General features: G+C 69.2%; 96 protein-coding genes (1 of these 96 running past the window's edge). 63 read left to right on the top strand and 33 right to left on the bottom strand.

The window, feature by feature from the left end; all coding sequences use genetic code 11:
• Nucleotides 1-18 precede the first annotated feature (18 nt).
• From AC1DB1_RS10060 to AC1DB1_RS10035, 6 genes are all read left to right on the top strand, one after another.
• Nucleotides 19-1,299: an ABC transporter substrate-binding protein gene (locus AC1DB1_RS10060; protein ID WP_477200667.1), complete on the top strand. Its 1,281-nt coding sequence runs from the start codon at nt 19-21 to the stop codon at nt 1,297-1,299.
• Complete coding sequence (locus AC1DB1_RS10055) at nt 1,299-2,219, top strand: carbohydrate ABC transporter permease (protein ID WP_271177793.1); 921 nt, start codon at nt 1,299-1,301, stop codon at nt 2,217-2,219. The genes AC1DB1_RS10060 and AC1DB1_RS10055 overlap by 1 nt, the downstream gene beginning before the upstream one ends.
• Nucleotides 2,216-3,133, top strand: coding sequence for a carbohydrate ABC transporter permease (locus AC1DB1_RS10050; protein ID WP_271177794.1), 918 nt, complete (start codon nt 2,216-2,218; stop codon nt 3,131-3,133). The genes AC1DB1_RS10055 and AC1DB1_RS10050 overlap by 4 nt, the downstream gene beginning before the upstream one ends.
• Before the next feature lie 87 nt (nt 3,134-3,220).
• A complete protein-coding gene (locus AC1DB1_RS10045) occupies nt 3,221-4,255 on the top strand; it encodes a zinc-dependent alcohol dehydrogenase (RefSeq protein ID WP_477200666.1) in 1,035 nt (344 codons plus the stop codon).
• Complete coding sequence (locus tag AC1DB1_RS10040; protein WP_477200665.1) at nt 4,255-5,055, top strand: sugar phosphate isomerase/epimerase family protein; 801 nt, start codon at nt 4,255-4,257, stop codon at nt 5,053-5,055. Before AC1DB1_RS10045 ends, AC1DB1_RS10040 begins: the two co-directional genes overlap by 1 nt.
• A gap of 4 nt (nt 5,056-5,059) precedes the next feature.
• Complete coding sequence (locus tag AC1DB1_RS10035) at nt 5,060-5,818, top strand: ThuA domain-containing protein (protein ID WP_477200664.1); 759 nt, start codon at nt 5,060-5,062, stop codon at nt 5,816-5,818.
• Here the strand turns inward: AC1DB1_RS10035 and AC1DB1_RS10030 are convergent.
• From AC1DB1_RS10030 to AC1DB1_RS10020, 3 genes are read right to left on the bottom strand one after another with little or no spacing between them, the layout of a single operon-like run.
• The gene (locus AC1DB1_RS10030) at nt 5,811-6,533 is read right to left on the bottom strand and encodes a M23 family metallopeptidase (RefSeq protein WP_477200663.1); all 723 of its coding nucleotides are present in this window, start codon (nt 6,531-6,533) and stop codon (nt 5,811-5,813) included. The genes AC1DB1_RS10035 and AC1DB1_RS10030 overlap by 8 nt on opposite strands.
• A gap of 12 nt (nt 6,534-6,545) precedes the next feature.
• Nucleotides 6,546-7,379 (bottom strand): amidohydrolase family protein, encoded by an 834-nt coding sequence (locus AC1DB1_RS10025; protein ID WP_477200662.1) that lies wholly within the window; start codon nt 7,377-7,379, stop codon nt 6,546-6,548.
• A 2-nt stretch (nt 7,380-7,381) separates the two neighbouring features.
• Nucleotides 7,382-8,773, bottom strand: a complete 1,392-nt coding sequence (locus AC1DB1_RS10020; RefSeq protein WP_477200661.1) for an alpha-L-fucosidase — start codon at nt 8,771-8,773, stop codon at nt 7,382-7,384.
• A gap of 55 nt (nt 8,774-8,828) precedes the next feature.
• Between AC1DB1_RS10020 and AC1DB1_RS10015 the strand changes: the two genes are divergently transcribed.
• From AC1DB1_RS10015 to AC1DB1_RS09980, 8 genes are all read left to right on the top strand, one after another.
• Nucleotides 8,829-10,193 carry an alpha-L-fucosidase gene (locus AC1DB1_RS10015; protein ID WP_477200660.1) on the top strand — a complete coding sequence of 455 codons (1,365 nt, stop codon included), beginning with the start codon at nt 8,829-8,831 and terminating at the stop codon, nt 10,191-10,193.
• Nucleotides 10,194-10,391: 198 nt separating this feature from the next.
• Nucleotides 10,392-11,636, top strand: a complete 1,245-nt coding sequence (locus tag AC1DB1_RS10010; protein WP_477200659.1) for an ABC transporter substrate-binding protein — start codon at nt 10,392-10,394, stop codon at nt 11,634-11,636.
• Nucleotides 11,637-11,640: 4 nt separating this feature from the next.
• Nucleotides 11,641-12,633 carry a carbohydrate ABC transporter permease gene (locus tag AC1DB1_RS10005; RefSeq protein ID WP_477200658.1) on the top strand — a complete coding sequence of 331 codons (993 nt, stop codon included), beginning with the start codon at nt 11,641-11,643 and terminating at the stop codon, nt 12,631-12,633.
• Nucleotides 12,623-13,513, top strand: a complete 891-nt coding sequence (locus tag AC1DB1_RS10000; protein WP_271177804.1) for a carbohydrate ABC transporter permease — start codon at nt 12,623-12,625, stop codon at nt 13,511-13,513. The genes AC1DB1_RS10005 and AC1DB1_RS10000 overlap by 11 nt, the downstream gene beginning before the upstream one ends.
• Before the next feature lie 29 nt (nt 13,514-13,542).
• On the top strand, nt 13,543-14,673 hold the full coding sequence (locus AC1DB1_RS09995) for a mandelate racemase/muconate lactonizing enzyme family protein (RefSeq protein WP_477200657.1): 1,131 nt from the start codon (nt 13,543-13,545) through the stop codon (nt 14,671-14,673).
• 11 nt (nt 14,674-14,684) lie between these two features.
• Nucleotides 14,685-15,689: an aldo/keto reductase gene (locus AC1DB1_RS09990; RefSeq protein WP_477200656.1), complete on the top strand. Its 1,005-nt coding sequence runs from the start codon at nt 14,685-14,687 to the stop codon at nt 15,687-15,689.
• A 55-nt stretch (nt 15,690-15,744) separates the two neighbouring features.
• The gene (locus AC1DB1_RS09985; protein WP_477200655.1) at nt 15,745-16,458 is read left to right on the top strand and encodes a GntR family transcriptional regulator; all 714 of its coding nucleotides are present in this window, start codon (nt 15,745-15,747) and stop codon (nt 16,456-16,458) included.
• Between the two features lie 140 nt (nt 16,459-16,598).
• Nucleotides 16,599-17,891 carry an enolase C-terminal domain-like protein gene (locus AC1DB1_RS09980; protein ID WP_477200654.1) on the top strand — a complete coding sequence of 431 codons (1,293 nt, stop codon included), beginning with the start codon at nt 16,599-16,601 and terminating at the stop codon, nt 17,889-17,891.
• A gap of 12 nt (nt 17,892-17,903) precedes the next feature.
• On the opposite strand, the gene AC1DB1_RS09975 is transcribed toward AC1DB1_RS09980, so the two are convergent.
• The 3 genes from AC1DB1_RS09975 to AC1DB1_RS09965 are packed head-to-tail and all read right to left on the bottom strand — an operon-like array spanning nt 17,904 to nt 20,070.
• A complete protein-coding gene (locus AC1DB1_RS09975) occupies nt 17,904-18,383 on the bottom strand; it encodes a GNAT family N-acetyltransferase (protein ID WP_477200653.1) in 480 nt (159 codons plus the stop codon).
• Between the two features lie 57 nt (nt 18,384-18,440).
• Nucleotides 18,441-19,190, bottom strand: coding sequence for an SDR family NAD(P)-dependent oxidoreductase (locus AC1DB1_RS09970; protein ID WP_477200652.1), 750 nt, complete (start codon nt 19,188-19,190; stop codon nt 18,441-18,443).
• A gap of 28 nt (nt 19,191-19,218) precedes the next feature.
• Complete coding sequence (locus AC1DB1_RS09965; RefSeq protein ID WP_477200846.1) at nt 19,219-20,070, bottom strand: fumarylacetoacetate hydrolase family protein; 852 nt, start codon at nt 20,068-20,070, stop codon at nt 19,219-19,221.
• Nucleotides 20,071-20,156: 86 nt separating this feature from the next.
• Between AC1DB1_RS09965 and AC1DB1_RS09960 the strand changes: the two genes are divergently transcribed.
• Both AC1DB1_RS09960 and AC1DB1_RS09955 read left to right on the top strand, forming a co-directional pair.
• The gene (locus tag AC1DB1_RS09960) at nt 20,157-20,501 is read left to right on the top strand and encodes an L-rhamnose mutarotase (protein ID WP_477200651.1); all 345 of its coding nucleotides are present in this window, start codon (nt 20,157-20,159) and stop codon (nt 20,499-20,501) included.
• Nucleotides 20,502-20,569: 68 nt separating this feature from the next.
• A complete protein-coding gene (locus AC1DB1_RS09955; RefSeq protein ID WP_477200650.1) occupies nt 20,570-21,868 on the top strand; it encodes an MFS transporter in 1,299 nt (432 codons plus the stop codon).
• An 83-nt stretch (nt 21,869-21,951) separates the two neighbouring features.
• Here AC1DB1_RS09955 and AC1DB1_RS09950 read toward each other — a convergent pair whose 3' ends face one another.
• The 5 genes from AC1DB1_RS09950 to AC1DB1_RS09930 form a co-directional block, all read right to left on the bottom strand.
• A complete protein-coding gene (locus tag AC1DB1_RS09950) occupies nt 21,952-23,025 on the bottom strand; it encodes an alkene reductase (RefSeq protein WP_477200649.1) in 1,074 nt (357 codons plus the stop codon).
• Between the two features lie 154 nt (nt 23,026-23,179).
• The gene (locus tag AC1DB1_RS09945; protein WP_477200648.1) at nt 23,180-23,989 is read right to left on the bottom strand and encodes an SDR family oxidoreductase; all 810 of its coding nucleotides are present in this window, start codon (nt 23,987-23,989) and stop codon (nt 23,180-23,182) included.
• An 87-nt stretch (nt 23,990-24,076) separates the two neighbouring features.
• Nucleotides 24,077-24,241, bottom strand: a complete 165-nt coding sequence (locus AC1DB1_RS09940) for a hypothetical protein (RefSeq protein WP_271177815.1) — start codon at nt 24,239-24,241, stop codon at nt 24,077-24,079.
• Nucleotides 24,242-24,265: 24 nt separating this feature from the next.
• The gene (locus tag AC1DB1_RS09935) at nt 24,266-25,861 is read right to left on the bottom strand and encodes an MFS transporter (RefSeq protein ID WP_271177816.1); all 1,596 of its coding nucleotides are present in this window, start codon (nt 25,859-25,861) and stop codon (nt 24,266-24,268) included.
• A 28-nt stretch (nt 25,862-25,889) separates the two neighbouring features.
• Nucleotides 25,890-26,300: a DUF7144 family membrane protein gene (locus AC1DB1_RS09930; protein ID WP_477200647.1), complete on the bottom strand. Its 411-nt coding sequence runs from the start codon at nt 26,298-26,300 to the stop codon at nt 25,890-25,892.
• Nucleotides 26,301-26,502: 202 nt separating this feature from the next.
• On the opposite strand from AC1DB1_RS09930, the gene AC1DB1_RS09925 reads away from it, so the two are divergent.
• Genes AC1DB1_RS09925 through AC1DB1_RS09915 form a run of 3 tightly spaced genes read left to right on the top strand, consistent with a single transcriptional unit; the run spans nt 26,503 to nt 30,934 of the window.
• Nucleotides 26,503-27,615 carry a DUF998 domain-containing protein gene (locus AC1DB1_RS09925; protein WP_477200646.1) on the top strand — a complete coding sequence of 371 codons (1,113 nt, stop codon included), beginning with the start codon at nt 26,503-26,505 and terminating at the stop codon, nt 27,613-27,615.
• Nucleotides 27,612-29,450, top strand: a complete 1,839-nt coding sequence (locus AC1DB1_RS09920) for a glycoside hydrolase family 15 protein (protein ID WP_477200645.1) — start codon at nt 27,612-27,614, stop codon at nt 29,448-29,450. Before AC1DB1_RS09925 ends, AC1DB1_RS09920 begins: the two co-directional genes overlap by 4 nt.
• Nucleotides 29,447-30,934, top strand: coding sequence for a DUF2252 domain-containing protein (locus tag AC1DB1_RS09915; RefSeq protein WP_477200644.1), 1,488 nt, complete (start codon nt 29,447-29,449; stop codon nt 30,932-30,934). Before AC1DB1_RS09920 ends, AC1DB1_RS09915 begins: the two co-directional genes overlap by 4 nt.
• On the opposite strand, the gene AC1DB1_RS09910 is transcribed toward AC1DB1_RS09915, so the two are convergent.
• Nucleotides 30,928-33,603: an ATP-binding protein gene (locus tag AC1DB1_RS09910; RefSeq protein WP_477200643.1), complete on the bottom strand. Its 2,676-nt coding sequence runs from the start codon at nt 33,601-33,603 to the stop codon at nt 30,928-30,930. The two genes, AC1DB1_RS09915 and AC1DB1_RS09910, sit on opposite strands and share 7 nt — an antisense overlap.
• A 247-nt stretch (nt 33,604-33,850) precedes the next feature.
• Here AC1DB1_RS09910 and AC1DB1_RS09905 point away from each other — a divergent pair, with 247 nt between their 5' ends.
• From AC1DB1_RS09905 to AC1DB1_RS09895, 3 genes are read left to right on the top strand one after another with little or no spacing between them, the layout of a single operon-like run.
• The gene (locus AC1DB1_RS09905; protein ID WP_271177942.1) at nt 33,851-35,239 is read left to right on the top strand and encodes a sigma 54-interacting transcriptional regulator; all 1,389 of its coding nucleotides are present in this window, start codon (nt 33,851-33,853) and stop codon (nt 35,237-35,239) included.
• The gene (locus AC1DB1_RS09900; protein ID WP_477200642.1) at nt 35,232-37,262 is read left to right on the top strand and encodes a VWA domain-containing protein; all 2,031 of its coding nucleotides are present in this window, start codon (nt 35,232-35,234) and stop codon (nt 37,260-37,262) included. The genes AC1DB1_RS09905 and AC1DB1_RS09900 overlap by 8 nt, the downstream gene beginning before the upstream one ends.
• Entirely contained in the window at nt 37,262-38,314 is a 1,053-nt protein-coding gene (locus tag AC1DB1_RS09895; protein WP_477200641.1) for an NAD(P)H-dependent flavin oxidoreductase, read from the top strand. Before AC1DB1_RS09900 ends, AC1DB1_RS09895 begins: the two co-directional genes overlap by 1 nt.
• A gap of 42 nt (nt 38,315-38,356) precedes the next feature.
• On the opposite strand, the gene AC1DB1_RS09890 is transcribed toward AC1DB1_RS09895, so the two are convergent.
• The 3 genes from AC1DB1_RS09890 to AC1DB1_RS09880 all read right to left on the bottom strand — a co-directional run bounded on the left by AC1DB1_RS09890 (nt 38,357) and on the right by AC1DB1_RS09880 (nt 41,656).
• Nucleotides 38,357-39,979 carry an eCIS core domain-containing protein gene (locus tag AC1DB1_RS09890; protein ID WP_477200845.1) on the bottom strand — a complete coding sequence of 541 codons (1,623 nt, stop codon included), beginning with the start codon at nt 39,977-39,979 and terminating at the stop codon, nt 38,357-38,359.
• Nucleotides 39,980-40,157: 178 nt separating this feature from the next.
• Entirely contained in the window at nt 40,158-40,490 is a 333-nt protein-coding gene (locus AC1DB1_RS09885; protein WP_271177824.1) for a hypothetical protein, read from the bottom strand.
• A 2-nt stretch (nt 40,491-40,492) separates the two neighbouring features.
• The gene (locus AC1DB1_RS09880; protein WP_477200640.1) at nt 40,493-41,656 is read right to left on the bottom strand and encodes an inorganic phosphate transporter; all 1,164 of its coding nucleotides are present in this window, start codon (nt 41,654-41,656) and stop codon (nt 40,493-40,495) included.
• Nucleotides 41,657-41,813: 157 nt separating this feature from the next.
• On the opposite strand from AC1DB1_RS09880, the gene AC1DB1_RS09875 reads away from it, so the two are divergent.
• A complete protein-coding gene (locus AC1DB1_RS09875; protein WP_271177826.1) occupies nt 41,814-42,743 on the top strand; it encodes a prenyltransferase/squalene oxidase repeat-containing protein in 930 nt (309 codons plus the stop codon).
• A gap of 45 nt (nt 42,744-42,788) precedes the next feature.
• Here AC1DB1_RS09875 and AC1DB1_RS09870 read toward each other — a convergent pair whose 3' ends face one another.
• Complete coding sequence (locus AC1DB1_RS09870) at nt 42,789-44,663, bottom strand: MinD/ParA family ATP-binding protein (RefSeq protein ID WP_477200639.1); 1,875 nt, start codon at nt 44,661-44,663, stop codon at nt 42,789-42,791.
• Nucleotides 44,664-44,945: 282 nt separating this feature from the next.
• On the opposite strand from AC1DB1_RS09870, the gene AC1DB1_RS09865 reads away from it, so the two are divergent.
• From AC1DB1_RS09865 to AC1DB1_RS09850, 4 genes are all read left to right on the top strand, one after another.
• On the top strand, nt 44,946-46,313 hold the full coding sequence (locus AC1DB1_RS09865; protein WP_477200638.1) for a ferredoxin reductase family protein: 1,368 nt from the start codon (nt 44,946-44,948) through the stop codon (nt 46,311-46,313).
• The gene (locus tag AC1DB1_RS09860; protein ID WP_271177829.1) at nt 46,310-46,828 is read left to right on the top strand and encodes an FMN-binding protein; all 519 of its coding nucleotides are present in this window, start codon (nt 46,310-46,312) and stop codon (nt 46,826-46,828) included. The genes AC1DB1_RS09865 and AC1DB1_RS09860 overlap by 4 nt, the downstream gene beginning before the upstream one ends.
• A 27-nt stretch (nt 46,829-46,855) precedes the next feature.
• Nucleotides 46,856-47,605 (top strand): FAD:protein FMN transferase, encoded by a 750-nt coding sequence (locus AC1DB1_RS09855; protein WP_271177830.1) that lies wholly within the window; start codon nt 46,856-46,858, stop codon nt 47,603-47,605.
• Between the two features lie 168 nt (nt 47,606-47,773).
• A complete protein-coding gene (locus AC1DB1_RS09850; protein WP_271177831.1) occupies nt 47,774-48,748 on the top strand; it encodes a diacylglycerol/lipid kinase family protein in 975 nt (324 codons plus the stop codon).
• A gap of 10 nt (nt 48,749-48,758) precedes the next feature.
• On the opposite strand, the gene AC1DB1_RS09845 is transcribed toward AC1DB1_RS09850, so the two are convergent.
• The gene (locus tag AC1DB1_RS09845) at nt 48,759-50,306 is read right to left on the bottom strand and encodes an MFS transporter (RefSeq protein WP_477200637.1); all 1,548 of its coding nucleotides are present in this window, start codon (nt 50,304-50,306) and stop codon (nt 48,759-48,761) included.
• Between the two features lie 72 nt (nt 50,307-50,378).
• Here AC1DB1_RS09845 and AC1DB1_RS09840 point away from each other — a divergent pair, with 72 nt between their 5' ends.
• Nucleotides 50,379-51,053, top strand: coding sequence for a TetR/AcrR family transcriptional regulator (locus tag AC1DB1_RS09840; RefSeq protein ID WP_477200636.1), 675 nt, complete (start codon nt 50,379-50,381; stop codon nt 51,051-51,053).
• A gap of 39 nt (nt 51,054-51,092) precedes the next feature.
• Here AC1DB1_RS09840 and rimK read toward each other — a convergent pair whose 3' ends face one another.
• Entirely contained in the window at nt 51,093-52,283 is a 1,191-nt protein-coding gene (gene rimK, locus AC1DB1_RS09835) for a 30S ribosomal protein S6--L-glutamate ligase (protein WP_271177834.1), read from the bottom strand.
• A gap of 29 nt (nt 52,284-52,312) precedes the next feature.
• Here rimK and AC1DB1_RS09830 point away from each other — a divergent pair, with 29 nt between their 5' ends.
• On the top strand, nt 52,313-52,798 hold the full coding sequence (locus AC1DB1_RS09830) for an ATP-dependent zinc protease family protein (RefSeq protein WP_271177944.1): 486 nt from the start codon (nt 52,313-52,315) through the stop codon (nt 52,796-52,798).
• Nucleotides 52,799-52,838: 40 nt separating this feature from the next.
• Here the strand turns inward: AC1DB1_RS09830 and AC1DB1_RS09825 are convergent, their stop codons facing one another.
• The gene (locus tag AC1DB1_RS09825; protein WP_477200635.1) at nt 52,839-53,999 is read right to left on the bottom strand and encodes an FAD-dependent monooxygenase; all 1,161 of its coding nucleotides are present in this window, start codon (nt 53,997-53,999) and stop codon (nt 52,839-52,841) included.
• A 112-nt stretch (nt 54,000-54,111) separates the two neighbouring features.
• Between AC1DB1_RS09825 and AC1DB1_RS09820 the strand changes: the two genes are divergently transcribed.
• From AC1DB1_RS09820 to AC1DB1_RS09720, 21 genes are all read left to right on the top strand, one after another.
• A complete protein-coding gene (locus AC1DB1_RS09820) occupies nt 54,112-54,741 on the top strand; it encodes a TetR/AcrR family transcriptional regulator (RefSeq protein WP_477200634.1) in 630 nt (209 codons plus the stop codon).
• A 126-nt stretch (nt 54,742-54,867) separates the two neighbouring features.
• On the top strand, nt 54,868-56,457 hold the full coding sequence (locus AC1DB1_RS09815; protein ID WP_271177837.1) for an esterase/lipase family protein: 1,590 nt from the start codon (nt 54,868-54,870) through the stop codon (nt 56,455-56,457).
• A gap of 217 nt (nt 56,458-56,674) precedes the next feature.
• Entirely contained in the window at nt 56,675-58,327 is a 1,653-nt protein-coding gene (locus AC1DB1_RS09810) for a phage tail sheath family protein (RefSeq protein ID WP_477200633.1), read from the top strand.
• A 7-nt stretch (nt 58,328-58,334) separates the two neighbouring features.
• A complete protein-coding gene (locus AC1DB1_RS09805; protein ID WP_477200632.1) occupies nt 58,335-58,862 on the top strand; it encodes a phage tail protein in 528 nt (175 codons plus the stop codon).
• A 6-nt stretch (nt 58,863-58,868) separates the two neighbouring features.
• Nucleotides 58,869-59,603 (top strand): T4 family baseplate hub assembly chaperone, encoded by a 735-nt coding sequence (locus AC1DB1_RS09800; protein ID WP_477200631.1) that lies wholly within the window; start codon nt 58,869-58,871, stop codon nt 59,601-59,603.
• The gene (locus AC1DB1_RS09795) at nt 59,600-60,352 is read left to right on the top strand and encodes a hypothetical protein (RefSeq protein WP_477200630.1); all 753 of its coding nucleotides are present in this window, start codon (nt 59,600-59,602) and stop codon (nt 60,350-60,352) included. The genes AC1DB1_RS09800 and AC1DB1_RS09795 overlap by 4 nt, the downstream gene beginning before the upstream one ends.
• On the top strand, nt 60,349-61,647 hold the full coding sequence (locus AC1DB1_RS09790; RefSeq protein WP_477200629.1) for a Pvc16 family protein: 1,299 nt from the start codon (nt 60,349-60,351) through the stop codon (nt 61,645-61,647). Before AC1DB1_RS09795 ends, AC1DB1_RS09790 begins: the two co-directional genes overlap by 4 nt.
• A complete protein-coding gene (locus AC1DB1_RS09785) occupies nt 61,644-63,824 on the top strand; it encodes an ATP-binding protein (protein ID WP_477200628.1) in 2,181 nt (726 codons plus the stop codon). Before AC1DB1_RS09790 ends, AC1DB1_RS09785 begins: the two co-directional genes overlap by 4 nt.
• Entirely contained in the window at nt 63,821-64,102 is a 282-nt protein-coding gene (locus tag AC1DB1_RS09780) for a hypothetical protein (protein ID WP_477200627.1), read from the top strand. The genes AC1DB1_RS09785 and AC1DB1_RS09780 overlap by 4 nt, the downstream gene beginning before the upstream one ends.
• Entirely contained in the window at nt 64,099-65,937 is a 1,839-nt protein-coding gene (locus AC1DB1_RS09775) for an eCIS core domain-containing protein (RefSeq protein WP_477200626.1), read from the top strand. Before AC1DB1_RS09780 ends, AC1DB1_RS09775 begins: the two co-directional genes overlap by 4 nt.
• Nucleotides 65,934-66,482 carry a hypothetical protein gene (locus AC1DB1_RS09770; protein WP_271177846.1) on the top strand — a complete coding sequence of 183 codons (549 nt, stop codon included), beginning with the start codon at nt 65,934-65,936 and terminating at the stop codon, nt 66,480-66,482. The genes AC1DB1_RS09775 and AC1DB1_RS09770 overlap by 4 nt, the downstream gene beginning before the upstream one ends.
• On the top strand, nt 66,479-67,129 hold the full coding sequence (locus AC1DB1_RS09765) for a hypothetical protein (RefSeq protein ID WP_477200625.1): 651 nt from the start codon (nt 66,479-66,481) through the stop codon (nt 67,127-67,129). The genes AC1DB1_RS09770 and AC1DB1_RS09765 overlap by 4 nt, the downstream gene beginning before the upstream one ends.
• Nucleotides 67,129-67,449 carry a hypothetical protein gene (locus tag AC1DB1_RS09760; protein WP_477200624.1) on the top strand — a complete coding sequence of 107 codons (321 nt, stop codon included), beginning with the start codon at nt 67,129-67,131 and terminating at the stop codon, nt 67,447-67,449. The genes AC1DB1_RS09765 and AC1DB1_RS09760 overlap by 1 nt, the downstream gene beginning before the upstream one ends.
• Nucleotides 67,442-68,569 (top strand): hypothetical protein, encoded by a 1,128-nt coding sequence (locus AC1DB1_RS09755; RefSeq protein WP_271177849.1) that lies wholly within the window; start codon nt 67,442-67,444, stop codon nt 68,567-68,569. Before AC1DB1_RS09760 ends, AC1DB1_RS09755 begins: the two co-directional genes overlap by 8 nt.
• On the top strand, nt 68,566-69,078 hold the full coding sequence (locus AC1DB1_RS09750; RefSeq protein ID WP_477200623.1) for a phage baseplate assembly protein V: 513 nt from the start codon (nt 68,566-68,568) through the stop codon (nt 69,076-69,078). The genes AC1DB1_RS09755 and AC1DB1_RS09750 overlap by 4 nt, the downstream gene beginning before the upstream one ends.
• Nucleotides 69,079-69,102: 24 nt before the next feature.
• The gene (locus tag AC1DB1_RS09745; protein WP_477200622.1) at nt 69,103-69,426 is read left to right on the top strand and encodes a hypothetical protein; all 324 of its coding nucleotides are present in this window, start codon (nt 69,103-69,105) and stop codon (nt 69,424-69,426) included.
• Nucleotides 69,423-69,791 (top strand): GPW/gp25 family protein, encoded by a 369-nt coding sequence (locus tag AC1DB1_RS09740; protein ID WP_477200621.1) that lies wholly within the window; start codon nt 69,423-69,425, stop codon nt 69,789-69,791. The genes AC1DB1_RS09745 and AC1DB1_RS09740 overlap by 4 nt, the downstream gene beginning before the upstream one ends.
• Nucleotides 69,788-72,343, top strand: a complete 2,556-nt coding sequence (locus AC1DB1_RS09735) for a putative baseplate assembly protein (protein ID WP_477200620.1) — start codon at nt 69,788-69,790, stop codon at nt 72,341-72,343. The genes AC1DB1_RS09740 and AC1DB1_RS09735 overlap by 4 nt, the downstream gene beginning before the upstream one ends.
• Entirely contained in the window at nt 72,340-75,195 is a 2,856-nt protein-coding gene (locus AC1DB1_RS09730) for a putative baseplate assembly protein (RefSeq protein ID WP_477200619.1), read from the top strand. Before AC1DB1_RS09735 ends, AC1DB1_RS09730 begins: the two co-directional genes overlap by 4 nt.
• Complete coding sequence (locus AC1DB1_RS09725; protein WP_477200618.1) at nt 75,192-77,501, top strand: hypothetical protein; 2,310 nt, start codon at nt 75,192-75,194, stop codon at nt 77,499-77,501. Before AC1DB1_RS09730 ends, AC1DB1_RS09725 begins: the two co-directional genes overlap by 4 nt.
• Nucleotides 77,502-77,505: 4 nt before the next feature.
• Entirely contained in the window at nt 77,506-78,948 is a 1,443-nt protein-coding gene (locus AC1DB1_RS09720; RefSeq protein ID WP_477200617.1) for a DUF6519 domain-containing protein, read from the top strand.
• Nucleotides 78,949-79,051: 103 nt separating this feature from the next.
• Here the strand turns inward: AC1DB1_RS09720 and AC1DB1_RS09715 are convergent, their stop codons facing one another.
• Entirely contained in the window at nt 79,052-82,024 is a 2,973-nt protein-coding gene (locus AC1DB1_RS09715) for a CBM35 domain-containing protein (protein WP_477200616.1), read from the bottom strand.
• A gap of 226 nt (nt 82,025-82,250) precedes the next feature.
• Between AC1DB1_RS09715 and AC1DB1_RS09710 the strand changes: the two genes are divergently transcribed.
• The 7 genes from AC1DB1_RS09710 (at nt 82,251) to AC1DB1_RS09680 (ending at nt 90,641) form a co-directional block, all read left to right on the top strand.
• On the top strand, nt 82,251-84,347 hold the full coding sequence (locus tag AC1DB1_RS09710) for a glycoside hydrolase family 36 protein (RefSeq protein WP_477200615.1): 2,097 nt from the start codon (nt 82,251-82,253) through the stop codon (nt 84,345-84,347).
• Between the two features lie 76 nt (nt 84,348-84,423).
• On the top strand, nt 84,424-85,737 hold the full coding sequence (locus AC1DB1_RS09705; RefSeq protein WP_477200614.1) for an ABC transporter substrate-binding protein: 1,314 nt from the start codon (nt 84,424-84,426) through the stop codon (nt 85,735-85,737).
• A 62-nt stretch (nt 85,738-85,799) separates the two neighbouring features.
• Nucleotides 85,800-86,741: a carbohydrate ABC transporter permease gene (locus tag AC1DB1_RS09700; protein WP_271177860.1), complete on the top strand. Its 942-nt coding sequence runs from the start codon at nt 85,800-85,802 to the stop codon at nt 86,739-86,741.
• Nucleotides 86,738-87,625 carry a carbohydrate ABC transporter permease gene (locus AC1DB1_RS09695; RefSeq protein WP_271177861.1) on the top strand — a complete coding sequence of 296 codons (888 nt, stop codon included), beginning with the start codon at nt 86,738-86,740 and terminating at the stop codon, nt 87,623-87,625. Before AC1DB1_RS09700 ends, AC1DB1_RS09695 begins: the two co-directional genes overlap by 4 nt.
• Before the next feature lie 52 nt (nt 87,626-87,677).
• Nucleotides 87,678-88,688 (top strand): LacI family DNA-binding transcriptional regulator, encoded by a 1,011-nt coding sequence (locus AC1DB1_RS09690; RefSeq protein ID WP_477200613.1) that lies wholly within the window; start codon nt 87,678-87,680, stop codon nt 88,686-88,688.
• Between the two features lie 76 nt (nt 88,689-88,764).
• A complete protein-coding gene (locus AC1DB1_RS09685; protein WP_477200612.1) occupies nt 88,765-90,249 on the top strand; it encodes a flavin-containing monooxygenase in 1,485 nt (494 codons plus the stop codon).
• 5 nt (nt 90,250-90,254) lie between these two features.
• Nucleotides 90,255-90,641, top strand: coding sequence for a VOC family protein (locus tag AC1DB1_RS09680; protein WP_477200611.1), 387 nt, complete (start codon nt 90,255-90,257; stop codon nt 90,639-90,641).
• Nucleotides 90,642-90,676: 35 nt separating this feature from the next.
• Here the strand turns inward: AC1DB1_RS09680 and AC1DB1_RS09675 are convergent, their stop codons facing one another.
• The 5 genes from AC1DB1_RS09675 to AC1DB1_RS09655 form a co-directional block, all read right to left on the bottom strand.
• A complete protein-coding gene (locus AC1DB1_RS09675; RefSeq protein ID WP_477200610.1) occupies nt 90,677-91,867 on the bottom strand; it encodes an OmpA family protein in 1,191 nt (396 codons plus the stop codon).
• Between the two features lie 49 nt (nt 91,868-91,916).
• A complete protein-coding gene (locus AC1DB1_RS09670) occupies nt 91,917-92,798 on the bottom strand; it encodes a hypothetical protein (protein WP_271177866.1) in 882 nt (293 codons plus the stop codon).
• A 17-nt stretch (nt 92,799-92,815) separates the two neighbouring features.
• The gene (locus AC1DB1_RS09665; RefSeq protein WP_271177867.1) at nt 92,816-93,172 is read right to left on the bottom strand and encodes a hypothetical protein; all 357 of its coding nucleotides are present in this window, start codon (nt 93,170-93,172) and stop codon (nt 92,816-92,818) included.
• Entirely contained in the window at nt 93,159-93,752 is a 594-nt protein-coding gene (locus tag AC1DB1_RS09660; protein WP_477200609.1) for a hypothetical protein, read from the bottom strand. The genes AC1DB1_RS09665 and AC1DB1_RS09660 overlap by 14 nt, the downstream gene beginning before the upstream one ends.
• A 183-nt stretch (nt 93,753-93,935) precedes the next feature.
• A complete protein-coding gene (locus AC1DB1_RS09655) occupies nt 93,936-94,643 on the bottom strand; it encodes a TetR family transcriptional regulator (RefSeq protein ID WP_477200608.1) in 708 nt (235 codons plus the stop codon).
• Between the two features lie 59 nt (nt 94,644-94,702).
• Between AC1DB1_RS09655 and AC1DB1_RS09650 the strand changes: the two genes are divergently transcribed.
• Nucleotides 94,703-95,578 carry an SDR family NAD(P)-dependent oxidoreductase gene (locus AC1DB1_RS09650; protein WP_477200607.1) on the top strand — a complete coding sequence of 292 codons (876 nt, stop codon included), beginning with the start codon at nt 94,703-94,705 and terminating at the stop codon, nt 95,576-95,578.
• 95 nt (nt 95,579-95,673) lie between these two features.
• On the opposite strand, the gene AC1DB1_RS09645 is transcribed toward AC1DB1_RS09650, so the two are convergent.
• The 5 genes from AC1DB1_RS09645 to AC1DB1_RS09625 form a co-directional block, all read right to left on the bottom strand.
• Nucleotides 95,674-96,294, bottom strand: a complete 621-nt coding sequence (locus tag AC1DB1_RS09645) for a TetR/AcrR family transcriptional regulator (protein WP_477200606.1) — start codon at nt 96,292-96,294, stop codon at nt 95,674-95,676.
• A complete protein-coding gene (locus AC1DB1_RS09640; protein ID WP_271177872.1) occupies nt 96,291-96,752 on the bottom strand; it encodes a MarR family winged helix-turn-helix transcriptional regulator in 462 nt (153 codons plus the stop codon). The genes AC1DB1_RS09645 and AC1DB1_RS09640 overlap by 4 nt, the downstream gene beginning before the upstream one ends.
• Nucleotides 96,753-96,778: 26 nt before the next feature.
• Nucleotides 96,779-98,473: an MDR family MFS transporter gene (locus tag AC1DB1_RS09635; RefSeq protein WP_477200605.1), complete on the bottom strand. Its 1,695-nt coding sequence runs from the start codon at nt 98,471-98,473 to the stop codon at nt 96,779-96,781.
• A gap of 79 nt (nt 98,474-98,552) precedes the next feature.
• Nucleotides 98,553-99,629, bottom strand: coding sequence for a DNA glycosylase AlkZ-like family protein (locus tag AC1DB1_RS09630; RefSeq protein ID WP_271177874.1), 1,077 nt, complete (start codon nt 99,627-99,629; stop codon nt 98,553-98,555).
• Between the two features lie 3 nt (nt 99,630-99,632).
• Nucleotides 99,633-100,079 (bottom strand): DUF1931 family protein, encoded by a 447-nt coding sequence (locus tag AC1DB1_RS09625; RefSeq protein ID WP_271177875.1) that lies wholly within the window; start codon nt 100,077-100,079, stop codon nt 99,633-99,635.
• Nucleotides 100,080-100,239: 160 nt separating this feature from the next.
• On the opposite strand from AC1DB1_RS09625, the gene AC1DB1_RS09620 reads away from it, so the two are divergent.
• Both AC1DB1_RS09620 and AC1DB1_RS09615 read left to right on the top strand, forming a co-directional pair.
• Nucleotides 100,240-101,985, top strand: coding sequence for a cation:proton antiporter (locus AC1DB1_RS09620; RefSeq protein WP_271177876.1), 1,746 nt, complete (start codon nt 100,240-100,242; stop codon nt 101,983-101,985).
• A 90-nt stretch (nt 101,986-102,075) separates the two neighbouring features.
• On the top strand, nt 102,076-104,670 hold the full coding sequence (locus tag AC1DB1_RS09615; protein ID WP_477200604.1) for a transglycosylase domain-containing protein: 2,595 nt from the start codon (nt 102,076-102,078) through the stop codon (nt 104,668-104,670).
• Between the two features lie 16 nt (nt 104,671-104,686).
• On the opposite strand, the gene AC1DB1_RS09610 is transcribed toward AC1DB1_RS09615, so the two are convergent.
• Nucleotides 104,687-108,085, bottom strand: a complete 3,399-nt coding sequence (locus tag AC1DB1_RS09610) for a glucodextranase DOMON-like domain-containing protein (RefSeq protein WP_477200603.1) — start codon at nt 108,083-108,085, stop codon at nt 104,687-104,689.
• Nucleotides 108,086-108,219: 134 nt separating this feature from the next.
• Between AC1DB1_RS09610 and AC1DB1_RS09605 the strand changes: the two genes are divergently transcribed.
• From AC1DB1_RS09605 to AC1DB1_RS09595, 3 genes are all read left to right on the top strand, one after another.
• Nucleotides 108,220-109,467, top strand: a complete 1,248-nt coding sequence (locus tag AC1DB1_RS09605; RefSeq protein WP_477200602.1) for a low temperature requirement protein A — start codon at nt 108,220-108,222, stop codon at nt 109,465-109,467.
• 154 nt (nt 109,468-109,621) lie between these two features.
• A complete protein-coding gene (locus AC1DB1_RS09600; protein ID WP_477200601.1) occupies nt 109,622-112,429 on the top strand; it encodes an MMPL family transporter in 2,808 nt (935 codons plus the stop codon).
• Nucleotide 112,430: 1 nt separating this feature from the next.
• Nucleotides 112,431-114,413, top strand: coding sequence for a YhgE/Pip domain-containing protein (locus tag AC1DB1_RS09595; protein ID WP_477200600.1), 1,983 nt, complete (start codon nt 112,431-112,433; stop codon nt 114,411-114,413).
• A 33-nt stretch (nt 114,414-114,446) separates the two neighbouring features.
• Here AC1DB1_RS09595 and AC1DB1_RS09590 read toward each other — a convergent pair whose 3' ends face one another.
• Nucleotides 114,447-115,286, bottom strand: coding sequence for an aldo/keto reductase (locus AC1DB1_RS09590; RefSeq protein ID WP_477200599.1), 840 nt, complete (start codon nt 115,284-115,286; stop codon nt 114,447-114,449).
• Nucleotides 115,287-115,309: 23 nt separating this feature from the next.
• Nucleotides 115,310-115,343, bottom strand: the 3' portion of a protein-coding gene (locus AC1DB1_RS09585) for a hypothetical protein (protein WP_477200598.1). It continues 608 nt past the right edge of the window; 34 of the gene's 642 nt are visible here — the last part of the coding sequence; its start codon lies off the right edge, out of view; its stop codon occupies nt 115,310-115,312.

The following is a 115,343-nucleotide window of genomic DNA, read 5'->3' as shown; positions in this document are numbered from 1 at the left end:
AGCGACGAAGGAGTCGACATGAAGAAGGTTTCCCTGTTCGGGGCCGTGGCCGCGTTCGCGGCCGCCGCACTGGCCATGACCGGATGCACGGGCGGCGCGCCGGGCTCGGGTGGCACCGGCGAGAAGAACCACATCACCTACCTGATCGGCCAGCCCGACACCCCCGAGACCCTGACCGCGATCAAGAAGGACATCGCCGACTTCGAGAAGAAGTCGGGCGTCACGGTGAAGCTCAACGTGTCCCCGGGCGACAGCATCCGCACGCTGCTGCAGACCCAGCTGCGCTCCGGCAACGGCCCCGACGTCTTCAGCTACGACACCGGCCCCGGCTTCGCGGGCGTTCTGGCGAAGGCGGGCCTGCTGTACGACATGACCGATCAGTACGCCAAGCAGAACTACCCCGTCTACACCTGGGCGAAGGACACCGTGACCTTCGACGGCAAGGTGTCGGGCATCCCCGACCAGATCGAAGAGGTCGGACTCTTCTACAACAAAGACATCTTCGCCAAATACGGCCTCGACGTGCCGACCAACCTCTCGGACCTCGAGGCGACGGCGGCCACGCTGAAGTCGAAGGGGATCATCCCGTTCACCCTCGGCGACAAAGAGGGCTGGGAGGGCGGACACATGCTGAGCATGTCGCTCGCGAGCCGGGTGGGCGCCGACGAGGAGAAGAAGCTCATCGCCGGTGACAGCAACTGGAACAGCGACGGGGTCGTCTCGGCGGTCAACACGTGGAAGGAATTCAAGGACAAGGGCTGGATCCCGCCGTCGGCCGGCGCGATCACGTACAACAACGCGAACGCCCTCTTCTACTCGGGCAAGGCGGCCATGAACCCCACGGGCACGTGGCTGGTGCAGGATCTCGGTTCGAGCACCAAGTCGGACATCGGCTTCATCCCGTTCCCCGGCCCGGATGACAAGGGCGTCGCGATCGGCGGACTCGGCAACGGCATCTTCATGTCGGCCAAGGCGAAGGACAAGTCCGCTGCCCTCAAGTTCATGGACTACCTGGTGAGCCCCGAGCACGGCCAGTGGGAGGTCAACCAGTACCTCATCCCGGCCTACCCGGTGGACACGACGAACGTGAAGACGTCGCCGCTGTTCCAGCAGGTGATCAAGGACACGGCTGATTACGCCAAGGGAACCGGCGGCGTCGGGCAGAACATCGACGTCAGCTCCACCGACGTGTTCAACAAGGCCATGTGGGACGGCATGCAGGGCGTGCTCGCCGGCAAGCTCACCCCGGAGCAGGTCGCGAAGAACCTCCAGACGGCAGCCACCGCGAAGACCAAGTGATGACGACACGATCCTCAGCAGTACCGCGGGTGACCAGGCGGGCGCAGTCCCGCCTGGGCATCCTGATGGTCGCACCCCTCATGGTGCTCGTCATCGTCTTCTTCCTCTTCCCGCTCGGCTCGGCGATCTACTACTCGTTCGTCGACTTCGACGGCATCAACCCGTCGCCGCCGTTCGTGGGCATCGACAACTACGTGCGGATGTTCACCGATCCGGAGATGTGGCACGCGCTGTCGAACAACCTCATCTGGATCGTGATCGGCACCATCTCGCCGCTCGTCATCGGACTCCTCTACGCACTGCTGCTCTGGAACGTGCGGAGGGGGAGCGCGTTCTACCGGCTCGCATTCTTCTTTCCGTATGTGCTGCCGGGCATCGCGATCGGCATCGTGTGGAGCTGGATCTACGACCCGTTGAACGGCTGGCTGAATGTCGCGCTGCGGGCGATCGGCCTCGAGAGCCTGACGACCGGATGGCTCGGCAACCCGGACACCGCGCTCTACGCGGTGCTGGCGACGGCGATCTGGGCGAGCACCGGGTTCGTGATGATCATCTTCCTGTCGGCTCTGCGCAACGTCGACACCGAACTGGTCGAGGCTGCGCGCCTCGACCGGGCGAACGCGGCGCAGCGGCTGTGGCACATCATCCTGCCGCAGATCATGCCGGTGTTCATCATGGTGACCACGATCACGCTGGTCGGCGGGTTCAGCGTGTTCGACATCATCTTCATCATGACCGGCGGCGGGCCGGCGAATGCCACCAACGTGCTCGGCACGTACGCCTACACGAACGCATTCCAGCTCAACGCGATCAGTTACGGCACGACGCTCGCCATGCTGATCACCGTTCTCTCCATTCCGTGCGCTGTGTTCCTCAACCGGCTGCAGCGCCGGCTCTCGATCCAAGGGACAACCGCATGAGCGACATCACCGCCTCGGAAGAGGACCGCCTCGGACTGGCGAGGAGCCTCGACGTCGTGCCTGCACCGCGCGAACTCAACAAGATGTCGCCGCGCAAACGCCTCGGGCTCACCGGAAAGCACACGCTGCTCATCGTGCTGTCGTTGCTCACGCTCGCACCGATCGTGCTGCTGCTGTCGACCACGTTCAAAACCGGGACCGACGTCAAGGTCAACCCGTTCGGGCTGTTCACGTCCTTCTCGTTCGAGAACATCGCCAAGGCGTGGACCGACGGGCACTTCAGCGACTATGTGCTGAACAGCGTGCTGCTGTCGGTGCCGAGCACGCTCCTCGTGATCGTGCTGTCGACGATGGCGGGCTACGCGTTCGCTCGGCTGCCCTTCCGTGGACGGACCCTCGCGTTCTACACGGTCGTGCTCGGCCTGCTCGTGCCGTTCTTCACCTACATGATCCCGCTGTTCTTCCAGCTGCGATCGATCGGGCTGCTCGACACGCTCGCGGGCGTCATCCTCGTGCTGACCTCGACCGGCGTCTCGTTCGGCACCTTCTTCATGCGGGCGTTCTTCACCGATCTGCCCAATGAGCTGGAGCAGGCCGCGCGCATCGACGGGGCATCCGAGTGGCAGATCTTCTACCGGGTGATGCTCCCGTTGGTGGGGTCGGGCATCTCGGCACTCGCCGTGTTCACCTTCCTGCAGACCTGGAACAACTTCCTGGTGCCCCTGCTCTACCTGCCGGGCGGGGACTTCCGGCCGCTCACCACCGGCCTGTACCAGTTCACCAGCGGCCGTGAGCTCGACATCGGCCCGCTCGCCGCAGCGACGCTGATCACGATCCTTCCGGTGCTCGTGCTCTTCGTCGTGATGCAGAAGCAGGTGGCGCAGGGCTTCATCTCCGGAGCCGTGAAGGGCTGACCCGTCGACCGACGACCGCTCGTGACCGATCCACTTCCACCGACCACAACACCCACCCAACAAAAGGAAAGTAGAACTATGGGCTCCATGGTGAGTTTCACCTCCTCCCGCGTCGCCGAAGTCGTGCAGGAGGACCGCCAGCCGCTCGGCGCGGACCAGGTACGCATCCACACCCTCTTCTCCGGCATCTCGGCCGGCACGGAGCTGACCGCCTATCGCGGCAGCAACCCGTACCTCAACAAGCGGTGGGACGAGGACCGCCGCCTGTTCGTCGACGGTTCGACGAGCTTCGAGTACCCCGTGAACGGCTGGGGTTACGAGGAGGTCGGCGAAGTGGTGGAGATCGGCTCCGACGTCTCGCGCGTGAAGGTCGGCGACCGCATCTGGGGCACCTGGGGCCACCGGTCGGAGACGATCCAAACCGAGGCGCGCGCTGCCGACCGCATCCTGTCGCCCACGGTCGACCCGCGCATCGGCATCTTCTCCCAGATCGGCGCCATCGCGCTGAACGTGATCCTCGACGCCGACATCCACGTCGGCGAGACGGTCGTCGTGTTCGGACTGGGCGTACCCGGGCAGATCGTCGCGCAGCTGGCTCGCCTCAACGGTGCGCACGTCATCGGCGTCGACGGCATCGCCGCGCGTCGCGAGCTGGCGCTCGAGCTCGGCATCCATGAGGTCCTCGACCCGTCCGATGGCGAGGTCGCCGAGCGCGTGCGCGCCAAGACCGGCGGACGAGGCGCGGACGTCTGCCTCGAGGTCACCGGCAATTACCACGCCATGCACGAGGCGATCCGCACCGTCGCGTACAGCTCGCGGGTCTGCGTCGCAGGTTTCATGCAGGGCGAGGGCACCGGTCTGCGTCTGGGCGAGGAGTTCCACCACAACCGCGTCGCCGTGATCGCGTCGCAGATCTCCGGTGTCGCGCCCGCGCTGCAGCACCGCTGGAACGAGTACCGGCTGGCATCGACCGCCATGCGGCTCGCCGAGGAGGGCAAGCTGAAGCTCGCCGACCTCATCTCGCACGAACTGCCGGTCGCCGAGGCCGGATTCGCCTTCACCATGCTCGACACGAAGCCCCAGGAGGCGCTTCAGGTCGTGCTGACCTTCGAGGAGAACTGATGACCTTCACGATCGCGGCCCAGGAGTCGACCCTCGTCGGCGACACTCTGGAGGAGAAGTTCGCGTTCGCGCAGTCGGTCGGCTTCGACGGTATCGAGCTCTCCGGCCAGGGCGACGGCGTGTTCGGGGCGCGGGTCGACGAACTGCGCCGCGCACGCGCGGCGGGCGTCGTGATGCCGAGCGCGGTGGTGCACATGGACCACTTCATCGGCGACTTCGACGACGAGCGCCGCAACGACGCCGTCGGTCAGCTCAAGGTGCTGCTCTCGACGATCGTGGAGGCCGGGGGCAACGGCATCGTGACGCCGCACGCGTTCGGGCTGTTCTCCCGCGCGCTGCCGCCGTTCACGCCACCGCAGTCGGACGAGAAGACGCGCGACGACTTCCTCGCCGCGCTCAGCGAGGTCGCCGACCATGCCGCATCCGTCGGCGCTGTCGCCTACCTGGAGCCGCTCAACCGCTTCGAGGACTTCGTGGTGAACACCCTGGCCGACTCCGCCTGGTACGTGAAGCAGATCGACTCTCCCGGGCTCGCGGTCATCGCGGACACGTTCCACATGTCGATCGAGGAGGCCGATATCGCAGCGTCGCTGCGTGAGCACGGCGACCTCATCAAGCATGTGCAGCTCGGCGACAGCAACCGCCTCGAGCCGGGCGCCGGCCACTACGACTGGGATGAGACCCTCGACACCCTCGAGGAGATCGGCTACGACGGCTGGCTCGCGATGGAGTGCGGCCTGAGCGGCCCCTCTGCCGACGTGCTGCCCGGTGTGGCGCGCCTGCTCAAGCGGCAGGGCTGACCGGATGGGATCGCGTGACGCGGCCCCGCTTCGGGTCACCGTCTGGAACGAAGGCGTGCACGAGGTCGTCGATGCGCACGTCGCCGAGCTCTATCCGGCGGGCATCCACGGTGCGATCGCCGAGGGGCTGCGGGAGCGGTTGCCGGCGGACTCCGTGATCCGCACGGCGATCCTCGCCGATGACGAGCACGGCCTCTCCGAGGCGGTGCTCGCGGAGACCGACGTGCTGCTCTGGTGGGGGCACGTGGCCCATGACGACGTCGACGACGCCGTAGTGGCCCGCGTGCATCGCCGGGTGCTCGAAGGCATGGGGCTGCTCGTGCTGCATTCCGGGCACTTCTCGAAGATCTTCCGTTCGCTGATGGGGACGACCTGCTCGCTGGCCTGGCGCAACGAGGCCGAGCGCGAGCTGGTGTGGACGGTGGCGCCGACGCATCCGATCGCCGAGGGCGTGCAGATGCCGATCGTCATCGACCACCAGGAGATGTACGGGGAGTTCTTCGACATCCCCACCCCGGACGAGCTCGTGTTCGTCAGTTCGTTCGAGGGCGGCGAGGTGTTCCGGTCGGGTGTCACCTTCCGGCGCGGAAACGGCAAGGTCTTCTATTTCAGCCCCGGCGACCAGGACTACCCGGTGTACTTCCACGACCAGGTGCGGCTCGTGCTGGCGAACGCCGTGCGCTGGGCGCGTCCGGCGCTCGGGTCCCCGCGGCTGCCCGACGTGACCAATCCCGCCCGCGGCTGGTTCGAGACCGTCAGCTGAACAACGGCGCACCCGGCGAGGGGAGCGGTTCGACGACCGCCCCCTCGCCGGGCACACCGGATGCGCGCATCGCCGGTGCCGCGGACCGCCCGGCCCACTCCCGGTATCGCCGGAACAGCACCGGGATGCCTCGCGCCACCGTCCAGTCGGGGTCGTCCGTCACCTGCAGATGCAGGTGCGGCTGGGTGGAGTTGCCCGAGTTGCCACAGTCGGCGAGCCATTGACCCGTCGTGACGGTGGCTCCCACCCTCACGCGGAGCGACCCTTCACGAAGATGGGCGAGCGCGACGAATCCCGTGTCGCCGGCGAGCGCGATGGTGAGGCGGTTGCCGGCCACCGCGGCGACGCCCCGGCGCACGCGCTTCGCCTGACCGAGCGCGTAGGGGAGCAGCGCGGCCTGCGATCGGCGCGCGCGGTGATCCGGCTCGCCGTCGTGCGCATCCACGACCACACCGTCCGCCGGAGCCAGGATGGCGCGCCCGAACGACACGAAACGCTCCGGCGGCTCGGTCGCGAGCGCCGTGCGCCAGTCGCTGCCGACGGCCGTACGGCCACGATCGTCCACGCCGACGAAGTCGATCGCATAGGTCTCGCCCCACAGATCGACCCCGTGGCTGGGCACCCGCCGGGCGGGACTGTTCTGCGTCAGCCACCGGCCGGTGAACGGCAGGGCGAGCTCGACGGCCCGGCGAGGTGGAATGGTGCTGGTGACCATTTCACCAGCCTGTCAGAGGCGGTAGACCCGCGCAGCCGTTCCGCCGAACACGGCGCTCTGCTCGGCATCGCTCAGCCCCGACGCCAGCTCGCGCGCGACGGCCGTCGTCTGCGCGTAGTCGCCCGCGAGGGTGGAGACCGGCCAGTCGCCGCCGAACAGCACCCGGTCCGGGCTGAAGGCGTCGAGCACGTGCTCGGCGAAGGGGCGCAGCTCCGACGCCGTTGCGTGACCGGCGGGCCCGAGGGTCGTGAAGCCCGAGAGCTTCGCGAAGACCTGCGGATGCCCGGCCAGTCGCGACAGAAGAGACGCCCACCGTCCGTGATCGTCCGCGCCGACGGGCGGTGTGCCCAGGTGGTCGATCACCAGGCGCAGGGCGGGCTGGGCCTCCGCCAGCGCGAGCGCATGCTCCAGGTGCCGGGGTAGGACCCCGATCACATCGAAGGTCACGCCACGCGCCGCGACCAGGCCGAGCGACTCCTGCACCGACGCCCGTGCCAGCCAGTCGGCATCCGGCTCGTCGTGGATGAGGTGCCGAACCCCCACGAACTCCGGATGCGCGGCCCAGCCGTCGAGCTGCGCGTCGGCCGCCGCCGGGTCGAGCAGGTCGACCCAGGCCACCACACCCGCCACAAGCGGGGATGCAGCGGCGACGTCGAACATCGACGCTGAATCCGCGAGCGAGTTCGCGGCCTGCACGAGCACGACCCGGTCGACGCCCTCCGCGTGCAGCTGCGGTTCGATCTCGGTGAACGCGAACGTCCGGAAGATCGGTCCGGCGGCCTCCGTGAGCCAGGGATACTCGACCCGCTCGAGATCCCAGAGGTGCAGGTGGGCGTCGACCGTCATGATCAGGCGGTGAGGTCGAAGCGGATGAGCGTGGGCCCGGCGACCTCCGGCTGAGGGAGCGTCAGCGTGAGCGCACCGCCGTCGCGGGCGACCTCGATCGGCGTGCCGTCGGCGAGGCGCGCCGAGCCGGCATCGACCGAGTCGGAGACGCCGGTCAGGGTGACGACGTCGGTCGCGTCGACGAAGGCGTTCGCGGTGTCACCGGTGCGCGTCCAGCGCAGCCAGGGTTCGTCGGACGGCGCGGTGATCTCGTGGTCGAGCGTCGCGGAGCCGAACACCGCCTCCCCGTTGACTGCGTTCCAGGCGGCGAGGTGCTCGAGGGTGCGTCGCTGCAGATCCGGAACGGTGCCGCGGGCCGTGAGGCCGACGTTCAGGAGCAGGTTGCCGCCGCGCGAGACGATGTCGACGAAGGTCTTCACCGCATCCGGGCCGCTCAGCAGGTGGGTCTCGTCTTCGAGCGTGTTGTGCCCGAACGAGTAGCCGATGCCGCGGCAGTTCTCCCAGCCGCCGTCGCCTTCGACGCTGAGACCGTTCTGGTATTCGCTGGTGCGGAAGTCCCAGTGCGTCTCGCCCCAGCGGTCGTTGGCGACGCCGTCGGGCCGCGCGGCGTAGAACTTGTCGAACAGCCGCTCCATCGAGAACGGGCCCGACGGCTTGCCGGCATCCGGCCACTCGATGTCGCCCCACAGGACGTCGGGGGAGTAGCGCTCGATGAGGTCGTCCACGTGCGTGTACGCGTACTCGGCGTAGGCCGCGTCGACCGGACGGCCGAACTGCTGGTCGTCACCGGTGATCGGCGGGAGGTCGGAGAAGTGCCAGTCGAGGCCGCCGGAGTAGTAGACGCCGAACCTCAGCCCGGCATCCCGTGTCGCTTTCTCGAACTCGCCCACCAGGTCGCGGCGGGGGCCGCGGGCGACGGTGTTGCGCCCATCCGTGCCGGGCGCATCCCACAGGGTCACCCCGTCGTGGTGCTTGGTGGTGGGCACGAAGTACCCGGCGCCCGTGCTCTTCACCAGGGCCAGGAAGTCATCGGGGTCGAAGTCCTCCGGGTTCCACTGGTCGATGAAGTCGTCGTACGGCGCGCCGCCGAACGCGTCGCGCTGGTGCTGGGCCGCCGGGCTGTCCTCGATGCGGATCGTGTTGTAATACCACTCGGCGTAGGGGTTGTGCGCGAACCAGTACTCCTTCTCGATGGTGCCGAGCTCGCCGATCGGTTCGGCCCAGGCAGGGACGGAGTACGGACCCCAATGGACGAAGATGCCGAGCTTCGCATCGCTGAACCAGCGGGGGAGCTCGCGCTCGAACCGCTGGTAGTTCTCGGGGCGGACGGGGTCGTCTTTGAACATGGCCACGCTGAGATTCTCCTTCTTCGTCGAACGGATTGTGGGACGCATCCCGAGTCCATATCCTATAGGCAATAGCATCCCACCTCAAAGGAGAGTTCTGACCGTGGATTCGACCATCACCGCCCTTCCCGACGCGTTCGTGCGCCCGACCGACTTCCAACTGCCCGGCGGCGAGTGGTTCGTCGGCGCCGGCTTCGGCCTCTTCGTGCACTGGGATCACGCCAGTCAGCAGGGGATCGAGATCTCGTGGCCGCTGGTCGGCCGATCGATCATCCCGGGCTCCGACGCCGTCGAGGACACGGTGTCGGTGGAGCAGTACCAATCGACAGCGCCCACCTTCGACCCGGTCGAGTGGGACGCGGTCGCCCTCGCGCGGCTCGCGAAGAAGGCCGGCGCGCGGTACGTCGTGTTCACGGCCCGCCACCACGCCGGATACTCGATGTTCCACACCGCCCACTCCGGGTTCGGCATCGAGCAGTCCCCCTTCGGCCGCGACATCACCCGCGAGTTCGTCGAGGCGATCCGCGCCGAGGGCATCCGGGTCGGCATCTACTACAGCCTCCCGGACTGGAACCACCCCGATTATCCGGCCTTCGAGATGAGCGACCGCCCGTATGCGCTGGAGCACTGGCCGGCCGCCGGCGACCCGCAGAACGCCGGGACGCCGGTCGCCGACGACAAGCACCGCCGGTCGTCGCCCGAGGCATGGGCGCGCTACCAGGAGTACCTGCGCGGTCAGCTGACCGAGATCCTCACGAACTACGGCACCATCGACCTGCTGTGGTTCGACGGGGAGTGGGAGCGATCGGAGGCGGAGTGGGACAGCGCCGGCCTGCGAGCGCACATCAAATCGCTGCAGCCGGACGTCGTCATCAACGACCGCTTGCTCGGCCAGGGCGACTACAAGACGCCGGAGCAGGGCTTCCCCGTCACCGCTCCGCACGGCCCGTGGGAGCTGTGTCTCACCATCGGCCAGATGTGGGCGTGGCGACCGGGCGACACCAAGAGCAAGAGCACGACCTCTCTCGTGACCACCCTGATCGAGGTCGCCTCGCGCGGCGGCAACCTCCTGCTCAACATCGGGCCGAAGGGCGACGGCAGTCTGAACGAGTCGCAGGTGCGCACCCTGGAGGAGATCGGCGGCTGGATGGATGCGCACGGCGAGAGCGTGGTCGGCGTGTCACCGACGGTGGGCGTCGATTACTACGGTCCCTCCACCGCGCGCCCGGGCACGGTCTACCTGCATCTGGTGATGCGCCCGATCGAGCAGGTCATCGTGCGCGGCATCCCGGTCGGCCGAGTGAGCGGCGTTCGCCTGCTCGCGACCGGGGAGGCACTCGACTACGAGGTCAACTACGAGGTGCACGAGCAGCCGGCGCCCGGCCAGGACCCGCTGGGGGAGCTGCTGATCGCTGCTCCGACCCCGTCGGGGGCTGTGATCGACGTCATCGCGATCGACTTCGCCTGATCCGCCGCCCCGGACGGCAGACCGGATCTCCTACTTGACCCGTCGGGCGCATCCGCTTATGCTCCCCAATAACCTATATCAAAGACCCTATAGGATCGTGATTCCCCACCAGCCGGTGCGACACCGAGGCGGGATCTACGAAACAGCAGGCTCAGTAGGCGATCACATTTGATGAATCCAATGGAGGAGGCACAGCAAGTGACACCACGAAGCAAGCGTGCGGCAGGCCGGATCGGAACTGCCATCGTACTCGCCGGAGCGCTCACGGCGCTCGCAGGATGCGCGGGTGGCGGCGGCAGCGCGGCCGGCGGCCCCATCTCGATGTACACCTGGGTCAGCAGTCAGAGCGACCGCGACCAGTGGCAGGGCTTCATCGACCTGGGCAAGAGAGTGGACCCGAAGCTCGACGTGACCATCGACGGTCCGAGCTTCAACGACTACTGGACGAAGGTCAAGACGCGTCTCAGCGGCTCGAACCCGCCCTGCCTGCTCACCACGCAGGCGGCGCGCGCCCAGGAGCTCGGCGGACTGCTCATGCCGCTCGACGATCTGATCAAGAAGTACAAGCTCGACACCTCGGCGTTCGACGCATCGATGCTCAAGGGCATGACCGTCGACGGCACCATCCGGGCCATCCCGTACGACGCCGAGCCGATCGTGCTCTACTACAACGCCGACAACTTCAAGAAGGCGGGACTGGCCCTGCCGAGCACCACGTACACGCGTGACCAGTTCCTCGCCGACGCCAAGAAGCTGACCACGGGAAGCCACAAGGCGCTGGCGATCGAGCCCGGCTTCTTCATCCCGAACGCGTGGGCGATCGCCGACGGCGCCGAGGCCGTGAAGAAGGGCAAGCTCGACCTGACGAACTCCGACCTCGTCGACCAGGTGCAGTCGTACTTCGACCTGGTCAACAAGGAGGGCATCGCGGCCGCGCCCAACGCGGCAGACGGTTCGGATGTCGCCCAGGCTGCGTTCACGGGCGGCAACACCGACATGCTGATCGAGGGTCCCTGGATGTACGGGACGTTCGCCAGTGCCGCCAAGTTCCAGATGGGCGTGACCATCGTTCCGAGCACCTCCGGCGAGGCGCACGGCATGACGGCGGGCTCGGGCTTCGGCATCGCCAAGAACTGCAAAGACCCGGATGGCGCGTTCAAGGCCATCCAGGCGATGACCGACACCAGCGTGCTCAAGGCACAGGCCGTCAAGCGCGGCATCGTCCCGTCCCGCGCCGACGCCCAGTCGGCCTGGGCCGAGGGCAAGACCCCGGAGGCCGCCGCCGCAGTGACGGCGCTCCTGGGCAACGCCACCGCGCAGCTGACCACGCCGACCTGGAACCAGGTGGAGACGCTCTTCACCCAGTACGGCGTCGAAGGGTACCGCGGTGACAAGAGCGCCAAGGACGTGATGAACACCATCCAGAACTCGGTGGGGCAGTAGCCGGATGGCTTCCCCGCTGATCACGGGCGCCGTCGTCTCGAAGGAGACGGCGGCGCCCGCCGCGCCCCCGACCCGCCCGTTCGGCGTGCCGCACCCCACTCCGCCGCAGCCCGGCCGCAAGGGGAGGAAGCGCAAGGGCGACGGACTCGTCGCACTCGCCTACCTGTCGCCCGGGCTCGCCGGCTTCACCTTCTTCATCCTGGTGCCGCTGATCGGCTCCCTGGTGATCAGCCTCTTCGAGTGGCCGCTGTTCGGCGCCCCGACCTTCATCGGGTTCGCGAACTACCAGAAGCTGTTCTCCGATCCCACCTTCTACACGGTGCTGATCAACACGGTGATCTTCGCCTTCGTCTACACCGCCCTCAACCTGGTGCTCGCGCTGGCCGTCTCGCTGTGGCTGAACACGCGCATCAAGTTCGCCGGCTTCTGGCGGGTCATCTTCTTCCTGCCCGCCATCACGCCGATGGTCGCCAACGCGCTCGTCTGGCGGCTCCTGCTCAGCGACAACGGGCTCGTGAACTCGGCGCTCGCCTCGGTGGGCATTCAGGGGCCGAGCTGGCTCTCCGATGCGTCGTTCGCCCTCTTCTCGGTGATCGCGATGTCGGTGTGGCAGTCGTTCGGCTACAACGTCATCGTGCTCTCCGCCGGCCTCGGCGGCATCCCGAAGGAGATCCTCGAGGCCTCCAGGATGGACGGCACGAGCGCCTGGCAGCGGTTGCGCTCGATCATCCTGCCGATGATCTCGCCGTCGCTGTTCTTCACCATGACCATGACGATGATCGGCGCGTTCCAGGTGTTCGTGCAGCCGCAGATCCTCACCCAGGGCGGCCCCGGTGAGTCGACGAACACGTTCGTGCTCTACCTCTATCGCAACGGGTTCGTGTTCGACCGGCTCGGCTATGCCTCCGCGCTCGCCTGGATCCTGTTCATCGTCGTGATGCTCATCACCGCCCTGCAGTTCGCCGGGCAGAAGAAGTGGGTCAACTATGACAAGTGACACCCTCGTGCGCGAAACCGCTCCGCACCGCAAGCCGCGGCTCCGTCGCGCTCAGAAGGTCAACGCGACCAAGACCTGGCTGAACACCCTCGTGATGGCGATCGTGGCCCTCGTCTTCACCTTCCCCTTCATCTGGATGTTCTTCTCGGCTCTCAAGCCCGAGTCGGAGGTGTTCGCCGCGAAGCCCACCTTCATCGGCTCCGAGGTGAAATGGTCGAACTTCGTCGATGCTTGGACGCTGGTGCCCTTCGGCCGGTTCATCTTCAACGGCTTCTTCGTGTCGATCATGGGCGCGCTGCTGTCGGTCATCGTGGCCGTGCTCTCGGCGTACGCGTTCTCGCGGCTGCGCTTCAAGTACCGCGACAAGATCTTCCTGCTCTACGTGTTCACGCTCGTGCTGCCTCAGGAAGTGCTCGTCGTCCCGCTGTTCATCATGATGAATCAGCTCGGCCTCGTCGACAGCTACGTGGCGCTGATCATCCCGTTCGCGTTCACCGCGTTCGGCACGTTCCTGCTGCGGCAGTTCTTCCTCACGATCCCGATCGAGTTCGAGGAGGCGGCGCTGATCGACGGTGCGTCGCGGTTCCGGACCCTCTGGTCGGTGCTGCTGCCGCAGCTGACCGCGCCGTTGTCGGTGCTGGCCGTCTTCTCGTTCGTCGGCTACTACAACTCGTACCTGTGGCCGCTGATCATCATCAACAGCCAGGAGCTGGCGACCGTGCCGCTCGGCCTGTCGATGTTCACCGGCGAGCACGGGACCCAATGGAGCCTGATGATGGCGGCGTCGACGCTCGCGATCATCCCGTCACTCATCATCGTCGCCGTGCTCCAGCGTCAGCTCATCAAGGGTGTCGCGCTCGGTGGCTTCGGCGGCCGGTGATGGACCTCGACACAACGAAAGCAGTTCAGATGACCCTCGCACCGGCCACCGGCACCGACCGCACCGCCCTCGACGGCACGATCGTCAGCGCGGAGGCGTGGCTGAGCGACCTCGAAGTCGAGACCGTGCGCACCGACGCGGTGCAGTCGTTCGTCAAGCAGGAGACCATCTTCGTGCGCATCCGCACCGCGGGCGGCGTGGAGGGGCTGGGCTACAGCTACACCATCGGCACGGGCGGGGGAGCGGTGCTCAGCCTGTTGCGCACGGGACTCCTCGATGTGCTCGTGGGCATGGACGCCCACCGCCCGGAGGCCGTCTGGCGTGCGCTGTTCTCCTCGACCCGCGCGACGACGGTGGGCGCGATCACCTCGCTCGCGCTCGCCGCGATCGACACGGCTGTCTGGGATGCGCGGTGCAAGGCCGCCGGCCTTCCGCTCTGGGTCGCGGCGGGTGGCGCGCGGCCAAGCATCCCGTTGTACGACACCGAGGGCGGCTGGCTGCATTTCAGCACCGACGAGCTGGTGGCGCAGGCCGTCGAGTCGAAGGCGCGCGGGATGCACGGTGTCAAGATCAAGGTCGGCAAGCCGCGCGGTCACGAGGACTACGAGCGGCTCGCAGCGGTGCGCGACGCGGTCGGGCCCGGCATGGACATCATGGTCGACGCCAATCAGTCGATGACGGCGGCCGAGGCCATCCGGCGGGCGGCGCTGTTCGAGAAGCTCGACATCTTCTGGTTCGAGGAGCCGCTGCCGGCGGAGGACGTGGCCGGTCACCGCCGGCTGGCCGAGGCGACCAGTCTTCCTGTCGCGGTGGGGGAGTCCATCTACTCCGTGGGGCAGTTCCGCGAGTACCTGCAGGCGAAGGCCGCGTCGATCGTGCAGGTGGACGTCGCCCGGGTCGGCGGCATCACGCCGTGGCTCAAGGTCGCGCACCTGGCGGAGGCGTTCAACGTCGCGGTGGCTCCGCACTTCTTGATGGAGCTGCACGTCTCGCTGTGCTGCGCCATCCCGAACTCTCTGTACCTCGAGCACATCCCGCAGCTGCGTGCCGTCACCTGCAGCGAGATGACGATCAGCGAGGGGGCCGGGGTGGCTCCGACGACGCCAGGCCTGGGCATCGAATGGGATCTCGACGCCATCGACGACCTGCGGGTCTCCTGAGGGAGGGCGGAATGGCGACAATGGACTCCGTGCACACGCTCGATGCGGCGAGGCCGTACGGACGCGGCGGCCTCACGGTCGGACCCGTCGGGTACGGCGTCGCCGCCCTCGGCAATCTCTACGCCGCCCGCGACGACAGCGTCTGGCCGCAGTGTGTGCCGGCGGCCTGGGACGCCGGCATCCGGTACTTCGACACGGCTCCGCACTACGGGCTCGGTCTCTCGGAGGAGCGTCTCGGCATCGGTCTGCGGGAGCTGCCCCGAGACGAGTACGTGCTGTCGACCAAGGTCGGGCGCGTGCTCGACCCCAACCCGGACTACCGCGACGGCGACACCGACATCGAGAACCTGTTCGCCGTTCCGTCGACGCGGCGCAGGCGCTTCGACTATTCGCGCGACGGCGTGCTGCGGTCGGTCGAGGACTCGCTGGACCGGCTCGGAGTGGATCGCATCGACGTGCTCTTCGTGCACGACCCCGACGACCACGAGCGCGAGGCCCTCGAGGGAGCCTTCCCTGCGCTCGACGAGCTGCGGTCGCAGGGCGTCATCCGGTCGTACGGCGCCGGAATGAATCAGTCGGCCATGCTCACCCGATTCATCCGCGAGACCGACCTCGACATCGTGATGTGCGCCGCTCGCTACACGCTGCTCGATCAGGGCGCGGCCCTCGATCTGCTGCCTGCAGCGGCAGAGCGGGGTGTCTCGGTCGCCGTCGCCGCAGTCTTCAACTCGGGGATCCTCGCCACCGACCGCCCACCGGCGGACGCGCGCTTCGACTATGCGGCGGCGCCGGACGGTCTGCGCGCCCGGGTGGAGCGCATCGCCGACATCGCCGCCCCGTATAACGTCACAGTGCCCCAACTGGCGGTGCAGTTCCCGCTGCGCCATCCGGCGGTGGCGACCGTCGTACTCGGCGCGGAATCCGCGGCGCAGATCACCAGGAACGCCGCACTGGGAGACGTGGTCGTGCCCCCTGAGCTGTGGCAGGAGCTCGAGGAGGCGGCGCTCATCTCATGAGAATCCTGCATCCTCTATCCTCTCTTTTCATTCACGCAAGATCTACGATGTCTGCATGAGCATCGAATCCGTACCCGGCGCACGCTTCCTCCCCGCGAGGAGAGCGCTCGCCGACGACGTCTACGACGCGGTTCTCGCCCTGCTCATGGACCAGGTGATCGAGCCGGGCAGCCGGGCCAGCATCGACGGCATCGCGCGACAGCTCAATGTGTCACCGACCCCCGTGCGCGAGGCGCTCGCCCGACTCGAGTCGGAGGGGCTGGTGGTCAAGCAGGCGCTCAAGGGCTACACGGCGGCGCCGCTGCTCGACAGCGAGGGGCTGCGTCAGCTGTTCGAGATGCGCCGGCTGATGGAGCCGTACGCCACGCGGAACGCGGTCGGTGAACTCACCCCCGAGACGCTCTCCGAACTCGCCGAGCTCTGCGCGGCGATGCACGCGAGCGGCCAGGCGGCCCAGAGCGGCGACGACCGGTTCGAGGACTACAAGGACTTCGCCGATCAGGATGCGGCCTTCCACCGCATCATCGCCGAGCACTCGGGCAATGCCCTGCTGTCGGATGCGATCGCGCGGCTGCGGTCGCACATGCACCAGTACCGCATCTACTTCAAGCACGGCGTCGTCGAGGAGACGTCCGGCGAGCACGAGGCGGTGCTGGAGGCCCTGCGTGCCGGGCGCCCGGCCGAGGCCGAGAAGGCGATGCTCGACCACATCACGAAGTCGTACAAGCGCATCTCCGCCAGCCTCGAGTCGGCCGAGGAGGTCGGTTAGACGCGCTTCCTGACCGTGAGGCGCCCCGCCACGGCGGGCGCCTCTTTTTATCGGTGGCGCAACGCACCTATATCCAATAGGATGTTGGTTACCTGCTCGACGCGACGACGCGCGGGCGGCGAAGGGAAAGAGGGCAGCGCGTGAGCACCATCACGGGATTCGATACAGTCGACGTCCGATTCGAGACGTCGGCGATGCTCGACGGCTCCGACGCCATGAACCCCGACCCCGACTACTCGGCCGCCTACCTGCGGGTCACCACGGACGCCGCCGACGGTCACGAGGGCCACGCGTTCGTCTTCACCATCGGCCGCGGGAACGACGTGCAGGTGGCGGCGATCGACGCCGTCGCCCACCGCGTGCTCGGGCGCGACGTCGAGGCGATCCTCGACGACCTCGGCGGTTTCTGGCGCGAGTTCGTCTACGACTCGCAGCTGCGCTGGCTCGGCCCCGAGAAGGGCGTGATGCACATGGCGATCGGCGCGGTCGTCAATGCGTTCTGGGACCTCAAGGCGAAACGCGCCGGCCTGCCGCTGTGGCAGCTGCTCGCCCGCATGAGCCCGGAGGAGATCGTCGCCCTCGTCGACTTCCGCTACCTGAGCGACGCCCTCACTGAAGACGACGCGCTGGGCATCCTGCGTGCCGCCCTGCCGGGGCGTGCCGAGCGCGAGGCCGCGCTGTTGGCGCTCGGCTATCCGGCGTACACCACGACTCCGGGATGGCTCGGCTACTCCGACGACAAGCTCCGCCGCCTGGCGCGCGAGGCCGTCGACGAGGGCTTCCAGCAGATCAAGCTCAAGGTGGGGGACCGGCTCGACGACGACGTGCGCCGGCTCCGCATCGCCCGCGAGACGGTCGGTCCCGACATCCGGATCGCGATCGACGCCAACCAGCGCTGGGACCGCGATCAGGCGATCGACTGGATCCGCGCTCTGGAACCGTTCGACCTGGCCTGGGTCGAGGAGCCGACCAGCCCCGACGACATCCTCGCCCATGCCGCCATCGCGCGTGCCGTCGCCCCCGTGCGCATCGCGACGGGCGAGCACGGGATGAGCCGGGTGCTGTTCAAGCAGCTGCTCCAGGCCGAGGCCGCATCGATCGTGCAGATCGACTCGACCCGCGTCGCCGGGGTCAACGAGAACATCGCCATCCTGCTGCTCGCGGCGAAGTTCGGGATCCCCGTCTGCCCGCACGCCGGCGGAGTCGGACTCTGCGAGGCCGTGCAGCACTTCTCGATGTTCGACTTCGTGGCCGTCTCCGGCAGCCAGGACGGCCGGATGATCGAGTACACCAAGCACTTGCACGAGCACTTCGTCGCGCCGGTCGAGCTGGTGGGCGGCCGCTACCGTGCCCCGCTCGCGCCGGGAATCGGCATGGAGATGCTCGCGTCGTCGCTGGCCGAGAACGAGTTCGGGGTGCGCGCGACCGCGTAGAGGCTGAGCGTCTTAGAGGCCGAGCGTCATGAAGTAGCTGTTCGGGTCGGCCGAATACGAGCCGAACGGGTCGCACGGCGCGAACCCTGCGCGCGCGTAGAGGCGGCGAGCAGGCTCGAAGAACTCCATCGAGCCCGTCTCCAGCGACAGTCGGCGCACGCCGCGCGAGCGAGCATCGGCGATCACGAATTCGAGCATCGCGGCCGCGATCCCCTCCCCGCGCCGTTCCGGATCGGTTCGCATGCTCTTGAGCTCCTCATGACCGGGGTCATCGGGAATCCCCAGGTCCGCGAGCGCCACCGTGCCGACGATCGCCGAGCCGTCACGGGCGACCCACAGCCGCACGCGCGGTTGCTGGAGACCCGTGAGATCGAGTGCGTGCCTGCTCTCCGCCGGAGCGGTCGGCTCGAGATCGTCGAGGTGCGCCTGGAGGAAGGCGTGCAGAGCGGGATCGGTGAAGTCGGCGCGTTCGATGATGAGTGTGGAGGGCACCGTAGAAGGCTATCGCCGTCGCGTTTCCGCTGTATCTCTCCTCAGCTGTGTCTCTTTTCAGCGGCGTGGGCGCAGGGAGTACATGCCGCCGTCGACCGCGAGGATCACACCGTTGGTCGACGCCGAGGTGGGGGAGGCGAGGTAGGCGACGGCCTCCGCGACCTCCTGCGGCTGCACCAGGCGACCGCTCGGCTGACGCGATTCGAGGGCGGCGCGTTCGGCATCCGGATCGGCGGCGGTGTCGAGCAGTCGCCCCACCCACGGGGTGTCGGCGGTGCCGGGAGCCACGGCGTTCACGCGGATGCCTCGGGAAAGGAAGTCGGTGGCCATCGCCAGGGTCATCGCCGACACCGCACCCTTCGACGCCGAGTAGAGCACCCGCTGCGGAAGGCCGGCCCACGCGGCGATCGAGCTGGTGAGCACCACCGCGGCGGCCGGCGACTTCTCGAGGTGGGGCAGCGCGTGACGCACGGTGCGGGCCGAGCCGATGACGTTCACGTTGAGCACGCGCATCCACTCGGCGTCGTCGTTGGCGGAGATGTCGCCCTGTGCCCCGATGCCCGCGTTCGCGACCACCACGTCGAGGCGGCCGGCGCCGGCCACGACCTCGGCGATCGCGGCACGCACGCTGTCGTCGTCGCCGATGTCGCACCGGATGCCCGTGTGCGGGTGCCCGACCGCCGCCGCGTCGAGGTCGAGGCAGTAGACCGTGGCGCCGCGCGCGGCGAGCTCGTCGGCGATGGCCTTGCCGAGTCCGGAGGCGCCGCCGGTGACCGCGGCGACGAGCCCTTCGAAATTCTGGGACACCTGTGTCTCTCCTTCTGTTCCGTTGTGATCAGTCGGCCGCGCGCACGTTCGTGCGCTGCTCGCCGAGTCCGTCGATGCCCAGCTCCACGACGTCGCCGGGAGCGAGGTAGGGGAACCGTCCCGACAGGCCGACGCCCTCCGGGGTTCCGGTGTTGATGAGATCGCCGGGCTCGAGCACCGTGAACTGGCTGAGGCGGTAGACGATCTCGGCGACACCGAAGATCAGGTCGGAGGTGGTCGACGACTGCCGGGGCTCGCCGTTCACGCGCGACCAGATGCCGAGCCCCGAGCCGTCGCCGACCTGCGCCGTCGGCACCAGCCAGGGGCCGAGGGGGTTGAAGGTCTCGAAGCTCTTGCCCTTGCTCCACTGACCGAGCGATCGCTGCAGCTGGTATTCGCGCTCGGAGACGTCGTTTGCGACGGTGAAGCCCGCGATGTGGGCGAGTGCCTCCGCCGGCGAGGCGAGATAGCGGGCGCGACGGCCGATGACGGCCGCGAGCTCCACCTCCCAGTCGGTCGTGGTCGATCCGGGTGGCACCAGGACGGTGTCGTTCGGCCCGACGACGGTGTTCGGGTGCTTGTAGAAGACGACGATGTCCGTCGGCGGCTCCGAGCCCGACTCGCGGGCGTGCGCCGCGTAGTTCATGCCGATACAGATGACGGCCGATGGCCGGGCGATCGGGGCGCCGACGCGCATCCCGGTGCCGTCGATGACGGGCAGTTCGCCCGCCAGCGCCGCGCGCTCGGCCGCCGCCAGCCCGTCGGCGGCGAGGAATGCCCCATCGATGTCGGCGGTCAGCGGGCGCAGATCCCAGCTGGTCTCGCCGTCACTGACGACGGGGATCTCGAATCCCGGCTCACCGAGCCGCTGGAATCGCATCGGGTGGGTCGGCATCGAGAGTCCTTTCGCTCGTGGGCTCCAGCCTATTACTATTTCCTATAGCATTTCAACGGAAGGAGCACTCGATGCGCATCGCCCTGCATTCGATCGTCCGCGACGGCCGGGAGGCCGGCTACGAGGAGGCGCATGCCGCCATCCCCGACGATCTGGTGGACTCGTTCGACCGGGTGGGCATCCACGACTGGACGATCTGGCGCAGCGGACAGGACCTCTTCCATCTCGTGGACTGCGACGATTTTGCCGTTGCGATGACCGCCCTCGACACCGACCCCGCGAACGAACGCTGGCAGGCGTTCATCGGACCGTACGTCGACCACTTCGTGACGACGGGCGACGGACCGGAGGGCATGATCGTCGGGCGCGTCTGGAGTCTCGGAGACCAACGCTCGATGCACCCGCATCAGCCGTAGCCACACAGCGCCCGACGGGTCCATGATGGCTGGGTGACGAGTCGGGATGAGCCGATCGGTCGCGGATCATGAATCCGGCGGCTCGCCGCGTGCAGCGCGTCTACCTGACCCTGATGCTCGGCAACACGCTGGCCGCCTCGTTCATCTGGGGCATCAACACCCTGTTCCTGCTCGACGCCGGGCTCACCAATTTCGAGGCGTTCGCCGCGAATGCGTTCTTCACCGCCGGCATGGTGATCTTCGAGATCCCGACCGGCGTCGTCGCCGACACCGTCGGGCGCAAGGCCTCGTACCTGCTGGGCACGGTCACCCTGTCGGTGACCACCGGCCTGTACTGGATGCTCTGGCTCTGGCACGCGCCGTTCGTCTGGTGGGCGATCGTGTCGGCGCTCCTCGGCCTGGGCTTCACGTTCTTCTCCGGTGCGGTCGATGCGTGGCTCGTCGACGCCCTTGCGTTCGCCAAGTACACCGGGAGCCTCGAGGCCGTCTTCGGCCGGGGCCTCGTCGTGACGGGCATCTCGATGTTCGCCGGATCGGTGCTCGGCGGCATCATCGCCCAGGCGACCAACCTCGGGGTGCCGTTCCTGCTGAGAGCCGGGGTGCTGGTGGTCATGCTGGTGTTCGCCGCCATCGTGATGAAAGACATGGGCTTCACGCCCGACCACTCGATGGGGCCGATCGCCGCGACGAGGAACGTGCTGAAACAGTCGATCGACCACGGCCTGCGCAAGCGCTCGGTGCGCTGGGTGATCCTGTCGGCGCCGTTCGCCTCCGGTGTCGGCATCTACGCCTTCTACGCCTTGCAGCCCTACCTGCTCCAGCTCTACGGCGACGAGACCGCGTACTCGATCGCCGGACTGGCCGCGGCCATCCTGTCGTTGGCGCAGGTCGCCGGCGGGATCCTCGCACATCGCATCCGGGGACTCTTCGCGAAGCGCACGACCACGGTGATCGGGGCCTCCCTGGTGAGCATCCTGGTGCTCGTGGTGCTGGGGGTGACGAGCCTCTTCTGGCTCGCGATCGTCTTCCTCGTGATCTGGGGCTTCGTGTTCGCGGTCGCCGGGCCGGTTCGTCAGGCGTACCTGAACGACATGATCCCGTCGAAGCAGCGCGCGACGGTGCTGTCGTTCGATTCGCTGTTCGGCAGCCTCGGCGGCGTGTTCATCCAGCCGGCACTGGGGCGCGCGGCCGACCTCTGGGGCTACGGAACGTCGCTCGTCATCGGGGGCGCCGTCGAGCTGATCGGCATCCCGTTCCTGTTCGCCAGCCGGCGGCAGAAGGACCCCGCCGACACCAAGACCGTGCAGACGGAGGCCGCGCCGGTCGAGCCCGGCGACGCCACGCAGGCCGGCCCGGATGCCCGCTGACCCGCTGTGCGCACCGCCGGAGACGATGCAACGCCGCAGACGCGCGATGACGGGTCGCGCCGCCCGCGTCCGCAGCGTGGGTGCTAGGCGCTGAGCCGCGGGTAGTCGGTGTAACCCTCGGCGCCGGCGGTGTAGAACGTCGACGGGTTGGGCTCGTTCTCCGGGTGCGCGCCCTGCCAGCGCTCCACGAGGTCGGGGTTGGCGATCGCGAGGCGACCGACGGCGACGGCGTCCGCGTGGGAGTTCTCCACCAGCGCGATCGCCTCGTCGCGGGTCGTGACGGTGCCGAAGCCGGTGTTGACGATGAACGCGCCGCCGAACCGTTCCCGCAGGTCCTGCACCAACTCGCCGGACGGATCGCGGTGCAGCACGCTCACGTAGGCCATCCCGAGCGGCGCCAAGCCGTCGACGACCGACCGGTAGGTGGCGGTGACGTCGTCGAGATCGGTCTCGACGACATCCTGGATGTTGTGCATCGGCGAGAGCCGGATGCCGACCCGGCCGGCACCGATGGCCTCACTGACCGCGGTCGCGACCTCGACGACGAAGCGGGCGCGGGCATCCGGGGACTGGCCGTAGTCGTCGTCCCGCTGGTTGGACACCGGGGAGAGGAACTGGTGGAGCAGGTAGCCGTTGGCTCCGTGCAGTTCGACCCCGTCGAAGCCGGCGGCGATCGCGTTGCCGGCAGCCGCGACGAACTCGGCCTTGACGTCGGAGAGCTCATCGGTGGTGAGCGCGTGAGGCAGGGCGTACCGCACCTTCCCGGTGGCGGTGCGGGTCTCGCCGTCGATCGCGATGGCGCTCGGTGCGACGATCCGGTCGGTCCCGGTCACGGCGGGGTGCGACACGCGTCCGCTGTGCATGAGCTGCATCACGATGCGCCCGCCCGCGGCGTGCACGGCGTCGGCGACGGCGCGCCAGCCCTCGATCTGCTCGGCGGTCACGATGCCCGGCTGGCCCGGGTAGGCGCGCGACTCGTGGCTCGGGTAGGTCCCCTCGGAGATGATCAGTCCGATGCTCGCGCGCTGTGCGTAGTGCTCTGCCACGAGCGGGCCGGGAACGCCGGTCTCGCTGGAACGTGTGCGGGTCAGCGGCGCCATGACGACGCGGTTGGGCAGCTGCAGATCGCCGAGCGCGACGGGGGAGAACAGATCCATAGAGGGGATGCCTTTCGATTGCGATGCCGCCTCGCAGTCGGAGCGCGGCCCCTGGGGCCAACTTGCGGCGGTCGTGCGCTATTCCGGCTTTCACCGGATTTTGCGGAAGGGACATCACGGTCCCTCAGGTGTGCGGCCCACAGGCGGGCGGGCCTCAGCGGCCGAGGGCCTCCAGGTCGTCTCGCACGCGCTGCGGCTCGGCGTCGATGGGCATGTCGAGGGTGTCCTCCACACCGTCGAGCGCGCCGGGGGCATCCGGGAGCAGGGCGGCGAACAGCGGGGTGAGATCGGTCTGCGCCGGACCCTTCTCGGCGACGAGCTCGAAGGTCTTGCGGTCGGCGGCGTCCGTGGTGAGGCTGCCGACGAGCACCTCCGCGATCTGCCGGCGGGAGATGACGCCGTCGCTGGAGTCGCCCGCGCGGTGCGTGTCTCCCTGCAGCAGCACGAGCCGGAGCTCGTCCGGCTCGTTGTAGTCGAACCATCCCGGGCGCACGATCGCGTACGGCCGCCCGCTCGCGCGCACGAGCCGTTCGCCCCGCCGCTTCCAGTCGGGCGACTCGCTCTCACGGTTGAAGGCGCCACCGCGGTCGGTGACGCCGATCATCGTCATCAGGGCGATGCGTGCTGGACGGTCGCCGAGCGCTGTCAGCACATTGCGCACCGCGCCGTAATCGACGGCCTCGGCGTCGGCCGGATTGTCGCCGTGCGAGCCGTGCGTGAAGATGACGGCGTCGACGCCGTCGACTGCTTCGCCGAGCGTCTCGGCGCGGGTGAGGTCGCCGACGACGAGTTGCGCCTCGGCCGGCAGGGCGTCCGCCTTGGCGGCATCCCGTACGAGCGCGCGGGTCGTGTGGCCCCTGCGGATGGCCTCGGCGACGGCGAGCCGGCCGATGCTGCCGGTCGCGCCGACGATCAGCACAGTCAGGGGAGCGGCGTTCACAGTTCCGGAAGTGGAAATAGACACGCCGCCACGATACGCGTAACTCCGGAACTCGCGACCTGTTCGGCCGCGAGATTCCGGAGTTACGGAGTTACAGAGTTACGACTGCGGTCAGGAGTTGCTGCGGCCCCGGATCGACCGGATGATCCAGCCGATCACGCCGACGAGCAGCAGGATGATCGCGATGTAGAGCAACCACTTCAGCGCGGTCACGAAGATGCCGAGACCGAAGAAGATGATGGCGAGAACGATGAGGATGATGAAAAGTACGGGCATCCGCACATGCTTTCACAATTCCGCTCAAACGATGGTCTCTCCCGGCGGAGCGTCCGATTGCTCCGGATCGGGGAGGCGCACCATCCGGAACGACAGGATGAAGCCGATGAGGGCCGCCAGGATCGGTGCGATCAGCGCGATCTGCAGGGCGATCGGCCGCGCCTCGGTGTTGATGCGCACGATCTCGTCCTGGATCTTCTGCGGCTGATCGGCCAGCTGTTTCGTCAGCTGGGTGTTGCTCAGCAGCTGGGCGTCCTCATCCAGCGCCTGTGCCACCTGCTGCTTCTCGGCGGCGGGAAGCACCTCGCTGGAGTTCGCGAGATTCGTGAACAACGGTGCCAGAGCCGCGAGCAACACCGCGCCGGCGACCGCGAGCCCGAACGACAGTCCGAACGATCCGGCGGCGGAGTTGACACCGGCCGCCTCGCTCACGCGTTCGTTCGAGATCGGCGACAACGTGTAGTTGTTGAGCTGGGAGACGAGCAGCCCCAGCCCGCCGCCGCAGATGATCAACGGCACCAGCAGCCACCAGCCGGAGTCCGCCCGGGGAATGACGAACACCAGGCTGATCAGTCCGACCGCCAGCAGCAGGAAGCCCCACCGAACGAGTCCCGCCGGTCGTCGCTTCGTCAGGCGCCTCCCCGCGACCAGTGCGACGGCGAACATGGTGAGCGACAGCGGTGCGATCGAGAGCCCTGCCTCGAGCGCGTTGTACTCGAACACCATCTGCAGGTACAGGGGCAGCACGATCATCGTGCCGCCGAGGGCGATCTGCTGCAGCATCTGCTGGCTGATGCCGAACCGGAACCGCGGGAGCGTGAACAGGTCCGGATCGAGCAGGGCCGCCTGGTGCCGGCGTTTGCGGCGCAGGAGCCAGAAGACCAGCCCGAACAGCCCCGCAATGCCGACGGCGATCAGCAGGCCGACGTAGCCGGCGCCCTCCTGCCAGGCCAGGATGCCGAGAACGATGCCGCCCATCCCGACCACCGAGAGGAGCGAGCCGACCACGTCGACTTTGCGGGAGCCCGTGTACGGGACGTCGCGCACCAGCCGGATGCCCGACAGCACGACGGCGATGATCACTGCCTCGAGGAGGAACGCGATGCGCCACGAGAGGAACGTGGTGATCACGCCGCCGAGGAGCGGACCGACGGCGGCGGCGATGGCGGCCGAGGCTCCGACCAGCGCGTACACGCGCGCCTGCGCCGACCCCTCGAAGTTGCCGTGGATCAGCGACTGCATCGAGGGCAGGAGCAGCGACGCGCCCAGCCCGCCGATCACCGCCCAGAAAACGATGATGGCCAGGATGCTCTGGGCCAGGGTCATCGCGATCGCTCCGATCGCGTAGGCCACGAGACCGATCACATAGGCGCGTTTACGCCCGATGAGGTCGCCGACCTTGCCGCCGATCAGGATGAAGGCGGCCGAGACGAGCGCTTCCAGAGCGATCGCCGACTGCACGCTGCTGACCGTCGAATCGAGGTCGCGTACGACGGCCGAGATCGACACGTTCATGATGGACGTGTCGACCACCAGCACGAACATGGCCATCGCGAGAAGCAGCGCCAGCATCCCGTTGAACTTGGCGGCCTGCGCCGGTGGAGCCGTGTCCTTCGTCATGCGGTGTCCTTCGTCACGAGGATGTCCGTCATGAGGTCGTCGGCCGGCGCGGCGCGCTCCCGCCGTGGGCCGTCACGGCGTAGATCACGAGAACGTCGAGCGCGATGAGGATCGCGGACCACCATGGCTGCGCCGGGATGAGGAAGAGCTGACCGATCGCGCTCAGAATCGCCAGGATCACGACGACGATCCGCGCCCAGAGCGCACCGGCGAACAGGCCGCCCGACGCGAGGACGGCCAGGATCCCGATGATCAGGTTCCACCAGCCCCACCCGGAGATGTCGAAGATGAAGAGGGAGCCGTGCGCGACCACGTAGTACGGGTCGGGCGCGAACAGGGCGACGATGCCCTGGAGAACGCTGAAAAGGCCAGAGATGAGAACGACGAGGGCGGCGAACGCTCTCCAGCCCGACATGGTCGCACTGTCAGCGGTGGTCATCGGCTGGTCTCCTTCGGCTCGTACCGCCCGCGACACGCGCGAACTGATGGCCCGAAACTAGCCACGCCGCCCGCGCAGCGCATCATCCCCGCGGAATGAGATCGCGAACATCACCCGACGAGGATGATTCCGCGCAGGCTCGGCGCGGGTGACGATGTGGAGAGAGGGTCTCGCGGCATCGGACCGGCGAAGGGAGTGGCACGTGCAAGCACAGCCGTCGGTTGCAGAGATCGTCCGTCACCCGGTGGCGTCAGCGGAGTCCGCGGAGTCTGCCGCCCTGCTCGTCAGCGCGGCCGTCTTCATCGTCGCGGCCGTGATCGGTGTCATCGCCTTCTGGGGGATGTTCCTGCCGATCTCGGGCCCTGGATCGCTCGGCCAGTTCGTCGCGATCTGGTCAGGAATCGCGGCCACGGTCGCCTTCGTTACCGCCCGGGCACTGATCGGCCGGTCGGGTGCCCCTGCTCTGAGCGCGTCGCGGCGTCCGAACGCGATGGCCGCGGACTTTCCCTGGTACGACTTGGTCGCCGTGGCCGTAGCCCACGGAGTGATCGCCCTGCTCGGGTGGATCGGCATCGCCGACCTCCTCGAGAAGAGCTTCATCGGCGCGCAGGTCTACGCCTTGTCCGCGGCCTTGCTCGCGGCGGTCGCCATCGCGGCCTCGACGTACGTCGCCTTCCTGTCCGCGGTGAGCATGACGCCGACGCTGCTTTCGCTGGTGCTCGCAGTGTTCCTGGTGGTCGGTTCGTTCGCGAGCATGCTGAGCGCGTCCGACCCGCTCTGGTGGCAGAAGAACCTGAGCACGCTCGGTCTGCCCGACGACGTGTCGTCGCTGGCCTTCAACCTCACGCTGATCATCGCCGGCGTCATCGTGACCGCCATCGCCCACTACTCGACGGCGGACCTGCCCGCGCGCACGCCGCGTGAACTCCGCGGACGCAGCTGGGTGAGGGGAGCGCTCACCCTGATCGGCATCCTGCTCGCCTGCGTCGGTCTCTTCCCGCTCGATCGCAGTCTCACCATCCACAACATCTCCGCGAGCGGCATGGCCATCGTGTTCGTGACCCTTGCTCTCGGCATCCGGTCGTTCATCCCGACGCTGCCGCGTGTGTTCGTCATTCTGAGCTACACATTCGTCGGCGTGATCGTGGTGCTGGCGGCGTTCTTCATCTCCGGGTACTACACGCTGACCGCCGTCGAGCTGGTGGCGTTTCTGATGATCTTCAGCTGGCTGATCATCTTCATGCGCAACACCAGAGCGCTCGGATCGAACGAGCCGGCCACCGAGCACCACGTCGCAGAGGAGCACGCAGTATGAGCGAATACCCCCCGATCGCCGAGCACGGCCTGATCGGCGACCTGCAGACGTCGGCCCTCGTTGCGACCGATGGAACGATCGACTGGTTCTGCAGTCCCCGTTTCGACTCGCCCAGCCTGTTCGCATCTCTGCTCGACAGCGAGAAGGGCGGGCACTTCACGACACGACCACACGTCGCCACATTCGACACGAAGCAGCTCTATCTGCCGGACACGGCGGTGCTGGTGACCCGGTTCCTCACCGAGGCGGGGGTCGGCGAACTCATCGACTTCATGCCGGCCACCGATGAGGTCGCCCGCGAGCGGCACCGCCTGGTGCGCGTGCTCCGGTGCGTTCGCGGAGCGATGGATTTCGACATCGAGATCGCCCCGCGTTTCGACTACGGGCGCACGCCGCACCGGCTCACGGTGGGGGAGGACGGCGCGGTCTTCGTCACCGACGCACTCACCCTGGCGCTGAGTGTCATCCGCGACCCCGACGACGCCAGGCTCGCCCACGTCGAGCAGACCGACGACGGCGACCTGCGCGCGACCGTGAGCCTGCGGGAGGGGGAGTTGCGCGGCATCGTGCTCGAGACGGGGCCCGATGTCGAAGCGGCGCCCATCCCCGTCGCCGAGGGGCGTCGCCTGCTCGACGACACCACCCGGTACTGGCAGGACTGGGTGGAGAAGTCGACGTACACCGGGCGCTGGCGAGAGGAAGTGCAGCGATCGGCCATCACTCTCAAGCTGCTCACCTACGCACCGACGGGCGGCCTCGTCGCCGCGCCGACGGCCGGGCTGCCCGAGCAGATCGGGGGCGAGCGCAACTGGGACTATCGCTACACGTGGGTGCGCGACGCGTCGTTCTCGGTGCACACGCTGGTCAGACTGGGCTTCGTCGACGAAGCCATCGCCTTCGGCAGGTGGCTGAGGGACCGGGTCGTCGAACCGCTCGACAGCGACACCGGACCGCTCAACATCATGTATCGGGTCGACGGCGATCCGAAGCTGAGCGAGGAGGTCGTCGAGGAGTGGGAAGGCTACCGCGGGTCGCACCCGGTGCGCATCGGCAACGGGGCCGCCGATCAGCTCCAGCTTGACATCTACGGTGAGGCCCTGGACGCCGTGTATCACCTCGACCGCTCGGGCAACGTCATCGGCCACGACGGCTGGACGGCGATCTGCCGGATGCTCGACTGGCTCGCTGAGAATTGGCAGCAGCCGGAGGAGGGGATCTGGGAGACCCGTGGCGGACGGAAGGACTTCACCTACGGCCGTCTGATGGTGTGGGTGGCCTTCGATCGCGGCATCCGGCTGGCCGCCACGCATGGAAGGCCGGCGCCCGTCGACCGGTGGACAGAGGCCCGCGACGCCGTCTACGACGAGATCATGGAGAAGGGATGGAGCGAGGATCGTCGCGCCTTCGTGCAGCAGTACGGCGACACCGTTCTGGATGCGTCGCTGTTGAAGATGCCGCAGGTCGGGTTCATCTCGCCTCACGACACGCTCTGGCTCGACACCCTCCGCGCGATGGAGGAGGAGCTGGTCTCCGACAACCTCGTCTACCGCTACAACCCGAGCGCCTCGCCCGATGGGCTGCAGGGCTCGGAAGGGACGTTCTCGCTCTGCACCTTCCTCTACGTCGATGCGCTCGCGCGAACCGGTCGCGTCGACGATGCGCGTCTCACCTTCGAGAAGATGCTGACCTACGCCAACCACGTCGGACTCTTCGCCGAGGAGATCTCGGCGACCGGTGAGCAGCTCGGCAACTTTCCGCAGGCCTTCACCCACCTGGCGCTGATCGACGCCGCGATCACCTTGAACGCTCGATTGGACGGGAGGAACCCGGAATGACACCGGAACAGCAGGAGGAACCACGGCCCGTCGCGGACGAGTTCGTGCGCCGCGTCGCCGAGGGCCTCTCGGGGCCGCATGAGGGCTCGCTGTCGTTCGCAGATCGCCGCGCCCTGGGGCGGGCCGCGCGTGCGACGACTCCGCGCTCGTCGCACGCGGAGTGGGAGACGCCGGCCGGCCGTCGCGACCCCGTCGACATCCTCCTCGCCCAGGCGACGACGCGGGTGCCGGAACTCGTGCCCCTCCGGCACGCCCGCATGATGGCGTCGCCGTTCGCCTTCTACCGCGGGGCGGCCGCGATCATGGCGGCCGATCTCGCGGACACCCCGGTCACGGGCCTCACGGCGCAGATCTGCGGCGATGCCCACCTCTCCAACTTCGGGCTGTTCGGAACGCCCGAGCGCGAGATGGTGTTCGACATCAACGACTTCGATGAGACGCTCCCCGGCCCGTGGGAATGGGACGTCAAGCGTCTCGCGGCGAGCTTCGAGATCGCGGGCAGGCACCGGGGGTTCAGCGCCCGTCAGCGGCGGGCATCGACCATCGCGGTGGCCCGCGGGTACCGCAACCGGATGCGCGAGTCAGCCGAGGACGACGTGCTGGCCTCCTGGTACAGCCACCTCACTGCCGACCAGCTGATCGACTGGGTGCGGGCGCAGCGGCACGCGGGCTTCGCCCGGTCGGTCCAGGTGCGTCAGATCGAACGCATCGTGGCGAAGGCGCGCACCCAGAACAGTGCCAAGGTCTTCAAGTCGCTCGTCGACGCGACCGACAGCGGTCCCCGCATCCGCTCGGATCCGCCGCTGATCGTGCCGCTCGAAGAGCTCGTCAGCGATTCGGAAGCGGCCGTCATCAACGAGTGGATGCTCGCCCTGCTCCGCGACTACCGTCGCAGCCTGCGCGACGTCTACTCACCCCTCGACGACTTCCGGTTCGAGCACATCGCGCGAAAGGTGGTCGGCGTCGGAAGCGTCGGAACCCGCGCCTGGCTGGTGCTGCTCACCGGCCGCGACGAGAGGGACCCGTTGCTGCTGCAGGCGAAGGAAGCCGAGGCCTCCGTGCTCGAAGCCCACCTGCCGCCGAGCGTGTACCCGACGCACGGTGAGCGCGTCGTGCGCGGTCAGCGTGCGATGCAGGCCGCCAGCGACATCTTCCTCGGCTGGACGCGACTGGTGGGCATCGACGGGCGGGACCACGACTACTACCTTCGGCAGTTCCGGGATTGGAAGGGCTCGATCGACGTCGAGCAGCTGCAGGTGGAGGGTGCGATGCTCTATGCGCAGATCTGCGGCGAGACGCTGGCCCGCGCCCACGCCCGTTCGGGAGATCGGGTCGCCATCGCGGGCTATCTCGGCGCTGGTGACACCTTCGATCGTGCGATCTCGGAGTTCGCGCGTGGCTATGCCGATCAGAACGAGAGCGACTACGAGGCGTTCGCCGCTGCGGCGGCATCCGGAAGGGTGGAGCTGCCGGCGGACTACTGAGCGCGCGGGACGTCCTGGGGCTGCGCCGATGTCGAGGGCGTCCGGGCCGCCTCCTCGAGCGCCTCGGCGACCGCCTGCTCGACCGTGAGCTCGCGTCCCGCCGCGATCGCCGCATCCAGTCGCTCGTGGTCGCTGCCGGCCGCGATCGTGTCGAGGTACGCCTGGTGGAACGTGAACGTCGGGCCGTTGTGGAGGCCGCTGCGCTCGCGGAGCGCTCGCGCCGCCCCGGCGAGGTGACCGGCTCGCTCGACGTCGCCGGCGAGGGCCGCGACGGCGACCATCCCCTCGAGACCGTACGCGAGGCCCTCCGGATGGCCGAGCCCGGCCGAGGTGGTGACGCTGAGGGCGAAGTCCTTACGTGCGTCGTCGACGTCGCCCAGCATCAGCTGAGCCCAGCCCAGGTGGTAGGCGGCGACACGCTCGCCGACCGCGTCGCCCTGGCTCTGAGTGAAGGCGAGACTCTCCTCGAACCGCGACCGCGCCTGCTCGAGCTTCTGCTCCCGCAGCGACACCCGGCCCAGGATCACGAGCGCCATCGACTCGCCCCAGATGTTCCCGGTCTCGTGGAAGAGCCGCCGGCTCACCTGCATGACCTCCTCGGCGCGCTCCAGGTCCGGCGTCTCGCCGGCGAGCAGGGCCAGGGCGAGCGAGATGCGGGTGAGCGCCTCGCCCTCCGGGTCGTCGGTGCGGTGGAACAGTTCGGCGGCCTCGGTGAGATCGGCGGCGACGCTGCCGTCCGGGTCCTTCCAGAACATGATCGTGCGCGTGAAGTAGACGGCGATCGCCCAGGTGTGATCATCGAGGTGCTCGCCGGCGTTGAGCGCCTCGTCCATCCAGGTGCGCACCTCGCCGAGCAGGCCGGACACCCACCAGTACAGGTAGAGCCGGAAGGCGAGCGTGGCGGCGCGATCCCAGTCCCCGCTGCCGAGCAGGTAGCGTTCGGCCGCACGCAGATTGTCGCGCTCGTCGCTGATGCGCCCCAGCCATTCGCGCTGCCGTTCGCCTTTGAGCTCCTGCTCCACATGCGCGGACCGGTCGAGGTAGAACCGGGCGTGGGCGTCCCGCACGCGATTCAGGTCGCCGGCATCCCAGAGCTGCTCGCGCGCGTACTCGCGCACGATCGCCTGCATCGAGAATCGCGGGCGGTCACCGCGATCGTGCTGGCTGACGAGGCTGCTGTCGACCAGGGCGGCCAGGTCGGTCAGGATGTCGGCATCGACGGGGTAGCCGTTGTCAGCGTCGACGTTGGCGTTGGCGTTGGCGTTGACGTTGACGTCGGAGTCGGTGTCGGTGCCGCCGTCGCTCGCGACGAACTCCGCCGCCGCCAGTGTGAAGCCGCCCTCGAAGACGCCGAGGCGGGCGAGCAGCCGGCGCTGGTCCTCTTCGAGCAGCTGGGTGCTCCACTCGATCGTGCGGCGCAGGGTCTGCTGCCGCTCCGGCAGGTCGCGCGAGCCGCCGACGAGCACGGTCAGCCGCCGGTCGAGCCGCTCCAGCAGGTCCGCCGGAGACAGCACCCGGATGCGCGCGGCCGCCAGCTCGATCGCCAGCGGCATGCCGTCGAGCGCCGCGCACACCCCGGCCACGGCATCCGTGTTCTCCGGGGTGATCTCGAAGTCGGGCTTCACCGCGTGGGCGCGCTCGACGAACAGGTCGACGGACGACCGTTCCGGCAGCGGGCCGACCTCGTAGCTGCGCTCCGCCGTCACCCGCAGCAGGACCCGGCTCGTGACCATCATCGACAGCCCGGGGGCGGCGGTGAGCAGGGCCGTGAGGTCGGGTCCGGCCGGCAGCACCTGCTCGAAGTTGTCGAGCACCATCAGGAGGTGGCGGTCGTGGAGGGCGGTGACCAGGTTCTCCATGACGGGGGCGTCGCCCGTGTCGCGCACCCCCAGCGCCTGGGCGATGGCGTTGGGCACACGGCCGGCGTCGTGGACGGCGGTGAGGTCGACGAACACGGCTCCGTCTGCGAAGGCGGGGGAGGCGGCGTTGGCGGCGGCGATCGCAAGCCGGCTCTTGCCGATGCCGCCCGGGCCGCTCAGGGTGATGAGGCGGCCGCCGGTGTCGAGCATCCGGCCGATCTCGGCGACGTCGTCGTCGCGACCGACCAGCTCGGTCAGGGGGCGGGGGAGCCGTGCAGGTTCGATGACGCGGTCGGCGTCGCTGAGCACGTCGGCGTGCAGCAGGGCCTGGCTCTGCTCGAAACGTTCGGCCAGCAGGGTCGCCAGATCGGCCTCGACCAGTCGTGCGAGCTCTTTGGGCGTCTCGAAGTACTTGTAGGCGGCGCGATCATCGTCGCGGATGCGGTTGAGCAGCCCGGTGAGCTTCGGCTCGCGGTTCTCGGCCGGGCTCTTCACATAGAGGAGGCGCGGGAGGTCATCCGGGCAGAGGTTGTACTCGTCTTCGAGCCCGGAGACCTCCTCGTCGGGCGCGACCCAGCCGTACCGCTCCCAGTACAGGCCGAGGAACACGTCGCTCTGCTCCAGGTAGGCGCGATACAGCTCCCGCGGTGGGTGGGGGCGGGCGCCGAGCTCGAACATGACCGGCGCGAGGTGCAACCGCTCGATGGCGGTCCGGGTCGCTCGACGCTCGGCGGCGAGCTCCTGAAGGGTGGAACTGACGAAGATCCGCAGCCGCTGATCCGGCGTGCGGATAACATGAGCGCTCCTCATGTACTGCATTCTGTTGCGTCGAGACCGGCCTCGTCCACTCTTTTGCATAGATCCGGCGTGCGTTTCACGCCGCCCGGCGGTCGTTTGCCACTTGATGCGGTGATTCAGGCGCGTAAACCACCGCAACTGGCAAACGACGCTCAGGCGGCGCAGACGCTGCCAGCGAAGGTTACCCGGAGGTTTCCATTTGCCGAGACCCGGCCCTGTCGCCCGATTACGGAGTTAGCCTGGAGAGGTGACCAACACGGTGACCCAGGCTCCACACATCAGCACTGTCGGAGAGCTGCGCGCCTCCGGCCACATCCAGAAGCCCCTCCGGATCGAGATCCGCGAGAACCTTCTGGCCAAGCTCCGCAACGGGGACGACCCGTGGCCCGGCTTGCACGGCTTCGAATCCACCGTCATCCCGCAACTCGAACGGGCCCTCATCGCCGGCCATGACGTCGTGCTGCTCGGCGAGCGCGGCCAGGGCAAGACGCGTCTGCTCCGTACGCTCGCGGGGCTCCTCGACGAGTGGACCCCGGTCATCGACGGGTCCGAGCTCGGCGAGCATCCCTACGAGCCGATCACGCACGAGTCCCGGCGGCGCGCGACCGAGCTGGGTGACCGGCTCCCCGTCGCGTGGCGGCACCGCGACGAGCGGTACGTCGAGAAGCTCGCGACGCCGGACACCTCGGTGGCCGACCTGATCGGAGACGTCGACCCGATGAAGGTCGCGGAGGGCCGCTCGCTCGGCGATCCGGAGACCATCCACTTCGGGCTCATCCCGCGCAGTCACCGGGGGATCGTCGCGATCAACGAACTGCCCGACCTCGCCGAGCGCATCCAGGTGGCGATGCTGAACGTGATGGAGGAGCGCGACATCCAGGTGCGCGGCTACGTGCTGCGCCTGCCGCTCGACGTGCTCGTCGTCGCGAGCGCGAACCCGGAGGACTACACGAACCGCGGCCGCATCATCACGCCACTGAAGGACCGGTTCGGCGCCGAGATCCGCACCCACTATCCGACGAGGCTCGAGGCCGAGATCGCTGTCATCCGGCAGGAGGCCGACCTCGTGGCCGAAGTCCCGGATCACTTGGTGGAGATCCTGGCCCGCTTCACCCGCAATCTGCGGGAGTCGTCGTCGGTCGACCAGCGCAGCGGCGTGAGCGCGCGCTTCGCCATCGCCGGAGCCGAGACGATCGCGGCGGCGGCCCTGCATCGCGCGACATCGCAGGGCGAGCAGGATGCCGTGGCGCGCGTCGCCGACCTGGAGACGGCCGTCGACGTGCTGGGCGGCAAGATCGAGTTCGAGTCTGGCGAGGAGGGCCGCGAGTCGGAAGTGCTGACCCACCTGCTGCGCACGGCGACCGCCGAGACCGTGCGCCAGCACTTCGGCGGGATCGACTTCGGACCCCTCGTCGCCGCGATCGAGAGCGGCGCGATGGTCACGACCGGCGAGCAGGTGACGGCGCGGCAGTTCCTCGACGGACTGCCGGTGCTGGGCGAGTCGGAGCTCTACGACGAGATCGCGGAACGCCTCGACGCCGTCAGCGCGGGGGAGAGGGCGGCCGCGATCGAGCTTGCGCTCGAGGGCCTCTACCTGGCGCGCAAGGTCGGCAAAGACACCGACGGATCCGAAACCGTCTATGGCTAGAAACCGCACCCGGTTCCGCCGCTACGACGGCGGCGACCCGCTCGCTCCACCGGTCGACATCGTCGAGGCTCTCGACGCGATCGGTGAGAGTGTCATGGGCGGGTCGTCGCCGGAGCGCGCGATGAACGAGTTCCTTCGCCGCGGTGGCCGCGACCAGACCGGGCTCGACGATCTGGCGCGTAAGGTCGCCGAGCGACGGCGCGACCTGCTGCGCCGCCACAACCTCGACGGCACCCTGAAGCAGGTCAAAGAGCTGCTCGACCACGCGGTGCTCGAGGAGCGCAAGCAGCTGGCCCGCGACCCCCTGATGGACGACGGTGACCGCGCCTTCTCCCAGATGCGACTCGACAGCCTGCCGCCATCCACGTCGGCGGCGGTCAGTGAGCTCGGGGACTATCAGTGGCAGTCGGCCGAGGCGCGTGCCGACTACGAGAAGATCAAGGATCTGCTCGGCCGCGAACTGCTCGATCAGCGCTTCGCAGGCATGAAGCAGGCGATGGAGAACGCGACCGACGACGACCGCGAAGCGATCAACGAGATGCTCACCGACCTCAACGCGCTGCTCGAGAAGCACCGGCTCGGCGAGGACACGCAGCAGGACTTCGACGACTTCATGGACAAGCACGGCGGCTTCTTCCCCGAAGACCCGCAGAACGTGGACGAGCTGATCGACACCCTCGCGAAACGGTCGGCGGCCGCGCAGCGGATGCTCAACTCCATGACTCAGGAGCAGCGCGACGAGCTGATGCAGCTCTCGGCGCAGGCGTTCGGGACACCCCAGCTCATGGATTCGCTCGCCCAGCTCGACTCGAACCTGCAGGCGCTGCGCCCCGGAGAGAACTGGGGCGGATCCGAGCGCTTCGACGGCGACGACGCACTCGGGCTCGGCGACGGCACGAGCGTGCTGCAGGATCTCGCCGACCTCGACCAGCTCGGCGAGCAGCTCTCGCAGTCGTACGGCGGCGCCAGGATGGACGACATCGACCTCGATCGGCTCGCCCGTCAGCTCGGCGAGGATGCGGCGGTCGACGCCCGCACGCTGCGCGACCTCGAGAAGACCCTGCGGGAGAGCGGATCGCTGCGCAAGGATTCCTCCGGCCGGCTCAAGCTCACGCCGAAGGCCATGCGGCAACTGGGGAAGTCGCTGCTCAAGGACATCGCCACCCGGATGTCGGGACGCCAGGGCCAGCGCGACGCGGCCCTTGCCGGCGCGGCGGGCGAGAGCTCGGGGGCCACCCGGGCCTGGGAGTTCGGCGACACCGAACCGTGGGACATCCCGCGCACCATCCTGAACGGCGCGCGCCGGCGGGCGGGCGAACCCGCGGGCGGGTCCGGCGGGCGGATGATCGCGGTCGACGACATCGAGGTGGCCGAGACCGAGGCACGCACGCAGGCCGCGGTCGCGCTGCTGGTCGACACCTCGTTCTCGATGGCGCTCGACGACCGCTGGGTGCCGATGAAGCGCACGGCGCTCGCCCTGCACACCCTCATCACCTCGCGGTTCCGCGGCGATCAGCTGCAGCTCATCGGCTTCGGGCGGCACGCGGAGGTCATGGACATCGAGGAGCTCACGGCGCTCGACGCGGTGTGGGACAAGGGCACCAACCTGCACCACGCCCTGCTGCTCGCCAACCGGCACTTCCGCAAGCATCCGAGTGCTCAGCCCGTGCTGCTCATCGTCACCGACGGCGAGCCGACCTCGCACCTGGAGGCGGACGGCGTCGTGAGCTTCTCGTACCCGCCGCATCCGCGCACGATCCTGCGGACGCTCGAGGAGCTCGACAACTCGATGCGCCTCGGGGCGCAGACCACGTTCTTCCGTCTCGGGGAGGACCCGGGGCTGGCGCGCTTCGTGGAATCGATGGCCCGGCGTGCGCACGGCCGCGTCGTCGCGCCGGAGCTCGACGATCTGGGTGCGGCGGTCGTCGGCTCGTACCTGGGCACCCGGGGCACGACGCCGATGGACGACCTCGGCGGTTACAACACGTGGTTCGGCGGCCGCGGCTTCTGGGTAGGAGACTGATGGGCGACGAGATCACCGGCCTCCTCGGCGTGGACGCGCCGATCGTGCTGGGACCGTTCGGGGGCCTCTCGTCGGTCACCCTGACCGCGGCGGTCAGCGAACTCGGCGGTCTCGGCTCCTACGGCCTCTACGGCTACAGCGGCGAGCGCATCCTGGAGACGGCCGCGGAGATCCGCGACTTCACGTCGAAGCCCTTCGCGCTCAACCTCTGGCTGCCGCTCGACGAGGCGCAGCCCGCCGACATCTCACCCGCCGACTACGCCCGCTACGCGAAGGCGCTCGAACCGTTCTTCGACGAGGTGGGGATCGAGGTGCCGCCGCAGCCGGCGCAGTACCTCCCGCCGCTCGAGGAGCAGCTGGAGGCGGTGTGGGAGGCGGAGCCCGCCGTGCTCAGCGTCGTGTTCGGCGTTCCGTCGGCGACGACGATGAAGGCGGCGAGGGCGCGCGGCATCCTCGTGGTCGGCACGGCCACGACGGTGGCCGAGGCACGGGCGCTCGAAGCGGCAGGCGTGGACGCCATCGTCGCAACGGGGCTCGAGGCGGCCGGGCACCGGGTGTCGTTCCTGAGGCCGGCCGCGGAGTCGCTCGTCGGCACGTTCGCCCTCATTCCGCAGGTGGTCGACGAGGTGGAGGTCCCGGTGATCGCGGCGGGCGGTGTCGCGGACCGACGCGGCGTGCGCGCGGCCTTCGCCCTGCGGGCATCCGGTGTTCAGGTCGGCACGGCGTTCCTGGCGACCCGCGAGTCGGCGATCAATGACGCGCACCGGCGCGCCATCCGCACCGCCACCGACGACGGGACCGTGCTGACGGATGCGGCGAGCGGGCGGCTGGCCCGCGGCATCCCGAATCGCATGATCCGCGCGATCGAGAGCTCGGGCGTGCGGGCGCCGTTCCCGGTGCAGAACTGGCTCACCGGGCGCTTCCGCGCGGCGGCGACGGCGAAGGAGCTCGGGGAGCTGCAGTCGCTGTGGGCCGGTCAGGCGGCTCGGCTGGCCGTGCACGACACGGCGCGCGAGGTGTTCCAGGAGCTGCAGGCCGGTCTGCCCGGCTGACGCCGGCCTTGCGGGCGGACACCGGCGTCGTGACGAGGGCGCTCAGCGACGGTAGCGCGTCAGGTCGAAGTGCTCGATGCCGTACTCGTCCATCAGGCTGCCCGCGAAGCGGATCACGTCATCCTGGGTCGCGGTGTTCTTGTTGGCCGCGATCCATCGCTCCCAGCGTGCGTTCCAGTCGGTGAAATGGCCGCCCTTGCCGTGCAGGATCTTGTGCAGTTCCCTGTCCATCGGCAGCGTCGAGTCGTCGATCGTGATCTTGAGGCGCTTGAAGAACGATTTGAACGTCTTCGGGAAGATGTGATGCTTCTCGATCGCGCCCACCAGCTCGCCGCGGGTCTGCAGCAGCGCCTGCGCCTGCCGGTCGACCCCCGCGTAGGCGCCGCCACCCCCGCTACCGGCCGCGTTGTTCGCCATCGCGAGAACGACCACTCCGCCTGGTCCGGCCGCCAAGGCCGTGACCGTTGCCCCGACAGGGACGGCGACCCGCGCGTACGCCAACGCTCCGCTCCTCTGCAGGCGGAGCACGTTGACCATGACCGTCGGAATGTCCGCACCCGCGGCCGCGATGCGGGTGGTCGTGCCGCCGGCCGTTCCGAACGTCACGAGCAGCGTGGTCGTGATCTCGGACACTTTCTGCACCTGATCGCCGAGCGGCATCGCCTGGAACTGCTCCCAGAACTCGGGCGAGTACCGGATGAGATCGGCGAGCGCTCGAGGCAGCTTCGCGAGGTCGCTCACTGTCTTGATAGGGTGCGTGATCAGCTGTCGCAGCGAAGAGAGCACGCCGCCGAGCGCAGCCTGAGTTCCGTCGAGGGCCTTGTCGGCAAGATTGTGCTGCAGACCCAGCTCGCCGATCGAGGGGCCGGTGGGCCGGTGCTCGCTGTCGACCGCACGGACGATTCCCGTCGACGAGTGATAGAACCGGCCGACTTCGTACGGACCAGCCATGAGCCGTCCGTCCGCTCCTTCGGCGATCGACGGGGCGCGATCGATCGCCTCGCCGGAGAGGGCTCGCACGAGGTAGCCATCCGGTCGCACGAGCACGAGGGCGCGATACCACTCGGTGCGGGCGATGAGTTCCGCCCGCGAGACGCTCTCGCCGTCGTCGATGATCTCCGCGAGGAGGTCGAGCAGCACACGCTGGGGACCGAACAGGGCGAGGGTCGGCGAACGTGCCGAGACCGCGTCGAAGAGGTCGCCGGCCGTCTTCGGGTCGAGGTCGGGTATCGTCTGCATCGCCACCTCGTCGAGACGAGTGGGTGCGCCGACGCGGGCGGAATCGGCCGCGGTCTGGCGCTGCACGAGAACAGTGGGCAGCCGTCGGCCGACGGCGAGACGGCCGAGGCCCTGACCGAGCGCTCGGGCATGATCGTTCGCCTCGTGTTCCGCTTCGGTGTCGGCCGCACCGACCACGGGATCGGAGGCCGGCGAAGCATCCCGTTGCTGAAGCACGTGCACGAGCTCGTGTTCGATGAGGCGACGGCCGGCCTCGGTGGAGGGCTGGTACGCGCCGGCAGCGAACGTGATGTGCCGGCCGAGGGTGAAAGCGGACGCCGACAGGGCGGAGGCCTCAGCGGCCGCCCGTGCATCGGTATGGACCCGCACACCGCTGAAATCGTGGCCGAGTCGGTGTGCGGCGGACTCGGTCACTGCGTCGTCGATGGGCTGGCCGCCAGACGGCCGATCGGCGCGAACCGGCGGGTCGGCCGCCCGGGGGCGGCGGACCGGATGTTCCCGAGAGGCGCGGACGTGTTCGGCTACCCGGCCACGGTACCGCGCGCACGATGGCCGGTGTCAAGCACCGGAACGCCGGGGGCCTACGGGGTGCCGAGGCGCGCTGTCAGTGGAACTGCGGCACGAGCAGCCAGATCCCGTAGAGCACGGCGGCCACGCCGATCGCGAAGCAGACGACGGCCCCTGCCGTGGCGAGGGGCGGGCGGGGGCGTGCAACGGAGTCACCGACATCCGTGTGCTCGCCGCGCTCGTCGGAACCGTCGGCCGGCGAACCGATCGCGAGCAGGCGCAGGCCGATCGCGTAGAAGACCACGATGACAACGGTCGCCGTGAGCGCCACCAACGTCACGACCACGAACGAGCCCCAGTCGACGCCGAGGAACTGCCCGTCGCCGGGGGAGGACGCGAGCTGGGCGAGAGAGTGGATGCGCGTGTTCATGATCAGTTCTCCCCGCCCGCGGCGCCGACGGGCTGCGCGGTGCGCTCCTCCGCCTCGCCGACATCATTGACATTGTCGCGCGTGACCGGATGCTTGCGCGCGAGAAAGTAGAAGCCGAGGCCGCACACCAGCGCGACCACCGCGACGGCGATCAGGCCGATCACGCTCGTCGATGCGGCCCACGCCGCGAGGCCTCCGACCAGTGCTGCGGCCGGCAGCGTGACCGCCCAGGCGATCCCGATCCGCCCGACGATGCCCCAATGGACGGAGGCGAGCTTCTTGCCGAGGCCGGAGCCGACCACGGCACCCGACGTCGCCTGCGTCGTCGACAGTGCGAACCCGAGGTGCGACGACACCAGGATGGTCGCCGCCGAACTGGTCTCCGCGGCGAAGCCCTGCGGAGCCTTGACGTCGGTGATCCGCTTGCCCACCGTGCGCATGATGCGCCAGCCTCCGAGGTAGGTGCCGAGCGCGATCGCGAGGCCGCATGACGCGATCACCCAGAACTGCGGGGCAGAGCCGCTCGCCTGGTAGCCGGCCGCGATCAGGGTGAGGGTGATCACGCCCATCGTCTTCTGGGCGTCGTTCGTGCCGTGCGCGAGGGAGACCAGCGACGCAGAGACGGTCTGGCCGTGCCGGAAGCCTGCTTCGGCTCCGTGCGAGCGCGCGTTCTGGGTGATGCGGTACGCCGCGAACGTCGCGAGCATCGCGACGCCACCCGCCACCAGCGGCGACAGGATGGCCGGAACGACCACCGTCGTGAGCACGGCCGAGAAGTTGACGGCGTCGAATCCCGAGCCGATGATCGCCGCCCCGATGAGGCCGCCGAGCAGCGCGTGCGTCGAGCTGGACGGGAGCCCGAGGTACCAGGTGGCCAGGTTCCACAGCACGGCGCCCACGAGCCCGGCGAAGATCATCGTCGGCGTGATCTCCACCCCGTTCGGGCCCTCGTTGATGATGCCGTTCGAGATCGTCTGCGCGACCTGGGTCGAGAGGAATGCGCCCACGAGGTTGAGCACCGCCGAGATGGCGACGGCGACCTTGGGTTTCAGAGCTCCCGTGGCGACCGATGTCGCCATGGCGTTGGCTGTGTCGTGGAATCCGTTGGTGAAGTCGAAGATCAGCGCGATCACGATCACCATCACCACGGTCAGAAGCATGTCCATACGCTCGGCCCTCCCAGTTGAGCGGGGCGCCGGCGACGCCCTCGTCGTACTGAGTACGCCGTCTGCGCCGGGCGCAGGTGAACCGCGGGTGAATTCTGCGACGGTGACGGGTGCAAGCGGGGTAGAGGCGGTGCGCGCTGCCGCGTACCCTCGCAGCATGACGGTCGTCGAATGGCTTCTCGACTCGGATCCTGCCGTGCGCTGGCAGGTCATGCGCGACCTCACCGACGCCTCACCGGATGCGGTCGCCGCCGAGCGCGCACGCGTCGCGGTCGAGGGGTGGGGTGCGCGTCTCCTCGCGCTGCAGGGCGATGACGGGCAGTGGGCCGGAGGCACCTACTTTCCCGACCTCGACCACGAACCGGAAGGGCAGCCCTGGACGGCCACCGCCTTTCAGCTCCAGCAGCTGCGCGAGTTCGGAGCCGACCCGACGGATGCGCGCGTGAGGCACGCCATCGCGCTCGTGCGGGAGGGCAGTCGCTGGGAGTACGACGACCTGCCGTTCTTCGACGGTGAGGTCGAACCCTGCATCAACGGAATGGCGACGGCGATCGGCGCGTACTTCGGCGAGGACGTGCGGGTGATCGTGGACCGGCTGCTGACGGATCAACTGGAGGACGGCGGCTGGAACTGCGAGATGGAGCAGGGTTCGACGCGCGGCTCGTTCAACAGCACCATCGCCGTGCTTGAAGGACTGCTCGAGTATGAGAAGGCGAACGGTCCCTCGCCGGAGGTGACCATGGCGAGAGAGCGGGGGCAGGCGTACCTGCTCGACCGCCACCTGATGCGACGGCTCTCGACGGGCGAGATCCCGGTGGAGACCTGGTTGCAGTTCTCGTATCCGACGCGGTGGTACTACGACGTGCTGCGCGGGCTCGACTATCTTCGTTCGGCCGGCGCTCAGCCGGATGAGCGGTGGACGGAGGCGCTCGACTTGGTCGAGAACCGACGCGCGGCCGACGGGCGCTGGATGCTCGAGAACACGCATCCGGGCGACGTCCACTTCGAGCTCGACGACGGCGACGGCCGACCGAGCCGCTGGAACACGCTTCGAGCGATGCGCGTTCTCGACTGGGCGGGCCGCTGAGGCCGGTCGCTGAGGCGGGTCGCCGGGGCCGGGCGCGTGGCGGTGTCAGAGCCCTTCGGCGACCGCGGCAGCGGCGTGCAGCCAGGCCCGACGCGAGGCGGGCGAGAGCGCGTCGTACTCGAGCCTGCCGCCGTGCATCGCCGGGTCGAACGGAACCGACACCGCCCGGCGGGCGATCGTCTCGAAACCGGATGCGACGCGACGGGCGTCCGCGGGGCTGCCCGACTTCTCCGACTGCGATACGACGACCACGGCCTGCGCGGCCAGCTGCGCCGAGCGTTCGTCGCGCTGGGCCAACGCCTCCAGCAGAAGGGCACCGGCCTCCGCGTGCTCGCCCAGCGCGGTGGTGGCGATCACGAGCTGATCGGTGTGGTCGATCATCCGGAGCCAGCGCTCGGCCGACTCGTCGTTGCCGCTGTCGATGAAGATCAGGCGGAAGTACTTGGCAGCGACGGAGTGCAGCCGGTCGAAGTCGTCGGTGGTGATGCGCTGCTGAGTCGCCAGCATCGTGGGGTTCGAGCGCAGCACGTCGTACTTGTCGCCCGTCTGGTGGTGCACGAAGTGCGACAGGTCCGACGACTGTGCGCCCGGCGAGAGCAGGTGGTCCGTGTTGGGAAGCAACGTCTGCACGGTCGCTTCGTGCAGGCCCTGCTCGGTGCGCCACCCGAGGGTTCCGCGGGTCTCGTTGTTGTCCCAGGCGAGCACACCGGAGCCGCCGTTGCGCGCGAAGACGGCGGCGAGCATGGCCGTGGTCGGCGTCTTGTTCGCACCGCCCTTGCCGTTCACGATCGCGATCGTGCGCGGCCCGGCCCAGTGCTGGCTCACCAGGTGCGTCTCCTGCCGCTCGACCCGCTCCTTCGCGGACGCCTGGATGGGTAGTCCCGCTTTGGCGAGGAGTCCTCGCCAACCCGTGGCGGCCCGGTCGGGCTTGCGCTCGTCGATGAGGAAGGAGGCGCGGCCGGCGGACGGCTCGGGCTCGGGTTCGGTCTCGATGTGCAGAGCGGGGTTCGGGGCGGTCATCGGGTGCGGCACCGTCGACGGCGTCGCCGCTGGCGGCAGGTGGAGGGCCGATGCGGCGGGGGCCGGCTCGGCCGGCGCGACATCGGACTGCGCGACGTCGGACTGTGCTGGGTCGGACTGCGCGACATCCGACTGCGCGGGGTCGGACTGTGCCACGAGGGCGGCGAGCGCGTCGTCGGGCTGCTCGATCGGCTCGGCGCGCGTCACCCCGAGGATCTCGTCGAATGCCGTCACCCGGGCGGGCTCGAACGGAGCCTCTCCCGCGGGGAACTCGTCGAACACGTCGTCCTCGTCTTCGTACGGCCGCACCGAAACAGGCGGCGGCCCGATGAAGCCGGGGCGGTGCTCGGCGTCCGGGGTCGTGCCGGCGATGTCGATCGGATCGACCGCGTCATCGTCGTCGTCGACCGCTTCGTCGCTGAACGGGAGCAGGGATGCGATCCCGCCGGTCTCCCAGGCGGAGACCGGAACGTCATCCTGGGTGCCGGCGTCGATCGTGTCACCGCCGTCGTCAGTGTCGTCGCTGGTCTGGTCGATGTCGCTGGTCTGGTCGACGTCGTCGATGGCGATCGGCTCGAACGGCTGGTCGGCCGAGTGGTGCGCGTGACCCGGATGCTCGACCGATTCGACGGCCGGATCAGTGCCGATCCGCTCTTCGTCGCCGATCTCGCCGTTGGTCTGCACGACGAGGAGCCACTGGCCCTCGTCGTCTTCGGTCACCATGCGCACAGGGCGCCCGAGCTCGCCGGCGAGGGCGCTCACGCGGGCGAGGATCGACTCGCGCAGCTCTTCCGTACTGCCGGCCGCGAAGGACTCGCGGACGCCATCGATGCTCAACTCTCCCGAATCACCGCGGAATCGCGCGGTGATCTCGGGAAGGGCGGGGATGTCCAGCGTCACTCGGTCTCATACTCCTCTCGCATCGCGGTGGGCCCGCGACGCGTTTGCGATCACAAACTTGCATTTTACGGTAGGCCCATTTCGGGCGCCGGGATAGTTCACACGATGTGAAGGGTCCCACAGGCTGCGTCCATTGGCGATCCATAGGTTTCTCCGGGCTTCCTCGGAGGCGACGTAAGTTTCCGCAAAAGAATTCCGCGTCATCGTTGTCACAAGACGAACGAGACCCAACGAACAAGAACCGCCGAACGGGAAGCGCAGGACGACCATGGGACGACGAGCATGAGCGCGGTGACAGCACCCCGCCACGCCGGTGATGCCGCGTCCGTCGCCGCCCACCGCCGGCACTCCCGTCTCGTGCGCGTGGTGATTGCGGCCGGCATGGTCGCCGTGCTCGGGGTGTGGTGGACCAGCGTGCCTGTCGGGTACGCCGCGACGCCCGCCGATCTCGCGACGACGCTCGGCGAGCTCGCCGGGCTCGTCGGCGCCTACCTCGTCTGCGCTCAGTTGCTGCTCATCGCCCGGATTCCCTGGTTCGAGCGTGCTGTCGGGCTCGACAAGCTGGTCGCCTGGCATCGCTCGATCGGCGCGACCGTCGTCTTCCTCGTTCTCGCGCACATCGCGTTCATGGTGCTCGGCGCCGAGATCCTCGACAAATCGCTGCCGTGGACCGAGTTCATCGTGATGCTGCAGGACTACCCCGACATGCTCACCGCCCTGATCGGGACGATCCTGTTCCTGCTCGTCGGGCTCACCAGCGCGCGCCTGCTGCGCCGGGCGCTCTCCTACGAGGTCTGGTACTGGATCCACCTGACCGCCTACGTCGGGATCTTCCTGACCTTCTTCCACCAGTTGAGCGGCGGCGCGCACTTCGTCTCGAACCCGCTGAACCGCGCGCTGTGGTTGCTGCTCTACCTCGGAACGGCCGCCGCGATCATCACCTGGCGCTTCGTGCTCCCGACGCTCGATGCGTGGCGCTACCGGATGCGCGTCGAGGGTGTCGTGCACGAGACAGCCGACACCGCGAGCGTCTGGTTCCGTGGGAAGAACCTCGAGCGACTCGGCGTGCGTGCAGGCAACTTCCTGAACTTCCGCTTCCTCACCTGGGGTCACCTGCTGACCGCGCATCCGTACTCGGTGTCGTTCGTGCCCCGCGATGGACTGATGCGCATCACGGTCGGCGGCCTCGGTGACCATTCCCGGCTGCTGCGGAACATCCGGCCCGGCACGCTGGTGTTCGCGGAGGGCCCATTCGGTCACTTCACCGCCGATCGGGCCAGCCGCCAGCGCATCCTGCTGGTGGCCGGCGGTGCGGGGGTCGGCCCGATCCGGGCGCTCGCCGAGGAGCTGCAAGCTCGCGGAGCGCAACCGGTCGTGCTGTACCGGGCGCACTCGGACGCGCACCTGGCACTCCTCGGGGAATTGCAGGCGATGCCGGCCGTCGCCGTGGTCCCGGTGGTCGGGCGGCGTTCGGACCTTGGCTACGACCCGCTCTCGGCCGACGTGCTGCGCACGTTCATCCCCGACCTGCACAACTGGGAGGTCTTCGTCTGCGGTCCCGAGGGAATGGCCGACACCGTCGAGGACTCCCTGAGGCAACTGCACGTACCGAAGCGGTTCGTGCACCGAGAAGAATTGAGCATGTCATGAGACGCGCACGCTGGCGGGGAACGATCCTGTTCGTCGTGATTCTGACCGTGCTGGGGGCGACCGCCGGGCTCAAGCTCTACGGGGTCGGGACAGAGACGGTCGCGTCGACGCAGGCGACGACCGCGTCGGCTCCGTCGGCGAGCGCGAGCCCGACCGCTTCCGCGGCGCCGACCCCGTCGGACACGGCGAGTGCGTCGGCGACGCCGACCCCCGCACCGTCTGCCTCCGCCACGACGTCGACGGCGACGAGGGTGATCGACGGTGCGACCGAGGACACGCGGTACGGGCCCGTGCAGGTCGAGGTGACCTTCGCCGGAAAGAAGATCACCGCCGTCAAGACCCTGCAGTCGCCGACCGGCGACGGACGCTCCGTGCAGATCAACGACTACGCGCTGCCGATCCTTGCGCAGGAGGCTCTGGCCTCGCAGTCGGCCTCGATCGACACCGTCTCGGGTGCCACGTACACATCCGACGGGTACACGCAATCGCTCCAGTCGGCGATCGACCAGCTGTGAAGGCGGCGCGGTGGTGACGGCGGTGCGGTGGTGAGGTTCGTTCAGACGGCGATGGGCATCCCGATGTCGATCGACATCAGGGAGGCGGATCCCCTTGTCGCTGCCGAGGCGGCCGCGGCAGCATTCGAGGTGCTCGGGGCGGCAGAGCGGCGGTTCAGCCGGTTCCGCGACGACAGCGAGGTGCAGGCGGTGAACCGGCGCATCTTGTCACCGCAGGACTACAGCCCCGACCTGCGCGAGGTGCTCGCGATCGGCCAGGCCGCGGCTGCGGCATCCGGCGGCGCGTTCACGGTGCGCGCGAGCGACGGGACGCTCGATACGGACGGCGTCGTGAAGGGCTGGGCGGCGGAACGCGCGGGGCGGCAACTCCGTGCCCACGGCATCCGGGACTTCTGCCTCAACGCCGGCGGCGACGTGATCGCGGCGGGGTCGCCCGGTGGCGGGGTCGCCTGGAACGTCGGCGTGCGATCGCCGTCCGACGCGAACAGGATGCTGGCGGTGCTCGCGGTGACGGATGCCGCGGTCGCCACGTCGGGCGCGTACGAGCGCGGCGAGCACGTCATCGACGGGCGAACCGGCGCTCCCGCACGCGGACTCCGGTCGGCGACGGTGGTCGCCGATGATCTGACGACGGCCGACGTGCTCGCGACGGCCGCCTACGCGCTGGGGGAGCCCGGCGTCGCCTGGGCGCTCGGGTACGGCGCATCCGGTGTGCTGGCGCTCGCCGACGACGGCCGGATGCTCGGCGCCGGCACGGTCCCCTTCGCCGCAGCCTGATCTCGTTGCCGGCGAAGTCAGATTTCGTTGAGGGGCGGCAAATCGGCCTAAACACGCCGAGCGCGGCCCGATTTGCCACCCCTCAACGAAAAGTGATGGACCGGATGCGCAAGGGGTTGCTCGGCGAGGGGGTTCCTGTACGGTGAACGGCACGACTGAAGGAGTCACGTGAAGCGAGCTGCGCTCATCTACAACCCGATCAAACTCGAGGCGGACGAGCTCAAGGAGCTCGTCACGACCGCCGAGCAGGAGCACGGCTGGGGCGAGACCCTGTGGTTCGAGACCACCGAGGACGAGCCGGGCGGCGGACAGACCCGCGACGCGCTGAAGGAGAAGGTCGACCTCGTGATCGCGGCGGGCGGCGACGGCACCGTGCGGGTGGTGGCCGAGGAGCTGCGCGGCTCGGGCATCCCGCTCGCACTGTTGCCGGCCGGCACGGGCAACCTGCTCGCGCGCAACCTCGACCTCACGCTCGACGACGCGGGGCACGCACTGCAGACTGCGTTCGGCGGTGGTGATCGGGCGATCGACATGGGTGTGATCGAGATCCGCGACGGCGAGGCGGCGACCAAGCGGCACTCCTACCTCGTGATGGCGGGTCTCGGGCTCGACGCCAAGATGCTCGCCAACACCGACGACGAGCTCAAGGCCAAGGCGGGCTGGCTGGCGTATGTGAAGGCGGTCGCCGCCGCCCTTCGCGACAAGAACGTGCTGCATCTCAAGTACCAGCTCGACGGCGGCGGAACCCGCACCGTGCGCGCCCACACGATCATGATCGGCAACTGCGGATCACTGCCGGCCAACATCCTGTTGCTGCCGGAGGCCGCCGTGGACGACGGCGAGTTCGACATCGTCGTGCTGCGCCCGGAAGGCGTGATCGGCTGGGTGCAGATCATGGTCAAGATCTTCTGGGAGAACGGCGTGCTCCGCCGCACCAGCGCCGGCCGCAAGCTGATGGGGCTCACCAAGGAGGTGCGCGCCCTCAACTACCTGAAGGGCAAGGAGCTCGTGCTCAAGCTGAGTCGCCCAGAGGAGATCGAACTCGACGGCGACAGCTTCGGGCAGGCGACCTCGATCCGCACGTGGGTCGACCCGAAGAGCCTCACGGTCCGGATACCGGCGGAGGTCTCTTCGGGTCGCTGACCGAGCCCGCTCAGTCCGTGGCGCCCACGGCGACCGGCTCGCGCGGCTCGGACAGCGGCTGCGCGGCCGGAGCCTCGCGGTTGGTGACCGAGATCCCGTCACCCTTGCGGCGGAAGACCAGCGCCGAGAACACGGCCCCAAAGGCGAATAATCCGGCGCCCCACCAGTAGGCCACGGTGTAGCCGTGCACGGCCGCTTCGGCGGCGACGCTCGCCGTCGGCGGCAGGTGCGAGGCGGCGTAGCCGGTGGCCGCGGTCGCGGCGAGCGTGTTGAGCAGTGCCGTGCCGATGGATCCGCCGACCTGCTGGCTCGTGTTCACCATCGCGGAGGCGACGCCCGCGAACTGGCGGTCGACACCGAGGGTCGCGGTCTGGATCGAGGCGGGCATGATCGTTCCCATGCCGGCGCCCATGAGCAGCAGCGCGGGCAGGATGTCGGTCGCGTAGTCGCTCGTCACGCCGAGGTGCGTCAGGTAGAGCATGGCGCTCGCCGCGATGGTCATGCCGATCGGCACCATCACCTTCGGGCCGAACCGCGCCAGGAAGATATTGCTCGAGAGCTGCGCCGCAGTGACCAGCATGAGGATCATCGGCAGGAACGCGAGCCCGGTCTGGATGGGCGTGAAGTGCAGCGTGGTCTGCATGTAGTACGTGACGAAGAGGAAGATCGCGAACATCCCGATGCCGGCGATCAGCACGGAGCTGTACGAGGCGCCGCGGTTGCGGTCGAGCACGATCTTGAGCGGCAGCAGCGGATGCGCCGCGCGTCGCTGCCAGAGCACGAAGGCGACCAGCAGCACACCGGATGCCGTGAGCATCCCCCACGTGAGCGGGGAGTCCCAGCCATCGGTCTCGGCGTTCGAGAACCCGAAGACGAGCGCGAAGAGCGCGCCGGAGACGAGGATCGTGCCGGGGATGTCGAGCTTCGGCCGCGGGCCGGTGCGGGCGACCGTGCGCACGAAGAAGATCGCCCCGATGACGCCGATGATCGCGATGATGACGTTGATGTAGAGGTTCCAGCGCCAGTTGAGCGTCTCGGTCAGGTACCCGCCGAGCAGGAGGCCGACGGCGCCGCCGGCGCCCGCGATCGCACCGAAGATGCCGAACGCGCGCCCACGCTCCTTGGGCACCGTGAAGGTCGTGGTGAGCACGGCCAAGGCGGTCGGGGCGAGAAGTGCGCCGAACGCGCCCTGCAGGGCCCGCGCGCCCACGAGCATCCCGAAGCTGCCGGCCGCGCCGCCCAGGGCGGAGGCCCCGGCGAAGCCGATGAGCCCGATGATGAACGTGCGCTTGCGCCCGATGAGGTCGGAGAGGCGGCCGCCGAGCAGCAGCAGGCTGCCGAAGGCGAGGGAGTAGGCGGTGACGATCCACTGGCGATCACCGTTGGAGAAGCCGAGGTCGGCCTGTGCGGACGGGAGGGCGATGTTGACCACGGTGGAGTCGAGCACGACCATCAACTGGGCCAGCGCGACGGTGACGAGGGTCCACCAGCGCAGCGAGGATACGCCCGACGCTGCGGGTGCGCCGGTGGGGGGAGAAGTGGGGGAGGCCTGAGACATGAGCGTCAGCATATACGAGACTTATGAGTTTCGGATATACCCAGTTCCAGAATTAACCGTAGAATGGTCGGGATGTCACCCACAGAGACGGAGAACGCCGCAATGACGCAGCTCGAATCCGAACCGGCCGTCGCCGCAGCACCGACGAAGCTCGGCCGACGGCGCGACCTCACGCGCGACCCCGAGATCCTGGCGGCCGCCGTCGACGTGCTCGCCGAGACCGGCTACGACGGCATGACCATCGACATGGTCGCCGCCCGCGCCAAGGCGGGCAAGGCGACGGTCTACCGACGCTGGTCGTCGAAGGCGGAGCTGGTCATCGACGCCGTGGCCTGCATGAAGGCTGGGGACCTCGACGCGGAGCACCTCCCCGACACGGGCACGCTGCGCGGGGACCTGCTGGCGATGATCAAACCGCACAGCATCGAAGACGGCCAGCGCAAGCTCAAGATCATGGCCGGGCTGATGTCCCTGATCGAGCGCGACCCCGACCTCTCCGACGCCGTGACGGCCGCGATCGTCGAGCCCCGGGCATCCGCGAACCGGTTCTTGATGCGCCGCGCGATCGAACGGGGCGAGATCTCGAGCGACTGCGACGTGGAGACACTGGCGCTCATCTCGCCGTCGATGGCGGCATACCGGTCGCTCATCCTGCGCAAGCCCGTCGACCGCGACTTCCTCGTGTCGCTGATCGACGGCGTCGTGCTGCCTGCGGTGGGACTCGGGGCCTCGCGCGCTGAGCGCTGAGCGCGCGCGTCGCGTCACCCCGCCGCGTCACCCGCCGCGTCACACTTCGGGGATCGGCTCCTTCGGCAGCTTGCGCACCTTCGCGCGCCGCCGCCGACGCTCGGGGATCATCGAGCGCATCTCCTCGAGCTTGCCGAAGCACAGCAGCCGGTCGCCCGCCTCGAGCTCCACGCCGCCGCGCGGGTTCGGGATGACCGTCGTTCCGCGGTGCAGCGTCAGCACGGTGATGTCGCGTTCGCCCAGCCCGGATTCGCGCATCTTCTTGCCGACCAGATCGGCGTTGGCGTAGACGACGAGCTCGGCCACGCCGTAACCGGTCGAGACGCTGAGCCGCTGACGCACATCGATCTCGGGGAAGGCGACCTGGTTGTCGATGTAGTCGATGATCGCGCCGGCGACGTCGAGACCGGTCGCGGTCTCGATGCCCTCCAGGCCGGGGGAGGAGTTGACCTCCATCACCAGGGGGCCGTCGTTGCCCTCGAGCATGTCGACGCCGGCGACGCGCAGGCCCATGATCTGGGCGGAGCGCACGGCGGCCTGCTCGTACTCGGGCGTCAGCTCGACCGGCTCGACGGTGCCCCCGCGGTGCACGTTCGACCGGAACTCGTCGCCGCTCGCGCGCCGGCGCATCGCCGCGACGACACGGTCGCCCACCACCAGGGCCCGGATGTCGCGACCGCGGCTCTCGGAGATGAAGCTCTGGATGAGCACGTTCTGCTTGGTCGAGTGCAGGGTCTCGATGATCGCCTCGGCGATCTTGACCTCGGGCGCGAGGATCACGCCGATGCCCTGGGTGCCCTCGAGCAGTTTGATGACGACCGGGGCGCCCCCGACGCGCTCGATCGCCAGCCGCACGTCGGCGCGGCTGTGCACGAAGGCCGTGGCCGGCATCCCGATGTTGTGGCGCGACAGGATCTGCGTCGCCCGCAGCTTGTCGCGCGAGTTCGTGATGCCGTTCGCGGTGTTCGGCGTGTAGACATCCATCTGCTCGAACTGGCGCACCACGGCGGTGCCGAAATAGGTGATCGAGCTGCCGACCCTGGGCAGGATGGCGTCGTAGTCCGAGAGCAGCTTTCCGCGGTACTGCAGGTCGGGCTCGGGGCCGGAGAGGTCGATGGCGAAGCGCAGCGTGTCGAGCACCTTCACCCGATGGCCGCGCTGCACCGCCGCCGCTCGCAACCGTTGCGTGGAATACGCCTGCGGGGCGCGCGAAAGAATCGCCAGTTTCATGGGTGTGCCCCTGCAAAGATGGTGGAGTGATAGACGACCTCCATTCAAGCACCATCGCAGGCTGGCGCGAATGGGTGGCGCTCCCCGGACTCGGGGTTCCGTGGATCAAGGCGAAGCTCGACACCGGGGCGCGCAGTTCGGCGCTCCACGCCTTCGACATCGAGGAGCTCGGCGATGACGGCACGGGCGGCGGAGACCGCGTGCGGTTCCGGGTTCGTCCGTGGCAGAAGGCCGACACCGACGTGGTCGAGGTCGAGTTGCCGATTCATGACCGGCGGCTCGTGCGCAGCTCGTCGGGCCACAGCGAGGAGCGCATCGTGGTGCTGCTGGAGGTCGAGCTGTTCGGTCGCACGATCACGGCCGAGACCAGCCTCAGCAACCGCGATCAGATGGGCTTCCGCATGCTCATCGGCCGCGAGGCGCTGCGGCAGGGCTTCGTGGTCGACCCGGGGCAGTCGTTCCTCGGCGGCCGTGCTCCGCGCGTCATCCGGCGCCGCAACCGCGGCCGCGAGTAGCCGCTCCCACCGCTGCACTTTTCCGCCAAGGTGATCAGTGTCAGCCGGCGACCGCGTCGCCCGACGGGAGCCGTCGCATCCAGGCGGCCCCGAGCGACGAGAGCCGAACGCCGGCATTGCGCGCGCCGATCCCGAGTCGCGTCCCGGGCACGATGAGGCCGGCGGCCAGGCGCACCATCCGCTGCTTGGACCGCACGAGCGGGCGATGCTCGGCCTCGAACCGCTCGAACGCTTGTTCGGCGTCGCTCGTCTCGGCCAGCGCGTTCGCGAGTCGCGCGGCACCGATCATCGCAAGGCTCGAGCCCTCACCGAACAGCGACACCGATGAGGCCGCGTCGCCGAGCAGCGCGATGCGTCCCCGCGACCACCGGGCGAGCTGCACCTGGCTGACGGCGTCGAAGTACAGGTCGTCCGCGTGCTGGAGTCCCTCGAGCAGTTCGGGCACGATCCAGCCGTCGCCGCGGTACGCCTCTCGGATCATCGCTGCGTGCTGGTCGGCGTCGCGATGGTCGAACCCGGGGTTCGCGGGGCTGCGGAAGATGAATGCAGCCAGTGGATGCCCACTGCCCGGATGCACGGAGGCGGAGCGCCCCGGCGTGTTGAGCATCACCACCTCCGTCGGATCGTCGAGCGGTTGCCCGAGGGGATACGTTCCGACGTACAGGCCCTGATGACGCACGAATTGCGCCTCGTCGCCGAAGGCCAGACGCCGGACGCCGGAGTGGAGGCCGTCGGCGCCGATGACGATGTCGAACCGGCGCTCCATGCCGCTGTCGAATGCGACATCGACGCCGTCGGTGTCCGCGTGCAGTGAGGCGATCGCGTCCCCGAAGACGAACTCGGCCGTCGGTCGTGCGGCGTCGAGCAGCACCCGGGCGAGGTCGGCACGCGGCACCTCGACATCGTGGCGGCCCTCCGCGCGGCGGCGGGGACGGATGTCCAGCCGGGCGATCGTGCGCCCGGCCGGCGTGATGAAGCGCAGGCTCTCGACGTGGGTCGATAGCTCCTCGAGGCGATCCATGACGCCCATCCGCTGGGCGACGTCGACGGCCGCGCCCCGCACATCCACCGGGTTGCCGCTCGAGCGGGCCGCGGCGGCGCGCTCGACGACGGTGACCGCGAAGCCGCGCCGCCCCAAGGAATGGGCGAGGGTCGCCCCGGCGATTCCTCCGCCGGAGATGAGAACGGTGCGTGCGCGCATGGTGACCTGCTTTCGTCGGGTGGTCGTGGACCGATCACCCGCTCACCATAACTGCATTGAATGCGAAAATGCAATGAATGCTGAAACGCGTTGGATGCGATATGCTCGGTCCATGACTTCGCCAGGTGTGCCGACCCTCCGAGAGCGCAAGCGCGAGCGCACCCGCGCGGCGATCGTCGCCGCCGGCACCGACCTCTTCGCCAGGGTCGGCTACGACGAAACGACCGTCGCCGATATCGCCGCGGCCGCAGACATCGGCACGCGAACGTTCTTCAGCTACTTCGCGAGCAAGGAGGAGCTGCTGTTCCCGGCGAGCGACGCTCGGGTGAGTGCTGCACTGCGGGCGATCGACGCGCGCCGGCCGGGTGACCGTCCCGTCGACGTGCTGCTGCAGTCGCTGCTCGACGTGCGTGCGAGCGACGATGACGATCTCGTGGGCGGGCTCGCCGGGTTGAGGATGAGTCTCATGCGCACGGTGCCCGCCGTTCGCGGTCGCTCGCTGCAAGTGCAGCTCGATGCCCAATGCACGATCGCCCAGCATCTGGCGCAGGCGTTCCCCGAGCTCGGCGATGTCGATGCGAACGCCATCGTCGGCGCCTTCATCGGAGCGGTCACCGGTGCGCTCGGCGTGCTGCTCGCCGGCCCGGCCGACGCACTCGACGCATCCGGGGCCGCGCTCACCCGCGACGAACTCTTCGCCCGCGTGCACGGTTCCGTGCGGCAGGCCCTCGCCCCGCGCTGACTCACCACCCCCGAACCGGGGTGAGCAAGTCTCAGTTAGGTGTTGACAGAGGCGGCGCCGTCTGGGACGCTGTGCTCGCGTGGCGGCACCAGAGGGGCGACCGCCCGCTCAGCAGAGGGAAGCGTCATGGACAAGCTGCCCATTGTGTACTGCCGCGGATACGCCGGACCGACGAGTCAGATCGACGTCACGGTGGATGATCCGTTCTACGGCTTCAACGACGGTGCGACGCACGTACGCGTCGACGGCGACGGCGATCCGATGTTCTACCAGTTCGAGGGCCCGCTGCTGCGGTTGCTCACCGAGCAGGGCTACCAGTTCCTCGTCCACGGCGACCAGAAGCGGTTCCTCGAGACCACGACGGGAGCGCTCTCGCCGCAGTCGATCTGGGTGCATCGCTTCTACGACCAGTTCGCCACGACGTTCACGCCGCAGCCGAAGCGCAACATCTTCGAGAAGATCGGCGACGCGATCACGCACCACCTCGATGACAACGGCTTCGACATCGAGCGCGCGGCGAGCGAGCTCTACGACCTGGTGCTGCATGTGATCGAGCGCACCGGCGCGCCCGCCGTCAACCTGGTCGCCCACTCGATGGGCGGGCTCGTCGCCCGCTGCATGATGCAGAAGATCTGCGAGACGCCGGATGCCGACGGCAACGCGCGTCGGCCCGCCAAGGAGATCGTCGCCAAGCTCTTCACCTACGGCACGCCGCACCGGGGCATCGTGCTGACCGCCGGCATCGCCAACTGGGCGATGGAGACGTTCGGCACCGCTGGGTCCGACATCTTCTCCCCGCCGAAGATGTACGGCTACCTGACGCCGGGGAAGACCTTCGGCGACACCCCTGATCGCGGCGAGAACTGGGACCCGGGGGTTATCCCGCCCGACGTGTTCGACGTCGACCACGTCTTCTGCCTGATCGGCACCGATCCCGCGGACTACACGCTGGCGCGCGTCGCCGTCGGCCCCAAAAGCGACGGACTGGTGCTGATCGAGAACGCCTACGTCGTCGGCGCGCACCGCGCCTACGTGTTCAAGTCGCACTCCGGCCGCTACGGCGAGGTCAACTCGGAGGAGGGGTACCAGAACCTCGCACGGTTCCTGTTCGGAAAGTGGGCCGTATCGTTGTCGTTCGCCGGCCTCCCCGCCGACACGAGCTCCCTCGGGGAGAACGTCTCGTGGCAGGCCGACATGCGGCTGGCCATCCGGGGACTGCCGATCGTGATGAGCGAGCAGCGGGCCGAGCACTGGTGCCCCATCCAGCTGAACGCCGAGATCACGAAGAAGCCGGACTCTCCCGACTCGCCCGTGCCGATCGTCGGAACGTTCCTCTTCCAGAAGGAGCCGCCCGACGCGCCCGCCTCCGACAAGGAGGTGCTCTCGCGCTACGCGCTGTCGCTGCGGGTCTACCACATCGTCTTCGACAAGGGCGGCTTCGATTTCAGCGACCACCTCGAGCAGGTCTCCGACTGGTCGGACACCCTCATCATCGACGTGGGCGATCTCGGCCAGGGGTTCGGCGGCTGGTACGCGTGGAACAGCGAGCTGCCCGGCGCCATCGATTCGATCGATCGGATGCCCAACCAATTGCAGCTCGCCCCCGCGGACGGCGGAACGTTCGCTGCCACCGTCGGCCTCCCCGAGGTCGCCAGGAGCCTGCCCGTCTTCGCGCCGAATGGGGCACTTCGGGTCACCACGCGCAACCGCGGCTGACAAGCAGGGCATGTATGCCGTCGCGGTAATGTCCGCGCGGTGCGGGAACCCCGTGCTGCATACGTGAGGGGTAGACAAACCGCTCTTGACACCCTCCCTGCGAGAGGGCCAAACTGACGAATTGTCAGGTGTCGGGGACACCTCGCATGAGCCACGCGACGGAGCCACGCGGGCAGCACACACATCGCAGAAGACTGAGCCTCGATCGAGGACCATCATGCCTGTAACGACGACGTATCCGGGCGTCTATGTCAGCGAGATTCCGAGTGGCGTCCGCACGATCACCGGAGTCGCAACCTCCATCACCGCGTTCATCGGGCGCACCCTGCGTGGCCCGACCGACGAACCGATCTCCATCAGCAGCTACGCCGACTTCGAGCGGCGCTTCGGCGGGCTCTGGGCCGAGAGCTCCCTCGGGTACGCCGTGCGCGACTTCTACCGCAACGGCGGAAGTCAGGCGGTCATCGTGCGGCTCTTCGGCGTCGCGCCGCCGCCGCCTCCCGCCGACCCGAACGCTCCGCCGGCACCGCCGCCTGTCGCACCGCACGCGTCCCTGGTCGTATCCGGCATCACCCTCGAGGCCCAGGACCCGGGCTCGTGGGGCAACCAGCTGCGCGCCCGGATCGACTGGAACGTACGGCCGGCGCCGGGAACGAGCACTCCCGATCCCGATCTGTTCAACCTCGCGGTGCGCGACGGCCAGACCGGCCAGGTCGAGCTGATCCGCAACGTCTCGGCGAAGGAGGGCCATCCGCGTCATGTGACGAAGGTGCTGCTCAACGAGTCGCGGCTGGTGCAGACCAAGGGCGCCGTGCCGACGGGCCGCCCGGGCAAGCAGGCGGAGCTCGTCACCGGTCAGACCGACATCTGGTCGGACACGAAGACCGATGGCACGAAGGTCGATCCGCCGTCGAGCATCGCCGTCGCCGCCGACGGGCCGAACAAGGGCACGGTCGACGACGGCGTCGACCTGGGGTCGGCCGACTTCATCGGTCCGAACATGCAGACGAACAAGAAGGGTCTGTACGCGCTCGAGAAGGCCGACCTGTTCAACATCCTGTGCATCCCGCCCTACCTGGACGACGATGTCGAGGCCGACCTGATCGCGGAGGCGGCCGTCTACTGCGAGCAGCGACGCTCCATGATCCTGATCGACCCGCGAACGACCTGGATCGACAAGGACACGGCCAAGAACGGGATCCCCGCACTCGGAACGCTGAGTAAGAACGCGGCGGTGTTCTTCCCCCGCCTTCGCCAGCCGGACCCGATGCGCGAGAACCAGGTGGGCGACTTCGTGCCCTGCGGTGCGGTGGCCGGGATCTTCGCGAGGACCGACACCAACCGCGGCGTCTGGAAGGCGCCGGCCGGGCTGGATGCGACCCTCGTGGGCGTGCCCGAGCTGGCGGTGCCGCTGACCGACGGCGAGATCGGGGAGCTGAACCCGCGCGGCATCAACGCCCTGCGCAGCCTTCCGGCCGCCGGGCGCGTGGTGTGGGGTGCTCGCACCCTGCAGGGCAACGACCAGCTCGCCTCGGAGTGGAAGTACATCCCGGTACGGCGCACGGCGCTCTACATCGAGGAGAGCCTCTACCGCGGCACGCAGTGGGTCGTGTTCGAACCCAACGACGAGCCGCTCTGGTCGCAGATCCGCCTGAACCTCGGCGCCTTCATGCAGAACCTGTTCCGTCAGGGGGCGTTCCAGGGCAAGACCCCGGCGGATGCGTACTTCGTCAAGTGCGACAAGGAGACCACCACCCAGAACGACATCGATCTGGGCATCGTCAACATCGTCGTCGGGTTCGCGCCGCTCAAACCCGCCGAGTTCGTGATCCTGCAGATCCAGCAGATCGCCGGACAGATCCAAGCCTAGGAGCGTCATGACTCAGTTCAGCGTGAATGCCCAGCGCTTCGACCCATACAAGAACTTCAAGTTCCGTGTGAAGTGGGACGGACGCTACGTGGCCGGCGTCAGCAAGGTGGGCGCCCTCAAACGCACCACCGAGGTCGTCAAGCACCGGGATGGCGGCGATCCGTCGTCCAGTCGCAAGTCGCCGGGTCGCACCGAGTTCGAGGCGATCTCGATCGAGCGCGGCGTCACCCACGACAAGGAGTTCGAGCAGTGGGCGAACAAGATCTGGAACTTCGGGTCCGGGCTGGGCGCCGAGACCTCGCTCAAGGACTTCCGCAAGGACATCATCGTCGAGGTCTACAACGAGGCGGGCCAGCTCGCCATCGGCTACAAGATCTTCCGATGCTGGGTGTCCGAGTTCCAGGCGCTGCCCGACCTCGATGCCAACGCGAACGCCGTCGCGATCCAGCACATCAAGCTGGAGAACGAGGGCTGGGAGCGCGACTACGACATCGTCGAACCGACCGAGCCGAGTTTCACCGAACCTGCCGGGTGATGCGCAGTGCCGGGTCGCGACGCCGCTTCCCTCGTCGGCGTGTGGGAACGGGGGATCGACCAGCCGCCGGTCCGGCGCGCACTGCTCCTCCTCGACTCCGCGACCGATCCGGCGACGGCGACACCGGATGACGACCCCGCCGCGCTGGCGATCGGAGTTCGGGACGCCCGGCTGCTTGCACTGCGAGCGGACCTGTTCGGTCCGGTGATCGAGGCCGTCGCGCGCTGCCCGGAGTGCGGGCAGGACGTCGAATTCGAGCTGTCCGGCTCCGATCTCGGGGCAGAGCCCTCCCCGGATACCGGGGCGCTGCGGGTCGAAGGCACCACCGTCACGGTGCGGCCGGTGACCAGCGCCGACATCCTGGCCGTGGCGCAGCTGCCGATCGAGGAGGCGAGCAGGGCGCTCGCCGGACGGTGCGTCGTTGACGCGCGGGCCGCCGACGGCTCGGTGGCGCGGCCGGAAACGCTGAGCGAGACGGCCGTCTCGCGGGTGTCGGAGGAGCTGGCGCGGCTGGATCCCGGGGCCAGGATCGATCTCGCGCTCGCCTGCCCGGAGTGCGGCTCCGACTGGGTCGCACCGTTCGACGTCGTCGGCTTCCTCTGGAAGGAGCTCGACTCCTGGGCGCGGCGAACGCTCGCCGACGTGCACACGCTGGCCCGCTCGTACGGGTGGGCGGAGCGCGATATCCTGGCCCTGCATCCGCAGCGGCGCCGGCACTACCTCGAGCTGGTGCGGGCATGAGCGACTTCCTCAGCTCACTGATCCGACGGGAACAGGGACTTCCGGCGGCCACCGGCGTCGGACCGCGACTTCCCGCCCTCTTCGAGGACGCGCCGCGCGAGCAGGTCATCGAGGTGCAGGAGAGCGCCGTCATCGCGGCTGCGCGGGAACCGGAGGGCGCGGCAGAGCCGGCTTCGCGAACCGCTCCCGCTCCGGTTTCCGCGCGTCCGAGAGTGCCGGACGCCCCGATCGCGACGCCCACCCCCAGCGGGCCGCCGCCGGTCGGGCTCGAACCACCTGCGGCGCGGATGACCGCTGCACCCGAGCCGTCGCGACCGCGTGCTCCCGAGCCGTACCCCTCCGAGGCCGACGCGTCGCTCCGCCGGGAGGCGCGGCATGCGCCGTCGCCCGCCGCGACGAGGTCGGACAGCGACCGTGCAGAGCCCCACCTCGTCGTCGTCGAGCACGTCACGCCGCGACCGCCCACCGCGCCCGCAGCCACGTCTCCGTCGCCGACACCCGTTGACGAGACGCGTCGGGTCGTTCCGGATGAGGTGAGTCCCCGACTCGAGGCCGTGCCCGAACGCGAGCCGGTGGTCGAGCCTGAGCCGGCCCCGGTGATCAGGGTGACGATCGGACGCGTCGAAGTCCGCGCCGTCCCGGCCGCGCCGGTCGCCGCGCCCCGGCGGGCTGCGCAGACGGACCGCGAGAACAGCCCGATGAGCCTCGACGAGTACCTGCAGCAGCGCGATGCGGGGAGGGGCCGATGAGCAACTCCCTCGCGGTGGCCGCGACGACCAACGCCATCCGGAACCTGCTGCTGACGCAGATGCCGGCCCTCGACGCCGGGCTCGCCGGGCTGGCGGTGACGACGGCCGTGCCCGCGGCCGCGCGGATGAATCAGGTGGGCCCGTCGGTCAACCTCTTCCTCTATCGCACCGCTGCCAACCCGGCCTGGCGCAATCAGGACTACCCTGCGCAGGTGCACGCGGGGGAGAGCGGCCGGCCGCCGCTCGCGCTCGACCTGCACTACCTGCTGACCTTCTTCGCCCCCGACGACGCCGACAAAGACGCGATGAGTCACCGCGTCACCGCCGCAGCGCTGAGCGTGCTCCACGATCACGCCGTGCTCGACGGCGCCGAGCTGGATGCCGCCCTCACCGGCAACGACACGTCCGCTCAGCCGGAGCGCGTGCGGCTGACGCCGGAGTCGCTCTCGGTCGCCGAGATGAGCGAGCTCTGGACGACGTTCCAGTCCGGCTATCGCCTGTCGGCCTCGTACCTCGCGACCGTGGTGCTCATCGACAGCCGTTCCCCGGTCTCGTCGCCGCTGCCCGTGCTCCGCCGGGGCAGCGAGGACCGCGGTCCCGTCGCCGTCGCCGGGGCCGCGCCGGTGCTCCGCGGCGTGCGCCCGATCGGCGGACGGCCGGCCGCGCGGCTCGGCGAGGCCGTTGCGCTCGTCGGCGACAATCTCTCACCGGACGACACCGTCATCCGGTTCACCAGCACGATGCGGCCGGCGCAGGGGGAGGACCCGCCGGTCGCGATCGAACTCGCGGCACAGCCGGGCGTCGTGCCCGACGAGCTCAGCGTGACACTGCCCGATCAGGCGACCGTGGCGACGGCGCTCGGCGACTGGGTGCCGGGCTTCTATGCGGTGACCGTCGTGGTGCGCCATCCTGACCAGCCGGCGCTCGTCGACCAGCGCGGCTCGGGCGTCGGGGTGGCGCCGACGATCACCGTGAACCCGGATGCCGCCGCCGGCAGCGTCGCCGTCGGTTCCACGCTCACCGTCACGGCGGAGCCGCGCGTGCGCGACAGCCAATCGGCAGTGCTCCTCTTCGGCTCCCGTCAGCTTCCACCGCTCACGCGCGCGAACCCCGCAGCGGGGGATCCGGCGATCGACACGACGCCCACCACATTCACGTTCGAGGTGCCGGCGGTTCCTCCCGGAACCTACGTGGCGCGCCTGCGCATCGACGGCGTCGACAGCGTGCCGTGGCTGGCGGGCGACGCCGACGCCATGCCGTCCTTCGATCCGCAGCAGCAGGTGGTGGTCGCGTGAGCGAGCGCAGCGACTGGCTCGACGCCAACAACGCCTTCCTCACCTCGGCCCTCGCCGAGTTGCGGTCGCGTCTGTCGGCGCTCGCCGAGGAGCACCATCGCAACGACCGTGTCGTGCCCGCCATGCCCGCCGCGCCGATGCCGGAGCCGCACGCACGCCGCGGGTTCGGCGGCCGGCGTCACTCCGACGACGCGAACGCGGCTCCCGCCGTGCTCCGACTCGAGCCGGCCGAGCCCCCGCCGACGGCGCAGCCCACGATTTCACCCGCGGCTGCCGATCCGGATGCGCATGGCTCCGGCGACGAATCCGGTGCGCCCGCCGACAGCGCGTCGACACCCGCGGTCGTCCCCGATCAGCCCGCCCTTCTCACCCTCGCCGACCGCCTCGGGCTCACCGACTTCGAGCGCGACGTCGTGCTGCTCTGCGCTGCGGTGGAGTTCGACACCGGCCTCGGCGGCCTGATGGCCGACGCGCTCGAGCCGCAGCACCGCTATCCCACGTTCGCTCTCGCGCTGGCCGCCCTGCCGGATCCCAGCTGGGACGCGCTCTCGCCCGACGGCCCGCTGCGCTACTGGGGTCTCATCCACGTCGATCCCGGCGGGCCGATCATCTCGAGCCGGCTCACCGTCGATGAGCGCATCCTCCACTACCTCAAGGGCCTCACCTACCTCGACGATGACCTCGCCGGCCTGTTGTCGCCGCTGCCGGCCGCGTCCGCCGACCTCCTGCCGCCTTCGCAGAGCGCGATCGTGGAGAGCATCCTGGAGGCCTTGCGGCTCCGGCAGGGGACCGCCGTTCCCGTCATCCAGCTGCTCGGCGCCGGGGAGGAGGGCAAGAGGGCCGTCGCGCAGGCGGTGAGCGCACGCTTCGGTGCGCCGCTGCTCGCGCTCGCGGCCGACGGATTCCCCGTCGACGACGCCCGCGCGGAGACCCTGACCCGGCTGATCCGGCGGGAGACAGCGCTGAATCCCTTCGCTCTCTTCATCGACGTGCGGGATGTCGAGCGCACCGCCCCGCAGGTCCCGCCGCTCGGCCGCTGGCTCGGTCGTACCGATCAGCTCGTCTTCCTCGACGCCGCCGACCCCTGGCCGGCCATCGACGGCGCGGTCGCCGATGTCGGCAAGCCGACGCCCGCAGAGCAGCACGCGGCGTGGTCGGAGCAGCTCCCGCCGGCGGTGGCCAATGCTGCCGACCGCCTCACCGGGCAGTTCGATTTCGAGCTGCCGACCATCCATCGGATCGCGGCGCAGGCGACCGCGCGCGCCGCCGCATCCGGTGACGGCGGAGCCCCCGCGTCGGATGCTGTCGAGCAGCTCTGGCAGGACTGCCTGCTCCAGGCGCGGCCGGTGATGGACCAGCTGGCACAGCGGATCACGCCGCTCGGTCAGTGGAACGACATCCAGCTCCCCGCCGACGAGCTGGAGCTCCTTCACGAGATCGCCGCGCAGGTGGAGCAGCGCAGCACCGTGTACGACGGCTACGGCTTTCGTGACAAGCTCAACCGCGGGCTCGGCATCAGCGTGCTGTTCGCCGGTCAGAGCGGCACCGGCAAGACCCTCGCCGCAGAGGTGCTCGCGAACGAACTCGGACTGCTGCTCTACCGCATCGACCTGTCGGCGGTCGTGAGCAAGTACATCGGTGAGACCGAGAAGAACCTGCGGCGCCTCTTCGATGCGGCCGACGGCGGCGGGGCGATCCTCTTCTTCGACGAGGCCGACGCCCTGTTCGGCAAGCGCAGCGAGGTGAAAGACAGTCACGACCGCTACGCCAACATCGAGGTGAACTACCTGCTGCAGCGGATGGAGACGTACCGCGGGCTGGCGATCCTGGCGACCAACCTCAAGAGCGCGCTCGACACGGCCTTCGTGCGGCGACTGCGCTTCATCGTCGACTTCCCGTTCCCCGGTGTCTCCGAACGCAGGAAGATCTGGGAGAACGTCTTCCCCCACGGGCTCTCCGTCGACCGTCTCGACTTCGACCGGCTCGCCGGTCTGGATCTCACCGGCGGCAGCATCAGCAACGTCGCGCTGAACAGCGCGTTCCGTGCTGCGCACGCGGGCGGCGACGTCGACATGCCCACGGTCCTCGCCTCGGCCAGGGTCGAGTTCCGCAAGCTCGACCGGCCCATCGCCGAGTCGGAGTTCTCCTGGACAGCACCGGAAGGAAAGAGCGCATGACCGGAGCCGGAGACGTCGAACTGCACATCGACACCCTGTCGATCGAAGGGATGCCGCTGAGTCGCGGCCAGCGTGCGCAGCTGCAGGAGGCCGTCGAACTCGAGGTGACCCGACTGCTCGGGTTGCAGCGCGCGGCGATGACCGCAGCGCGGACGTCCTCGGGTCCGCAGGCTACGCTCACGCGACGCATCGAGGCGGCCCCGACCACGGCGTCGGCCGATCCGCGGGCTTTCGGGGTCGGCATCGCCGCCTCCGTCGTCGAGGCGGTGACACGATGAGCACCCAGGAACACGCGCCCCTGGAGCGGGCCCCGCTCGATCACCGGCCCGCGTCGCTGACCCCGAGGCAGGAACAGCTCGTCGCCCGCCGCGCCCCACAGCGCCTCGAATCGGCCGGGAGACCGCTCGACGCCGGGATGCTCGACGAGGTCGGCCGCACCACCGGCTCGTCCGCGACGGGCCACGACTTCAGCGCCATCCGTCTCCACTCCGATCGCGCCGCGAACGAGACCGCCGCCATGCTCGGCGCCAACGCAGCGACCATCGGATCCGACGTGCTGTTCGCCCCCGGACGGCTGCAGCCGGGCACGCCATCCGGCCGCGCGCTGATCGCGCACGAAGCGCGGCACGTGCTGGAGGCTCCGCGTGTCGCGGCTCCGCGCATCCAGCTCGACGTGATCTCCGACGTTCGCGACAAGCTCTCCTACGGTCTGCTCGACTGGGCGGTCACCGACTCGGACGCGCTGGAGGCGCTGGCTCTGCTGAGCTCCCTGACCGACGCGCAGCTGACGGCGGGGGCGGCCAAGCTGGAGCAGAAGTACATCGACCGGCTGATCGACAACCTTCCGGATGCGGCCAAGGCCGGAGCGGGCTACCAGAGGGTGATCACCGCGTTCGGGGGCGCCAAGGCCGCTCCGCAGGCGAAGGACCTGCTCAGCTACGGCCTGTTCGACTGGGCGGTCACGGACAACGACGTGACGAAGGTGTACCAGACCTTCGTCGCCCTCTCCGGCGTCGAGCAGGAGAAGTTCCTCACCGAGCTGAACACGTCCGGCCACCTCGCGCGGCTCGTCTCCAACTCCACCGCGGCACATCACACGCTCTACCTGCGCCCGTGGGTGGCCCAACTCCCCTCGGGAAAACTCACCCCCGAGCAGCGACGGATCCTGCGTGTCGTGGTGCAGGAGACCGGCAGCGACGCGATCGCGACGATGATCCTCGCGGCGCAGCAGCGGTTCGGCCTCACGGTCGGCCAGAGCACCGCCGCCGGCCTCACTCCTACGAACTGGACGGCCGGAAAACTGCGGGAGACCTACCTGGCGCTCGATCTGCTGCCGGAGGCGCACGTCGCCGGCAACGTCAACTTCACCGCCTTGAACGCGTTCACCCAGGCGACGAAGCCCGACGGGACGACGCTGCTCGGCCAGTACAACCCGGGCTCCAAGCAGCTCTCGATCAACGTAGCGGTCGGCGACGACGTGACCGAGACGGCGCTGCACGAGACCGGGCACTCCGTCGACAGGACGATCGGCTGGACGACGGGTCCGGAGCCGGCACTCCCCAAGCGCGGCGGCTGGACGCAGTACAAGGCGAACTTCTCGACGGCGGCCGACGACATGATCGCCGACTCGGCGGGCGCGGTCGCCGGGCTCGCCGCACCGCAGATCACGGCGGTGCGCACCGAGATCGTGACGGCCATGACCAATCGTTCCGCCGTGGGGATGGTCGGTCGCGTGCAGGCCCTGCCCTGGTTCGCGCCCCTTCCCCAGGCGACCAAGGACGCCGTCGTCGCCGACAAGGTCTTCCCGGCGGTGACCGTCGGGCTCAAGGACCCGTGGTTCATGACCGACGGCGGCGGACAGAAGCTGGGGACGGCTCCCGTGCACATCTACGAGGAGTCCTACCCGTCGAGCTGGAACCGCTACGAGTTCCAGGCACGCGACCGCATCCTGACGCCGTACCAGTTCCGCGATCCCGCCGAATGGTTCGCGGAGGCGTACGCCCTCTACTACCTGCCGGATGTGCGCGGAAAGGGCCGCAAGCTGCAGGACAAGGATCCCGACACCAAGACGTACTTCGACGCCTCGGTCGATCCGACGGTGGCGACGCGATGATGGCCAGGGCGGAGCGGTCCGCCGCCGAGAACCGCATCCGGGCGGCGGTCGCCGACCGGTCGGCGGAGCTGGGCGTGCCGGTGCGTTCGACCGACGTCGTCGTCGACCTGGCGGAGGACGACGTCGCCCCCGGCCTTCGGCTGTTCCGGGCGAGTTGGAGCGGTGGTCGTTCCGAACGGAGCCTGGCGGGCGTGCTGGACGACGATGACCGGCCCGACACGCATCCCGGGCATGCCCTCGGCACGGTACTCCGGCGCTGGGTTGAGACCGCTGGGCACCTCCCCGCGGCATCCGACGTCGCCGCCGCCGCCGCGTTCCTGCTCGATTCCGATGGGCGGCACCGTGTGCTGCTGACGGACGAGGACACGGCGGACGTGCCCGGAGGGGTGCTCCCCGAACTGGTCGAACTGCCGCACCGCCTCGGCGTCTCGTTCTGGTGGACCGACGGTTACAGCGCTTCGCGGCTGACCGCTGAGCTCGACGAGGCCGACCGGCTCTCGGTGAATGAGTCGACGCCGGGGACGGACGGGAGGCCGACGCCATGACCGCGCCGAACACTCCGAACCTGGTGCACGGCGGCCTAGTGCTCATCGACCCGGCGACGTCGGCCGTGCAGCGCGTCATCGCGTTGCAGTACAACCCGAACACCCTGACGCGGTCGCTCCAGGTGCACGGAGCGGGCAAGGACACCGCCGACCGCTCCGAGGTGCTGCGCCTGACCGGGCCGCCGACCGAGACGATCAAGCTCGAGGCGGAGCTCGACGCGGTCGACCAGCTCGAGTTCGCGCCGAACGGGGCGAGCAGGGTCGGCATCTTCCCCCAGCTCGCGGCGTTGGAGACGCTCATCTATCCGACGAGCGCACAGCTCAGCGCGAACCATGCCCGCGAGCAGGCAGGCACGCTCGAGATCCTCCCGATGGAGACACCGCTGGCGCTTTTCGTCTGGAGCGCGCAGCGCATCGTCCCGGTGCGAGTCACGGAGTTCTCCGTGACCGAGGAGGCGTTCGACGCCTCGCTCAACCCGATTCAGGCGAAGGTCAGCCTCGGCCTCCGCGTGCTCACGATCGACGATGCGGGATTCACGCACCGTGCCGGGAGCCTCTTCATGACCTATCTGCAGCAGAAGGAACGGCTCGCCGCGACCAACCCGCCGGCCGGACTCGACGCCCTCGGAATCACGGGGATCCCCTGATGAGCACTCCGTTCCCACCCACCAGCCGCTATGCCCTCACCGAGACCGCGGTGTACAGCGGACCGAACGGCGAGGAGATCCGCTACCTGCGCCGCCGCTTCCTGCCGCAGCCCGAGTCGCTCGCCGAGCTCGGGTCGCACAGCACCGTCGAAGGCGACCGCCTCGACCTCATCGCGGCCGCGACGATCGGCGACGCCGAGCAGGCCTGGCAGCTCGCCGACGCGAACCGGGCGATGATGCCGCCCGATCTGGTGCTGCCGGTCGGCCGGCGGCTGCGGATCACCCTGCCGGCCGGCATCCCGGGGGTGCCAGGTGCTTGACGGGGTGCGTCTGTCGCTGATGGTCGGGCCGGCGGTGCCGGTGCCGGTGCCGCAGTCGGTCATCGACGCCCTGACCAGCGTCGAGATCACGTCGAACGACACCAAGGCGTCCGGCTTCTCCCTCACCTTCACGATGAGCAGCAGGTCCGTGCTGCCCACGCTGTTCCTGATCGCCGGCGGCAGCCCCATCCCGATCGTGCGCGTTGTGCTCGCGGCCACCCTCAACGGCACGCCGACCGTGCTGATGGACGGCATGGTCACCAAGACCCAGGTGCAGCCCGGTTCGGACGCCGGCCACTCCGTGCTCGTCGTGACGGGGGAGGACCTGACGGTCGTGATGGACAAGATCGACTTCACCGGCCTGCCGTATCCGGCCATGCCCGCCGAGGCCGCCGTCGCGCTGATCCTGGCCAAGTACCTCGTGCTCGGCGTCATCCCGATGATCATCCCGAGCATCCTGCTCGACGTGCCGATCCCCATCCGCAAGATCCCCGTGCAGAAGGGGACGGACCTGGCGTACCTCACGGCGCTCGCCGACCGGGTCGGCTACGTGTTCTACGTCGACCCCGGCCCCGCGCCGGGCACCAGCATCGCCTACTGGGGCCCGAAGGTGAAGGTGGGCGTGCCGCAGCCGGCGCTCAACCTCGACATGGACGCGTACTCGAACGCCGGACCGATCACGTTCGCCTTCAACAGCAACGAGCGTTCCCTTCCGCAGGTGATGATCCAGAACGAGGAGACCAAGGTGCCGATCCCGATCATCCTGCCCGACATCGGGCCGCTCAACCCACCGCTCGGGCTGCTGCAGCCGATCCCGTCCCGGCTCACGAAGGCCAAGGACACGGCCAAGTTCACGCCGACGCAGGCGATCCTGATCGGGCTGGCCGAGGCCAGCAAGTCCGCCGACACGGTCACCGGCACCGGCGGCCTCGACGTCGCACGCTACGGCCGCATTCTGCGCAGCCGTGCTCTGGTGGGGGTGCGCGGCGCCGGGCTGGCGTTCGACGGCCTGTACTACGTCGCCGAGGTGAAGCACCAGATCAAGCGCGGGGAGTACAAGCAGAGCTTCACGCTCACACGCAACGGCCTGATCTCCACGGTTCCGGTGGTGCCGTCATGACGGGCGAGACGTACTACGGCAAGTACCGGGGGACGGTCGCACAGAACGTGGACCCGATGCAGCTCGGCCGCATCCAGGTCATCGTGCCGGATGTCGGCGGCCTCGTGCCTGGCACCTGGGCGATGCCCTGCGTGCCGTTCGCCGGCAAGGCGAGCGGTGTGTACGTGGTGCCGCAGCTCGGCGCCGGCGTGTGGGTCGAGTTCGAGCAGGGCGACCCGGACTACCCGATCTGGGTGGGCGGCTTCTGGGGCACGGCGGCCGAGGTGCCGACGCTCGCCCTGGCGGGCAACCCCGTCAGCCCGAGCATCATCCTGCAGTCGGGCCTGCAGAACGGCATCACCATCAGCGACGTGCCCGGACCCACGGGCGGCATCCTCATCAAGAGCACCACGAACGCGATGATCCTCGTCAACGACGTCGGGATCACCATCAGCAACGGCAAGGGCGCCACCATCGTGATGACCGGTCCGACGGTCACCATCAACAACGGCGCGCTCGTCATCACCTGACCGAAGCAACGAACGGAGAAACGGATGCCCGGCTTCCTGGTACACGTGTCGGCGACCGTGCTGTGCCCCCACGCCGGGCAGGCGACCCCGGCCGTGCCGAACCCGCGCGTGACGGTGAGCGGTCAGCCGACGGTGCTGCTGACCTCGCCGTGGATGATCGCCGGATGCGTGCTGCCGCCGCCGACCGCCGGCAACGGCCCGTGCGTCACCGCGCAGGTCCTCAGCGGCTCGACGCGCGTGCTGTCGAACGGTTCGCCCCTGGTCGTCACGAGCAGCCAGGCGGTGTGCGCCCCCACCGGCACACCGCTCATGGTGGTCGCGACGCAGACGAGAGCGACGGCGGTGTGATCGTGCAGCTCGACTACCCGTTCCACTTCGACGCCACCGGCCGCACCGCGGGCACGGACGCCGGCGACCACATCCGTGACCTGGTCGAGCAGTTCCTCTTCACCGCGCCGGGCGAGCGCGTCAACCTGCCCGATTTCGGCAGCGGGCTCATGCACCTGGTGTTCGCGCCCAACAGCCCCGAGCTCGCGGCCACCCTGCAGTTCACCGTGCAGGCCGGGCTGCAGCGCTGGCTCGGCGACGTGATCGAGGTGTCCGACCTGCAGGTGACGAGCGACGACGCCACCCTGCGGGTCGACCTGTCGTACGTCGTGCGGCTCACCGGTGAGACGCGATCGGACGTGTTCGTGCGGGAGGTGTCCGCATGAACGACTGCTGGGACTGCGGCGACGGGGAGACCGGCCGCTGGAACGGCGTCGACGACGTCGAGGTCTACGACGGGGGCACGCGGCTCTGCGTGCATTTCATCGGCGAGGTCCCTGCGCTCGCCGACGCCGAGCATCCGGATGGTCTGACGCCGCAGGAGGTGCAGATCAGCGGGGGCGTGCGCATCCGGGACATCCGGGTGCTGCGGCTCGAGACGCCGATGCCGGAGGAAGGCGAGGAGCCGTGTCTGGAGGTGTTCGTCGACCGCTGCGGCGACTTCTCCGAGTACGAGTTGTGCCTGCGCAAGCGGCGGCCGGTCGCGGCGCGGGACGACGGCGCGACGGAGTGGGGGCCGTATCCAGGGTTCGATCCGCGTTACGGCTGCGATCGCTTCGGCTTCCGGCTCGACTGCGAGCCCGATGTCGACTGCGCGACGTGCGGCTGCGGCTCCGGATGCCCGTGCCAGAGGGCCGGCGGATGCGACGGCTCGTGCGGCTGCTCAGCGGCCGTGGTCGAGGTGGGGACGCCTCCCGTCGACTACCTCGCCAAGGACTACGAGTCGTTCCGGCGGCTGATGTTCGACCGGCTGGCGCAGACGCTGCCCGAGTGGACGGAACGGCACGAGGCCGACCTCGGCGTCGTGATGGTCGAGCTGATGGCGTACGCCGCGGACGACCTCAGCTACTACGAGGACGCCGTCGCGACCGAGGCGTACCTCGGCACGGCCCGGCGCAGGGTGTCGGTCAAACGGCACGCGCGACTGGTCGGCTACGACCTGCACGAGGGCGTGAATGCGCGAACCTGGGTCTCGGTGGAGACCGCGGACGATGTCGGTCCGCTCGATGCTGCCGAGCTGGCGTTCGTCACCGACGTTCCCCGACTGCGGCTGCAGCACGGAGCCGTGCTCGGCGCGGACGACCTGCGCGCGCAGCCGACGGCCTCGTACGAGCAGTTCGAGATCGTGGCCGGTGCGCTCGCCTCCGGCCCCACGGTGCGGTTCCGCGGCGCGAACAGTTCCATCGAGATCTTCACGTGGGAGGGCAAGGAGTGCTCGTTGCCCGTCGGCGCGACCCGCGCGACACTCGTCGACAGCGCCCCGCCCGATGGCATCGGGCTCGCGCCGGGTGACGTGGTGATCTTCGAGGAGATCGTCAGCCCGCTGACCGGAGCCCCGGCCGACGCCGACCCTCGCCACCGGCATGCGGTGCGCCTGACACGTGTGACGCGTCCGTACGACGACCAGGCCCTCGTCGAAGTGGAGTGGGCGCGCGAAGACGCCCTTCCGTTCGTGCTCTGCCTCACTGCCGAGCTGCCCGCTCCCGACTGCCGCTGCATCACGGGCCTGGCGGTCGTGCGCGGGAACGTGCTGCCGGTCGACCACGGACGCACGACGGACGACCCGCCGTGGGATCCCATCGGCATCACGGAGACGGTCGCCGACTGCGGGTGCGTCGGCAGCATCCCGGAGGTGATCGACGTCGCCGAGGCCATCAGCCCGGCGCTCGCCGGAAGCCCGCTCACGTTCAGCTCGGGCGCCGGGGTCGGGCCGGCGTCCGAGTTCGCCGCCCAGGATCCGCGCGGGGCGCTCCCCGCCGTCGCCGTCACCCTCCGGCCGGCCGACGGTTCACCGGATGCGCCGACACTGTGGACGCCGCGCCGTCACCTGCTCGACAGCGACGACAGCGATCGGGGCTTCGTCGTGGAGATCGACGACGACAGCGTCGCCCGGCTGCGCTTCGGCGACGGGATCCTCGGCGCGAGGCCGGCGGCCGGATGGCGCGGGTCGGCGCGCTACCGCCTGGGGAACGGGCCGGGCGGGAACGTCGGGGCGGAGAGCATCCGGCACCTGGTGATGCTGTCGGGATCGCTCACCGGCACGGCGCTGACCGTGCGCAACCCGTTGCCCGCCACGGGCGGGGTCGCGCCCGAGCCGGTCGAGGAAGCGCGACTGCTCGCCCCGTACGCGTTCCGCGCCGAGCGACGGCGGGCCGTGACGGCAGCCGACTACGCCGAACTGGCCGGCCGCCATCCCGGTGTGCAGCGCGCGGCCGCCGAGCTCAGCTGGACCGGCAGCTGGTACGAGGCCAGAGTCGGCATCGATCCAGCGGGCACCGAGACGGCCGACCCGTCGCTGCTCAGCGAGATCGCCGTGTACCTCGAGCGTTACCGCCGGATGGGTCACGACCTCGCCGTCGTTCCGGCGCGCTCGGTGCCGCTCGACATCGAGCTCAGCGTCTGCGTCGAACCGCACCACCTCCGCGGGGATGTGCGCGAACGGCTGATCGAGGTCTTCGGGCCGCACGGCTCCTTCGACCCGGATCGCCTGACCTTCGGGATGCCGGTGCGCGTCTCGCGTCTCCTCTCCGATGCACAGGCCATCCCCGGCGTCGAGAGTGTGGTGGTCACCCGGCTGCAGCGTCTGTTCGAACCGCCGGCCGGCGAGATCGATGCCGGGCTGCTGCCGATCGGCCCCATGGAGATCGCCCGGCTCGACGCCGACCCGAGCCTGCCGGAGAACGGCCGGATCGCCTTCACGATCGGAGGCGGACGATGACCGCCAACCGCCCCGGCCTCAGCAGCATCGCCTACCGCGCCGGCACCCGCGACACCGTCTTCTCGGCGATGACGGCCCGGCTCTCGAGCGCCGACCACGCAGCCACGGCGGCCCTGACCACCCGGCAACCGGATGACGCGACCATCGCGCTGCTCGACGCGTGGGCGACCACCGAAGACGTGCTCACCTTCTACCAGGAGCGGATCGCGAACGAGTGCTACCTGCGCACGGCCACGGAGCGGCGCTCGGTCGTCGAGCTGGCGCGCCTCGTCGGCTACCGGGTGCGCCCCGGCGTCGCGGCGAGCGTCCACCTCGCGTACCAGCTCGACGCCGGCTCGCCGCCCGTCGTCATCCCGGCCGGCGCCCGTTCGAACAGCGTTCCCGAGCCCGGCGAGACGCAGCAGGCCTTCGAGACCTCGGACGAACTGGAGGCGCGGCCCGAGTGGAACGATCTCGCCGCGCGCGTCACCCGTGCCCAGACGCCGCAGTCGGTGCTGTCGGACGGACTCTATCTCGCGGGCACGGCGACGCGCCTCGCCCCCAGCGACGCGCTCCTGCTCGACCTGGGGGACGGCCTCCCGCTGCGTCACGCGCGGGTCGCCGCCGTAGAGGTGCAGGCGGAGCACGACCGCACGCTCGTCACGCTCGCCGACTGGAACGGCGGCACGTTCTCCGATCCGGCTGTTCCCCCCGAGGTGCAGGCCGTGCCCGCATCGCTTCGGCGGAGAGGTGCGGCCGGCGGCCAGAAGGGCGACGGCTTCCTCGACCTGCTCGACGACCTGCGGCAGCCGCCGTCGATCCCGCCGGCCAGCAGCCGCGCGCTCGGACGGAGCGTCGACGCGGTGTTCGGGCGGGGCCAGGACATCTATCCTGCGCTTCTCACTTCCCTGCAGCCGCGGTTCGGTGCCGTGCTCTACGCGGCGTTGCGGCAGCGTCGCGTTTCGAGGCCGACGCCGCTGGCCGTGTACGCGCTCCGTTGGAAGGTCTCGCTGTTCGGGCACAACGCCCCGCGCGAGGTCCGGTTCTCCGGCGGTGCGGTGCTGCCGTCCGTCGAGTGGGTCCTGGCCGCCGACGAGCAGGACGACCGCCTCTTTCTTGACACGACCGACGACGCCGTGCTGCGCGACCGCACCATCGTCATCGAGCGTCCGCTCGACGGCGACCTGGCGAAGATGGAGGCGCTGGTCGCCGACGTCGCGCGGGAATCCGGGCTCTCCCGCAGCGCCTACGGGCTGACGGGTGCGCAGACGATGGTGGAGGTGCGCGAGCCGTGGTGGCATCCGGAGACCGGAGGGGAGCGCGTCTCCGAAGTGCCGCCTGCCGCGGGCAAGTACTTCATGGAGTCGCTGCGTGCCACGACGGTGTATTGCCGGCAGGAGGAGCTCCCTCTCGCCGAGGCGCCGATCGCGGCCGACGTGCGCGATTCCGAACTCGAGCTCGGCGCGCTCTACGACGGGCTGGTCTCCGGCCGGTGGGTCATCGTCGAGGGCGAGCGCACCGACGTCTCCGGCACCGCGGGCGTGCACGCGGCCGAACTGGCGATGATCGCCGGTGTGCGGCAGGGGACCGCGACGATGAGACTGCTCCAGCAGGACGGGACGACCGTGCAGGTGGATCGCCCGGGCGAGGCCACGCACACCTTCCTCACCCTGGCGAAACCGCTGGCCTACCGCTACCGGCGCGACTCCGTCACCATCCACGGCAACGTCGTGCCGGCGACGAACGGAGAGAGCCGGCAGGAGGTGCTGGGATCGGGCGTCGCCGGACGCACGCTGCAGACGTTCGCGCTGCGGCAGCCGCCGCTCACGCATGTCTCGGCGCCGACACCAGCGGGGGAGCAGAGCACCCTCGTGGTGCGCGTCGACGAGGTGCAGTGGCACGAGGCGGACTCGCTCTCGGCCCTCGGAGCCGGTGAGCGCGGATACCTGACGGCCACGGACGACACCGGGGTGACCCGCGTGACCTTCGGCACCGGCGACCGCGGCGCGCGCCTGCCGAGCGGGCAGGAGAACGTGCGCGCCGCGTACCGGTCGGGCATGGGGAAGGCGGGAAATGTGCTCTCCGGGCAGATCAGCCAGCTCGCCACGCGGCCGCTCGGCGTGAAGGGGGTGGTGAACCCCATCCGGTCGTCGGGAGGCGCCGACCCCGAAGGCCTCGAGTCTGCCCGTGAGAACGTGCCGATCGCCTTGATGGCGTTCGATCGGCTGGTCTCCGTCGAGGACTACGCCGACTTCTCGCGGCGGTTCGCCGGGATCGGCGCTGCATCGGCCGCGCGCCTCAGCAACGGGCGCCAGCGCATCCTGCAGGTCACGATCGCCGGCGCCGACGACGCCCCGATCGAGCCCACCTCCGACCTGTTCCGCGACCTGTCGGCGGCTCTGCACGACTTCGGCGATCCGCACCTCGCCGTGCGGGTGGCCGTGCGCGAGCTGCTCGCGATGGTGATCTCGGCCAACGTGAAGGTGCTTCCCGACTACGACTGGGAGCTCGTCGAACCCCACGTGCGCGCTGCGCTGCTCGAGGCCTTCAGCTTCGAGCGGTCGCGCCTCGGCGAGAGCGTCGCGTCGAGCAGGGTGGTGCAGGTGATCGCCGGTGTGCCCGGTGTCGACTGGGTCGACCTGGACACCCTCTCCAGCTGGAGCGAGCAGCAGATCGCCGACGCCCTGGCGGCGCCACCGCCGCCGGGCCCGGCTGCTGCGCCGACGGCATCACCGTCGCCGCCCGCGCGCCCTCCCCGCCGCCTCACCGTGCTGGGGGACCGCGCCTACGACGGCCTGCTCCTCCCCGCCCAGCTCGCCATGCTGCTGCCGACCGTCGCCGACACGCTCATCCTCACGGAGGTGACATCATGACCCGCGACGCCGACGACCTTTACGACCACCTGCCGGTGATCTACCGGATGCGCGACGAAGAGCTCGGCGGCCCCCTGAAGGCCGTGCTCGAGATCATCGGCGAGCAGGCCGTGCTGCTCGAACGCGACCTCGACCAGCTCTACGACGACCTCTTCATCGAGACCGCAGCCGACTGGGTCGTGCCGTACCTCGGTGATCTGGTCGGCTACGTGCCGGTGAGCGAGGCCGGTGCACCCGGCGACCCGAACACGCCCGCCGGGCGCGACCTGAACCGCGTGCTGGTGCCCAGGAGGGACGTCGCCGCCACGCTCGACCATCGCAGCCGCAAGGGGACCGCCGCGCTGCTCGAGATCTTGAGCGACGAGATCGCCGACTGGCCGGCACGCATCGTCGAGTTCTTCACCCTGCTCGGCTGGACGCAGCAGCTCGACCACCAGCATCCGACCCGGGGCGGCACGCTGGACCTGCGGAACGGCGACGCCCTCGATCTCCTCGACGGTCCCTTCGACTCGGCCGCGCACACCGTAGAGGTGCGCAGGCCACTGTCGCATCACTCACGCGGACGGTACGACATCCCGTCGCTCGGGCTGTTCGTCGCCCGGCTGAAGGACTACTCCGTGACATCGGCGCCCGCCTGCTGCATCGAGCGCGAGGGCAACCAGTGCTACACCTTCAGCGTGCTCGGCAACGACGCACCGCTGTTCACCCGAGCCGAGCGGTCGGCCGACGACGCCGCGGTCGCCGGCCCGCTGAATCTGCCACTGCCCATCCGGCTGCGCGCCTTCTCGGAGCAGGTGACGCGGCGGCCGCACCGGGTGCGGGCATCCGGGCTCTACTACGGCGACGGCCGGTCGCTGACGATCTCGGTGCAGCGCGGACGCGCGCGTGCTCTCGTGCCCATCGCGGCCGAGAACGTCATCCCCGCCGACCTCCGCGACTGGCACGCGTACGAGGCGCCGCGCGGGAGCGTGCTCGTCGATCCCGTGCGCGGCCGGATGGTCTTCCCGCTCGGGCAGACGCCCCGTGCCGTCGACGTCACCTACCACTACGGCTTCAGCGCCAGCATGGGCGGAGGCGAGTACCACCGCCCGCTGCTCGGCCCGCGCGACGCCCGGATGTTCCGGGTGCGGCAGGTCGCGCCGGCGGACGGCGAGTTCGCGAACATCGGTGATGCCTACCGCGCCTGGACGACCCTGCGCGATGCGCCCGTCGCCGAGGGAGAGGTCGCGCCGCGCGCCGCCGTGATCGAGGTGATGGACAGCCGCGCGTACGAGGAGCGGCTCGCCTTCGACCTGATCGCGGGCGAGAGCCTGCAGCTGCGTGCGGCGGATCGGTGCCGTCCCACTCTGCGTCTGCTCGACTACCGGGTCAACCAGCCGGACCCGTTCCGCGTGAGCGGGGAGGCCGGCAGCCGGTTCGTGCTCGACGGCATGCTCGTGGCCGGGCGCGGCATCGCCATCGCGGCGCCCGATCCGGGGGAGGGCGAGGCGGAAGGCGATGCGGCCGCAGACGCCGCCGCTGCCTCCGCAGACTCCGCTGCCGCGGTCGCCGTCGAGACGCTCCGGCGTGCCGCCGATCTGTGCGACGTGCGCATCCGGCACTGCACGCTCGTGCCCGGCTGGGACATCGGCTCGGAATGCGAGCCCGAGCGACCGGACGAGCCCAGCATCACCATCAGTGGCAGCGGTGCCTCGCTGGTCGTCGAGCACAGCATCGTCGGGTCGATCTGGGTCGACGACGGCGAGCGCCGGGGACGCCCGAACCGCATCTGCCTCTCCGACAGCATCCTCGACTCCTGCGACGACCGCGGGCTGGCGCTCTGCGACCCCGAGGAGCGGATGGCGAACGCGGAACTGACCGTGCTGCGGACCACCGTGATCGGCCGCACCCTGGTGCACGCGGTCGGCCTCGCGGAGAACAGCGTCTTCACCGGAGCTCTGGTGGTGGCACGACGGCAACGCGGATGCGTGCGCTTCTGCCACCTGCCGCCCGGCTCGCGCACGCCGCGACGCTTCCACTGCGTTCCCGATCGCACCGCGCTCGAAGCACTGCCGACCTCGGAACGGCCGGGCGAGATCCTCCGGCTGGCTCCGGAGTTCTCGAGCGTGCGCTACGGGACGCCCGCGTACCTGCAGCTCGGCGACGGCTGCGCCGACGAGATCGTGCGCGGCGCCGACGACGAGTCGGAACTGGGCGCGTTCCACGATCTGTACCAGCCGCAACGGCGCGCGAACCTCCGGTTCCGCCTCGACGAATACACCGCCGCCGGTTACGAGACCGGCATCATCGACATGAAGCAGGGGTAGGGCCATGAAGGGCGATTTCACGCGCGACACGTTCGTCGCCACGAAGCACTACACCGGTGTGCTGCTGCAGCAGGGTCGCGTGCAGCTCGACGCGGACTGGAACGAGCAGTCGTCCATCGCGCGATACCGGATGCGGCAGCTCGCCGCCGACGTGATCGGCCGGCACGGAGGCCCGGCCGGGGCGCTCGGCTTCGGTCTCACCGATGACGAGTCGGTCATCGACACGCTCGCCGACCGGTACGGGCGCCCACTCGAGGCGGCGCGGGCCGACGCGCTCCGGGAGAGACTGCGCAACTCCGACTTCCTCATCGGCACCGGTCGTTACTACGTGGATGGTCTGATGTGCGAGAACGACGAAGCGCTCAGCTACGGCCAGCAGGCCGGGTACCCGTTCGACGCCGACACCGATCTGTTCTCGCTGCGCCGGGTCTCGAAGTTCCTCGTCTACCTCGATGTCTGGGAGCGGCACGTGACGATGCTCGACGACGACGGCATCCGTGAGGTGGCGCTCGACGGGCCGGACACGGCCACGCGGTCGCAGCTGGTGTGGCAGGTGAAGGTGCTGCGGCCGCGTGACGGGCAGAAGCAGGTCGACGACTCCGACCTGGATGCGTTCGCCGCGCGCGCCTGGTCGGGGCTGCGCGCACGTGCGAAGGTGCCGCCGGACACGACGGAGGACTGCACGATCGATCCGGAGGCGGCCTACCGTGGCGCGGAGAACCAGCTGTACCGGGTCGAGATCCACCGCGGCGGCCCAGGCCGGCCCGACGACCCGGCGGCGGCCGACGGGGCGACGTTCGTGTGGTCGCGCGAGAACGGTTCGGTGACCTTCGACGTCGTCACGCTCGAGGAGAGTCCGGCCGACAAGACCATCAGCGTCGCGCTGGCATCGCTCGGCCGTGACGATTCGCTGGGCCTGGCGGTGGGCGACTGGGTGGAGATCGTCGACGAGCCGACGGTGCTGCGGCAGCTCGGCGGTCAGCTGCGGCGCGTCAACGCCATCCTGCCCGACGAGCTGACCGTCGTGCTCGACGGGGTGCTCGACGTCGACCTCGACCTCTCGGGCCCGGTGATCCTGCGCCGATGGGATCACGGGGGCGACGTCGCCGCCGACAACGCGCTGCCGGTGATCGAGTCCGATCTCACGGCGCCGCGCTGGCTGCGGCTCGAAGACGGGGTGGAGGTGCTCTTCGAGGCGGAGAGCATCCCCGGGCTGGCGAACGAGTACCGGGTGGGCGACTACTGGCTGATCCCCGCCCGGGTGGCCACCGGCGACGTCGAATGGCCGCAGGAGGAACCGGCCGGCGCGCAGCCGGTGCCGGCGGCACTGCCTCCGCGCGGCGTGCAGCACGTCTACGCGCCCCTGGCCCAAGCCAGCATGACCGCGGCCGGCGCCCTCACGATCGGCACGGACTTCCGCAAGACCTTCGCCGGCATCGCCGTCTGACCGCCGGCCGCCCCACCCTGGGCGTGGGCGTGAGTCGCATCAACCGGCCTTCCGCGACGTCTGGAAGGCCGAGTCGATGCGACTCACGGAACCAGCGGGGGTGTCAGCCGCAGTCGATGGCGGCGTACGGCGCCGTGTAGGTGCTGTACGCGCCGATGCCGTCGGTGTAGGTGTAGCCGGCGATGGTGGCGGTGCCCGCCGCGACCGTCGCCGCACCGGAGCCGAACAGGTTGTACGCGGCCTTCGACGTGGCGACGGCGGTGAACTTCTTGTCGCCGAACGGTGTGGTCAGCCGGATGTCGGCCGCCTTCGCCGCGTTGTTCAGCGCGTACACGGCGACGGTCGCGTCTCCATTGATGCACTGCGCTTTGGCGTTCACCGCGAGGGCGACCGTGGCGCGCGCCGTCACCGGTGACCCGGCGACGAACTTCGCCAGCGTCACCGTGTCGATGTTCGGCGCGAACGAGGTGGCGTTGCCGAGCGTCAGCGAGCCCATCGAGGTCGTCAGCGCCAGCGGGATCGTCTTGTCCCAGTAGCTGCTCCACGAGTAGTTGTGACGCACCGCCGCCCGCACGGTCGAGCCGCCGGCCTCCGTCACATCGACGAAGCGGCTGATCACCTGCGGGTTGTAGTTGATCGCCGCCGCCTTGTCGGCATTGGTCGCGCCGAGCACCAGCTGGTAGGCGCCGGCCGTGAAGCCGGTCGGACGCGGCACGGTCAGTGTGTTGCCCGCGCCGTTGCCGAGGTACCCGACGTCGCGCACCACGCCGGATGCATCCGCCGACCCGTTGGAGCCGGCCGCAGCGGTCTGCACCACGGCCGTGCCCGCGCGCGGAAGGGCCTCGGCCTCCGAGCGGAACACGTTCGCCGGATCGGCATCGGACGCCTTCTGGGTCGCGCCACGCACGGTGGTCACATCTGCGACGAGAGCGCCGGCGGGGGCCGTCACCCTCAGCTCGTTGACACCCTGCGGAAGGAACACGCGCGCGGTCGATGCCCAGGAGCCGGATGCGGTGGCCGCGGCGAGCGGCACACTACGCCCATTCACAGACAGCGCGGGCGTCGAGGCTCCGGTCGTCGCGAAGTGCGTCGTCACGTCGTAGTAGCCCGTTTCAGCCGTGGTGGCGAAGAACGTCGCCGATCCGCTGCCCGAGAGCGACACCGACCCGGCCGTCGCCTGCTGCGCGTAGGTCACTGCGGCCCCGCCGGACAGGCGCGCATCCAGAGCCGGATACACCGCCTTCTCCCCGTCGGTCACGTCGTACAGATCGAAGCGATCGAGCGTGATGTCGGCGCCGGGGAGGATCGTCTGACCGTTCGCGCTCGCTCGGATCGAGAGAGCGTGCGTTCCCGCCGTCAGCGCAAAAGTGACGTCCGTCGTGCCGCGGTAGGTCCACGACAGATCGGCGGAGTACTTGATGAGCTGCTTGTAGGCGCCGTCGACGAACAGGGCGTGCTGGCCGGGCGCGAGGTTCGCACCGGCCAGGATGCTGAGCCGGTACGTTCCCGTGCGCGGCACGGTCACGTTCCAGGTCGCCGACGATCCGGCCTTGTTGAACGAGCCGACATCGCGCCCGTTCGACGCCATGAAGGACCACTCGCGCGACGGGTCCTGAGCGTACGCCGTCGCGTTGGCGAGAGTGGTGTTCTCCGCCTCGACGCTGCTGACCCGATCGGTGGCGACCGGCTGACGGGCGGCGAGCGCCGGGGTGATCTCCACCTGGTAGGCGGCGTACCGGTCGGCATTCGGAACGGTGAGCGCGACGGTTCCGTTGCTCACGGTCGCTCGGGTCGAGAGGATCACCGGCGGCTGCAGGGACGCGCCCTCCGCGCCGTTGAGCCGGTCGGCGCGCACCTGCACGTCCACACTCGTTCCGAAGGTGCTGCCGGCAACGCCCGAGACGGTCAGCGCGACGTCTTTCGAGCCGCCGCCGAACAGCACCGTGGCCTTCTTCTTCGCCGGATCGATCGCGCCGATTCCCTGCAGCGTGTCGGGCGCGTTGAGTTGCGGGGGAGTGACCTTGACGGTCGTGGAGCCGGCGAGATCGCCGTACCACTTGAACATCCACCAGCCGCCGTTCGCGCCGTTGTTGCGCGACGAGTTGTCGGACAGATTGCCGGCGTAGTTCCAATAGGCGGTCTGCGCGTCGACCTTCTCGTCTTCGAACATCGACATCCACTGCACCAGCTGACCGGGCACGCCCATGTCGCGGAGCATCCCGTATTCGGTGATGTTCACCGGGATGGGCGCGATGCCGAGGGACGACAGGATCTGCCGGTACTGCGTCACATTGCCGCGGAAGGTGGCGAGGTTGTTGGTTCCGAGCTCGTGCCAGATGAAGACGTCGGGCAGCTGGCTGTTCGCCTTGGCGTAGGTGAGGTAGTCGGTGCTGCGGTCGGCGTGCCACGACGAGTCGCCGGGGCCGCCGATCTTCGCGTGCCCGAGACCGTGCGCGGCGTAGACCGCCTGGATGGTGCTGTACGCGGCGGACCAGTCGGCGAGGAACTGGTTCTTCTGTGTCGACCAGTTCGGGTACCAGTTGCCGGCGTCCGGCTCGTTGAACGGGATGAAGATGTAGTCCTCGGGATGCTGCGACCGGGTCGCCACCTTCTCGACCGCCGCGCGGAGAATGGGAAGGTAGTCCCACTCGCCGTCGCCGTTCGCGTCGCCCGGACGTTTGCCGCCGTTGTAGGCCCAGTCCGGATACTCGTCTTGGATGTACACGTAGAGGTCTTTGCCACCACCCGCAAAGAAGCTCTTCTCGACATCGAGAGCGTCGCCGTTGGGATGCTGAGCGCCCTGCGGAGGCTTCTGAGAGGTGTTGGTCACCCGGGCGCCGTCGAGGACGGCCTGACTCGGTACGCCGTCGTCGCCCAAGCCGTAGAGGGTTCCCGTCGAACCGCCGCGGAAGTCACCCGTGGTCTGGGAGAGGTCGACGCGCAATGCGTCGGGGGAGGCGGCGACGGCGGGAGCCGCCGTCAACCCGCCGAGAGTGACGCAGAGTGCCGTCACCGCCGCCGTCGAGAGGCCGGCCAGCGACATCCGCTGCCTGGGCCGTTGTTGGTCGTCACGCAATCCAGTACTCCTTCGTACGAGTGTTGGTCGGTTCGCCCCACCCATTCGGGGGGATCTTGAAACCGCTATCATGATAGCGGTTTCGTGTTTCGATGCAAGAGCCTCCTGATGCCTGATGTCGCGGGTTTGATAGCGGTTTCAGAATTAATTTGCATCTGGCTCTGAAACCGTTATCATGATTCGAGTCGACCTGACACAGATCCACCATCCACGATGAAGAGGACCGATGAGCGAACGTCTGCACTGGGGCAACGGAACGTTGGCGATCGAGTTCGAATGGTCGTCGGAATCCGCTCCCCGCATCGCGGCCGTCGCGTCGTCGTCCGGGCGGCTCGAGATGCCGGCGGGCCTGCCGCTCATCGACGTCCTCACGGTGTGCCACGGGCACGCTCTGGCGAACGACCGTCTCGTGCACACCGCGATCGGCCACGACGCCAGGTACATCGCGCACAGCGAAGAGGTTGAAGGCGGCGCCCGCACGCTCCGCCTCTCCGTCGGGCACGCTGCGACCGGCATCACGGCGACCATCGCGCTCACGCTCTTCGATGGGCTCGCGGCGCTGCGGTCGAGCATCACGGTGACCAACGGCGGCTCCGACGAGATCGTGCTGCGTTCCATCCCTTCGCTCTCGTTGTACCTCGGGGGCGGCGCCGACAGTGACATCCGCGACTGGACGGTGCACCACGCCCTCAGCGACTGGCTGGGGGAGGGCCGCTGGATGAGCGAGCCGCTCGGCGGCATCCGGTTCCCCCGGCTGGAGCAGCACCTCACCAACCACAATCCGCGCGGGGAGTTCTCGGTGACCTCCAGCGGCACGTGGTCGACGGGAAAGCACCTGCCGATCGCGGCCGTCACCTCCGAGCGCCTCGGCGCGGCCTGGGCCTGGCAGATAGAGCACAACGGCGCCTGGCGCTGGGAGATCGGGGAGGACACCGCGAGCGGCTACCTCGCTCTCTCGGGCCCGACGGACACGGATCACCAGTGGGTGGTCGTGCTCCACCCCGGCGAGCAGTTCACCACGGTGCCCGTTACGATCGCCATCGCCTCCGACTTCACCGGCGCGATCGCCGAGCTCACTGCCTACCGCAGGGCCGTCCGCCGGCCGCACCCGGACAACACGGCGATGCCCGTCGTCTTCAACGACTACATGAACACCCTCAACGGCGACCCGACGACCGAGAAGCTGCTGCCGCTGATCGACGCAGCGGCCGGCGCCGGCGCAGAGATCTTCTGCATCGACGCCGGTTGGTACGACGACAGCGGCGACTGGTGGGACAGCGTCGGCGAGTGGCGCCCCTCGACGACGCGCTTCCCCGGCGGACTCGGCGAGGTCATCGACCACATCACGCGAGCCGGGATGACCCCTGGCCTCTGGCTCGAACCCGAGGTGATCGGCGTGAACAGCCCGGCGGCGCTCACACTGCCGGACGACGCGTTCCTGCAGCGCAACGGCAAGCGGGTCGTCGAGCACCACCGCTACCATCTCGACCTTCGACACCCGGCGGCGGTGGCGCACCTCGACGAGGTCGTCGACCGGCTGGTGAACGACTTCGGCGTCGGGTTCTTCAAACTCGACTACAACATCAACCCCGGGCCCGGCACCGACCGTGATGCCGACAGCGTGGGATCGGGACTCCTCGAACACAACAGGGCCCACCTCGCGTGGCTCGACGGGGTGCTCGAGCGCCACCCCGACCTGGTGCTGGAGAATTGCGGCTCCGGCGCGATGCGGTCGGACTTCGCGATGCTGTCTCGACTGCAGATGCAGTCGACCTCCGACCAGCAGGACTTCCTCAAATACCCGCCGATCGCGGCGGCCGCCCCTGCGGCGATGCTGCCGGAGCAGGCCGCGAGCTGGGCATACCCCCAGCCCGAGATGTCGGCGGAAGAGGTGGCGTTCTGTCTCGCGACCGGGCTGCTCGGACGGTTCTACGTGTCGGGCTACCTCAACCGGATGAACGAGGGACAGCTCGGGCTCGTGCAGGAGGCCGTGGCCACCGCCAAGCGCCTTGCCCCCGAGCTCGTCGCCTCGACCCCGTTCTGGCCGGCGGGCATCCCGACCTGGGAGGGCCCGTGGACCGCGCTCGGCCTCGCCACGCCCGGCTCGCGCCTCATCACCGTCTGGAATCGAGACGCGGCCGACTCGGTCACCACCCTCCACCTCCCCGGCCTCGCCTCTTCGCAGGTGACGGTCGGCACCATCTTCCCGAGCTCCCTACCTGAGTGGAAAACCCACTGGGACTCGGAAGCCGGAACACTCCGCGTGACCAACCCGACCGGACAGGTCGGTGCGCGTGTGTTCCGCGTCGATGCCGCCGAATGATGACGGCCGTGACAGCCCCTGCAACAAGAACCCAGTAGCGTCTGAGAGCGCTACGTCACACAAGGAGAGCAGTTCAATGAAGATCGCTTGGAAAGGCGCCGCGGTCGTCGCGGCCGCGGCAGCGCTCATCCTCAGCGGATGCAGCGACCCCGGCGCCGGCGGAGACGCGAGCGGTACCGCGTCGTGGCCGGCTCAGGACACGAAGCTCGATGGCGTCAGCCTCACCATCTGGGCCGCCCAGAACTCGAACAAGACGGCGGACAGCGTCATCTCCGGCTTCGAGAAGCTGACCGGCGCCAGCGTCAAGGTCGTCACCATCCCCGACCCGTACGAACAGGGTGTGCAGACCAAGGTCGCCACCGGTGACAAGCCCGACCTCGCGTTCTGGCAGCCCACCGCGTCGGAGCTCACGGCGCTCAACGCCACCCAGAACCTGCAGTCGCTCGAAGGGGCGCCCTGGGTCGGCGACTACACGGGCAATCTCGGCGACATGACGGGCATCCTCGACAAGACGCGCTACGCCGCGCTGGTCACCACCCCCGCCGTCATCGGCGTGTACTACAACAAAGACGTCTTCGCGGCGAACGGCATCACCGCCACCCCGAAGAACTGGGACGAGTTCATCGGCCTCGCGAAGCAGCTCAAAGCCAAGGGCGTCGACCCGTTCTACGAGATGGGCGGCGACAAGTGGGCGACGCAGTGGTGGGTGCAGGCCCAGCTCGCCGACGCCGCCAAGGACGGACTCTGGACGAAGGTGAACGAGAACAAGGAGAAGTTCACCGGCCCGACCATCCAGGGCGCGATCGACAACTACAACACCCTGATCAAGGACGGCCTCTTCAACGCCGACATCAAGACGGCCACGTTCGTCGACCAGGGCAAGGCGCTGCTCGACGGCAAGGCCGCCATGGCGATGCAGGTGAACTCGTTCTTCGGCGAGCTCCAGGCGACGTCGAACACGGCCGAGCTCGACAAGAAGATCGGCTTCTTCCCGATCTCGCCGAAGGGCAACGTCGGCACGTTCATCCCGGACCAGTCGAACGCGCTGGTGGCCTTCAAGAGCGGTGACAGCAAGAAGGAGGCGGCGGCGCGTCAGTTCCTCTCCTACTGGCTCGGCGACGGCTACAAGGACTTCGTGAAGGCGCAGTCGACCGTCTCGCTCATCAAGGGCGTCGACACGCCGTCCGACGTGCCCCAGGCGCTGAAGGATGTCGCGGCCTCCCTCGACGGCTCCGTCGGCTCGATGCAGGCCCTCGCCGTCGCGAACCCCGACCTGTACCTGAACCTGGCCGACATGATCCAGGGCACCAAGACCACCGTCCAGGTCGCCCAGACCACCCAGGCGCAGTTCGCACAGCTCGCCAAAGCACAGGGAGTGACGGGCTTCTGATCCCGTCGCGATGGGCGGCGGACCTGCTCCGCCGCCCATCGCAGCACAGAAAGGCAAACCCGATGACAGCACAGCTCACGCGTCCCGTCGCTCCGCCGGCGCGGCCGAGGGTGAAGGCAGAGCGGCCGTTCCGGCCGAGGCGCAGGCAGGACCATCCCGCGTGGTTCCTGATCCCCGCGCTGGTGATCCTCGTCGTCTTCTTCTTCGTGCCGACGATCTTCAACTTCGTCTACGCGTTCACCAACTGGTCGAGCTTCCACAGCTCCATCGGCTTCGTCGGATTCGACAACTTCTTCTCGCTCTTCACCAACGGCAGCCTGCTGGCCGACCTGCGGATCACCCTGATCTACGCGGTGCTGGTCGCGATCTTCCAGAATCTCTTCGGACTCGCGCTCGCCCTGATCCTCGAGCGCGACACCGCCGTCAACAGGTTCGCGCGTGTGGCGTTCTTCGTGCCCGTGGTGATGAGCGCTCTCGCGGTCGGCTACATCTTCCAGGCGCTGCTCAAGCCTGAGGGCGGCCTCAACCAGATCCTCAGCTTCTTCACCGGCCAGCACGTCTCGGTCGCCTGGCTCGGCAGCACGACCTGGACGATCGTCGTGGTCGCGCTCATCCACGCCTGGAAGTGGATGGGGCTGTCGATGCTCATCTATCTCGCCGGGCTCAAGACCATCAACGAGGACATCCTCGAGGCCGCCCGACTCGACGGCTCCGGATGGTGGACCACGTTCCGCAGCATCCGGTTCCCGCTGCTCGCCCCTGCGGTCACCTTCAATGTGGCGACGGCGCTGCTCGGCTCCATGAACGGCTTCGACATCGTGCAGGCCACCACCGGCGGCGGCCCGGGCGGCACCACCGAGCTGCTGAACATCTTCATCTTCCGCACCTTCGGCCAGGGCCTCTTCGCCCAGGCCACCACGATGAGCCTCGCCCTGTTCCTGATGGTGACGATCCTCGCCTTCCCCGTCATCCGCGTCCTCCGCAAGAGAGAAGAAGTCCTGTGACCGCCGTCAGCACTCCGCGCAGCACCGCGCCCGCGCCGACCCGGCCCTCGCGCCGGCGCGGCTCCCGCAAGCCCACCCGGTTCATCCAGCCGATCGTCGCGATCCTGCTCGTCGTGCTCCTGCTCGGTGTGCCGTTCTGGCTCGTGGTCGTCACGGCGGGCAAGGACCAGGCCGAGGCGCTCAACCCGAGTCTCGCCCTGCCGACGGACTGGCAGCTCTTCCAGAACTTCGCAACCGTGCTCGACCAGGGCCGGATGATCCCCGCCTTCTTCGGAAGCCTGCTGATCATGGTGCCCTCGGTCGCCGGTGTGCTCATCCTGGGCGCGATGGCGTCGTGGATCCTCGGCCGGCGTCGCAGCAAGCCGATCTCGTTCCTCTACGCCCTCGCGATCAGCGGCATCGTGCTGCCGCCGGCGGTGGTCACGATCGTGCTGCTGCTGCGTCAGCTCGGACTCGCGGGCACGGCCGTCGGCATGATCGGCGTCTACATGGGGATGTACCTGTCGACGGTGATCTTCTTCGTCACCGGCTTCGTGCGCACCATCCCGGTCGAGCTCGAGGAGGCGGCGCGGGTCGACGGGGCGGGGCCCGTCAAAGTGTTCTTCCGCATCATCCTGCCGTTGCTCGGTCCCACGCTGTCGACCGCGACCATCCTGATCTGCCTCTACATCTGGAACGACGTCTTCTACGCGCTGTTCGTGATCGGCGGACGCCTCGACACGCTGCCCCTGAACCTCTACCAGGTGGCGAGTTCCGGGCTCTACCTGCAGAACTGGCACCTGATCTTCGCCTACATCATCCTGATGAGCCTCCCGCTGCTCATCACCTTCGCCGTGATGCAGCGCAAGATCATCTCCGGCATCACGAGCGGCGCGGTGAAGTGACGGGAGCGCGCGGCGCGGCGCGTTCGATGGGCGCGTCGATATGCTGAGGGCGATGTCCACCACTGCGCCCAAACCCCCGGTCATCGGGGATGTCGCACGCGAGGCCGGCGTTTCCGTTCCGACCGTCTCGCGTGTGCTCACGGGTGCTGCGCGCGTATCGGAGGAGAAGCGCGAACGCGTGCTGCAGGCGATCGAGAAGCTCGACTTCCGGCCGTCGGTGATGGCGCGCGCGCTCGTCGCCCGCCAGCCGAAGCTGATCGCGGTGCTCGCGGGCAACACCTCGCAGTACGGCTATGCGGAGACGATCCGCGGTGTCGAGGAGAGCGCGCGCGCGGCGGGGTTCACGGTGACGATCACCGTGGTCGAGTCCGCCGAAGAGGAGACGGTCGACCGGGCCGTCTCACTGGTGGTCAACCAGCCGATCGCCGGCATTGTCGTGCTCAAGTTCGACCCGCCCGGCGTCGCTGTGCTGCACCGCCTCCCCAAATCGATACCGGCGGTGTCGATCTCGGGCGTCCGCGAGACGGGCGTGCCGCAGGCGGTGCTCAACGAAGCGGATGCCGCCCAGGAACTCGTGGAGTATCTGCTCGGCCTCGGGCATTCGACCGTGCACCACGTGCGCGTGCCGCCCTCGCGCAAAGAGGACGGACGCACCACCGGCTGGCGCCGTGCCCTCGCCGAGGCGGGCGCTCCGGTGCCGGAGCCGATCGACGCCACCTGGGAGCCGGAGTCCGGCCGCGCGATCGGTGTCGAGCTCGCCGCCCGCTCCGACGTGACGGCGGTCTTCTGCGGCAACGACGAGATCGCGATGGGCGTGATCCGCGGCCTGCGCGAGGGAGGCCGTTCGGTGCCGGAGGACGTCAGCGTGGTCGGCTTCGACGACCATCCACTGGCCCGGATGTGGACGCCGCCGCTCACCACGGTCGACCAGGACTTCGCGGGGCTCGGTTCCCGCGCCTACGGGCTGCTCGAGGGGCTGATGGCGGGGCGGAGGGTGCGCAAGTTCTCGTCGGAGCGCCCGCCGATCGTCATCCGCGAGAGCGCGGCGCCGCCCCGTCGCTGACGGCTGCACGCGCGAATGCCGCCGCCGCCGAACGCGACGGATGCGCGGCGGGCGCGACCGGGCGTACGGTGATGCGATGACGACCGAGCGTGTCGACATCGCCGTGATCGGCGCCGGCTTCGCGGGGATCGGTGCCGCGTGGCAGCTGATCGCCCACGGCTACAACGATTTCGCCGTGCTCGAACGCGGAGACGAGGTCGGGGGCACGTGGCGCGACAACACCTACCCGGGCGCGGCGTGCGACATCCGGAGCGATCTCTACTCGTTCTCGTTCGCCCCGAATCCCGGGTGGAGCACCGCCTACGGGCAGCAGCCCGAGATCCTCGCCTACCTGGTGCGCGTCTCGCGGCAGCGCGGCATCCGGGACCACATCCGGTTCGGCACCGACCTGCAGAGCGCGACGTGGGACGGGGATGCCGGGCGCTGGCTCCTCGAGACCTCACGAGGCGCGATGTCGGCACGCGTCCTCATCTCGGGCCACGGGCTGCTCATCGACCCGCATCGTCCCGCGATCGACGGGCTGGACTCGTTCGGCGGAACCGTCTTCCACTCGTCGCAGTGGGACCACTCGGTCGACCTGACGGGCAAGCGGGTCGCCGTCATCGGGACCGGCGCATCCGCGATCCAGATCGTCCCGGCGATCCAGCCGGAGGTCGGGCGCCTCCTGGTCTTCCAGCGCACCCCGCCGTGGATCGTCTCCCGTCACGACCACCGCAGCAGCAGCCTCCGGCGCCGGCTGTTCGCCGGCGTCCCCGCGGTGCAGCGCGCCGTGCGCTCACTGATCTTCGCCGAGTACGACGCGCGCTGGCTGGGCTTCGTGCATCCGCGGGTCGGCGCGGTGGTCGAGCGGCTGTCCACGCGGCACCGCGACGCGCAGGTGCGCGACCCTAGCCTGCGCGCACGGCTGACCCCCCACTACCGGATCGGCTGCAAACGGGTGCTCGTCTCCGACGACTACTACCCGGCCATCCAGCGCGAGAACGTGGACTACATCGACGACCCGATCGAGCGGATCGAGCCGCACGCCGTCGTCACCGCGGACGGGCGACGCCATCCGGTCGATGTGCTCGTTCTGGCCACCGGGTTCGACGCGACCCGGCCGCGGATCGCCGACCGCATCGTCGGAGCGCACGGCGAGACCCTGGCCCACGCCTGGCGAGACGGCATGTTCGCCCTCCACGCGGCCACGGTGCCCGCCTTCCCGAACCTGTTCTTCCTGCACGGACCCAACGCGGCCCTCTCCCACAACAGCGTCGTGGTGATGATCGAGGCCCAGGTCCGTTACGCGATCGACGCTCTCGACCGGATGGGCGGAGCCGGCGTCGACGCGGTCGCCGAGCCGACGGAGGACGCGATGGCACGGTACGAGAGCGGGCTGCAGCGGGCGTTGGCGAAGGGCGTCTGGACGCGGGGCGGCTGCACGAGCTTCTACCTCGATGCGAACGGCCGCAACACCGTGATCTGGCCGCGCAGTGCCATCGGCTTCCGGAGGTCCGTGCGCCGGTTCGACCCGCGGGAGTACACGATCACGCGTGCCGGAAGACCGGCGCGCGTACCATGACGCGCATGGCTGACCCCGTCGTGCATTTCGAGATCATCGGACCCGACCCCGCCGCGCTCCGGAGCTTCTACTCCGGGCTCTTCGGATGGGAGGCGCCGCCCGGAGCATCCGTCGCGCCCGAGATCTCGGACACCGACCAGTATTCGTTCATCGACGCGATCCCCACCGGCGACAGCTCGGGCATCCCGGGCGGCATCGGGGGAGGAGCGCAGTCAGTGGCGCGGGCGACGTTCTACGTCGGCGTGCCCGACGTGGAACGGGCGCTGGCCGATGCCGAGCGACTGGGCGGAACGCGCATTCTGGGGCCCGTGCGCAACGAGGGCGGAGGCGTGACCGTCGGACATTTCCGCGATCCGGCGGGAAACCTGATCGGCGTCGCCGGCCCGCGCTAGGCGACCACGCGCGCCGGCCCGCCGCCGTCCGCGCGCTACCCGCAGAGCCCGACGCCCGCCGAAGTCAGGATCACCGAGCGGTTCTGCTCGGCCAGAGCATCCGAGTACTTTCCGGAGGCGTCGGTCTCGCTCTTCCAGCCGCACCACTCGTACCCGACGCCCGCCGTCGTCAGCAGCGACTCGGGCACCCCGAGCCCGACCAGCGCCGCCTTCACGGCGTCGGCCCGCCGCAGCGAGAGCGCAGTGTCCGCCGTGTTGTTCGTCGCCTGGTCCTTCGAGGCGGTGCCCGTGATCGTCACCGTCGCCCCGTTCTGCTCGATCGACGGCACGAGCCCCGACAGCACCTGCGATGCCTTCGTCGCGTCGGAGAACGTCGCGGTGTCCTTCGTGAAGAGCAGGTCGCTGTTGCGGATCACGATCGGCTTCGTCCAGTCGGTCTTGGTCTGCACGGCCTCGACCGGCACGGCGGCCACGGCGGGCAGCCCGGATGCGGCGCCACCGGACGCGGGCTCCGGCAGCAGCGAGAGGGTACCGCCCGCAGCCTTGATGATGGCGGTCCAGATCGCCTCGAGGTTGCTCCGTGCGGGAATCGTCAAGGTCTGCTGCGACCCGGCGACGTCGCCCATGCCCGCCCAGTAGACGGTGACGCCCTTCAGGTCCTTCGGCAGCAGACCGCGCGAGGTCAGGTCGCTCACCACCTGGGCAGGGTCGGCGTAGAGCACGCCGCTGGCCGCGAAGTTCAGCGGGTCGGTCGTCTGCAGTCCGCTGCCCATCACCAGCACGCCCATCGGGTTCGAGCCGAGGTTGCGGGCGGCCTGGTCGATCGACCCGAGGAAGTCGACCTCGGGCGATGCCGCCTTGAGGCCGTTGATGTACGACGTGACCTGGGTGAGCTTGTTGCGCTGGTCGTTCTGGCAGACCACGGCATCCTGGGCCGTCGACCCGATGGTGGTCGTTCCCATCACCTGCGGGGTGCCCGAGGGGATGACCACGGTGACGCTGCCGTTGCTCTTGCTGACAGCTGTCAGCTGGGCGACGGCCGAGTCGGGCAGCGACGCGGCCGGTGCGTTGGCCGTGCTCCCGGCGACGACGCCGAGGTTGCGCTTCTGCGACTGGTCGCAGGCGGCGCCGGCGGCGGTCGCGGAGGCGCAGGCGGTGAGGCCCGCGCCGAGCGCGATGACGGTGGCGATCGCGATGCCGGCTCTGGCGAGAAGTCGGGAGGTCACAGGTGGTCCTTTCGGCCGGCGGGCGGGGCGGATGCCCCATCCGTCGGTGTCAGTCGGTGAGTTGGGAAGGCGTGGACGCCGGCGGGATGGACGGCACGATCTCCGGCGGGTCGGCGAGGCGTCGAGCCCGCAGCTCCCGGATGATCTGGCTCGTGCTCTCGGGGTCGCGCTCCTTCTTCGCCAGCCGGGTCGCGAGCTGCGCGCGCAGCAGGTCGACGCGGGCGTTGAACGTGACGCGGGCGCCGGTGTAGCGCACGGCATCCTCGTGGTCGAGCCGCAGCGCCTGCTGCGTGGCCTCGCGTGCGGCGACGGCCTCGCCGAGCAGGCGGTCGCGGTGCACGCGCAGGTCGTCGAGGTGACGGTGCGCCTTCTCGGCGGCGCTGAGCAGCGGGCGCGTCGTCAGCCAGGCGACGATGAAGCTGATCGCCCCGGAGGTCGCGAGCACACCGAGCATCAGGAACGCCATGATCGTGTCCGGAGCGGTCCACGAGAAGCCTGCGGTCGTCGGAGCCGTGGTGGCGCCGGTGAGACCGGTCAGGCCGCCCGCGTTCTGGGCGTCGATGCCGGCCTTGATCCGGGCGATGGTGATCGCCGCGAGCAGCGCGCCCCAGATGAGGGCGAGGGCGACGGCGACGATCGACCAGCGGCGGGCCATCACGCCGGCCTGGATGCGGCGCATCAGCACGGCGACGACGTGCGGCAGCGTCACCACGGCCAGCGAGATGCCGAGGGTGATCACGTACATCTGCAGGCCGATCGAGCCGTACTGGCTGTCGTTGCGCAGCAGCAGGGTCAGGGCCTGCGAGAGCAGGATGTAGTCGACGGTGATCATGCCGAGCAGCAGCACGTACACGAGCACGTGGGCGAACGGCGAGATGTGCCCGACGCGCGGCCGGATGCGCGGGGGCTTCATCACGATGTCTCTTGCCATGTCAGTCCTCCCGCGACTCACGCGTAATTGTGGAGCTCGGGATCGTGCCCGAGCAGCTTGGCGTCGAGGCGCTCGGCGGCGACACCGGCGCGGTCGATCTGGGCTTCCGTGCGAACGATCGCGCCCCGGATGAGCTCCTCGCGCTTCTGCGCGTCGGATACGCGGGCCGCAGCGGCGGCGACGTTGCGGGTGCGCTGGCGGTCGATCTCGGCGACGCCGGCGCGCTCGAACGCGGACAGCTCGTGCTCGAACACCTCCAGGGTCTCCACGTCGACCGCTGAGCGCATCCGGCGGAGCTGCCAGAGCAGGCGGCGTCGCAGCCGCATGGTCCTCGGGACTTTGTAGTCGGCGGGCAGCCGATCACGCTTGGACATCTGTTCTCCCCTGCCAGAGTTCGAGAAGTTTCGTGTTCTCTTTGGTGTTCAGCCATTCCAGGCGCCGCAGCCCCGGCGCGCGATCGCCGAGGTGCTCGGTGCTCGCCGACCGGCGGAAAGCTCCCCAATAGACGGCGATCTTCTCGTCGGAGTAGTCGTAGTAGCGGCCGGCACGCAGCTTGGCGGTCGTGAAGCGCGAGTGGATGAGGGCGGTGAGCTCGTCCGCGCGGCGATGGCCGCGCTTGATCCGCCGCTCCAGCCGCCGGAGCTCCTCGAAGGCCGGTCCCTGGCCCTCGGCGATCGCGTCGCGCTCGGCCGCGGACAGGTTGTCGGTCTTCTCCTCGTAGGACGCGAGGTCGGCATCCAGGGCCTTGGTGACGATGCGGTGCTCGGCCAGCTCGCGGTGGATGTCGGAGAAGAAGCGCTGCTCCTCGCGCCGGGCGTAGGCGTTCGCGTGAGCCTGGATGGCCTGCACCGTCGGCGTCGACGGCTCGGCCGATTCGTCACCGGATCGTGACCCGGATGCGGCGACCTCGGCATCCTGCCTGGCCTGGCGTTCGAGCCGCCCGCGAACGATCATCCCGACGCGAAAAGGGCGCCGGCCTGCGCGAGGCGCGCGATGCGACCGTGTCGCCATAGGGGTTCCCCTCCGTCAGTGAAGCTGTCATGCCCGCATATCGGCGGACATCGAAGCGTACGGAGAACTCCTGGCAACTGACTAGGGGAATCTCGAATGATTCCCGATAGTCCGGACACGGCTAGATCACGATTCGTTGACCCGGTCGTCCCGTCGTGCGAGCAGCAGGCCGTCGATCATGGCCGCCAGCATACGCGCCACCCGCGGCTCGACGTCGACGACCGCATGGGCCAGGCGAGGGTCGCTGCGGTAGAGCGCCTCGATCTCGGGGCCGGGCGTCGCGATCTCGAAGAACGCTCCCGAGAGCGAGGTCGCGGCGGCGATGACATCGACGGCGTCGGTCTCGGTCAGGGCGGGGAGCAGTGACCGGATGGCCCCGATGATCCCCTCCAGTTCGTGATGCGTGACGAGTTTGTAGGCGCGCACGGCCTCGACGGACACGCTGCGTTCCAGGTTCAGCGGGGCCTGGGCGAGGAGGTCGCAGAATACCGGGCGTGACGCGAGGGAGGAGGCGATGGTGCGCGCAATGGCGGCGGAGGAGACGGTGCCGCCGGATACGGTGCCGCCGGTCTCGAGCCCGGCCAGCGCCGTTCGCACCGCGGGGCCCCAGTCCTGCCAGTCCTCGGCGCTCAGGCGCAGGAAGATCTGCTCGCGGTTCTCGAAGTAGCGCAGCAGGGCGGACTTGTGCATCCCGACGGCTGCGGCGATGTCGGTGAGCGTGATCTGCCGGATGCCGCGGTCGGTGGCCAGCGCGCGGGCGGCGGCGAGGATCGCGTCTTCGCGCTGCTGTTTCGCCTCGGTGCTGCGGGCACGCTGGAATCCGGTCGTCGTCATGCAGCCCATCCTAACGCAACTCAGTTGCGTAATTAAGAGAACGGTGTTTTACTAATTGCATGACACAGGAACGACAGGTTTGGTTCATCACAGGTTCTTCGCGCGGTTTCGGCCGCGCCCTCGTACGCGCCGCCCTCGAAGCGGGCGGTCTCGTGGCCGCCACCGCCCGACGGCCCGAGCAGCTCGACGAGCTGGTCTCCGAGTTCGGCGAGCGCGTGCATCCCATCGCCCTCGATGTGACGGATGCGGCAGCGGCCCGGTCGGCGGTCGCGGAAGCGCGGGAGCGGTTCGGACGCATCGACGTCGTCGTGAACAACGCGGGGTACGCGAATGTCTCGCCGATCGAGTCCACCGACGACGAGGACTTCCGCACGCAGTTCGAGACCAACTTCTGGGGCGTCTACAACGTCACGAAGGCGGCGCTCCCCGTGCTGCGCGAGCAGGGGAGCGGACTCGTCATGCAGTTCTCCTCCGTGGGAGGTCGCGTCGGCGGGTCGCCGGGCATCGCTTCGTATCAGGCGGCGAAGTTCGCGATCGACGGGTTCAGCCGCGTGCTCCAGGTGGAGGCCGCGCCGTTCGGCGTGAGGGTCGTCGTGGTCGAGCCGAGCGGATTCCGCACCGATTGGGCGGGTTCGTCGATGATCGTGCGCGAGGTGCCCGAGGCGTACGAGGTGACGGTCGGGGCGATGAACACCCGGATGCGGCAGAACGCAGACGGCCCGGCGGGCGACCCGCAGCGCGCAGCCGAGATCCTGGTGCGGATCGCACAGCGTCAGGACATCCCGTACCATCTGCCGCTCGGCGTCAACGCGGCCGAGATGACGATCGCGCAGGATCGGCGCCTGCTGGCCGACGACGAGAAGTGGCGCGCGGTGAGCCGGTCCGCCGACTTCGACGAGCCGTACCCCGTCGCGTTCCCGCCCGACGCCGCCTAGCGCCCCCGGCTCTCAACGAGATCGAGTCCGAACTTGTTGCCCTCGCGCACGGCGTGTCGGGGGCAACAACTTCGGACTCGATTGCGTCGATGGGGTCAGGTCGAGGCGTTCGCGATGTCGCGCATCGACATCACGGCGGAGAACAGCCAGTCGCCGAACTCGTCGATGCGCGGGTCGAGCGGTTCGTCGAGGGCGCACATCAGGGCCGCGATCACGAGGGCGACCGCGAAGCGTGCGTGCGCCGGTGTTGTGCGCAGCTCGGCGAGCTCGACCAGCTGACTCCGCATCTCCGTGACGATCACGAGAAGCTCCGGCACCACCTCCGGCCGGCGGGCGATCAGCTCGCGCACCTTCTGCCGGTCGCGTCCCCGGCGGGTGACCGAATCGGTGATGCCCGCCAGGAGCGTGCACAAGTCGCGCACGAGGTCGTCGTCGCCGGTGCCGGCGAGAAACGCCTCGCGCTGGACATCCGTCACCGAGGCCTCGTCGTGACCGATGATCGCCGCCATCTTCGACGGGAAGTAATTGAAGAACGTGCGGCTGGAGACCACGGCCTCCGAGCAGATCGCATCGACCGACGTCGCCGCGACCCCGTTCTCGGCGACCAACCGCACCGCGGCCTCGTGGATCGCGGTGCGCGTCTCCTGCTTCTTGCGCTCGCGCAGCCCCGGAACGCAGATCGTCTCCGGGGACTGCACCTCGCTGGACGCTGTCACGCGTCGCGCCCGATGAACTTGTCGAGCAGGCCGGCGAACGCCACCACCTCGTCCTCGTCCCAGGCGTCGAACGCCTGGCCGAAGCGGGCCCGGTTCGCGGCACGGATGGCCTCGAACCGGGCACCGGCCTCGGGTGTCGGCGAGTAGAGGTCTGCTCGCCGGTCGTGCGGGTCGGGCTGGCTGTCGATGTAGCCGGCCTCCTTGAGGAGGCGCAGCTGGCGGCTCACCGAGCTCTTGTCCATGCCGGTGAGGGCGATGATCGTGGCGGGGGCGATCGGATGCGTCTTGCCGATCACGCTCATGATCCAGTACGCCGACGGCGGCAGGTCGGGCGAGAAGGCGTGCGCGCCCTCGTTGAGCGAGGCCCGCACCGATCTCATGAAGCGCCCGAGGGCGTCTTCGATCGACCCGACCGCTTCGCGGCGTGCGTCGGAGTCGGTGCGTGCCTCGGAATCCACGCCTACCAGCGTAAGCCCGGCCATCCTCAGCTCCTGGTCGTGTCGCTCACCCGGTCGCCCGCGTCCGCCCCGGCGTCGCCGCGCCGTCCGGCCTCCTCGTCGAGGAGGGCCTCGCCGATCGGGTCGCCCGCGATCTCGGCGGCGCTCGCCGCGATGAGGGTCTCACCCGGCGTCTCCTGCTCGGCGATCTGCTCGACCGAGGTCTTCGTGCCGAGCTTGAGGTTCGGCAGGAAGGCGATCGCGATGATCGAGATGACCGCGAGCGGCACCGCGAGCAGGAACACATCGGCCACGGCCTCGCCGTACGCCGACTCGACGATCGTGCGGACGGGTGCCGGGAGCGTGGCGAGGTTCGGGATGGCACCGCCGCCGCCCGTCGCAGACGGGTCGATGCCGAGCTTGGCCATTCCCTCGGTGACGAGCGTGGTGATCCGCGAGCCGAGCACCGCGCCCATGACGGAGACGCCGATGGTGCCTCCGAGGCTGCGGAAGAACGCGACGGACGCGCTCGCCGTTCCGATCTGCAGCGGGTTCACCGCGTTCTGCACGATCAGCACGAGGTTCTGCATGACCATGCCGACGCCGGCGCCCATGATGAACATGTAGAGGAACACCAGCCAGAAGCTCGTGTCGTACCGGATGGTGCCCATCAGGGCCAGACCGATGGTGAGCAGGATCGAGCCGACCACCATGTAGCGCTTCCACTTGCCGGTGCGGCTGATGATCTGGCCGATGACGACGGACGACAGCAGCACTCCGGCGATCATCGGGATGGTCAGCAGACCGGACTCGGTCGGCGTCTTGCCCCGGGCGAGCTGCATGTACTGGCTGAGGAACACGGACGTGCCGAACATGGCGACGCCGACCGAGATGCTGGCGATGATCGCGAGCCAGAACGTGCGGTTCTTGAACAGCGACATTGGGATGATCGGCTCCTTGGCGCGGAACTCGACGAGCACCGCGAGGCCCAGCAGCACCACCGCGCCGACGACCATCACGATGCTCGTGACCGAGCCCCAGTCGAACTGGTTGCCGGCCAGCGACACCCAGATGAGCAGGAGGGAGACACCGGCGGCGATCAGGATGGCGCCCAGGTAGTCGATGCTGACCTTGCGCTTGTGCGTCGGGATGTGGAGCGTGCGCTGCAGCACGATGATCGCGGCGACGGCGAACGGCACGGAGATGTAGAAGTTCCAGCGCCAGCCGACCGAGTCGGTGATCACGCCGCCGAGCAGCGGACCGCCGACGGTTGCGACGGCCATGACCGCGCCGAGCAGGCCCATGTAGCGACCGCGGTCGCGCGGCGGGATGATGTCGGCCATCGCGACCTGCACGAGCGCGGTGAGACCACCGGCGCCGAGGCCCTGGAGCACGCGGAAGAAGATTAGCATCTCGGTGCTCTGCGAAAGGCCGGCGAGGCCGGAGCCGACCACGAAGATCACGAGCGAGAGCTGGATGAGCAGCTTGCGGTTGGTGAGGTCGGCGAGCTTGCCCCAGATCGGGGTGCTGACGGTCGTGGCGAGCAGGGTCGCCGTGACGACCCAGGTGTAGCCGGACTGGCTGCCGCCGAGGTCGGAGATGATCTTGGGGAGCGAGCTCGAGACGACGGTGCTCGCGAGCATCGCGACGAACATTCCGAGCAGGAGCCCGGAGAGCGGCAGAAGGACCTGCCGTCGTGCCGACGGTGTCGCCGTCAGCGGTGCGCTGGTGTCAGTAGTCACAGTTCTCCTGATAGTTGATGTCGGTCAACTATATGTAACTGATTGACGATGGTCAACTATTCCCGCCGGCCGGGTCGGGTCAGCCGACGGCGACCTCGAGCCCGAGCCAGCCGGCGAGGTCGGCGATCTCCGCGTCGACGTCGGCCCGCATCGTCGCCGTGAAGGGCACGTCCTCGTGGATCGCGTTCACCCGCAGCACACCCGCCTTGCGGTCGGCGGCCGCGTCGAGCTTCCCGACCATCCGGTCGTCGTGCAGGATCGGCAGCGCGAAGTACCCCCACCGCCGCTTCTCGGCCGGCTTGTACATCTCGAGCAGATACTCGAACTCGAACAGGTCCTGCGACCGCACCCGGTCGTGGATGAGCCGGTCGAAGGGGGAGAGCAGCGCGGTGCGGCCCGAGAACGGCCGGCCCACGGCATCCGGATCGACCCGCCAGCGGAGCTTGCTGCCCTCGACCGTCGCCGGCACGCCGGCATCGCCGACCATCTGCGCGCGTGCGATGCCGAGGGCGCGCAGCCGACGAGCATCCCGGATGCGCGCCGCTTCCTCCTCCGGCACGAATTCGAACGGCGGGTACACGCGCTCCGCCAGGTCCCAGGTGCGCTGGCGGCCGATGCGGCCGGCCGTGGCGACCTCACCGCGGGCGACGAGCAGTTCGAGCATCCTGGTCACGTTCTGGTTGTGGGTCCAGCCGGTCGAGACCCACGGCACCGTGCTGGTGTCCGCGATGTCGCGCGACAGCAGGGGGCCGGCGGAGGCGAGCCGGTTCAGCACGTCCTGGTGGAACGATTCGTTGGCCGCGATCCAGGCGTGCTCGCGGGGGAAACCGGCGGTGGGCGAGAGGTGCAGCCCGAGATCGGATGTCGGGCGGATCATCGCGAACGGCGGCTGCGTCGGGTCGTCCTGCGACTTGCGCTCGAACATCGTGCGGTCGTGCTCGATCGCCTGCTGCAGCTGTTCCGGCCGGTACGACGAGCCCATCCGCGACCACACGATGAGGTCGGCGCTGGGGGCGATCGCGGCCGTGGGGTCGAGCTGGAGGAAGGTCAGCTGCTCGACGAGCGGCAGCAGTTCGACGGGACGCTCGGCGCTGAGCAGTTGGGCGCGGACGGCGATGCGGCGGGCTTCCGCCCGCTCCAGGTGGAGGTCGGCCATGCCTCAGAGGAGCATGCCGAAGATGCGGGTGGCCTTGTCCCAGTGAGTGGGCTGGGGGGTCTTCAGCGACTCGTCGAGCACGCGGAACGACCGCGCCAATGCGACGCCGATCCCCCCGGCGATCTGCGGCAGCTCAGCGGTCGCCTCGTCGCTGAGCGGCAGCGCCGGTGTGGAACGCCTGCCCAGCTGTTCGAGGATCGCGTCGAGCGACACGGTCTCTCCGACCCGGCCGAACGCATGGATGGACTCCCGCAGGCCGGCCGTGATCGGGAGGTCCTGCGGCTCGACGACGTCCCGTCCGCTCGCCTGGGCGTTTCCGACCGCCGTCTCCACCAGGTCGGCGACCTTGTCGCTGATGAAGTCGTCGAACCGGCGCAGATCGTTCTTGTCGATCTCGAGGCCGGCGGCAGAGAAGAACCGCTCGAAGGCGGCGATGCCGATGAGATGCATGGTGTGCTCCCGGTGATGGGGATCTCCGCGGGGACCCGCGGAGAGGATGCAGCGCCTGACGAATCTACTCCGGCGCGGTGACCGAGGGGTAGAGCAGTCGTCGCACGCAGCGCTGCGTCATCCGTTCGATCTGAACGACCGCAGTCCGTAGGCTTGGTGGATGGAGTTGGGTTTCTATGCCGTCATCGGCATAGCCGTGATCGTGGCCGTCGCCGCCTTCTCGAGGCGGCTGGGCGTCGCCGCGCCCATCATCCTGGTCGTCGTCGGGGTCACGCTCTCCTATCTCCCGGGCGTCCCGTCCATCGAGATCCCGCACGAGATCGTGCTCGACGCGGTGCTGCCGCCGATCCTGTACGCCGCCGCCATCCGGCTTCCGCTCGCCGACTTCCGGCGAGACCTCGCGCCGATCGCCGGGCTGTCGGTCGCTCTCGTCATCCTGACCGCCTTCGTCTCCGGCTGGCTGCTGTACACACTGCTGCCCCAGCTGAGCCTCCCGGGAGCGATCGCGCTCGGCGCCATCATCAGCCCACCGGATGCCGTGGCGGCCACGTCCATCGGCCGTCGCCTCGGTCTCCCGCCCCGGCTGCTGACGCTGCTCGAGGGCGAGGGGCTCGTCAACGACGCCACCGCCCTGGTGCTGCTGCGCACCGCGACCGCCGCCGCGGCCGGTCTGCTGGCGACGCCGTTCGCCGGCGTGCTCGACTTCTTCTACGCGACCATCGCGGGCATCGCCGTCGGCCTGGCCGCGGGCTTCCTGTCGGTCTACGTGCGGTCGAAGCTCTCCGACCCGCTGCTCGACACCGCCCTCTCGATCGCGGTGCCGTTCGCCGCCTTCATGCCGGCGGAGGCGATCGGTGGCTCGGGTGTGCTCGCGGTCGTGGTCGCCGGGCTCTACACGGGCTACGCGAGTCCGAAGGCGTTCACCGCCCAGGCGAGGATCACCGACCGCATCAACTGGGGGACGATCCAGTTCCTGCTCGAGAACGCGGTGTTCCTCGTCATCGGGCTCGAGATCCGCACGCTCGTCGAAGACGTGCAGGCCGACGATGAACTGCTCGGCGTCTGGGAGTCGGTCGGCATCGGCCTGCTCGCGCTCGCCGTGCTCATCATCATCCGGTTCGCCTGGGCGATCCCGCTGGTCTGGGGCTTGCGAAGACGCACGGAGCGCGCGGAGAAGCGAACCCTCCACGAGCTCCTGCTGGTCAGCTACTACCGCAACCATCCGGTCGAGACCGTGCACCAACGTCGGCGCAAAGACCTCGCCGAGCGCCGGTACGGGCGGATGCGTGCCGACCTGGAGGCGATGCGAGAGCAGCGGATCGACTGGCGCGGGGGAGTGATCCTCGGTTGGTCCGGTATGCGCGGCGTGGTCACGCTCGCCGCGGCGCAATCGCTGCCCGGCGCCGAAGACGGCTTCCCGTACCGCCCGCAGCTCATCCTGATCGCGTTCACCGTGGCCGTCGTCAGTCTCATCGTGCAAGGCGGAACCCTGCCGGCACTCATCCGGTTGCTGAAGGTGGAGGGCGCCGATCCCGATCAGGATCGCCGTCAGCTCGCAGCGCTGCTCGACGACCTCAGCAACGCCGGCCTCGAGGTGCTCGACGACCCGTCGCTCGCCGCCGGCACCGACGAGATCATCGACCCCGAGGTCGTGGAGCGGGTGCGGCAGTCGTCGTTCCTGCGCACCGAGGCGGCCTGGGAGCGGGCCAGGCTCTCTGCGGCCCCCGTGAACGAACGGCCGCACCTGCTCTACCGCACCCTCCGGCTCGCGGTCGTCGACGCCGAGCGCAACAAGCTGATGGAAGAGCGGCGGCAGGGACGCTATCCGTCGCGCATCTTCGAAGAGGCGGAGGCGATGCTCGACGTCGAGGAGACGCGTCTGCGCCCGACGCGCCGCGGACACTGATCGGGAGTTCCGCTCAGGTTTCTGAGAGAGTGCCAAGGGTTCGCCGCGTCGCGTCAGGGCATTCAAAGCGCATCGTGACAGCGTAGAGACGTGACTTCCCACCCGTTCTCTGCCGATCCCGCACGCCGAGCGGAGTTCTGGCGGCGGTTCGAGCCACTCCGCAGTTATGAGCTCGAGCCGGCCACGAGCCGCATCGGGCTTTTCGCCCAGTTCGCCATCGCCAGCCTCGTCGCCGCTGTTCTCGTCGCGGCCGCCGTGCTCCCCGGCTTGCTGGGAATGACCGGTGTGGTCTCCGCCGCCGCATCCGGCTTCGAGCAGCTGCCGGCGACGCTGTCCATCGCCCCGTTCGCGCAGAACTCCACTCTCTACGCGAAGCAGGGCGGCAAGGACGTCCCCATCGCCAGCTTCTACGCGCAGAACCGCCAAAACGTTTCGTGGACCCAGGTCTCGCAGACGATGAAGGACGCGACGATCGCGGCCGAAGACCCGCGCTACTACTCCGACGGTCCGATCGACGTGCTCGGCACCGTGCGAGGCGCTCTCTCCACCGTGGTGGGCAACAACGTGCAGGGCGGGTCGTCCATCACCCAGCAGTACGTGAAGAACGTCGAGGTGCAGCGCTGCGACGCCCTCACCGACGCCAAGAAACTGCAGGCCTGCTACCAGGATGCGGCCGGTGTCACCCTCCAGCGCAAGGTGCAGGAGATGCGCTACGCCGTCGGCATCGAGAAGAAGTACACCAAGCAGGAGATTCTGCTCGGCTACCTCAACGTCGTCGGGTTCGGCGGGCAGATCTACGGCGTCGCCAGCGCCGCCCACTACTACTTCAACACCACCGCGGACAAGCTGACCCTCCCGCAGGCGGCGACGCTCGTCGCGATGCTGAACAATCCCGCAAACCTGCGCATCGACGAGCCCAAGAACACCGCCAACGGCGCAGCGAACGGCTACAAGGCCACCAAAGACCGCCGCGATTACGTGCTCGACCGCATGTACGTGAATCACAAGATCACCAAGGCGCAGCGGGATGCGGCCAAGGCCACCCCGGTGTCGCCGACGATCATGCCGTCGACCTCCGGATGCGCCACCGCAGCACGCTACAACGCCGCGTTCTTCTGCGACTACGTGCGCGACGTGGTGCTCAACGATCCCGCCTTCGGCAAGACGTCCGACGACCGGTGGGCCACGCTCACCCGCGGTGGCCTGAAGATCTACACCACGCTCAACCTCGACCTGCAGGCGACCGCACAGCAATCCCTGAGCTCGTACATCCCCGCGACGGAGGAGGGCATCGACCTGGGCGCGTCCAACGTGTCGATGGAGACCGGCACCGGGCGCATCGTGACGATGGTGGAGAACCGCGCCTTCAACAACACCGATCAGCCGTCGCCGGGCACCACAGCGGTGAACTACAACACCGATCAGGCCTACGGAGGATCGCAGGGCTTCCAGACCGGGTCGACATTCAAGGCGTTCGACCTGGCCGCGTGGCTGGAGTCCGGCCACAGCCTGTACGACAGTATCGACGCGACCCAGCACGACTTCCCGACGTCGGACTTCACCAACACGTGCGCCGACATCAACGGACCCGACTGGCCGGTCACGAACGACGAGGGCTCCGCGAGCTACCTGTCCGTGCTGTCCGCGACCGCCGAGTCCGTCAACACCGCCTTCGCGAAGATGGGAACGCAGGTCGACCTCTGCTCGATCCTGAACGCGGCCAAGAGCCTCGGTGTGCATCCGGCGTCGTCGGCGAACCCGCTCACCTCGGTGCCATCGATGATCCTGGGTGTGAACTACCTGTCGCCCCTGACGATGGCGACCGCCTACGCCGGCATCGCCAACGGCGGTGTCGTCTGCACCCCGGTCGCGATCGACAAGATCATCAACCCCGACGGCACGTCGCGCAAGGTCACCCCGTCGACCTGCACGCAGGGCCTCCGCCCCGACATCGCCGCGGGCGTCACCTACGCGCTGCAAGGCGTGATGAGCAACGGAACCGCCACCAGCGCCAACCCGGATGACGGTGTGCCGATCATGGGCAAGACCGGAACGACGGACGATTCCCTGCAGAACTGGCTCGTGACCTCCACCTCGAAGGTGGCCACGGCGACCTGGGTCGGGAACGTCTCTGGGCAGACTCCGCTGCGCAGCCTCTACTTCAACGGTGTGGGCGGCGGCGACGTGAAGTTCGAGATCGCGCGCCCCATCCTGCAGGCGATCAATGGGATCTACGGCGGCAGCGACTTCACGCCGCCCTCGGATGCGATGCTCTACGGTTCCCAGATCACGGTGCCGGATGTCACGGGCAAGACGACCGACGAGGCCACCAAGACGTTGCAGGGGCTCGGGCTCACCGTTTCCGTCGACCCGACGCCCGTCGACGGAACGCAGCCGGCAGGAACCATCGCCGCCACCTCCCCGACGTCGGACACCACGGTCGCCGCGGGGACCCAGATCACGCTGCAGACCAGCAACGGGCTGCTGGCCGCGGTGCCGTCGGGGCTGATCGGTTCGGCGGTGACGGACGCGCAAGCGGCACTGACAGCCGCCGGCTTCACGAACGTCGTGGTGCAAGGCCCGGGAGGCGCGACGCCGACCCCGGGTGCGAGCGTGGCCGACGTGTCGCCCGGCGAGGGCTCGCAGGCGCGCAAAGACGCGCAGATCGTGCTGACGACGGGCTAGCTGCGCGATCCGGCGACTACGGCACCACCACGCCCTTCAGCACCACCGGGCTGTGCACGCCGTAGTTGAGCTCGTCGGCCTGGGTCGTGCCTGAGGGGACGATCGTGTCCATCACCTTGGGCACGGTGTTCGAGTCGGCGGAGCACAGCGGGCTCGATCCTCCGGGGACGCAGACGCCGAAGGAGTAGGCGCCGGGCGTCGCGGTGAAGGAGCGGGTCTGGTCGACGCCATGGGTGCCGTCCTGGCCGGTGAGGGCGATCGCGAACGACCATCCGGATGCCGGCGTGCCGCCGAGCGCCGTCTTGGTCACGCTGAACGTCGTGTAGCGGGACACCGCGTTGGCGCTCACGGTGACCACACCTGTCGAGGCGCCGGACGCATCCAGGATCTTGCTGCCGGTGAAGCCCTGGGCCTCGATCAGGCGGCTCCACGCGGGGGCGACCTGGTAGTTCATGCTCGGGTACGAGGCCGCAGAAGACGTTGTAGCGGCGCCGGGCTGCCCGACGTAGACATCGACGAGCTGGGCACCGTTCGTCGAGCCGAACGTCGGCGTCAGGTCGGCGGTCTGCATCCGGAACGTAATCGTGGAGCCCGTGTCGTAGACCTGGAACTTCGTGAGGTCGAAGGCTCCCGCGTGGAAGTCGCCCGACGTCGGATACGCGTAGTTCCCGGGCCCGTCGTCGTCGCCGGTCGGGTCGTCGGCCGTGAACAGCAGCGTGCCCTCCACCACATCATTGACCACCGAGCGCACGACCTGCGCCGTTCCACCTCCCGGCGCCGTCGACGTGACGACCAGTACGTTGGTGCCGGCTGCTGCCGTGATCGGCACGCTGAACGCGCCGCCGGCGCCGGCGGTCACACGCGTCACGGTCGTCGCCGAGTCTCCGTCGGTGGCGACATCCGCGATGTCGACGGAGGCGCCCGGCACGGCCGTGCCGGTGACGGTGATCGTCGCGCCGGCCGCGGTTCCGTCGACGGGCGAGGTGACCGTCAGCGGCGTGCTCGCCTGGGTGTGCGTCACATAGCGGTCACGCACCTGGGCCGGCTGCTCGAGGCTGCGCCCCGCTGCGAGGTCGGCGGTCAGCCGCACCTGCGACGCGGAACCCCAGGTGAGCGGCGACGCCGATCCGTCCGCTTGGCCGTTCACGAAGCCGATGGATGCCGTGGCCGGGTCGGTCCCGTAGGGCGAACGCGGCAGATTCGGCGCATCCCAGACCTGCTCGGGCACGAGGCCGGGCCCGGAGTTCATCCGGTTTATCGTCGCCAGGATGCCCGAGGCCGTGCTCTTCTGGCCCAGGGCGATGTACTGCTGAGCCCGCTCCGCTCCGAGCACCGGCCACGGATGCCCGGTGCCGGTGTTCGCCCCGGAGTTCGTCCACGGCGCTCCGTCGATCGTGCAGCTCGTTCCGGCGCCGACCACGCAGTCTCCGTAACCGTCGCCGTTGTAGCGCAGCCAGCCGGTACCGCTCGCGGTCGGGCGCTTGATCGTCGCGTCGACGACCTTCAGCGAGTTCGCGATCACGGGATTGGTGGCGGGCAGGATGCCCAGGCGAACGTACTCGAGGAAGCCGGCATCGGCGATCGCGCGCTGGTCGAGCGTCGGGCCGCCGTTGCCGGTGTTGTAGCTGATCGCCGCGTTCGGGTCGCCGGTCTTCGACAGCCGGATGAAGTACGGCGACGAGGAGAGCGGACCGTTCGTGGTCACGCCCCAGGCCGTGATGTTCCGCTGATACTGGTCGGCGGTCGCGCGCCAGACGCGGGCGCTCGCCGCGTCTCCGTGAACGTCGGCGATGGCGGCGCCGGCCACGAGGGCGGCGATCTCGGCGGCGATGGTCGAGGGGGAGTAGCCCGTCTGCTCCTCCCAGCGCTCGACGCCGAAGCTCGGGCCGTGGCTGATGAGGAAGTTCGCGGCCGACTTCACGTGCGGCCAGAGGGTGTTGTCGGAGGCGAGTCCTGACTGCAGCGCCATCAGGATCGGGTACGCCGTCTCATCCAGCTGGTCGTTGAAGGCGTCGGCGGCCTTCGTGCCGTCGAGCAGTGAGTTGCGGGGTTGCGATCCGTTGGCCTGCTGGCTCTTCAGCAGCAGGTACCGCACGGTGTCCCGCGCCGTCGCGAGGTCACCGTCGGTGTAGAGGGCGGTCCACGCCTCGTAGAGGTCGCGGGAGAACACCTCGCGGTAGCCGTTGCTGAAGAGGTTGTTCGGGTCGTTCGCGACGATCGACTGACCCCAAGGAGCATCCAGCCCCGCGACGATCGCGCCGGGGTACTTCTTGTCCTCCGACGCCTTCACGACGTTCGCCGACTGGTAGTAGTTCTTGATCGCGGCGATGCGCTGGGATCCGGAGAGGCCGGGAGCGGTGAGGAACGGGACGCGCAGCCCCGCATCGTATTTCAGCCAGCCGCCGAGGTACGACGCGGTGAGCTTCAGGGCGGAGCTGCCGATCGTGGCACCGGCCGTCTTCACGGCGGACGACTGCGTGCTTCCGAAGCCGAGCGCGAGGGTCGCGTTGCCCGAATGGTCGCGGGCGACACCGACGGTCTGCTCCACGTTGCCACCGGTGGCGGTCGCCGTGGCGGGGCTGAGCGTGTGCGTGGCGTCGAGCTGCGTGATGGAATCGCTGGCCGTTCCCACGAACCCGCTGCTCAGCGATGAGAACGGCCGGTCGCCGCGCAGGGCGAGATACGACGGCACGGCGTAGGCGGTGCGATTCGCCTGGCTGATCGTGTTCGTGTCGTAGGTGACCGGAACGGCCGTGCCGGAGGAGGTGTCGACGACGGCGGTGTCGGCGCCGCCGTTCGCGGTGCCGCCCCCTCCGTTGCCTCCCGCGTTCGCGTCCAGTCGAACGTAGAGCTTGTAGGCGCCGGCCCCCGCCTTCAGCGCCTGGAACCGCGTGCGGATGACAACGCTGTCGCGCGACGGATCCGTCAGGTAGGTCGTGACGATCCGATACGCGCCGCTCTTCGCGGTCGAGGTGACCGTGCACATCATGCCCGTGGCGTCCGCGGTCGCCGTGTAGGTCATGTCCCGCGCCTGCAGATCGGTGAACGAGGAGCCGTCGGTCACCAGGAACTGCATCGTCTCGACGTTGGTGGCGTCGACCGTCGGCGCGTAGACGTCGCTCAGGATGCCGTTGGCGACGGTGAACCAGATCTTCGACCCCGTGTTGCGCGCGGTGCCGACGCAGTCCTTGCGTGACTGCGCCTGGTGGCTGACCGCGCCGGGCGAGCCCGCAGCTTCGCCGCTCACGGCAGCGCCGCCGCTGGGAGCGGCGGCAGCGGGAACGACGGCAGCTGCGCCCGTGGTGCTCAGGCCGAGGGCGGCGAGAGCGATGACGGTGGCGGCTGCCGGAAGGACGAAACGACGACGGATCACGATCGCACCCCATTCGAACGCGCTGCGGTGCGCGCTCTCCACGCAGGACCGTACCCCCGTTCGGGGGGCGGAGGCAATGGTTCACCGTCGGTTGGTGGACGGTCGCCGATCGACGCCCGCCTGCTCGTCCGCCACAATGGGTGCACTCGCTCGTCGCCGACGGCCGGAGGACTTTCGTGGCTGAACTCACCGAACGCAGTCATCGCCTGCACCGGATGACGGGGCGCGACCCCGGTGAGGTGCATCGCGCCGCCACTCCGCTCGAGCTCTTGTTCGACCTGGCGTTCGTCGTCGCGTTCGGCCAGGCGGGCGAACAGCTCGCCCACCTGCTCGCCGAGGGCCACGTGCTGCCCGGGATCGGCGCCTTCTCCTTCGCCATGTTCGCCATCTGCTGGGCGTGGATCAACTTCTCGTGGTTCTCGTCGGCCTACGACACCGACGATTGGTTCTACCGCGTCGCCACGATGGTGCAGATGATCGGCGTCATCGTGCTCGCACTGGGACTGCCGGAGATGTTCGCGTCGGTCGACCACGGCGCGTCGTTCGACAACGGGGTGATGGTCGCCGGTTACGTGGTCATGCGGATCGCCCTGGTCGCCCAGTGGCTCCGAGCGGCCGTGCAGGATCCGCCACGGCGCAGGGTCGCACTCACGTACGCGGGGTTCGTGGCCGCCGCTCAGGTCGGCTGGGTCGCGCTGGCCGTGGCCCACGTGCCGTTCGAGTCGGTCGTCGGTGTCGCCGCCGTGCTGTTCGTGGTCGAGATGGGCGGCCCGATCGTCGCGGAGATCAGGCTGGGCGGGACCCCCTGGAACGCGAGCCATATCGCCGAACGCTACGGGCTGCTCACGATCATCGCGCTCGGCGAGGTGCTGTTCGGAACCGTCACCTCGGTGGCCGCCATCGTCGCGAAGCAGGGCTGGAGCCTGGAAGCCGTGCTCATCGTGGTGGCCGGGGTCGGGCTCACCTTCGGTCTCTGGTGGTCGTACTTCATCGTTCCCTCCGGCGAGGTGCTCGCGCGGTACCGCCACCGCGCGGTGTTGTGGGGCTATGGTCACATCCTTCTCTTCGCGTCCATCGCCGCGACGGGGGCGGGGCTGCACGTCGCGGCCTACGTCATCCAGGGAGAAGCAACGATCGGTACGACGGGCGCCGTGCTGAGCATCGCCGTGCCGGTGCTGGTGTTCTCGATCGTTCTCTTCCTGCTCTACACGTATCTGATGCACGAAGGCGACTCGTTCCACATCGGTCTTTTCCTGGGCACGGTGGCGATGCTCGCTGCAGCCGTCTGGCTGGCGGCGGCGGGTGCTCCGCTGGGAGTGAGCCTCGTGCTCGTGACGTTGTCGCCGGCCGTGGTCGTGGTCGGCTACGAGCTGCTCGGGCACCGCCACCAGAGCGCGGCGCTGGCACGCATCCTCTCCGACTGAGGAAAAACTGTTGCCCGGGTAGACGGCCAGTCCTACATTGAGGTGTCAGCCTCAGCGGACGCTCCCCATTCCGCGGCTGCGAACCCGAAGAGGTACGCGAGTGTCTTCCGTTCTCTATGCGTTGGGCCGATGGGCCTATCGAGCGCGCCGACTGATGCTGACGCTGTGGCTCGCGGCACTCGTCGTGATCATCGCCGGCGCCGCGCTTCTGGGCACGGGGACCGACAACACCTACACGATCCCCGGCACCGAATCGCAGCAGGCGCTCGACGCCCTTGCGCGCACCTTCCCGCAGGTGAGCGGCACGTCGGCGCAGATGATCGTGGTCGCCGCGAAGGGCGGGGGCATCCGCGACCCGGCGTACCAGAGTGCGATCGAGAGCTCGGTCACGGCCATCTCCGCCATTCCCCAGGTCTCCTCGGCCACCTCGCCGTACGGGACGACCACGACCGGGAACATCAACCAGAGCTCGACGTCTGCGCTGGTGCCGATTCAGCTTGCGGTCGCGCAGACCGCGGTGACGCCCACGACGATGGATGCCCTGCAAGCCGCCGGCGTCACGCTCGAGCACGCTCTGCCGAGCGGCTCGCAGGTCGCGGTGGGCGGTCAGGTCTTCTCGCAGACCGCCACCGGCATCAGCATCACCGAGCTGCTCGGCATCGCGATCGCCTTCATCGTGCTGGTGTTCACCTTCGCCTCGTTCGTCGCCGCCGGTCTTCCGCTCATCACCGCGCTCCTGGGAGTCGGCACCTCGCTGGCCATCATCACCATCGCGACCCGGTTCGTCACCATCACCTCGACGACGCCGCTGCTCTCCCTCATGCTCGGGCTGGCGGTCGGCATCGACTACGCGCTGTTCATCGTCTCTCGGCACCAGGACCAGGTGAAACAGGGACTCGACCCGGAGGAGTCCGCCGCCCGCGCGGTGGCCACCGCCGGCTCTGCGGTGGTGTTCGCCGCCATCACGGTGATCATCGCGTTGCTGGGGCTCAGCGTCGCGAACATCCCGTTCTTGACGACCATGGGCGTGGCGGCCGCCCTCGCGGTGGCAATCGCGGTCGTGATCTCGATGACGCTCACGCCCGCGCTGCTCGGCTTCGCGGGCATCCGGATCGTGGCGAAACGCTACCGTCCGCAGCCGACGGTCGACGAGCCGGATGCCGCTCCCGACGACGTCCCGGATACGGAGGAGGACGCGGAAGGGGCAGAAGACGAGGCGGACGCCCCCGCCGCCGAGGCTGCGGACATCGCCGACGCGGACGCGGCCGAGACGCCGCCGGCTCCGCCGCGCGGGTTCTTCCTCGGCTGGGTGCGCGCGGTCACGAAGTGGCCCATCGTCACCGTGATCGCGATCGTCGCGGTGCTCGGCCTCGCGACCGTGCCCGCCGCCCACCTGCGGCTGGCGTTGCCCGACGCCGGGTCGCTCGACGAGCACGCCCCGGCGCGCATCACCTACGACCTCATCGCGCAGGAGTTCGGGCCCGGCTACAACGGTCCGCTCATCGTGACCGGCTCGATCATCCAGAGCACCGATCCCGTCGGGCTCATGAACGATCTCGGCGCGGAGATCGCGACGCTGCCCGGAGTCGCTGCGGTGCCGCTCTCGACGCCGAACGAGACCGGCGACACCGGGATCGTGCAGGTCATCCCGGAGGGCGGTCCCGACTCGGAGCAGACGAAGGCGCTCGTGGCCGGGCTGCGGTCCATGCACGACGATTTCGAGAAGACCTATGGAGTCGACCTGTCTGTCACGGGTTACACGGCGGCCGGCATCGACATCTCCGCCCGGCTCGGCCAGGCACTGCTGCCGTTCGCGCTGCTCGTCGTCGGTCTCTCGCTGGTGCTGCTGGCGATGGTCTTCCGCTCGATCGTCGTGCCGGTGACGGCGGCGCTCGGCTACCTGCTCTCCGTCGGGGCTGCCTTCGGCATCACCACCCTGGTCTTCGTCGACGGGTTCCTGGCCGGCCCGCTCAATGTCGCGACGCTCGGCTCGGTGATCAGCTTCATGCCGATCATCCTGATGGGCGTGCTGTTCGGCCTGGCGATGGACTACGAGGTGTTCCTCGTGAGCCGGATGCGCGAGGACTATGTGCGTTTCGGCGACGCACGGCACGCCATCCCGTCGGGGTTCGTCGGCTCGGCGCGCGTCGTCACGGCCGCCGCCATCATCATGTTCGCGGTGTTCGCCGCGTTCATCCCGTCGGGGGACGCCTCGATCCAGCCGATCGCGCTCGGTCTCGCCGTCGGCGTCGCGATCGACGCCTTCGTGGTGCGCATGTCCCTCATCCCGGCGGTATTGATGCTGTTCGGAGACAAGGCGTGGTGGATCCCGCGCTGGCTGGACCGCGCCCTGCCGAAGTTCGACGTGGAGGGGGAGGGCCTGCACAGGGAGCTCGAGCTCGCCGACTGGCCGGAGCCGGGGGATGCGCACGCGATCGTCGCCGAGGACGTGACGGTGGTGAGCGGAGGAGCGACGATCGTCGACGGTTTCGGCGTGACCGTCGCGGCCGGTGACGCGCTGGTGCTCGCCGGCGATCCCGAGAGCGGGAGGAGCGTGCTGCTGCATGCGCTCGCCGGCCGGCTGCCCGTGGCCGGCGGTCGGCTCAAGGTCGCTGGTGTCGCGCTGCCCATGCGTGCGGCCACGGTGCGCTCCCGGGTGGGGATCGCCCGGCTGGCATCGTCGGCCGACCCGGTCGACGCCGTGCGGGTGGCCGTGTCGAACCGAGCGGTCATCGTGATGCTCGATGATCTCGACGCCGTGCGACACCCCGAACTGCGCGACGACATCGCCGACGTGCTGCTGCATGCCGCGCGTGCGGCCGCCAAACGCGACGAGTCGCTCACGATCGTCGCCACGTGCTCCGACCCCGCCGATCTCGACGGACTGCTACCGCGCTCGATGGCCGTGCAGGTCGTGCACCTGGCGCCCGCACGGCGCCCCTTCCTCACGGCGGTGAGCTGACATGGCCGGCCGGCCGTTCTCGGCGCGAGCGGGTCTGGAGAGGATCGGGGGCTGGACGGTCGCCGGGCTCGTGCTGCTCCCGGTCGTGGTCGGGGGGCTGCTCACCTGGGCCCTGGCGACACCGACGGCCGATCTGCAGCGCGTGACCGCGGCCATCGTGAACGACGATGTCCCGGTCACCATCAACGGGACGAGCGTGCCGTTGGGGCGGCAGTTCGCGGCCGGTCTCATAGCCGGCGATGCGCGCTCCACGACCTCGGGTGCGCCCACCCCGACTCCTGGTGCCTCGGGATCGAGTGCGGCCTCCGCGACCGCCACTCCCACCCCGACCATCACCCCGACCCCGTCGCCGACGTCCCCTGCGGTGAACGGCTCGACGCCCGCCGTCGGGAACTTCACCTGGATCCTCACCAACGACGCGGAGGCGAAAGCGGGACTCCTCTCCGGCCGTTACGCGGCGCTGGTCACCATCCCGTCCGACTTCTCGGCGAACGCGACCTCGATCTCCGGGCCGGCCGCCGACGCGGAACACGCCCACCTGACGATCGAGACGAGCCCGGCATCCGCCTTCATCGACCCGGCGCTGACCGACGCGATCACCACGGCGGCGACCGCGTCGCTCAACCGGCAGCTCATCGAGCAGTACCTCACCAATGTGTACACGGGGTTCGACACCATCAACCAGCAGATCGCTCAGGCCGCATCCGGGGCCGCGAGCGTGTCGTCGGGGGCATCATCCGTCGCATCAGGAGCGTCGTCACTGGCCTCTGGTGCGTCGTCGCTGGCGTCGGGGCTGAGCTCGCTCGACGCCGGGGCGTCCTCCCTCGCGGGTGGGCTGAACAGCCTCGACGCGGCCTCGCAGGGGCTGCCGGGGCAGACCAGTCAGCTCGCACAGGGTGCGGCGCAGGTGGCGGCGGGGACGGATGCTGCGGCGGCGGGACTGGGCGGCGCCGTCGCCTCGTTCTCCGCCACGGTGACACAGGTCTGTCAGACGCCGGGCCGGGTGTGCGATCGCGCGAAGGCGGCGCTGGCCCAGCTCACGGCGGCGAGCGACCAGGTCGCCGCGCTCGCCGGCGGCGCCGACCAGGTCGCGGCCGGAAACCAGGCGCTGGCGGCCGCGATGCCGCAGCTGGTCGCGGGGATCGGCGAATCCGCCGCCGGAGCGTCCCAGGTCGCGTCCGGCGCCGCACAGGCGGACAGCGGTGGAGCGTCGCTGAACAGCGGTGCGGCGAGTCTCGCATCCGGCTCGGCGCAGGTCGCCGGGGGAGCCGCGCAGGTGTCGGACGGCCTGGGCACGGCGGTGCAGAAGATCCCGACGTACAGCGACGACGACATCGCCGTGCTCTCCGAGGTGGTCTCGCAGCCCGTTCTGACCGAACAGGCGCCGCCGTCGGCCGGGGTGCTCTCGGTGCCGTTGTTCTGCGTGGTCGCGCTCTGGATCGGCGGCATGGTCATCGCGCTCGCGCGCCGGCCGGTGCCGACCAGGGAGCTGATGTCTTCGGTGTCGTCACTCTCGATCGCCACACGCTCGGTCGCTGCGAGCGCCGTGCTCGGACTGGCGCAGGGTCTCGCCACCGGTGCCGTGCTGCTGATCGGGTTCGATGTCGGCACGGCGGCCTGGCTGAGCTTCGTGGGGCTCGCGATGATCACCGGTGCCGTGTTCGCGGTCGTGAACCAGGGACTGGCAGCCGCTTTCGGCGCGTTCGGGCGGCTGATCGCCGTCATCGTCGCGGTGGTGGCGCTCGGAGTCGGCCTCTCCTCGACGGTGCCCCCGGTGTTCGCGTCGCTCGCCGCCGTGCTCCCGACATCACCGGCGCTCGGGATGCTTCGAGCGGCCGCCGCGGGCGATGCGGCCGGTGCCTGGCTCGGCGTGGGCGGATGCGTGGTGTTCGCGGTGATCGGTGCGGCCCTCGTCTACGCAGGCGTCGTCGCCCGGCGCCGGGTCAGCGCCGCCGAGCTCCGCGTGCGGGCCGTGGCCGACTGACGCCCGTCACCCGGTGACCGGCCGGCCGCCGGCTCACATCTCCTCGTGGCGGTTGGGGTCGGCGTCGAACAGCCGGCCGTCGGGCCTGCCGAGCGCCGTGATCGCGTCGAGCTCGGCGGTGTCCAGCTCGAAGCCGAAGATGTCGAGGTTGGAGCGCTGACGGTCAGGGCTCTCCGACTTGGGGATGGGCACGGCGCCGAGCTGGGTGTGCCAACGCAGGATCACCTGAGCCGGCGTGACGCCGTGACGCTCGGCCGCCTCGGTGATCGCGGGCTCGGAGATGATCGTCTTCGCGCGTCCGAGGGGACTCCACGCCTCGGTCACGATGCCGTGCTCGGCGTGGAAGGCCCGCAGTGCCTCCTGCGGGAAGTAGGGGTGCATCTCGATCTGATTGACCGCGGGCAGCACGCCGGTCTCGTCGGCCAGCCGGGTGAGGAACTCCTCGGTGAAATTCGAGACGCCGATGGAGCGCACGACCCCGTTCTTCTGCAGCGCGATCATCGCCCGCCACGAGTCGACGTACTTGTCGACGCTCGGATTCGGCCAGTGGATGAGGTAGAGGTCGATCACGTCGGTGTCGAGCGCCTCGCGGGACTCGTCGAACGAGGCCAGGGTCTCGTCGTACCCGTGATGCCGGCCGGGGAGCTTGGTGGTGACGGTGATCTCGTCGCGAGGGACGCTGCTGGCCTTGACCGCGCGGCCGACGGCCGCCTCGTTGCCGTAGTTGACCGCCGTGTCGATGAGCCGGTAGCCCAGCTCGAGGGCGCTCGTCACGGCTGCCACCCCTTCGTCGGACTTCAGCGGGTACGTTCCGAAGCCGATCGCGTCGATGCTGCGGCCGTCGTTCAACTGGTGGGTGGGAATCGCGTTCATGCCCGGACGATATACCTTCGCGATCAGCGAGGCGAGGCCGCAGGCGCAATCGCCCGG

It is taken from the genome of Leifsonia sp. 10N434, from assembly GCF_056394405.1.
This window is presented reverse-complemented; position numbering and strand designations above follow the sequence as displayed.

Excerpts from the sequence above, each read along its gene's own strand:
- AC1DB1_RS10060 (WP_477200667.1), top strand. The coding sequence starts at position 19 with ATGAAGAAGGTTTCCCTGTTCGGGGCCGTGGCCGCGTTCGCGGCCGCC.
- AC1DB1_RS10055 (WP_271177793.1), top strand. The coding sequence starts at position 1,299 with ATGACGACACGATCCTCAGCAGTACCGCGGGTGACCAGGCGGGCGCAG.
- AC1DB1_RS10050 (WP_271177794.1), top strand. The coding sequence starts at position 2,216 with ATGAGCGACATCACCGCCTCGGAAGAGGACCGCCTCGGACTGGCGAGG.
- AC1DB1_RS10045 (WP_477200666.1), top strand. The coding sequence starts at position 3,221 with ATGGTGAGTTTCACCTCCTCCCGCGTCGCCGAAGTCGTGCAGGAGGAC.
- AC1DB1_RS10040 (WP_477200665.1), top strand. The coding sequence starts at position 4,255 with ATGACCTTCACGATCGCGGCCCAGGAGTCGACCCTCGTCGGCGACACT.
- AC1DB1_RS10035 (WP_477200664.1), top strand. The coding sequence starts at position 5,060 with ATGGGATCGCGTGACGCGGCCCCGCTTCGGGTCACCGTCTGGAACGAA.
- AC1DB1_RS10030 (WP_477200663.1), bottom strand. The coding sequence starts at position 6,533 with ATGGTCACCAGCACCATTCCACCTCGCCGGGCCGTCGAGCTCGCCCTG.
- AC1DB1_RS10025 (WP_477200662.1), bottom strand. The coding sequence starts at position 7,379 with ATGACGGTCGACGCCCACCTGCACCTCTGGGATCTCGAGCGGGTCGAG.
- AC1DB1_RS10020 (WP_477200661.1), bottom strand. The coding sequence starts at position 8,773 with ATGCGTCCCACAATCCGTTCGACGAAGAAGGAGAATCTCAGCGTGGCC.
- AC1DB1_RS10005 (WP_477200658.1), top strand. The coding sequence starts at position 11,641 with ATGGCTTCCCCGCTGATCACGGGCGCCGTCGTCTCGAAGGAGACGGCG.
- AC1DB1_RS10000 (WP_271177804.1), top strand. The coding sequence starts at position 12,623 with ATGACAAGTGACACCCTCGTGCGCGAAACCGCTCCGCACCGCAAGCCG.
- AC1DB1_RS09995 (WP_477200657.1), top strand. The coding sequence starts at position 13,543 with ATGACCCTCGCACCGGCCACCGGCACCGACCGCACCGCCCTCGACGGC.
- AC1DB1_RS09990 (WP_477200656.1), top strand. The coding sequence starts at position 14,685 with ATGGCGACAATGGACTCCGTGCACACGCTCGATGCGGCGAGGCCGTAC.
- AC1DB1_RS09985 (WP_477200655.1), top strand. The coding sequence starts at position 15,745 with ATGAGCATCGAATCCGTACCCGGCGCACGCTTCCTCCCCGCGAGGAGA.
- AC1DB1_RS09965 (WP_477200846.1), bottom strand. The coding sequence starts at position 20,070 with ATGCGATTCCAGCGGCTCGGTGAGCCGGGATTCGAGATCCCCGTCGTC.
- AC1DB1_RS09960 (WP_477200651.1), top strand. The coding sequence starts at position 20,157 with ATGCGCATCGCCCTGCATTCGATCGTCCGCGACGGCCGGGAGGCCGGC.
- AC1DB1_RS09955 (WP_477200650.1), top strand. The coding sequence starts at position 20,570 with ATGAATCCGGCGGCTCGCCGCGTGCAGCGCGTCTACCTGACCCTGATG.
- AC1DB1_RS09950 (WP_477200649.1), bottom strand. The coding sequence starts at position 23,025 with ATGGATCTGTTCTCCCCCGTCGCGCTCGGCGATCTGCAGCTGCCCAAC.
- AC1DB1_RS09940 (WP_271177815.1), bottom strand. The coding sequence starts at position 24,241 with ATGCCCGTACTTTTCATCATCCTCATCGTTCTCGCCATCATCTTCTTC.
- AC1DB1_RS09935 (WP_271177816.1), bottom strand. The coding sequence starts at position 25,861 with ATGACGAAGGACACGGCTCCACCGGCGCAGGCCGCCAAGTTCAACGGG.
- AC1DB1_RS09930 (WP_477200647.1), bottom strand. The coding sequence starts at position 26,300 with ATGACCACCGCTGACAGTGCGACCATGTCGGGCTGGAGAGCGTTCGCC.
- AC1DB1_RS09920 (WP_477200645.1), top strand. The coding sequence starts at position 27,612 with ATGAGCGAATACCCCCCGATCGCCGAGCACGGCCTGATCGGCGACCTG.
- AC1DB1_RS09915 (WP_477200644.1), top strand. The coding sequence starts at position 29,447 with ATGACACCGGAACAGCAGGAGGAACCACGGCCCGTCGCGGACGAGTTC.
- AC1DB1_RS09910 (WP_477200643.1), bottom strand. The coding sequence starts at position 33,603 with ATGAGGAGCGCTCATGTTATCCGCACGCCGGATCAGCGGCTGCGGATC.
- AC1DB1_RS09900 (WP_477200642.1), top strand. The coding sequence starts at position 35,232 with ATGGCTAGAAACCGCACCCGGTTCCGCCGCTACGACGGCGGCGACCCG.
- AC1DB1_RS09895 (WP_477200641.1), top strand. The coding sequence starts at position 37,262 with ATGGGCGACGAGATCACCGGCCTCCTCGGCGTGGACGCGCCGATCGTG.
- AC1DB1_RS09885 (WP_271177824.1), bottom strand. The coding sequence starts at position 40,490 with ATGAACACGCGCATCCACTCTCTCGCCCAGCTCGCGTCCTCCCCCGGC.
- AC1DB1_RS09880 (WP_477200640.1), bottom strand. The coding sequence starts at position 41,656 with ATGGACATGCTTCTGACCGTGGTGATGGTGATCGTGATCGCGCTGATC.
- AC1DB1_RS09875 (WP_271177826.1), top strand. The coding sequence starts at position 41,814 with ATGACGGTCGTCGAATGGCTTCTCGACTCGGATCCTGCCGTGCGCTGG.
- AC1DB1_RS09865 (WP_477200638.1), top strand. The coding sequence starts at position 44,946 with ATGAGCGCGGTGACAGCACCCCGCCACGCCGGTGATGCCGCGTCCGTC.
- AC1DB1_RS09860 (WP_271177829.1), top strand. The coding sequence starts at position 46,310 with ATGAGACGCGCACGCTGGCGGGGAACGATCCTGTTCGTCGTGATTCTG.
- AC1DB1_RS09845 (WP_477200637.1), bottom strand. The coding sequence starts at position 50,306 with ATGTCTCAGGCCTCCCCCACTTCTCCCCCCACCGGCGCACCCGCAGCG.
- AC1DB1_RS09840 (WP_477200636.1), top strand. The coding sequence starts at position 50,379 with ATGTCACCCACAGAGACGGAGAACGCCGCAATGACGCAGCTCGAATCC.
- rimK (WP_271177834.1), bottom strand. The coding sequence starts at position 52,283 with ATGAAACTGGCGATTCTTTCGCGCGCCCCGCAGGCGTATTCCACGCAA.
- AC1DB1_RS09825 (WP_477200635.1), bottom strand. The coding sequence starts at position 53,999 with ATGCGCGCACGCACCGTTCTCATCTCCGGCGGAGGAATCGCCGGGGCG.
- AC1DB1_RS09820 (WP_477200634.1), top strand. The coding sequence starts at position 54,112 with ATGACTTCGCCAGGTGTGCCGACCCTCCGAGAGCGCAAGCGCGAGCGC.
- AC1DB1_RS09815 (WP_271177837.1), top strand. The coding sequence starts at position 54,868 with ATGGACAAGCTGCCCATTGTGTACTGCCGCGGATACGCCGGACCGACG.
- AC1DB1_RS09810 (WP_477200633.1), top strand. The coding sequence starts at position 56,675 with ATGCCTGTAACGACGACGTATCCGGGCGTCTATGTCAGCGAGATTCCG.
- AC1DB1_RS09805 (WP_477200632.1), top strand. The coding sequence starts at position 58,335 with ATGACTCAGTTCAGCGTGAATGCCCAGCGCTTCGACCCATACAAGAAC.
- AC1DB1_RS09795 (WP_477200630.1), top strand. The coding sequence starts at position 59,600 with ATGAGCGACTTCCTCAGCTCACTGATCCGACGGGAACAGGGACTTCCG.
- AC1DB1_RS09790 (WP_477200629.1), top strand. The coding sequence starts at position 60,349 with ATGAGCAACTCCCTCGCGGTGGCCGCGACGACCAACGCCATCCGGAAC.
- AC1DB1_RS09780 (WP_477200627.1), top strand. The coding sequence starts at position 63,821 with ATGACCGGAGCCGGAGACGTCGAACTGCACATCGACACCCTGTCGATC.
- AC1DB1_RS09775 (WP_477200626.1), top strand. The coding sequence starts at position 64,099 with ATGAGCACCCAGGAACACGCGCCCCTGGAGCGGGCCCCGCTCGATCAC.
- AC1DB1_RS09770 (WP_271177846.1), top strand. The coding sequence starts at position 65,934 with ATGATGGCCAGGGCGGAGCGGTCCGCCGCCGAGAACCGCATCCGGGCG.
- AC1DB1_RS09765 (WP_477200625.1), top strand. The coding sequence starts at position 66,479 with ATGACCGCGCCGAACACTCCGAACCTGGTGCACGGCGGCCTAGTGCTC.
- AC1DB1_RS09760 (WP_477200624.1), top strand. The coding sequence starts at position 67,129 with ATGAGCACTCCGTTCCCACCCACCAGCCGCTATGCCCTCACCGAGACC.
- AC1DB1_RS09750 (WP_477200623.1), top strand. The coding sequence starts at position 68,566 with ATGACGGGCGAGACGTACTACGGCAAGTACCGGGGGACGGTCGCACAG.
- AC1DB1_RS09745 (WP_477200622.1), top strand. The coding sequence starts at position 69,103 with ATGCCCGGCTTCCTGGTACACGTGTCGGCGACCGTGCTGTGCCCCCAC.
- AC1DB1_RS09735 (WP_477200620.1), top strand. The coding sequence starts at position 69,788 with ATGAACGACTGCTGGGACTGCGGCGACGGGGAGACCGGCCGCTGGAAC.
- AC1DB1_RS09730 (WP_477200619.1), top strand. The coding sequence starts at position 72,340 with ATGACCGCCAACCGCCCCGGCCTCAGCAGCATCGCCTACCGCGCCGGC.
- AC1DB1_RS09725 (WP_477200618.1), top strand. The coding sequence starts at position 75,192 with ATGACCCGCGACGCCGACGACCTTTACGACCACCTGCCGGTGATCTAC.
- AC1DB1_RS09720 (WP_477200617.1), top strand. The coding sequence starts at position 77,506 with ATGAAGGGCGATTTCACGCGCGACACGTTCGTCGCCACGAAGCACTAC.
- AC1DB1_RS09710 (WP_477200615.1), top strand. The coding sequence starts at position 82,251 with ATGAGCGAACGTCTGCACTGGGGCAACGGAACGTTGGCGATCGAGTTC.
- AC1DB1_RS09705 (WP_477200614.1), top strand. The coding sequence starts at position 84,424 with ATGAAGATCGCTTGGAAAGGCGCCGCGGTCGTCGCGGCCGCGGCAGCG.
- AC1DB1_RS09700 (WP_271177860.1), top strand. The coding sequence starts at position 85,800 with ATGACAGCACAGCTCACGCGTCCCGTCGCTCCGCCGGCGCGGCCGAGG.
- AC1DB1_RS09690 (WP_477200613.1), top strand. The coding sequence starts at position 87,678 with ATGTCCACCACTGCGCCCAAACCCCCGGTCATCGGGGATGTCGCACGC.
- AC1DB1_RS09685 (WP_477200612.1), top strand. The coding sequence starts at position 88,765 with ATGACGACCGAGCGTGTCGACATCGCCGTGATCGGCGCCGGCTTCGCG.
- AC1DB1_RS09680 (WP_477200611.1), top strand. The coding sequence starts at position 90,255 with ATGGCTGACCCCGTCGTGCATTTCGAGATCATCGGACCCGACCCCGCC.
- AC1DB1_RS09670 (WP_271177866.1), bottom strand. The coding sequence starts at position 92,798 with ATGGCAAGAGACATCGTGATGAAGCCCCCGCGCATCCGGCCGCGCGTC.
- AC1DB1_RS09665 (WP_271177867.1), bottom strand. The coding sequence starts at position 93,172 with ATGTCCAAGCGTGATCGGCTGCCCGCCGACTACAAAGTCCCGAGGACC.
- AC1DB1_RS09660 (WP_477200609.1), bottom strand. The coding sequence starts at position 93,752 with ATGATCGTTCGCGGGCGGCTCGAACGCCAGGCCAGGCAGGATGCCGAG.
- AC1DB1_RS09655 (WP_477200608.1), bottom strand. The coding sequence starts at position 94,643 with ATGACGACGACCGGATTCCAGCGTGCCCGCAGCACCGAGGCGAAACAG.
- AC1DB1_RS09650 (WP_477200607.1), top strand. The coding sequence starts at position 94,703 with ATGACACAGGAACGACAGGTTTGGTTCATCACAGGTTCTTCGCGCGGT.
- AC1DB1_RS09630 (WP_271177874.1), bottom strand. The coding sequence starts at position 99,629 with ATGGCCGACCTCCACCTGGAGCGGGCGGAAGCCCGCCGCATCGCCGTC.
- AC1DB1_RS09625 (WP_271177875.1), bottom strand. The coding sequence starts at position 100,079 with ATGCATCTCATCGGCATCGCCGCCTTCGAGCGGTTCTTCTCTGCCGCC.
- AC1DB1_RS09620 (WP_271177876.1), top strand. The coding sequence starts at position 100,240 with ATGGAGTTGGGTTTCTATGCCGTCATCGGCATAGCCGTGATCGTGGCC.
- AC1DB1_RS09600 (WP_477200601.1), top strand. The coding sequence starts at position 109,622 with ATGCTGACGCTGTGGCTCGCGGCACTCGTCGTGATCATCGCCGGCGCC.
- AC1DB1_RS09595 (WP_477200600.1), top strand. The coding sequence starts at position 112,431 with ATGGCCGGCCGGCCGTTCTCGGCGCGAGCGGGTCTGGAGAGGATCGGG.
- AC1DB1_RS09590 (WP_477200599.1), bottom strand. The coding sequence starts at position 115,286 with ATGAACGCGATTCCCACCCACCAGTTGAACGACGGCCGCAGCATCGAC.